This is a genomic window from Stenotrophomonas acidaminiphila (assembly GCF_001431595.1).
GTDB lineage: Bacteria > Pseudomonadota > Gammaproteobacteria > Xanthomonadales > Xanthomonadaceae > Stenotrophomonas > Stenotrophomonas acidaminiphila.
In genome coordinates, this window is sequence record NZ_LDJO01000024.1 from 57,343 (window position 1) to 150,227 (window position 92,885).

Sequence of the window (92,885 nt, forward strand, 5' to 3'; positions counted from 1 at the left end):
GCCGGACACGCCGTACAACAGGCGCACGCCGTCCTCGCCGGCATGCTTGCGCTGCACTTCGCGCACCAGGGCGTCGGTCTGCGCCAGCGGCGTGCCGGGCGGCAGCTTGGCGGTCATCTCGAAGCGGTCCTGCGCCAGCTGCGGGATCAGGTCCACGCCCAGCATCGGCAACACCGCCAGGGTCAGCGCGAACGCCAGCGCCGCGCCACCGAGTATCGGCCATGGCCGCGCCAGCGCGGCGGGCAGCAGGCGCAGGTAGGTGCGCTCGGCACGGCCATACGGCGCCATGGCGATGTCGCTGGCCTTGCGCATGACCGGGCTGACCACCGCGGCGATGCCACGGAACATCCGCACCACCAGCCACGCCGCGGCATAGAAACCATAGCGGACCAGCGCACCGATGCCGCGGCCGGCGAACGCGGCCGGCTTCTGCCAGCGGCGTTCCGGGCGCCACGGCTGGCGCGGATCCTCGGCCGGGAACTCCAGCGGCGGGCGCCCCTTCAGTGCGCTCAGCATCGGGATCAGCGTCATCGACACCACCAGCGACACCGCGATGGCGATCGACACGGTCAGCGCCTGGTCGCGGAACAGCTGCCCGGCGATACCCTCGACGAACACCAGCGGCAGGAACACCGCGATCGTGGTCAGGGTCGAGGCGACCACCGCCATGAACACTTCGCGGGTGCCCTTGATCGCGGCCTCGAGGATGCCCATGCCGCGTTCGCGCGCCTTGGCGATGGATTCCAGCACCACGATCGAGTCGTCCACCACCAGGCCGGTGGCCAGCGCCAGGCCGCCGAGCGACATCACGTTCAGGCTCAGGCCGAGCTGGCCCATGAAGAAGAACGTGGCGATGATCGAGATCGGCAGCGACAGCGAGATGACGAACGTGCTCCAGCCATCGCGCAGGAACAGGAAGATGATCAGCACCGACAGCAGGCCGCCGATCACCGCATCGATCTTGACGTCCTTGATCGCATGGCGGATGAAGACCGACTGGTCCTCCACCGTGGTCATCTCGATGTCCTTGGGCATCTGCTTGCGGATCGCCTCGAGCTTCTTTTCCAGCGCATCGGCGGTGGATACGGTGTTGGCGTCGCCTTCCTTGTAGATGGCCAGCTCGACGGCCTCGTGCCCGCCGGCGCGGATCACCGCCTCGCGCTCCTTGTAGCCCTGGCGCACGTCGGCCACGTCCTTCAGGCGTACCGGCGAGGTGCCGCCGCCACTGCCATCGCTGCGAAGCGCGGCGATCACGTTCGGATCGCGGCTGCCGAGGATGGCGGTCATAAGCTGGCGGTTCTCACCGGCCGAGGAGGCCCCCGAGCCGGCGGCGGTATTGAGCAGCATCTCGCGCATCTGCTCGACCGTGGCGAACTGGTTGACGGTACGCACCAGGTAACGCTGCGAGCCCTCTTCCAGGCGGCCGCCGGACAGGTTCACGTTCTCCTGCTGCAGGCGCTGGATCACGCTGTCCAGCGACAGCCCCAGTTGCGCCAGCTTGCGCTGGTCGATATCCACCTGGATCTCGTCCTCCAGGCCGCCGCCGACCTTGACCGCGGCCACGCCGCTGACCGGCTCGAGCTTGCGCTTGAGGTCGTCGTCAGCATAACGGCGCAGTTCCATCAGCCGGCGCACCGCGTCGGCGTCGCTGCCACCGTCCTGCTTCGAGGACAGCGCCAGGCGCATGATCGGCTGGGTCGACGGATTGAAGCGCAGCAGCACCGGCGGCTTGGCCTCCAGCGGCAGCTGCAGCGTCTCCATCTTGTCGCGCACGTCGAGCCCGGCCTGCTGCATGTCCGTGCCCCAGGCGAACTCCAGGACCACGTCGCTCTGGCCGGTACGCGAGATCGACTTGAGCTTGCGCAGCCCCTTGACGATGCCCAGCGCTTCTTCGGCCGGCTGCGAGATCAGCGTCTCCACCTCGGCCGGCGCCGCGCCTTCGTAGTCGGTGCGTACGGTGAGCGTGGGATAACTCAGGTCGGGCAGCAGCTCGACCTTCAGGCTCGACAGCGAGATCAGGCCGAACAGCACCAGGGTAAGCGTCATCATCGCGATGGTGACGCGGCGGCGGGTGGCGAATTCGATCAGGTCGAAGCCGCCACCGCCGGGAACCGACGGATCACGCGCACTCATTGCTTGGCCGCCTGTGCGGCCGGCGCCTTGGCGGGAGCGGCGGTGGCGACCGCCTTTTCCTTGCCGATCACCTGCACCGCGCTGCCCTCGCGCAGTGCCGCCTTGCCGGCCACGACCACTTCCTCGCCGGGCTGCAGGCCTTCGCGCACCTCGATCCAGCCGGCATCGTCGTAGCCGAGCTTGAGCCGGGTGCGCATCGCCTTGCCGTCGCGCACCACGTAAACGGCGGGCTCGCCACCGTCCTCGAGCAGCGCGGTGCGCGGCACCACCAGCGCATCGGCGCGCTGGTCGTAGTTGATGCTCAGGCGGCTGAACATACCCGCCTGCAGGTCGCTCTCACCCGAGAACGAAGCCACCACGCGGAACGTGCCGGTACCGGTGTCCACCACCGGCGACACGCGGTCCACGACACCACCGAACGTGCGCCCCGGCAACGCGTCGGCGACCAGCTCCACCGCCTGTCCCGGCTTGAGCTTGGCGATCTCGCGCTCGGGCACGTTGAGCGTGGCTTCCAGCTTGCCGGCATCGACGATGCGGATGATCGGCGAATTGATCTGCACGAAATTACCCGGCTTGATGTCACGCGAGGCGACCACGCCGGAAATCGGCGCCACCACCGTGGTGTAGGACAGCTCCAGTGCCGTCATGCGGTACTGCGCGCGCGCGTTTTCCAGATCGAAGCGCAGCTGGTCGATGTCGGCGGCACTGACCAGCTGCTGCTGGACCAGCTTCTGCGCGCGCTGGTAGCTGTTTTCCAGTTTGCGCATCTGCGCTTCGCTCTGCGCAACGGCCAGGCGCGCGCGATCCGGGTCCAGCCGTACCAGCGGCTGCCCGGCGCTGACGTGCTGGCCTTCCTCGACCATCACCGCCAGCGCCACGCCCGAGGTCTTGGCGACCACCTGCGACTCGGCGCGCGGCTCAAGCGAGGCGGTACCGGTGTAACTGGCGGCGATGGCGCGGCGTGCCGCCTTGGCCACTTCGACCGGGACCGCATCGCTTGCCTTCTGCTCTTCCTTGGGCTTGTCCTTGGCGCCCTCGCCGTCGGCCTTGCAGCCGCCCAGCAGCAGCACCGTGGTAACGAGGAGAGCGGCGGCGCAGCGTCCGGTGCGGCCGTACGGAGTAAGGAATGGCGACATCGTGGGGTCCCTGGAGATGCAGTGGCTGGTGTTGTAGCAAAGTATTGCACCACCCCACAACGACACCATGCCCCAAAGGTCATGCATGCATACCGCACCGCAGCATTCATGAATGGTTCCGAACCGGTGAATACGCGGGCTATACTCGGCCCGTTCCGTGTCCCCACGGCGGAACGAACAGACCCGCATACCGGACAAGGAAACCATGCGCTCGCAGCCGTTTGCCGTATGTCTCGCCCTGGCTCTGGCCCTGCCCTTCGGGGCCGCCGCACAAGCCGACCCGCAGCAGTCTGAACCTTCCGCTCCCGCTCCCGCGCCTGCTTCGGCCCCCGCTGCTGCGCCTGCCGCCGCGGCGCCGTCGGCCGCAGGCAATGCCGAAGCCGGTCGTACCCTGGCCTACACCTGCCAGGGGTGCCATGGCATCACCGGCTACAAGAACGCCTACCCGAGCTACCGCGTGCCCAAGATCGGCGGGCAGTCGGCGCAGTATCTGGCCCAGGCGTTGACCGAATACCGCGAAGGCAAGCGCAAGCATCCGACCATGCAGGCGCAATCGATGAGCTTCAGCACGCAGGAAATCGCTGATCTCGCCGCCTACCTGTCCACTCTCAAGTAAGCACCGCTCATGTCGAAAGCCAAGCACGCTTCGCGTCTCGCCATCGCACTGTTCGCTGCCTGCGCCGTGGCCGCCTGTACCCAGTCGGAGGTGGAGTCCAGCGGCAAGTCCGCCGCCGACCCCGGCCATGCCAGTGGCGAACACGGTTCCAGCTCTTCGGCCGGCCTGCCGCAGGGGCGCATCGCCGCCGGCGAGCAGCTGGCCAACAGCAAGGGCAAGGCCACCGGCCAGAGTTGCATCGACTGCCACGGCGCCGATGGCAACGCCCCGATCGATCCGGGCTATCCACGGCTCGGCGGCCAGTATGGCGACTACCTCGCCCACGCCCTGCAGGCCTATCGCAGCGGCGACCGCGAGCACATGTTGATGTCGCCGCAGGCGGCCGGCCTGAGCGACCAGGACATCTCCGACCTGGCGGCCTACTTCGGCTCGCGCCCAAGCCAGCTGCGCGATCTGCACGGCCTCAAGTAGCCGCGGCGCGCCGGCCCACACGTGCCGGCGCCACTGATCCAGGCGGCATGGGTTGGCTGGGCATGAACCGCCCAGCCGGACATGAGTGGCCGATGCATCCCTCCCGTCGAAGGCGCCCTGCCCTGGTTTCCCCCGCTGGCGGCACTGGCCGGATTCGCCGGTATCCGCGCATGCCCGGAACTGCCCGCCACCCATCCGCCATGGGCCGGCCCGACCGCAGTGACCGGACTCCTCGCACCGCTCGCCTGCGGCATGCTGCCGATGCGCATCTGATGCGCACCGTGGCACGCAGCCTGCGACACGGCAGGGATCGATAACCATCCACGCCCCGTGGCACAGCGGCACGCGCGCGCTTTCGCGCGCTCAACGGCTGCCGTTGTCTTCCTGCAGTTCCTGCTTGAACGGCACGTCCGGCGGTGGCCGCGCGCTGGCCGGCTGCTCCTGCATGTTCGGGTTGCTCAGGCCACAGCCGCCGCCGAACTGAAGGATGGACACCACGCAGGAGATGCGGGTGCCGGTGCCCGGGATCGGGATCTCGATGCTTTTGACGCCCTTGCGCACCCACTCGGCCAGCAGCGATTCGTTGGGCACCCAGTACTTGTCGAACGAGGTCGGCGCGTGGTCATAGGGCGGTCGCTTGAGCCAGGTGCCGGCACGATCGATCTGCTCGCGGCTCCAGCTGTCCGACCCGCCGCCCGGCGCACCGCGGCCAGCGGGCGCCGCATCCTTTCCGGCATCGCCCGCCAGGCGCACGCTGCCATCGCTGTTGTACAGACCGCGGCCAGCGTCGGACGCAGCGCCGCTGCCACCCGATGCCTGCCGCTGCGAAGCCCCCCAATCGTCCGAACGGACCGGCGCGGCCCAGCCGCCGCTGCGGTCCTGCGGCCGCGGGCCGGCCCCCGTGCTGGTGCCTGGTTGCGGTGCACTCCGCGTCCCCTGCCCGCCCGCCGCGGCGCCCTGGCTGATCGGCGCCGCCGCAGCGGAACCGGCGGCAGGCGCGGGAACGGCATCGGCGACACCCGGCACCTGCCGCTCGCGCACCGGCAGGTCTGCCGTCGCAACCTGCACCCCGCTTTCGCGCGCCGGCACCGTGGCCATCGTCACCTGTTGCCGTGGCGCGGCTTCGATCTGCCGCTCGCGCACCGCCGGCGCCGCGCCCGCCAGGCGCACATCCGCCTCGCGCGGGCGGACCTGCGCCATCGCCACCGGCTGCACGGGCCCGGTCTCGACCGGACGCTCGCGCACCTGCACCTGCGGCATCGCCGCGGCCCGCGCGGCGACATCCGGCAACGGCAACACCCGCACCTGCGCCGGCCGCTCCGGCATGGTCTCGACGGTACGCTCGCGCACCTGAGGCACCTGCACGCGCAGCGCCGGCGCGGCCACCGTGGCCGGCGGCAACACGAAATCGCCGGTCGGCCGCGGCACCTCGGTGACCTGCAGCGGCTGCGGCGCCTGCGTGTCGGACGCGGGCTGCGGCACGTCCGCCGGCGCTGCCTCCGACGCGCTGCTGTCCTGCGCCGCGGATTGTGGCTGTGATCGGGATTGCGGCGACGCGGCAGCGGCTACGGCGCTGGCCGCTGCCCCCTGCGCAGTGGTGGCCGGCGCGCCTGCGGCCTGCGGCGCTCCCCCGCCCGGGTCCTCCGGAGTGCCGCGGCCCATGTACTCGATCCGGACGCGCTCGCCCGCGTCCGTCCCCGCTTCGGGCACGTTGCTGCGGACCAGCGCCACCCACACCAGCAGCACTGCGAACAGCAGATGCAGGGCCACGCTGCACACGGCGGAAAACCAGCGGAGGCGACGCTGGTCGCCGGCAGGCGGATCGTCGCCTGCCCAGCGCAGCACCTGCAGCAGCGCATGCGGAAACGACGTCGCCCGTCCGCTTCCACGGGAACGCGGCCCCTTCCATGCAGGCGCCGCGGCGGCCGCATCCGCGCCGGCGAATGCCAGCGCCTTCGCCGGCGACCCACCGCGCAGCCAGGCACTCCAGCTGTACGGGAAACCGGTGCGGCGGTCATGCAGGAGGCTGCCCTTGCGCCGGGCGGCCAGCAGGTCGATCAGGTCGGCAACCGTCGTCACCGGCACGTGCGGAAAGGCTCAGCCCGCGCTGCCGCGCGGAATGTAGGGGGCCTGGCCACTGGCGTGGTCGGTCGCGTCGCGCACCGCGGTGACGCCAGGCACGCGGGCCATCAAGGTCTTCTCGATGCCCTGCTTCAAGGTCACGTCGGCCATGCCGCACCCATGGCAGCCGCCGCCGAAGCGCAGCAGCACCACGCCGTCGGCGGACACTTCCTGCACCGCGACGCGGCCGCCGTGCGAAGCCAGCTGCGGGTTGACCTCGTTCTCGATGACCCAATGCACGCGCTCGACCATCGACGCCGCCTCGCCGGGCGCTTCGCCCTTGATCTTCGGCGCCTTGATGGTCAGCTGCTGGGTACCCGCCGCCTGGGTGACGTAGTCGATCTCGGCGCCGTCCAGCCAGGCCACGCTGGTGGCCGCCACGTAGAGCGTGAAGCCGTCGCAGTCCACCGCCCATTCGTCGCCCAGCAGATCGGCCGGCTCGGCGAACTCAAGGCGCGCGTCGGCGCGTGGCGTCCCCGGTTCGACCGCGCTCAGGCGCACGCCCATGCCGGGCACGGCCTCGCGTTCGATCAACTTGCGGAAATGGCTCTGTGCGGTATCTGAAATCTGGATCATGCGGGGTATTCTAGCCGTGTCTTGGCAACTGCTGATGGGACACTGATTCCACGCGCAGCGCCGTTCAGCCCCTTGTCGATGGAGATTCCCATGGCCGATCTGATTCCACTCGCGCAGGCGCACTGCATTCCGCGCAGGGGCAGCGAGCACCGGCTCGGGGCGGCGCGGCTGGCCGAACTGCTGCCGCAGGTCCCGGGCTGGGAGCTGGCCGAGGACGGCCACGCCCTGGTGCGCACGTTCAGCTTCGACAATTACCACGGCACCATGGCGTTCGTGAATGCCCTGGCGTGGGTCGCGCACCGCGAGGACCACCACCCCGACCTGGGGGTGCACTACGACCGCGCGATCGTCCGCTTTTCCACCCACGACGTGGGCGGGCTGAGCGAGAACGATTTCATCTGTGCCGCCAAGGCATCCGCACTTGTGGAGCAATGACATGAAAGCGCATCTCCTGCTGGGCTCCCTCGCCACCGCCATCGCGCTCAGCGCCTGCGGCCCTTCCGAACCGGCCGCGCCGGTGATCGCCCCCACCGAGGTGGCCGCGGTACAGACGCCACCGCCGGACTACCCGGTCGAACTGGCCTGCAGCGGCGTCGGCGGACAGAGCGTGCTCAAGGTCGTGGTCGGGCCGCAGGGCACCCCGACCGAAGTCACGCTGCTCACCAGCAGCGGCAACAGCCAGCTCGACGATGCGGCGATCCAGCGCGTGCGCGAATGGAAGTTCAAGGCCGCCACCCGCAATGGCCAGGCGGTGCCGACCACCATCCAGGTTCCGGTGAGCTTCAACCCGCCGCAGCCGAAGCCGGACAGCTGCTTCGCCATCGAGGAGCGCATGCGCCGCGGCGGCTGACCGCCCCCGCATCGATGCGGCGCGGCGGCACGGGCACCAGACCCGATGCCGCCCAAGCGGCGTCAGCGCATGCGCGCCGGATCAGCGCAACCGGTCCAGCGCCTCGGCCAGTTCCGGCGCCAGCGGTGCGTTGAGCACATAGGGCACCTTGCCGCCATCGAGCGCAAACTCCAGCGAGGCGGCGTGAAGGAACAGCCGCTTCAGTCCGATCTGCTCGCGAAGCCGCTTGTTGACCGCAGGATCGCCGTACTTGTCGTCACCGGCGACCGGATGACCGATGTGCTGGGCATGCACGCGGATCTGGTGGGTACGCCCGGTATCGATCTTCACCTCGCAGTACGAATGACCGCCGCGCCGCTCCAGCACCCTGAAATGGCTCAGTGACGGCTTGCCGGCCGCATTCACCTGCACATGGCGTTCGCCACCCTGGCGCAGGCCCACGTGCAGCGGCGCATCCACGCTCATCACCCCATCGGGCATGCGCCCGACCAGCAGGGTCAGGTAGCGCTTGCGGATGCCGCCGGGCCCGGTGCCGTCGTGGTCCTCGCGCAGCAGCGCCTGCAGTTCGGACAGCGCCGAGCGCTTCTTGGCCATGACCAGCAGCCCCGAGGTGTCGCGATCCAGCCGGTGGACCAGCTCCAGCCCCTGGTTCGGACGCAGGGCGCGCATGGTTTCGATCGCGCCATGGCTGATGCCGCTGCCGCCATGGCTGGCCACCCCGGAAGGCTTGTTGATCACCAGCAGCCGCGCGTCCTCGAACACGATGGCCTGCTCCATGCGCTGCAGGAAGCCGGCCGGCGGTGGCGCCTTGTCTCCGACCTCGGCGAGATTGACCGGCGGCACGCGCACCTCCTCGCCCGCCTCCAGCTTGCGCTCGGCCTTGGCTCGGCCGCCATTGACCCGCACCTGGCCGCTGCGCACCAGTTTATAGACCAGGCTGCGCGGGGCGCCCTTGAGCTGGCCGAGCAGGAAGTTGTCCAGCCGCTGCCCGGCCCGGTCTTCCGGAACCTTGATCAGGCGCACGCTGGATTTGCCCGCAGGCGGTATGCGGCGGTCTTCGGAGTCAGTCATCTGCCTGTTTATTCTGTTACACTCGGGGAGCGATATAAGGGTTTGATTTCGTTGGAAGTTGATCAGGGCCAGAAGCCCGGCTTCCGACGGATCCGGCACAGTGCGCGGCCACCGCCCCCGGGGCGGCCATGTTAGCGGCTCGTCGGCGCTCCCGGCCATCGCCGGATGCCAAAAGCATCCGTGCTGGACGAAAAAACATGTCCCGTGCGACGCCCCGGCCACGGCCGGAGCGGCCGCCGGCCCCGAAACACCTGAAACCAAGAACACAAGCGCTCCCGCGGCCTGCCGTGGTGTCGTAGCGCTGGAAACCCAAGCCGCCCTACCCGCGCCTGCGCGAGGGGCGGCGACCCGTGTCCAGAGGCGAAACGCCATGGCGTTCCGCGCGGTAGCAGCGCGCGAGGAACGCACAATGAAGCGAATGCTGATCAATGCCACGCAGGCCGAAGAGCTGCGCGTGGCCATCGTGGACGGCCAGACCCTGTACGACATCGACATCGAACAGCCGTCCAAGGAACAGAAGAAGTCCAACATCTACAAGGGCCGCATCACCCGGCTCGAACCCTCCCTCGAAGCGGCTTTCGTCGAATACGGCGGTGACAAGCATGGCTTCCTGCCGCTGAAGGAAATCTCCCGCGATTACTTCCAGGCCGGTGTCGACCACAACAAGGCCGGCATCCGCGAGCTGCTGCGCGAGGGCCAGGAAGTCGTGGTCCAGGTCGACAAGGAGGAGCGCGGCAACAAGGGCGCCGCCCTGACCACGTTCATCTCCCTGGCCGGCCGCTACATGGTGCTGATGCCGAACTCGCCGTCGGCCGGCGGCGTCTCGCGCCGCATCGAGGGCGAGGATCGCGCCGCGCTCAAGGACGCGCTGGACAAGCTGAACATCCCCGACGACATGGGCGTGATCATCCGCACCGCCGGCGTCGGCCGCGATGCCGAGGAACTGCAGTGGGACCTGGACTACCTGCTGCAGGTCTGGCGCTCCATCGCCGAGGCCGCGCTGGCCAAGCCCGCGCCGTTCCTGATCTACCAGGAGTCGCGCCTGATCGTGCGCGCCCTGCGCGACTACCTGCGCGCCGACATCGGCGAGATCCTGGTGGACACCGAGGAGCTGTACGAGACCGCGCGCGAGTTCATGCAGCAGGTGATGCCGCAGACCCTGCGCAAGCTCAAGCACTACAAGGACGACATCCCGCTGTTCAACCGCTTCCAGATCGAATCGCAGATCGAGGCGATCTACGAGCGCAACGTGCGCCTGCCGTCCGGCGGCTCGATCGTGGTCGACCAGACCGAAGCGCTGACCGCCATCGACGTGAACTCGGCCCGCGCCACCAAGGGAAGCGACATCGAGGACACCGCGTTCCAGACCAACCTGGAAGCCGCCGAGGAAGTGGCCCGCCAGCTGCGCCTGCGCGACCTGGGCGGCCTGGTGGTGATCGACTTCATCGACATGTCCTCGAACAAGCACCAGCGCGAAGTCGAGAACCGCCTGCAGAACGCGCTGAAGTACGACCGTGCGCGCGTGCAGCTGGGCCGCATCTCGCGCTTCGGGCTGATGGAAATGAGCCGCCAGCGGCTGCGCCCGAGCCTGGGCGAGTCCAGCCAGATCGTGTGCCCGCGCTGCGACGGCCAGGGCCGCATGCGCAGCGTCGAGTCGCTGTCGCTGTCGATCATCCGCGTCGCCGAAGAGCACGCGATGAAGGAAAACACCGGGCAGGTGCTGGTCCAGGCCCCGGTCGAGATCGCCAACTTCCTGCTCAACGAGAAGCGCAGCGCGCTGCGCGAGATCGAGCGCCGCCACGACGCGCCGATCATCATCGTCGCTGACGAGCAGCTGCACACCCCGCATTACGAAGTCACCCGCCTGCGCGAGAACGAGCTGGGCGAGGAGTCGGGCAGGCCGAGCTACCAGCGCGGCACCCCGCGCAAGCTGCCGGTGCACGCCCTGACCAAGGCGCAGCTGAACATCCCGCCGGCACCGGCGGTGACCCACGTCAAGCACAGCCAGCCGGCCCCGGTGCGCGAGATCGCGGAACCGGCACAGACGCCGGTCCCGGCTCCGGTCGCGGCACCGGCGCCTGCCGTGCCGGCAAGCGGCGGCGTGATGGGGTGGCTCAAGCGCATCTTCGGTGGCGAAACCGCACCGGCGGCACCGGCCCAGCCGCAGCCGCGCCAGGACAGCGGCCGCGGCAACCGCAACGAGCGCAACAACCCGCGCCGCGACGGCCGCAACGGCAACAACGGCGCCAACGGCCAGCCGGCACGCAACGGCGGCAATGGCAACGGCAACCGTCGCGACGAACAGCGCCGCGACGAGCGTCGTGATGAGCGTCGCCAGGGCGGCGGCGGCAACCCGCAGCAGCAGAACGCCGGCCAGCAGCAACCCAAGCAGCGTGGCGAACAGCAGCCCCCGCAGGGCAAGCAGCAGCGCAACAACGAACAGCAGCAGCCCAAGCCGCAGAAGCAGCCCAAGCAGCCCAAGCCGCAGCAGGAAGTGGACAAGGCCGTGCAGCCGGCCAGCGAAAAGCCGGCACGGCAGCCGCAGGCCGAGGCCCCGCGCCCGGTCGTGGCAGCCGCCCCGGCCATGGCTGCGGCAACCGTGGTCGCCACCGTGGATACGGACGCCACCGAAGCACCGGCCAAGGTGCAGCTGCCGGTCGTAGAGGACACCGCAGCGGTGACCACCACCGCCGAGCAGGCCATTGTTGCGACCGATGAGACCACCGCCCCGGCTACCGATGATGGCACTGGCGACGGCGCCAGCCGCCGCCGCCGTGGTCGCCGTGGCGGCCGCCGCCGTCGCCGCGGCAATGCCGAAGGCACCGGCAACGCCGATACCGACGTGCTGGGCAACGATGACGACATCGCCGACGAGGGCGAGGACGCCGGCAACGAGGCCACCGGAACGGACTCCGTACCGGCCGCGGCCCAGCCGGAGTTCGATTTCGACGACGAGCCGGCTATCGCCCATGCGCCTGCACGTGCACCGCGCCCTGCGCGCGCCGAAGCGCCTGTCGCGCCGCAGGCCGAGCCCGCTGCAACGCCTGCCGCCGCGATCGCGGCGGTGGGCATCGCCGCCGAACCGGAAACCACGGCCATCGCGCAGCCGGAACCCGTGCTGGAAACCGTGGTGGCGACGGCGGAAGCCACACCCGTCGTCGTACCGGCAGCGGAAGCCACACCCGTCGTCGTACCGGCAGCGGAAGCCGCACCGGTCGTCGCTCCGGTGGCGGAAGCCGTGCAGCCGGCAGCTGCAGCCGTGCAGCAGGAAGCCCCGGAGCCGGCGGCCGTCGCCGAGCCTGCGGCGCCGGTCGAGTCAGTGGTGGTGGCCGTCGAACCCGTTGCGGTTGCGGCAGAGCCGATGCCGGTCCCGGCTGCCACGCCGGAACCGGCCCTGCCGGAGAACGGACAGCTGTTCGCCGAGGCACCGGTGACGGCGCCGGCAACCGGCGAGCAGCACGCGTCCGGCGACCAGGCACCGCTGGCCACGAGTGTTGAATCCGAAGCCGCTGCGATCGCCACCGCCGAAGTCGAGGCTGAGGCCGAGACCGAGGCCAGCGCGCCGAACCCGGACGAGCCGCACCGCAACGCCTGAAGGCAGCGCGTCCCGGAATGAAAAAAGCGGCCCACGGGCCGCTTTTTTCATGTGCCTCCGGCGCCGCCGGACGCTGTCATATCGCCTTCGACGGATCGCCCACGCCGTACTGTGCAGCCAGGCGCGCCAGTGCGATGTTGTCGTGCACGCCGGTCTTCTGGAACAGGCGCGACTTGTGCGTGTTGACGGTCTTGGCGCTCAGGCTGAGGCGACGGGCGATCTCTTCCTGGCGGTGTCCCTGCACCAGCAGCAGGGCCACTTCCAGTTCGCGCGGCGAGAGACCGTCGAACGGCGACTCGTCGCCGCCTATGTTGGACAGGGCCAGGTTCTGGGCGATGTTGCTGGCCAGGTAGCGTCGGCCCAGCGCCACGTCATGGATGGCGCGCACCAGTTCGCGGGCGTCACCGCCCTTGCCGACATAACCGGAGGCACCGGCTTCCAGCAGCCGCTTGGGCATCGGCCCGTCTTCCAGTACCGACACGATGATCACGCGGGTGCCGTGGTCGCCCTTGACGATGCGCTCGGTGATCTCCAGCCCGCTCAGCCCCGGCAGGTTCAGGTCGCAGAGCACCACGTCCGGTTTCAGCCGGCGGATCTGCGGCAGGGCCGCTTCGCCGCTGTCCGCGGCGCCAACCACCTCGATACCGGTTTCACCGGCAAGGATCATCTGCAGACCGGTGCGCACCAGCGCGTGGTCGTCAATGAGAAATACCGTTATCGTCACTACCCGCTTCCTCCCCCCGACACCCAGTGACAGTCGCAGCCGGCCATGCAGCTCCGCCATCCGGAGCCGGGCGGTGGATCCGCCATCGCGCAGGCCGCGCCCATTATCAGTCAAGAAGCCGGTCCCGCCCCATGGGGACGGCACACTTGGACAACTCCCCTGTCCACGCATGACCCGGCCGTGATCGGCGCCGGGTGACCGGCCATGACATGCTGTGCGCCGCAGCGTTGTGCGGCCATCAGTGCATCCCTCGCAGGCAATTAGGGTTTCGCCGCAGCCGATGGCGACCAGCGGCGACGGAACAGCAGTACATGCACGCCGGTCACCCACGCCAGCGCAGCGCACCAGCCGCCCAGGATATCGGAGGGGTAATGCACGCCCAGATGGACGCGCGACAACCCGACGCAGAACACGAAGATGCCGCCGGTGATCGCCACCGGCCAGCGCCAGCGCGTGTTCCATGCCAGGAACAGCGCGGTGGCGGCCAGCGTCATCGACCCCATCGCGTGCCCGCTGGGAAAACTGAAGGTGCTTTCCGGCGCGATCGATTCCCACAGGCTCGGGCGCTCGCGCTGGAACAACTGCTTGCTGCCGATGTTCAACAGCGCCGAGCCGGCGAAGGCGGTGGCGGCGAACAGCGTGTTGCGCCAGCGCCGCCGGAATGCAAGCACGGCCACCAGCAGCAGGTCGAGCGGAATCACGCCCCACTGGTAGCCCAGCCGCGACATCAGCAGGAAGAACGCGTCCAGCGCGGGCGAGGCAAGCCCATGCATGCGCCACAGCAGCGCCTGGTCGAAGTACAGCGACTCGGCCTCGTGGATTTCCTCGGCCAGGGCCACGAACCCGGCCAGCGGCAGCAGCAGGCAGACGAACAGCACGAGCAGACGCCAGGCGTTGTGCGCGAGCCAGTCGCGCACGCCGGCGGCTTCGCGGCGGGATTCAGCCTGCGTCGCGCGCATAGCGGTTCTCGACATACTCGTCGATCAGCGCCACGAACTCCTGCGCGATGTTCTCGCCCCGCAGCGTCACCTTCTTCTCGCCGTCGACGAACACCGGCGCGGCCGGCGCCTCGCCGGTGCCCGGCAGCGAGATGCCGATGTTGGCATGGCGCGACTCGCCCGGGCCGTTGACGATGCAGCCCATGACCGCCAGGGTCATGTTCTCCGCGCCCGGGTGGCTGACGCGCCACACCGGCATCTTCTCGCGCACGTGGTTCTGCACCACCTTGGCCAGCTCCTGGAAGAATTCGGAGGTGGTGCGGCCGCAACCCGGGCAGGCCGTGACCATGGGCGTGAACGCACGCTGCCCGGTGGTCTGCAGCAGTTCCTGGGCGACGATGACTTCCTGCGTGCGCGGCTGCCCCGGCTCGGGCGTGAGCGAGATGCGGATGGTGTCGCCGATGCCTTCCTGCAGCAGCACCGCCAGCGCCGCCGACGAAGCGACGATGCCCTTGCTGCCGATGCCGGCCTCGGTCAGCCCCAGGTGCAGGGCGAAATCGGAACGGTTGGCCAGGTCGCGGTACACCGCGATCAGCTCCTGCACGCCGCTGACCTTGGCCGACAGCACGATGCGCTCGCGCGGCAGGCCCAGTTCCACCGCGGTCTGCGCCGAATCCAGCGCCGAGCGGATCAGTGCCTCGCGCAGCACCCGGCCGGCGTCCCACGGCTGTTCGCGCTGGCTGTTCTCGTCCATCAGCCGGGCCGCCAGGCTCTGGTCCAGCGAGCCCCAGTTGGCGCCGATGCGCACCGGCTTGTCGTAGCGGATGGCGAACTCGATCAGCTGCGCGAACTGGGTGTCCTTCTTCTTGCCGAAGCCCACGTTGCCCGGGTTGATGCGGTACTTGGCCAGCGCTTCGGCGCAGGCCGGCTCCTGTGCCAGCAGCTGGTGGCCGTTGTAATGGAAGTCGCCGATCAGCGGCACGTCGATGCCCATCATCCGCAGCTTGTCGACGATGCGCGGAATGGCCGCCGCCGATTCGGCGTTGTTGACGGTCAGCCGCACCATTTCCGAACCGGCGCGCCACAGCTCGGCCACCTGGCGGACGCTGGCGGCGACATCGGCGGTGTCGGTATTGGTCATCGACTGGACGACCACCGGGTGGCCGCCACCGACCTTCACTCCGCCGATATCGACGGCATGGGTGATGCGGCGGGGCCAGGCGGTGGCGTCGGCGGGAGGAGTCGGGCGGGTGACGGCGTCGTGCATGGCACGCATTTTAGCGCGCCGGCCGCTGTCCCGGCATGAACCACGGCGAGCGCCGGTAGGCCGGGACGCATTACGATGCACGCATGGATTCCCCGGATACCTCGTTCCTCCGCACCCTGTGCAGCCTGCGCTGGCTGGCCACCGCCGGCCAGGCCAGCGCGATCCTGGTCGCCACCGGGCTGCTGGGGCTCGACCTGCCGCAGCTGCCGCTGTGGAGCGGCGTGTGCGTGCTGGCGCTGTTCAACCTCTACGTGCAGCTGCGCGTGCACGACAGCGACCCTGCCCCGGTCACCGCCTTCGGCCACATCCTGGTGGACGTCACCGTGCTGACCTGGATGGTCGGCTGGAGCGGCGGCATCGCCAATCCGTTCGGCTCGCTGTTCCTGATCCTGATCGCACTGGCCGCGCTGGCCCTGCCCCTGCGCTGGACCCATGCGGTGGCCGCGGCCTGCGTGGCCGGTTATGCGGTAAGCGCGATCTTCGGGCTGCCGCTGCACGGCGGCTACTTCGATTCGATGAGCCTTCATCTGTGGGGCGCGGCGGCCAACTTCCTGCTCTCCAGCGTGGTCGTGCTGGTGTTCTCCACGCGGCTGGCCGCGGCGCTGCGCGAACGCGAGAACCAGCTGGCGCTGCTGCGCGAGCGCTTCGTGCGCAACGAGGGCATCGTCGCCCTGGCCACCCACGCGGCGTCGGTGGCGCATGAACTGAACACGCCGCTGGCGACCATGACCCTGCTGGCCGACGACATCGCCGAGCAGTACGCCGACGACCCGGCGATGCAGGAGGACATGGATACCCTGCGCGGCCTGCTGGTGCAATGCCGCGAACGGGTCCTGGCGCTGGCGGCGCCGGCGGAAGGCGCGCGCAGCCGCGCCCGCGTGTCGATCGGCAACGTACTCGAACAATGGCGGCTGGTGCGCCCGACCGTGCACCTGCGGCGCAATGCCGACGCACCGCTGCAGCTGGCGCTGGACCCGGGCGTCGGCCACCTGCTGCAGGTGCTGTTGAACAACGCCGCCGACGCCGGCGAACAGACCGGCCATGGCCAGGTGGACCTGGACATCCGCATCCGCGACGACCACCTGTACGGCGAAGTCCGCGACTACGGCCCCGGCTTCAAGGCCAACGACGCCGCCCACGCGGCGCTGCCGGGCACCCTGTTCAACAGCGGCAAGAGCGGCGGCATGGGCGTGGGCCTGGCGCTGTCGCACGCCACGATAGAACGCCTGCACGGGGAACTGTGGATGCGCCCGGCCGAAGGCCGCGGTACCCGCGTCGGTTTCCGTCTGCCCCTTGTCAATATGGAAGCGAATCCATGACCTCCTCTTCCCACGGCCTGCTGGTCGACGACGATCCGCTGTACGTGCGCACCCTGCAGCGCAGCCTCGCCCGCCGCGAGATCGAGACCGTCACCGCCCACGACATCGCCAGCGCGCTGGAGCAGGCCACGCAGTCGCCGCCGGCGTTCGCGCTGATCGACCTCAAGCTCGGCGGCGAATCCGGGCTGGCGCTGATCCAGCCGCTGCGCACGCTGCGCGCGGACATGCGCATCCTGCTGGTCACCGGCTACGCCTCCATCGCCACCGCGGTGGAAGCGATCAAGCTTGGCGCCGACGATTACCTGCCCAAGCCGGCGACGGTGCCGATGATCCTGCGCGCGCTCGGCGAAGCCGACGAGAACGGCGAGGAGCACGAGGACATCGAGCCCCCCGACGCGATGACGCCGATCAGCCGCCTGCAGTGGGAACACATCCAGCAGGCGCTGCACGAAACCGGCGGCAACGTCTCGGCCGCCGCACGCCTGCTCGGCATGCACCGCCGCTCGCTGCAGCGCAAGCTGCTCAAGCGGCCGAGTCCGGAGCGCGACCCGCACCGTTGACGCTGCGCACCGCCGCTCCGGAAACGGGGCGCCTCACCCGCGCTGGATGGACACCCCGCCATCGACCCGCATCGCGGTGCCGGTGACGAACGAAGATGCCGGCGAGACCAGGAACAGCGCCGCGGCCGCGATTTCCTCGGGCTGCGCCAGCCGCCGCAGCGCATGCAGCCGCGCCACCGCGCCCAGCGCCGCCTCGTCGGGGTTCATCTCGCGGGCCATCGGCGTGTCGGTCCCGCCGGGCAGCAGCGCGTTGACGCGCACCCCGGACGGCCCGAGCTCGGCGGCCAGCGACTGTACCAGGCCGATGACCCCGGCCTTGCTGGCCGCATACGCGGCCGTGCACGGAAAACCGGCGGTGTGGCCGACGAAGGTCGAGGTGAACACCAGGCTGCCGCCGCGGCCGGCGCGCAGCAGCGACGGGATCTGGTACTTGGCGCCGAGGAAGGCAGCGGTCAGGTTGACCTCCAGCGCCTGGCGCCAGTCGGCCAGCGCGACCTCGGGCGTGGGCTGCAGCGGCCCCAGTACGCCGGCGTTGTTGAACGCCGCATGCAGTGGGCCGAAGGTGTCTTCGGCATGGCGCACCAGCGCCTGTGCGTAGGCCTCTTCGCGCACGTCGCCGGCCAGCCAGGTGGCGGCCCCGCCCGCGGCCTGGATGCGCGTGACCAGCGCCTCCAGCTCGGCGCCGCGGCGCGCGCCCAGCACCACCCGCGCGCCTTCGGCGGCAAACAGCAGCGCGGCGGCGCGGCCGATGCCGGAACTGGCGCCGGTGATCAATACGGTCTTGTCGTGCAATGCCTTCATGTCCTGCTCCCGATGGATGGAGCGCGCAGGATGAAGGCGCGCGGCGCATGGCGCTCGCCGCTATCGGACATGGCATTGGCGCACGCATGAAAACGGAAAGCCCGGCATGTGCCGGGCTTTCCGCGTGCTGCGTGCTGCCGGGGCTTACGCCGCGACGGTGTCGGCCACGTCCTTGTAGTCCGCGATCTGGTCGAAGTTCATGTAGCGGTAGATCTGCGCGCCGTTGGCGTTGATCACGCCGATGTCGGCCATGTACTCCTCCTTGGTCGGGATCCGGCCCAGCCGCGAGCAGATCGCCGCCAGTTCCGCCGAACCCAGGTACACGTTGGTGTTGCGGCCCAGGCGGTTGGGGAAGTTGCGGGTCGAGGTCGACATCGCGGTGGAGCCTTCGCGGATCTGCGCCTGGTTGCCCATGCACAGCGAGCAGCCCGGCATTTCCATGCGCGCGCCGGCGCTGCCGAAGGTGCCGTACACGCCTTCCTTGGTCAGCTCGGAGGCATCCATCTTGGTCGGCGGAGCCACCCACAGCCGGGTCGGGATGTCACGCTTGCCTTCCAGCAGCTTGGCGGCCGCGCGGAAGTGGCCGATGTTGGTCATGCACGAGCCGATGAACACCTCGTCGATCTTGGCGCCGGCCACTTCGGACAGGGTCTTGACGTCGTCCGGGTCGTTCGGGCACGCCACGATCGGCTCGTGGATGTCGGCCAGGTCGATCTCGATGACCGCGGCGTACTCGGCGTCGGCATCGGGCTCGAGCAGCTGCGGGTCGGCCAGCCACGCTTCCATCTTCTCGACGCGGCGCGCCAGCGAGCGGGCATCCTGGTAGCCCTCGGCGATCATCCACTTCAGCAGCGTGATGTTGCTGTTGAGGTACTCGATGATCGGTTCCTTGTTCAGACGCACGCTGCAACCGGCGGCGGAACGCTCGGCCGAGGCGTCGGACAGCTCGAACGCCTGCTCCACCTTGAGGTCCGGCAGGCCCTCGATTTCCAGGATGCGGCCGGAGAAGATGTTCTTCTTGCCGGCCTTGGCCACGGTCAGCAGGCCCTGCTTGATGGCGTACAGCGGAATCGCGTTGACCAGGTCGCGCAGGGTCACGCCCGGCTGCATCTGGCCCTTGAAGCGCACCAGCACCGACTCGGGCATGTCCAGCGGCATGACGCCGGTGGCGGCGGCGAAGGCGACTAGGCCCGAACCGGCCGGGAACGAGATGCCCACCGGGAAACGGGTATGCGAGTCGCCACCGGTGCCGACGGTGTCGGGCAGCAGCATGCGGTTGAGCCAGCTGTGGATCACGCCATCGCCCGGACGCAGCGACACGCCGCCGCGGGTGGAGATGAACTCCGGCAGGGTGTGGTGGGTCTTCACGTCCACCGGCTTCGGATAGGCGGCGGTGTGGCAGAACGACTGCATCACCAGGTCGGCCGAGAAGCCCAGGCAGGCCAGGTCCTTGAGCTCGTCGCGGGTCATCGGCCCGGTGGTGTCCTGCGAGCCCACCGAGGTCATCTTCGGTTCGCAGTAGGTGCCCGGGCGCATGCCCTTGCCTTCCGGCAGGCCACAGGCGCGGCCGACCATCTTCTGCGCCAGCGAGTAGCCCTTGCCGGTATCGGCCGGCTGCACCGGCAGGCGGAACAGGTCGGTGGCCGGCAGGCCCAGCGCCTCGCGCGCCTTGGCGGTCAGGCCACGGCCGATGATCAGCGGAATGCGGCCACCGGCGCGCACTTCGTCGAACAGCACTTCGGACTTCACTTCGAACTCGGCGATCACTTCGCCGTTCTTCAGCGCCTTGCCGTCGTACGGACGCAGCTCGACGACATCGCCATGCTCCATCTTCGACACGTCCAGCTCGATCGGCAACGCACCGGCGTCTTCCATGGTGTTGTAGAAGATCGGCGCGATCTTGCCGCCCAGGCACACGCCGCCGGCGCGCTTGTTGGGAATGTACGGGATGTCGTCGCCGGTCCACCACAGCACGCTGTTGGTCGCCGACTTGCGCGAGGAACCGGTACCGACCACGTCGCCGACGTAGGCGACCAGGTGGCCCTTGTCCTTGAGCGACAGGATCTGCTGGATCGGGCCGCGCTTGCCGTCTTCCTCCGGGGTGAACGGCGCGTCGTCGCGCTTGTTCTTCAGCATCGCCAGGGCGTGCATCGGGATGTCCGGGCGGGTGGTGGCGTCGGGCGCCGGCGACAGGTCGTCGGTGTTGGTCTCGCCCGGCACCTTGAACACGGTGATGGTCAGGCTCTGCGGCACTTCCGGCTTGCTGGTGAACCACTCGGCGTCGGCCCAGCTCTGCAGCACGGACTGCGCGTTGGCGTTGCCGGCCTTGGCCTTTTCCTGCACGTCATGGAACGCATCGAACACCAGCAGGGTGTGCTTCAGCGCGCCGGCGGCGATGGCGCCGACCTGGGCGTCGTCCAGCAGCTGGATAAGCGGCGCGACGTTGTAGCCGCCGAGCATGGTGCCCAGCAGCTCGGTGGCGCGCTCGCGGCTGATCAGGGCACTTTTCTCGGTGCCGAAGGCAATGGCGGCTAGGTAGGACGCCTTGACCTTGGCCGCATCGTCCACGCCGGCCGGCACGCGGTGGGTGATCAGGTCGAGCAGGAACTCGGCCTCGCCCGCCGGCGGGTTCTTCAGCAGTTCGATGACGTCGGCCGTCTGCTGTGCGCTCAGCGGCAGCGGCGGGATGCCAAGCGCGGCGCGCTCGGCTACGTGGTGGCGGTAGGCTTCCAACATGACAACTCCCGGGTGGTACGGATGAGGAATGGGGTATGGGCTCAGGCTTGCGGCACGATCAGCTTCAGGCCCTTGAAGTAGTCGCGGTAAAATGTGTCGTTCCAGGTGATCAGGCCGTCGCACTGCAGCAGTGCATGGGCGCCGACCATGAAATCGTCGATGCGGCGTGTGTCGCCGGCGTTGCGCTGGCGGTGGCGGCGGTGCATCTCGCCGGCGCGCAGCGCCGACTTGGCCTCCAGCGGGCTGAAATGGATGCCCATTTCCTCCAGCGCCTCCTGCACCTGCGCGCCGCCGCGCAGCGAGGCGCATAGTTCGGCCAGCGTGGTGCCGCAGACCACCACCCGGCCACCGACCAGCGCCTGCCGCAGGCAGGCCTCCACCGCGTCGGCGCGGGGGCCGTCGCTGAGCAGTTCGATCAGTACCGGGGAGTCGACCGCGATCATGCCTCGCCGGCCTCGTCGCGAACGCTGCGCACGGCCTGTTCGGCCGACGGGAAGCCGTCCAGCGCGAACTTGCCGCGGGCACGGGAAATGGCATCGTCCACGCTCTTGCGCAGGATGATGCGACTGCCTTCGAGCTCGACCTTCAGCAGCGTGCCCTTGGTCAGGCCCAGCGCGTCGCGCACGGCCTTGGGCAGGGTGATCTGTCCACGTTCAGCAACGGTGGCTTCCATCGGGCGCCCTCCTGAGTATGTACGAATTATACATACTTGCACGGGCATACCCAAACCTTGCCAGTACCGCTGGCGACGGCGCAGGCCTTGCCACGCAAGGGCCGGCGACGGCCTCGTGACACGGCTGCAACAAACCGGTGCGTATGCTCAAGGGCATGCGCGGCCCCGCCCCGGGGAAGATCGTCCATACTCGGGCAGCCGTTACTGAACGGGGTTCGCCCCCAGCCAGCAGGCGCCCCGCGCGCCGCCGCACGCCATCCGCAACACAGGAGTCAGCCATGAGCGATTCGTTCTCCACCCGCAGCCAACTCACCGTCGGCGACCAGACCTACACGTACTGCAGCCTGCCCCGGCTGGGCGAGCGCTTCGACATCTCGCACCTGCCCTACTCGATGAAGATCCTGCTGGAGAACCTGCTCCGCCACGAGGATGGGGGGCAGACGGTCGGCCCGGAGCACATCGAGGCCGTGGCCACCTGGGACCCGAAGGCCGAACCGGACACCGAGATCGCCTTCATGCCGGCACGGGTGGTGCTGCAGGATTTCACCGGCGTGCCCTGCGTGGTGGACCTGGCGGCGATGCGCGACGCGGTCACCCGGCTGGGTGGGCGCGCCGAGCAGATCAATCCGCTGATCCCCTCGGAACTGGTGATCGACCACTCGGTGCAGGTGGACGTGTTCGGCCGCGCCGACGCGCTGGACCTCAACGGCCGCATCGAGTTCGAGCGCAACCGCGAGCGCTACAGCTTCCTGCGCTGGGGCCAGAAGGCGTTCGAGAACTTCAAGGTGGTGCCACCCAATACCGGCATCGTGCACCAGGTGAACCTGGAGAACCTGGCCCGGGTGGTGATGGAGCGCGAGGTCGACGGCACCCGCTGGGCCTTCCCGGACACCGTGTTCGGCACCGACTCGCACACCACCATGATCAACGGCATCGGCGTGCTCGGCTGGGGCGTGGGCGGCATCGAGGCCGAGGCGGCCATGCTCGGCCAGCCCTCCTCGATGCTGATCCCGCAGGTGGTCGGCTTCAAGCTCAGCGGCCGCCTGCCCGAGGGCGCCACCGCCACCGATCTGGTGCTGACCGTCACCCAGATGCTGCGCAGGCTGGGCGTGGTCGGCAAGTTCGTCGAGTTCTACGGCGATGGCCTGCAGCACCTGCCGCTGGCGGACCGCGCCACCATCGCCAACATGGCCCCGGAGTACGGCGCCACCTGCGGCATCTTCCCGATTGATGTCGAGTCGCTGAACTACCTGCGCCTGTCCGGGCGCAGCGAGGCGCAGATCGCCCTGGTGGAAGCCTATGCCAGGGCTCAGGGCCTGTGGCACACGCCCGGGTCGCCGCACGCGCATTACAGCGCCACGCTGGAACTGGACATGTCCACGGTGCAGCCGTCGCTGGCCGGGCCCAAGCGCCCGCAGGACCGCGTGCTGCTGCAGGACGTGCGCGGCAACTTCGCCGACGCGCTGGGTGGGTTGACCGCCAACCGCGACCGGCGCAACGGCGAGGTGGCCGACTTCATCAACGAGGGCGGCGGCGCCGCGGTGGGCAACGAGCAGTTGGCCAAGGGCCATGCCGACGTCGAGATCGACGGCCGCAAGGTGCGGCTGAAGGACGGCGCGGTGGTGATCGCGGCCATCACCTCGTGCACCAACACTTCCAACCCGGCGGTGATGATCGGCGCCGGCCTGCTGGCGCGCAACGCCGCCGCACGCGGCCTGACCCGCCAGCCCTGGGTCAAGACCTCGCTGGGGCCGGGCTCGCGGGTGGTCACCGACTACCTGGAAAAGGCCGGCGTGCTGAAGGAGCTGGAAAAGCTCGGCTTCTACGTGGTCGGCTACGGCTGCACCACCTGCATCGGCAACTCCGGCCCGCTGCCCACCGAGGTCAGTGCCGGCATCGCCGCCGGCGACCTGGTGGTGGCCTCGGTGCTGTCGGGCAACCGCAACTTCGAAGGCCGCGTGCACCCGGAGGTCAAGGCCAACTACCTGGCCTCGCCGCCGCTGGTGGTGGCCTACGCCATCGCCGGCACGGTCAACATCGACCTGACCCGCGAACCGCTGGGCAAGGACCGCGACGGCAACGACGTCTACCTGCGCGACATCTGGCCGAGCAACAAGGAGATCGGCGACGTCATCGCCGCCACCGTCGGCCCGGAGATGTTCAAGCAGAACTATGCCGACGTGTTCAAGGGCGACAGCCGCTGGGCGCAGATCGAGTCGCCGGAAGGCCAGGCCTACCGCTGGAACGCCGAGTCGACCTACATCAAGAACCCGCCGTATTTCGACGGCATGACCATGGCCGTGGGCCGCATCGCCGACATCCACGGCGCGCGCGTGCTCGGCCTGTTCGGGGACTCGATCACCACCGACCACATCTCCCCGGCCGGCAACATCAAGAAGGATTCGCCCGCGGGCCGCTTCCTGCAGTCGCGCGGCGTGCAGCCGGCCGACTTCAACAGCTACGGCAGCCGCCGCGGCAACGATGACGTGATGGTACGAGGCACCTTCGCCAACATCCGCATCAAGAACCTGATGTTCGGTGGCGAGGAAGGCGGCAACACCCTGTACTTCGGCGCGCAGCCGCCGGAAAAGATGTCCATCTACGACGCTGCGATGAAGTACAAGGCCGCCAGCACGCCGCTGGTGGTGGTGGCCGGCAAGGAGTACGGCACCGGCTCCTCGCGCGACTGGGCGGCCAAGGGCACCAACCTGCTCGGGGTCAAAGCGGTGATCGCCGAGAGCTTCGAGCGCATCCACCGCTCCAACCTGGTCGGCATGGGCGTGCTGCCGCTGCAGTTCCTGCCGGGAGAGAACGCGCAGACGCTGGGGCTGGACGGCTCGGAGGTGTTCGACATCAGCGGGCTGGAAGACGGCCACTCCAGGCGCGCCACCGTCACCGCGACCCATGCCGACGGCCGCACGGCCACCTTCCAGGCGCATGTGCTGCTGCTGACACCGAAGGAAGTCGAGTACTTCCGCAATGGCGGCCTGCTGCAGTACGTACTCCGCCAGCTGGCAGCGAAGAAGGCAGCGTGATCGCCTGCTGAAACACGCAGGCCCCGCCCCGCGCAGCGCGCGGGGCGTTCGCCTGGACCGCGCGGCAGTGCCGCGCGCGGGGGGAGCGACAGCGGGCAGCAACGGCGACGGAACCGGCATCCATTGGACCACGCAGGAGACCCGGCCCATGCAGCGCGCGGGGTCCGGGTTTGTGCAGGGCAGTCCGCGTGGGTCATCATCGCCGTCTGTCATCGCCACGAAGGGAGTTCGATGGGTATCGATGCATCGCGTCGCCGCGTGCTGGGATGGGGGAGCGGCCTGCTCGCGGGGATGGCCTTGCCAGCGGCCGCTGCAACGGCCGCCACAGCGCCTCCCCTCGCCGCCGGCCCGGACAGCACGGCGCTTTACGCCAGCGCCCTGGTCCTGGATGCCAATGCGCTGGCGTCGATCGGTGCCCTGCTGCACGACGACGCCCAGGCCCTGCACCTGCGCCAGATCCGCGAGTCGGGCATCAGCGTGATCAAGACCACCCTCGGCGGTGCGGCCGGTTCATTCGAGGAAACCGTCGCCGACATCGCCCGCGCGCAGCAACTGGTCGAGTCGCAGCCGGCGATGTTCCTGAAGGTCACCGGCCATGGCGACCTGGCGCGTGCCAAGCGCGAAGGCAAGGTGGCGCTGATCTTCTCGTTCGAGGCCGCCACCATGCTCGAGGGCAAGGTCGAGCGCATCGACCTGTTCCGCGGACTCGGCGTGCGCGTCATGCAGTTGTCCTACAACCATGCATCGCCGTTCGGCGGCGGCTGCCTGGACGCTGCGCCAAGCGGGCTGAGCCCGCTCGGGCGCGAGGCGATCGCCCGCATGAACGCCTGCGGCGTGGCGCTGGACCTGAGCCACTCCAGCGCCCTGGCCACCCGCGAAGGCATCGACGCCAGCCGCGCGCCACCGCTGATCACCCATGCCGGCTGCAGCGCGGTGTTCGACCATCCGCGCAACAAGCGCGACGCCGAGCTGCGGGCGATGGCCGACAAGGGCGGCGTGGTTGGCATCTACATGCTGCCGTTCCTCACCGAGGACAGCCGCCAGCCGCTGCTGGCCGATTACATCGCGCACCTGGAGCATGCGCTGCGCGTATGCGGCGAAGACCACGTCGGGATCGGCAGCGACGCGCTGTTCTTCCCCGTGGATGAAGAGGACATCCGCGAAATGGACCGGCAGATGCGCGAGCGCAGGCTGGCCGGTACCGGCGCGCCGGGCGAGAACCGCACGCCCTACCTGCCCGACGCCAATACCCCGCGCAAGCTGCTGCAGGTGGCCGATGCCCTGCTCCGCCGCGGACATGCGCCGCGCGTGGTGGACAAGGTGCTGGGCGCGAACTTCGCCCGTGCCTTCGGCGACATCTGGAGCGACGGCTGACGCCGCCGCGGCGCGTTACTCGAACGCGCCGACGCTGTCGTGGCTGAGGTTGTCGAAGCGGGTGTACTCGCCGAAGAACTTCAGCTTGCACGAGCCGGTTGGGCCGCCGCGGTGCTTGCCGATGATGATCTCGGCCAGGCCCTTGTCCGGCGAGTTTTCCTTGTTGTAGTACTCGTCGCGGTAGATGAACACGATCATGTCCGCGTCCTGCTCGATGGCGCCGGATTCGCGCAGGTCGGCCATCACCGGGCGCTTGTCGGTACGCGTTTCCAGCGAGCGGTTGAGCTGGGACAGGGCGATCACCGGCACGTTCAGCTCCTTGGCCAGGCCCTTGAGCGAGCGGCTGATCTCGGAAATCTCGGTGGCGCGGTTCTCGCTGTTGCCCGGCACGCTCATCAGCTGCAGGTAGTCGATCACCACCAGCCCCAGGTCGTGCTCGCGCTTGAGCCGGCGGCACTTGGAGCGCAGCACTTCCGGCGACACGCCCGGGGTGTCGTCGATGAAGATCTTGGTCTCCTTGAGCATGCGGATGGCACTGGTGACGCGGCTCCAGTCCTCGTCCTCGAGCTGGCCGGTGCGCAGGCGCGTGGCATTGATGCGGCCGTTGGAGGAAATCAGGCGCATGGCCAGCTGCGAGGCCGACATTTCCATGGAGAACACCGCCACGCCCTTCTTCGACTTGATCGCCGCGTACTCGGCGATGTTCAGCGCGAAGGTGGTCTTGCCCATCGCCGGGCGCGCGGCCAGGATGATCAGGTCGGTCGGCTGCAGGCCGGCGGTCATCGCATCGAATTCGTTGTAACCGGTCGGCAGGCCGGTGATGTTGCCGCCGTTCTCGAAACGGTTGCGCAGTTCCTCGAACGCATCCTTCAGGGCACCGGGCATGGCGACGAAGTCGGTGCGCCCGCGCGCGCCCTGCTCGGCAATGGCGAACACCGATTTTTCCGCCGACGCCAGCAGTTCGGTGCTGTCGCGACCCTCGGGCTGGAAGCCGTCGTTGACGATGTCGGTACCTACCTGGATCAGCTGCCGCAGCACCGCCTTGTCGCGCACGATCTCGGCGTAGGCACCAATGTTGGCCGCCGACGGCGTGGTACTGGCCAGTTCGATCAGGTAGGCGCCGTCGCCGACCTGCTCCAGCTTGCCCTGCGATTCGAACCACTCGCCCAGCGTCACCGCGTCGAACGGGCGGTCGCGCTCGGACAGTTCACGGATGGCGCGGTAGATCAACTGGTGGTCGCGGCGGTAGAAGTCCTTTTCGGTCAATGCCTCGTTGACCCGGTCGAACGCCTCCGGCGCCAGCATCAGGCCACCGAGCACCGCCTGTTCGGCCTCGACCGAATGCGGGGGCACGCGCAGGGTGTCGATGCGCTGTTCGCCGCGCTCTGCGCGGTCGTTGCGGTCGGAACGGAAGCCAGGACGGGCAGACATGAAAACCTTTGTGCAGCGGGAAACGACCCGGCCATGGTAGGCCGATGCAGGCCGGCAATGTGGGGATAAGTCCGTGGACAAGCTGTCGGCAGCCCGTGGATGTGGCCGCCGGGCCCGCTTCTCAAGGGCCGCCGCGCCACCGGCACGGGAGCCCCGGCCGCTTGCCGCTACCGGGGCCGGCATTATCGCCTGTTCGCGTCCCGCCGGGGCGTTCAGCGTGGCGCGTGCGTCCCGACCCAGTCCAGGAAGCGGTCGACATAGGCCTGCAGGAAGCGGCGGGTACCGTCGTTGGTCACGCTGCCGTCGGCCTCGATCAGCCCGTCCTTGTACTGCAGGAAGGCTTCGGGCTGGGCCATTACCGACAGGTTCACGAACACCAGCACGTTGCGCAGGTGCTGCTGCGCCATCGCCGTACCGGCCGCGCCGGGCGAGGTGCCGATCACCGCCGCCGGCTTGCCGTCGAAAGCGCCGTCGTCGTAGGGACGCGAGGCGGTGTCGATGGCGTTCTTGAGCACGCCGGGAATGGAGCGGTTGTACTCGGCGGTGACGAACAGCACCGCGTCGGCCTGGCGGATCGCATTCTTCAGGCGCGTGCCCTGCGCCGGGAAGTCGCTGTCGTGGTCCTGGTTGTAGAGCGGGATGTCGTCGATGCGCAGGTAGTCGAACCGCGCGCGCTCGCCGGCCAGCTTTTCCAGGGCCAGCGCCAGGCGGCGGTTGTGGGACTCCTTGCGCAGGCTGCCGACAAGTACGGCGATGCGATACGGTTGCATGACGACCTCGCTCCGGAAAGGGAACGCCAGCCTAGCCGGCCGCGCCTTCGCGGCCGGTGAAGGCACCCAGGGCCGTCAGCCGGCGCGCACCTGCGCCCGCTGCGCCTGCCAGTGGGCCTGCCAGGCCTGGAACATCAGCACGTTCCACAGGTGGGTATGCCACTTGCGCTCGCCCTGGCCGAAGCGCTGCCACAGCGCCGAAACCGCGGCCTCTTCGAACACCCCGTCCTGGCGCAGCCGCCGCGGATCGAGCAGGTCGCCGGCCCAGTCGCGCAGGTCGCCGCGCAGCCACTGCGTCACCGGCGCGCCGAAGCCGCGCTTGCCGCGGAACACCATCGCGTCGGGCAGGTAGCGCCGCAGCACCTGCTTGGGCAGGTACTTGGTGATGCCGTCGCGCAGCTTCATGTCCAGCGGCAGCGACCAGGCGAACTCGGCCACCTGCCAGTCCAGCAGCGGCGCGCGCGCCTCCAGGCTGGCCGCCATGCTGGTGCGGTCGACCTTGCACAGCAGGTCGTCGGCCAGGTAGGTGGTGAAGTCGGCCAGCATCATCGCATCGGCCGCCCCGCCCCGCCCCTGCAGCGGATCGGGCAGGCTGTAGAACGTGGCCGGCTCGTGCGCCCCGCGCACCACCGCGGCGGGGTCGCGCCACCGCGAGATGCGGTTGCGGTAGACATCACCGATGCCGGTGGCGCCGGCCTCGGCCAGCAGCGCGGCTAGGCCGCCGGCACGCGATGCCTCGCCCTGCGCGTGGGCATGGCGCCCCAGCCAGCGCCGCAACGGCGCCGGCACGCGCTGCAGTGCGTGCCAGTTGCGCAGCGCGCGCTGGTAGCGGGTGTAGCCGAAGAACAGTTCGTCGCCGCCATCGCCGGACAGCGCCACGGTGACCCCGCGCCGCGCCAGCCGCGCGACCAGCGCGGTCGGCACCTGCGAGGCATCGGCGAACGGTTCGTCGAACATCGCCGGCAGCTCCGGGACCACCGCCAGCGCATCGGCGCCGCTGACGTACAGCTCGGTGTGGTCGCAGCCCAGATGGGTGGCCACCTCCCTGGCCAGCGGCGCCTCGTCGTGGTCGGAATCCTCGAAGCCGATGCTGAAGCTGTGCACCGGGGCCGCGCTCTGTGCCTGCATCAGCGACGCGACGAGGGCCGAATCGGTGCCGCCGGACAGGAACACCCCCACCGGCACGTCGGCCACCATGCGCAGCGCCACGGCCTGGCGCAGCTGCCCGTCCAGCGCATCGGCCGCCTCGGCCTCGCTGCCGGCGAACGGCGCGGCCAGGCAGGCAGCCATGCGCTCGCGTGCGTCCCAGTAGGCCACCTGCGCCTGCGCCGGCCGGTGCGCGGCGGCACCGGCCGCCACCGCCGCCGCGTCCAGGTGCAGCACCCGGCCCGGCATCAGCTTGAACGCACGCTCGTGGATGCAGTGCGGTGCCGGGATGTAATCCAGCCGCAGCAGCAGGGTCAGCGCGTCGCGGTCGATGCCGTTGTCGAAGGCCGGGTGCCGCCACAGCGCCTTCAGTTCGGAACCGAACACCAGCGCGTCGCCGGCCCAGCCGTAGTACAGCGGCTTCTTGCCGACCCGGTCGCGGGCCAGCGACAGGCGCTGCTCGCGGCGGTCCCACAGGGCGATGGCGAACATGCCGTTGCAACGTCGCAGCGTCGCCTCCAGCCCCCACTGCACGACCGCGGCCAGCAGCACCTCGGTATCGGAGTGGCCGCCGAAGCGGTGGCCGAGCGGCTCCAGCTCGGCGCGCAGCGCGGCGAAGTTGTAGATCTCGCCGTTGTAGGCCAGCCAGTAACGGCCGTCGCTGGACCGCATCGGCTGGTGGCCCAGCGGCGACAGGTCGAGGATGCTCAGCCGCCGGTGCGCCAGCGCCACCCCGGCGGCGGCATCGACCCAGACGCCGCGGTCATCGGGACCGCGATGGGCCAGCGCATCGCCCATCGCGCCGGCCAGGGCCGTCAACTCCGCTTCCTGCAACCGCGCCTGCGATTGCAGGATTCCCGCCAGTCCGCACATACCGATCGTTATCCACGCGCCAGCTCGGCTGCGGCGCTCACCACGTCATTGTCGCCCGGAAGCACCAGCAGTGCCGCGCCGGCCAGTGGCGTGTAGGTGTCGGCGCCGGTGACCCGGCGCAGCGGCACGGCACCGAAGCCGGCCTCGGCCAGCGCGGTGATCACGCCCTCGCCCACACCCGCGCTGTGCCGGCCCTCGTCCAGCACGATGATCCGCCTGGCACCGCGGGCCTGCTCGGCGACATAGGCGGCGTTGAGCGGCACCAACCAGCGCAGGTCCACCACCCGCACCTTCCAGCCCTGCGCCGCCTCGATGGCCCTGGCCGCGCGCAGGGCCATCGGCACGCCGTTGCCGTAGGTGAACACCACCAGGTCGTCGTTGCCCTCGCCGTAGACACGGCCCTGGCCAAGCTCCAGCGCCTGCTCCGGCGCCGGGTACGGGAACAGCCACTGGCCGTCGCCGGCCTCGTACAGGTCCTTGGTCATGTACAGCGCGATCGGCTCGAGGAACACGCACACGCGTCCGTCGACCCTTGACAGCGCCGCCAGCGTGCGCAGCATCATCGCCGCGTCGTCGCCGCGCGACGGGCAACCGACCACCAGCCCCGGGATGTCGCGGATGGCGGTGATCGAGTTGTCGTTGTGGAAATGGCCGCCGAAGCCCCGCTGGTAGCCCAGCCCGGCGATGCGGATCAGCATCGGGTTGCGGTACTGGTCGTTGGAGAAGAACTGCAGCGAGCAGGCTTCGCCGCGCACCTGGTCGATGGCGTTGTGCAGGTAGGCCAGGTACTGGATCTCCGGCACCGGCAGCATGCCCATGTTGGCGAACCCCTGGGCCATGCCCAGGATCATGGTCTCGTCGAGCAGGGTATTGAACACGCGGCGCGGGCCGAACGCCTTGTGCAGGCCCTTGGTCACCGTGTACACGCCGCCCTTCTGCGCAACGTCCTCGCCGAACAGCAGGGTGTCCGGGTACTTGCAGAACAGGTCGTGCAGGCCCTGGTTGATCTGGATGGCAAGGTGGCGCGGCGGCAGGTTCTCGGGCAACGACGCCTCGCTGCCGAACACCTGCAGGCGGCGCTGCGCGTAGTCGGCGCGGGTGGCTTCGGCGCGCACCCGCTCCGGGGTATACGGCGCCAGCGGTGCCATCACGTCCTTGAGCGAGGTCAGCCGCGGGCGCGTGTCGGCGTCCTCGGCGGCGGCGAAGCAGCGCGCGCGGGTGCGCTCGTACAGCGCCAGCACCTCGTCGGCGCTCATCGCCCCGGACTCGACCGCGATCTGCGCCGAGCGCAGCAGCGGATCGCCCGCCTCCACCGCGCACAGTTCCTCCAGCGCGCGCCATTCGATCTCGAAGTCGGTACCGGCGTGGCCCATGATGCGGGTGGTGCGCAGGTGCAGGAAGGTCGGCCGCCGCGTGCGCCGGCAATGCTCGACCGCACGCTGCACGTCGGCGTAGCCGGCGGCCAGGTCCAGGCCGTCGGCGAAGAAATAATCCAGGTCCGGGCGGTTGCGGAAGCTCTCGGCGATCCAGCCACCGGGGGTCTTCACCGAAATGCCGATGCCATTGTCCTCGCACACGTACAGCACCGGTGCCGGCAGCTTCTGGTAGGCCGTCCACGAGGCCGCGTTGAACGCGGTCTGCGCGGTGGCGTGGTTGGCCGAAGCGTCGCCGAAGGAACAGATGGCGATGCTGTCGCCCGGCACCGGCAACTCCACCCCGAGGCGCTTGCCGGCCTCGATCGCCAGGGCCGTGCCCAGCGCCTTGGGCAGGTGCGATGCGATGGTCGAGGTCTGCGGCAACACCCACAACGGCTTGCTGCCCCACACCTTGTGGCGGCCGCCGCTGGCCGGGTCCTCGGCGCTGGCTGCGAAGCTCAGCGCCGAGTCCATGATCGGGTCCATGCCCGGCAACTTGCGGAAGCGCTCGGCCATGAATCCGCCGGAGCGATAGTGCAGGAACGCCGGATCGGTATGCCGGGTGGCGCGCGCCACCATGGCATTGCCCTCATGCCCGGACGAGCCGATGGTGTAGAAGACCTTGTTCTGCACGCGCAGCACGCGCGCCATCAGGTCGAGGTGGCGGCTCACCAGCTGCGATTCGAACAGTTCGCGGAACCCACGCACGTCCAGCGCGCTGCCCGGGAGCACCGGGGCCCCCTCCTGCGGCGCGCCGGCCGGCCCCTGCCCCAGCCCCTTCACGAATTCGATGAAATTGGTATCGCAGATCTCGGCACGGTTCAGGCCCTTCATGCGGGCCGGGATGGGGTTGGGTACACGGGCGAACATCAGGCAGGACTCCACGGTGCAGACAGGTTGGGAAAGGAAGGATCAGGGTGACGCGGCGAAGTTGCGCAGCACCTCCGGGGATGGATCGGGCATGGCCACGAAGCCGGGCCGGGCGCGCAGCGCCTGCAGCCAGCGGCCGATGGCCGGATAGGAAGACAGTTCGATGCCGCCGTCGGCGGCGACCGCGGTATAGGCGAACAGGGCGATGTCGGCGATGCCGTACTCCGGCCCGGTGAACCAGGCATCGTCGGCCAGGTGCCGCTCCATCACCGCCAGCGCCGCATGGCCGCGCTCGCGCAGCCGTGGCAGTTCCTGCCGCCGCGGCGAATCCGGCGGCGTCCAGCCCCGGATGAAACGCGCCACCGCGATATACGGCTCATGGCTGTACTGCTCGAAGAACATCCACGACAGCGCCTGCGCACGCTGCCAGCCATCAGCCGGCAGGAACGGCGTGCCCTCGGCCAGCCAGAACAGGATCGCATTGGATTCGGTGAGCACGCGCCCGTCGCCGCGTTCGATCAGCGGCACCTTGCCGTTCGGATTGAGCGCCAGGAAGGCCTCGGTGCGGGTCTGGCCGGCGGCACTGTCCACCTCGACCCAGCGGTAGCGCGTGCCCAGCTGCGCCAGCAGCAAACGGACCTTGTGGCAGTTGCCCGAAGTGGACATGCCATACACCGTCAACGCAGCACCTGGATTGCTCAACGACACGATTCCCCACACTGCCGACTGGCAGGCGATCCTGCCATATGACCGGAATCGGGGCCCTTTGGTAAAGCTGCGACCGCAGCAAAATCCACCACCGCGCCCGGAGCGCACCGGCGCGGTGTGGGTACCGATCGCAGGGCCGCGTATCCGGCGCCGGCCCCGGCACGCGCGATGCCCGCACCGGGCAGGATGGATACAACCGCAACGATGCCTCAGCGACGGGCCAGCCACGCCTGGCGCGACTGGCCCCACACCTCGACATCGACCTCGTGCGGTGGCGGCAGGCGCGTGGCATGCAGCACCTGCGACCCCAGCTTGCGCGCAACCGCCTGCGAATTGTGGTTGTCCGGGGCGATGGTGTGGATCACCTGCTCCCAGCCCAGCGTGTCGAAGGCCCAGTCGATGGCCGCGCGCGCGGCCTCCGGCGCGTAGCCGTGCCCCCACCGGTCCGCCACGATGCTCCAGCCCACCTCCGGCCCCGGCCAGCCATGCGGCTGCCAGGGGCCGACCCGGCCCACCCAGCGCCCGCTGTCCTTCTCGATTACCGAGAACATTGAATAGCCGAGCAGGTGCCAGCTGCCGGTGAGGGTTGCCAGGCTGCGCCACGCCACCGACGGCGCCTGCACGCCCCCCAGGTGCTGCATCGGCAGCGGGTCGGCGCAGAACGCGGCGAACGCAGCGAAATCCTCCGCGCAGGGTGGCCGCAGCAGCAGCCGCGCGGTCTCCAGGCGCAGGTCGAAAATGCTCATCGCGGGCTCTCCATGTGTCCGACAGGCCACGCTACCACCGCGCGGCGTTCAGGCGCTCATGCGCCCGCTGACCGCCCCGTAGGCCAGGCGCACGGTCTCGAAGCCGTACCTGCGCTCCAGCCGGCGGACAATGAAATGGCCCCGCGCCATGTCCTGGTAGTAGCCGGTGAACAGGGTGTTCAAGGTGGCGCCGGCCACCGCGCCGAGCACCGGTACCGCCTGCGCGGCGAACTTCTCCGATACCACCACGCCGAAGCGGGCGGCGACCTTTTCCACGATCCGTGCCAGCCATTTGCCGGCTTCCTTCGGCCCCAGCCCCAGCAGCAGGCCGTGGCTGCCGCCGAGGGTGGTGCCGGCCAGCTCGGCCGACAGGTGCCGCATCAGTTCGGTGGTGAAGCCGCGCGCCAGGTAATAGCCGGTTTCGCTGGCGTCGTCGCCGCCCGAATTGCCGCCCAGCGCGAACACCTCCAGGCAGGCCTGGCGGGTAGCGAAGTCATCCAGGTCGAAGCCTTCGCTGCGGGCGATGTCGGCCACCGCGCGCATGATGATCGTGGTCGACAGCGGCAGCTCGATCGCCAGTGCCGGCAGCCCGCCGGCACCGCCCAGCGCACCGGAAGCGGCCGCCGCCAGCTTGTGCAGGCGCGGCGACGCCGGCTTGCCCGGCCGGGTGCGGTCCATGCTCCAGAAAGCGGCCTGCGCGGCCTTGTGCAGGGCGGCCTCGGCAACCCCCTGGATGCGCCTGGAAACGCCCGCGGGCAGCCGGCGCACGGCGAACTCCAGCGGCGAGCCGACCAGGTTGGCCATGCGCGCACTGAGCGTCGGCGCCTCCAGCAGCGCCACCGCGCGCCGCAGGTCGGCCATGTCCTGCGGGCTGTCGGCCAGGGTCGGCGCCACTTCGCCCATCGCTCAGGCCGGCTCCGACACGCCCGGCAGGCCGGCCAGCGCGCCCATGTGCTGGCGGTAATGGCGCAGTTCGGCGATCGAATCGTGCACATCGCTCAGCGCGGTGTGGCTGGAGGTCTTGCCGACGCCGGCGGCGATGGCCGGTGCCCAGCGCCTGGCCAGTTCCTTGACCGTGGACACGTCCAGGTTGCGGTAGTGGAAATAGCGTTCCAGGCGCGGCATCTGCCGGTGCAGGAAGCGGCGGTCCTGGCAGATGGAGTTGCCGCACATCGGCGACGCGCCGGCCTTGATCCAGTCCTGCAGGAAGGCGATGGTCCGCGCCTCGGCCTGGCCAAGGCTGATCTCGCTGTCGAGCACGCGCTGCCACAGGCCGGAACGGCGGTGCTGGTTGCGGTTCCACTCGTCCATCGCCTCCAGCGTCGCCAGCGGGTGGGCGATGGCGAACTCGGGGCCTTCGGCCAGCACGTTGAGCTGGGCATCGGTGACCACGGTGGCGATCTCGATGATCGAATCGTTGTCCGTGTCCAGCCCGGTCATTTCCAGATCGATCCAGATCAACCGGTCGTTGCCTGTGCTGTTGTCCGTCATGTGGCGCCTCGTGCAGGGGGCCGGCGGCGACGCTGCCGGCCGTGGTATCGGGCGCACATGATACGCCGCGGGTTCACCACGCCGCGTGCGCGGCGGCCACGCCTCAGCCGCCGTCGGCCGGCAGCAGCGGGCGGCCGCGCTTGGCGCGGAAATAGTTGGTCAGGCGCAGGCCGGCCTCGCGCGCCAGCACGCCACCGGCCACCGCGACGCGGTGGTTGTGGCGCGGGTCGCCCAGCAGGTCGAACACGCTGCCGCAGGCACCGGTCTTCGGATCGGTGGCGGCATACACCACCCGCGCCACCCGCGCGTGCACCAGCGCCATCGCGCACATCGCGCAAGGCTCCAGCGTCACGTACAGCGTGCAGCCGACCAGGCGGTGGTTGCCGAGCCGCGCGCCGGCCTCGCGCATCGCCACGATCTCGGCATGCGCGCTGGGGTCGTGGCGGGCGATGTTGAGGTTCCAGCCCTCGCCCAGCAACTGCCCGTCGGCACCGACCAGCACCGCCCCCACCGGAATCTCGTCGAACTCGCGCTGCGCGCGCTCGGCCAGCGCCAGCGCATGGCGCATCCAGCGCTCGTCGGCCTGCGCATCGCTCACGACGACGGGGTCGCTCATGCCGCCTGTTCCGGCATGGCCGTCGCACCGGCATGGCGCAGGTGCACCAGCGGATACGGCCGCCCCTGGCCATCAAGCGCCGAGCGCCCGGTCTCGACGAAGCCGAGCCGCGTGTAGAACGCCATGGCCGACGGATTCTGCGCATTGACGTCTGTGCCCAGGCCGGGGTGCTCGCGCAGCGCCTGCTGCACAAGCCGGCGTCCCAGCCCGCGGCCGTGATGCAGCGGATCGACGAACAACGCCTCCATGTGGCCGTCCACGACCCACATGAAGGCCAGCGGCACGTCGGCGGCATCCACCGCCAGCAGCAGCGGGGCCTGCGGCAGCAGGGCGCTGACCTCGGCGTCGAGGGCCTGGCGGTCGGCGTCGGCCAGGAAGTGGTGCGTGGCATCGACGGCGCGGCGCCAGATGTCGATGACCCGGGCGCCGTCTTGCGGGCGCGATGGACGCAGTGTCGGCATGGTTCGGAAATCCGCAAGAGTCCCGCAACGGGTACCGGACATTGCGTGCCCGGACCGCGGGAATGGCGGGCAGAGTGGGATTCGAACCCACGGAAGGTTTGACCCTTCGCCGGTTTTCAAGACCGGTGCCTTAAACCGCTCGGCCATCTGCCCTTGTCTATGGCGCCGATGCCTGCGCACCGGCCAGCGGCGCGCATTCTCGCACGCTGCCATTGCTTTTGCTCAACCGGCCTCGATCGCCAGCGCGCCCATGGTCGAGGCGCGGATCTTCTCCTTGGCGCGCTCGCAGGCGCCGCCACAGTCCAGGCGCGAGGCTTCCAGCTGTGGCGGCAGGTGCTCGGCAAGGAAGTCGATGAACACCCGCACCGCGGGCAACAGCCCGCGCCGCGAGGCGAACACCGCATGGCAGATGCCCTGCGGCAGCGACCAGTCCGGCAGCACTACTTCCAGTTCGCCGCTGCGCACCGCTTCGGCGCAGACCGTTTCCGGCAGCATGGTGATGCCGAAGCCGTCCTTGACCATGCTCTGCAGCAGCGGGAAATCGAAACCGGCCACGCGCGGCTGCAGGTCCACGCGGCTGACCACGCCGCCCGGGCCGTGCAGTTCCCAGCGCTGCCGCGCCTCGTCCTCGCTGATGCTCAGGGTGACGTGCTGGGCAAGGTCCTCGGGCGTCTTCGGGCGGCCGGCGCGGTCCAGGTACTTCGGGCTGGCCACCAGCAGTTCCTGCACCTGGCCGAAGCTGCGCATCACCAGGCTGCCATCGTCGTCCAGCCGCGAGCGTACCCGCAGCGCCACGTCGTAGCCCTCATTGATGATGTCCACCCGGCGGTTGCTGATGTTCAGCTGCAACCGCACTTTCGGATACTGCTCCAGGAACTTCGGCAGCAGCTTGGGCAGCTGCATCTGCGCCAGCGACACCGGCACGCTTGCGCGCACCAGCCCGCGCGGCTCGGCACTGAGCCGGTCCACCACCTCGCGCGCGGCCTGCGCCTCGGCCAGCATGGTCTGGGCATGGCGGTGCACGCTCATGCCCACGTCGGTCACCGCGAAGCGGCGCGTCGAGCGCTGCAGCAGACGCACCCCCAGATCGGTTTCCAGCTGGCTGATGCGCCGGCTCAGGCGCGACTTGGGAATGCCCAGCGCACGCTCGGCGGCGGCGAAACCGCCATGATCCACCACCATCGCGAAGTAGTAGAGGTCGTTGAGGTCCTGCATGGATTGATCCCACAACTGGAACGAATGGTGAAATTCAACCACCTTTGTCCTGATTTTACAAATCAGACCTCAAACGGTCCTGTATTAACCGGTCTGCCGCCCCTTTCCGCCACCCAACAACACGGAGGCCCGCATCGCTGCGGGCCTCGGGGATGGACGAAGACGACGGCCGGGCTCAGCCGATCCGCTCCAGGCCGCCCATGTACGGGCGCAGCGCCTCGGGAACCGTGATCGAGCCGTCGGCGTTCTGGTAGTTCTCCATGACCGCGATCATCGCCCGGCCCACGGCCACGCCGGAGCCGTTGAGCGTGTGCACCAGCTCCGGCTTGCCGGTGGCGGGGTTGCGCCAGCGCGCCTGCATGCGCCGAGCCTGGAAGTCGCCGCAGTTGGAGCACGAGGAAATCTCGCGGTAGGTCTGCTGCGACGGCAACCAGACTTCCAGGTCGTAGGTCTTCACCGCCGAGAAGCCCATGTCGCCGGTGCACAGCAGCACCTTGCGGTACGGCAGGCCCAGCTTTTCCAGCACGGTTTCGGCGCAGCGGGTCATGCGCTGGTGCTCGGCATCGCTTTCTTCCGGGCGGCAGATCGAGACCAGTTCGACCTTCTCGAACTGGTGCTGGCGGATCATGCCGCGCACGTCGCGGCCACCGCTGCCGGCCTCGGAACGGAAACACAGCGAGTGCGCGGTCATGCGCAGCGGCAGGCGCTCGGCCTCGACGATCTCGTCGCGCACGATGTTGGTCAGCGAGATCTCCGACGTCGAGATCAGATAACGCTTCTGCTCACCCAGCTGGGTGATGAACATGTCTTCCTCGAACTTGGGCAGCTGACCGGTGCCGTACAGGCTGTCGGCATTGACGATCACCGGTACGTTGGTTTCCTGGTACTCGTGCGCGCCGCTGTGCAGGTCGAGCATGAACTGGGCCAGCGCACGGTGCAGGCGTGCGAGCGGACCGCGCAGCACGGTGAAGCGCGAACCGGACAGCTTGGCCGCGGTCTCGCCGTCGAGCCACTTGTTGCGGGCGCCCAGTTCGACGTGGTCGAGCACCGCGAAGTCGAACGTGCGCGGCGTGCCCCAGCGCGACTGCTCGACGTTGTCTTTCTCGTCGGCACCGGCCGGCACGTCATCGGCCGGAAGGTTCGGGATGCCCATCGAGATCGCCTCGATCCGCGCGCGCAGTTCGTCCAGCTGGACTTCCGATGCCTTCAGCTCATCGGCGAAGGCGGCCACCTCGGCCATGATCGCCGACACGTCCTCGCCCCTGGCCTTGGCCTGGCCGATCGCCTTGGAGCGGCTGTTGCGCAGGTTCTGCAGTTCCTGGGTGCGCACCTGGATGCGCTTGCGGTCGGCCTCCAGGGACTCGATCGCGGCCACGTCGAGTTCGAAGCCGCGCGTGTCGCGCAGGCGTTGCGCCAGTTCGGCGGGCTGCTGTCGGAGAAGGGCGGGATCGAGCATGGGGCGGCACTGTAAACGGATACGGAACGCGATTATCGCCCGAACCGCGCCACTCTGCCGCGCGCCAGCATGTTCCTGTGCCAGAATCCGGGCGTTCCTTCCGGCCACGCCCCTGCCCGCGCCGCCCATGCCCGCCTCCCGTTCCGACCAGACCATCACCTTCCAGTTGCCCCGCAACGCCCTGAAGATCGCCGGCATCGCCTTCTGTGGCGGGCTGCTGCTGTTCGTGGTGGTGTGGTTGAACGCACGCAGGCACAACGATTTCTACCGGGCCGACCCGGCACAGCCGCAGGTCCAGGCAAGCCAGGCCATGCCGCTGCCCGAGCCGTTGCCGGCCGCAACCGGCGCCAGCGACATGCCCGATGCACGCCCGGAAGCGGTTGCCGACGAAGCGCCGCAGGTGCTGGAGACCGCACCCGCAGCGCCGCAGCCGTTGCCCGAAGCACCGGTGGCCGCGGCCCCGGCCAATCCAGCCGCGCCGCCAGCCGCCGCCGCGCCGAGCGACCGGCCGGTACCGTTGCCGGGCCAGAGCCCGCCACCGTCCTATCCACCGGCCGCACTGCGGCGCGGCGAAAGCGGCACCGTCGTGGTGCGCGTCGACGTCGACGCCAGCGGCATACCGCTGGACGCCCGCATCATCCAGCGCAGCGGCTCGCGCGACCTCGACCGCGCGGCACTGGAAGCCGTGCGCGGCTGGCGCTTCCAGCCGGCGCAGAGCAACGGCCAGCCGATGGCCGGCAGCCTGGAAATCCCGATCGACTTCCAGCCCGCACAGTAAGCTGAACCGTACATACGCCGCACGCTGAACTGCGGCGGACCCGGCGGCGCTGCATTGACGTCCTGCTTACACCTGCGCCATGCGCATCGGGCCAGACTCCAGGCGTCACTGGACGCATAAGGAGCCGACGATGAGTGCCACCCATGCCCATGAACTGGATGCCGCCGCACAGAGCGGACAATCGCGCAACCATGCCGTCTCGCCCGTGTTGTGGATGGGACTGCTGCTGGCGATCCTGCTCGGCGTGTTCACCCTGATCCGGCGCCATGACGCGCCGGCACCGGCGCTGCCGGCCAGCGCCCCGGCCACGCCCACCGCGGTTTCGCCCGCGACGCAGGTGGCAACACCGCAAACGGCGCCCGCCCCGCTCCAGCGCAAGCCGGCCGTGGTGCGCGACCGCCAGGCGCGGCCGCTGGCGGGCAACCCCGCCCCGGCCTATCCGCCGGCCGCGCTCCGCGCCGGGATCGAGGGCAGCGTCGTGGCCAGCCTGCAAGTCGACGCGCAGGGCAAGGTCACCGACGCCAGCATCGTGTCGCATGACGGCCAGCGCAGCCGCGACCTTGATCGCGCCGTGTTGGACACCCTGCGTGACTGGCGCTTCGAGCCGGCACTGCGCGACGGCCGCGCGGTGGCGACCGTGGTCCGGGTGCCGGTGGATTTCCGCACCGGCCGCTGACCGCAGGCCGCTGCAACGACGACGGGCCGGCCGCATGCCACGGCCGGCCCGTCATGCAATCTTCCGTGCTCAGCCGGCCGTCAACGCGAAGCCGGCCCCGCGCGCCAGCCGGTCGTAGCCCGGGAACGAGGTGGCGACGTTGGCGACATCGTTGATCCGCACCTGCCCGCTGCTCAGCTGGCCGGCGATGGAGAAAGCCATGGCGATGCGATGGTCGCCATGGCTCTCGATGGTGCCGCCGCCCAGCGCGCCGGGGTGGATGGTGGCGCCGTCGTCGGTCTCGTCGATGCGCAGGCCCAGCGTGCGCAGGCCGGTGGCCATCGCCGCCAGGCGGTCCGATTCCTTCACCCGCAGCTCGGCCGCACCACGCACCACGGTCGGGCCGTCGGCCGCGGCCGCGGCGATGAACAGCGCGGGGAACTCGTCGATCATGTCCGGCACCAGTTCCTCGGGAATCCGGGCTCCCCTGAGCGGTGCGTGGCGCACGACCAGGTCGGCCACCGGCTCGCCCCCGTGTTCGGCGGGGTTCTCCTCCACGATGTCCGCGCCCATCAGCCGCAACGCCGCCAGCAGGCCGGTGCGGCGCGGATTCAGGCCCACCGAGCGCAGCCGCACCCGCGAACCGGGAATGACACTGGCGGCAACGATGAAGAACGCGGCCGAGGAGAAATCCGCCGGCACCGCGATATCGGTGGCGCGCAGCCGCTGGCCACCGCGCAGGCGTGCCCTGCCGGGTTCGAACTCGATCTCCACGCCGAAGGCGCGCAGCATGCGCTCGGTGTAGTCGCGGGTCGGATGCGGTTCGACCACCGAGGTCTCGCCACGGGCGTACAGGCCGGCCAGCAGCACCGCCGACTTCACCTGCGCGCTGGCCACCGGCAACGCATAGTCGATGCCGTGCAGCGGCTGGCCGCCATCGATGCGCAGCGGCGGCGTGCCGTCGTCGCGGGTGTCGATGCGGGCCCCCATCTGCGCCAGCGGGCCGGTGACGCGACGCATCGGCCGCCGCGACAGCGACGCGTCGCCGACCAGCACGCTGTCGAACGGCTGCGCGGCCAGCAACCCGGCCAGCAGGCGCATGCCGGTACCGGCATTGCCGCAGTCCAGTTCGCCGTCGGGTGCCTTCAGGCCATCGACACCGACACCGTGGACGATGCGCGTGGACGGCGACGGGGTTTCGAAACGCACGCCCATGCGGGCGAAGATCGCGGCGGTGGCGCGGGTGTCCTCGCCCTCGAGGAAGCCGTCGATGCGCGACACGCCGTCCGCCAGCGCGGCGAACATCACCGCCCGGTGCGAAACCGACTTGTCGCCGGGGATGTCGAGCGCGCCCTGCAGGGGCTGGCCTTTGCTTGCGATCCAGTGGGGCTGGGAGGTCATGCGGGTCTCTCTGGTTGTTCGATTGCCATGCAGGGCGGATCAGGCCCGTGCCCGTCCGCCGCGCCATGCGCCGGCGCGATGCCGTGTGCGCGGTGGCGGACCGGAAGAGGTTCGCCGACCGCCGCCGCACGCCGGGAAGAAAGCGGCTTCAGATCAGGGCACGGCGACCGGGTAGGAACCGAGCACCTTGATCTGTGCCGAATGGGCCTCGAGCTCGGCCAGCGCCGCCTGCATCGAGGCGTCCTCGATATGCCCGGCCAGGTCGATGAAGAACGCGTACTCCCACTTGGCCTGGTGCGAAGGGCGCGACTCGATGCGGTTCATGCTGATGCCGTGCCGCGCGAACGGGCTGAGCACGTCGAACAGGGCGCCGGGCTTGTCGTGGATGAACACCAGCACCGAGGTGCGGTCGTGGCCCGAGGAGGGAAAGAACTGGCGGCCGATCACCAGGAAGCGCGTGGTGTTGTCCGCGTCGTTCTGGATCGGCTTGGTCACCACTTTCTTAAGCCCGTACACGTGGCCGGCGCTCTCGCCGCCGATGGCCGCCGCGTCGTCGGCGTTGCGCGCCCGGCGCGCGCCTTCGGCGTTGCTCGACACCGGCACCTTCTCGGCCTTGGGCAGGTTGGCGCGCAGCCATGCCGAGGTCTGCATGAACGACTGCGGGTGCGCGTAGACCCGCTCGATGTCCTCCAGCCGGCCGTTGCGCGACATCAGGAACTGCTGCACGCGCAGCTCCACTTCGCCGCAGATCTTGAGCGAGGAGGTCAGGAACATGTCCAGGGTGATCTGGATCGTGCCCTGCCCCGAGTTCTCCACCGGCACCACGCCGAAGTCGGCGTTGCCCGCTTCCACTTCCTGGAACACTTCCTCGATGCTGGCCAGCGGCAGGCCCAGTGCCGAGCGTCCGAAATGCTTGAGCACGGCCTGCTGGCTGAAGGTGCCTTCGGGGCCGAGGTAGCCGATCTTCAGCGGTTCCTGCTGCGCCAGGCAGGCCGACATGATCTCGCGGAACACGTGCACCAGCAGTTCGTCCGACAGCGGTCCTTCGTTGCGGTCGACCACCATGCGCAGCACCTGCGCCTCGCGCTCGGGGCGGTAGTAATCGACGGCGGCGGCGAGCTTGCCCTTGGCCTTGCCGACCTGGTGGGCGAAGCGCGCGCGCTCGGCGATCAGCGACTGGATGCTGCGGTCGATCTGGTCGATCTTGGCGCGCACGTCGGCCAGCGCCGGCGGAGCGGCCGCCGCGTCGGCGGCCCTGGCCGGCGGCTTGTCTACGGTGGACTTCTTCGGCTTTGCGGCCACGTTGCCTTCCTCGATGACGTCTGCTTTCCGCTGCCCGCAGGCGGCGGCATGTGTTTCAACCGTTGCGCTGCTGGAAGTCGTGCATGAACGACACCAGCGCCTGCGCGCCCTGCAGCGGCATGGCGTTATACAGCGAGGCGCGGATGCCGCCGACCGCCTTGTGGCCCTTGAGCGCCAACAGGCCGGCAGCCTTGGCGTCGGCGACGAAGCGCGCGTCCAGCTCGGCGCTGGGCAGGAAGAACGGGATGTTCATGCGCGAACGCACCGCCGGTGCGACCTGGTTGCGGTAGAACCCGCCCGAACCGTCGATGGCGGCGTAGACCAGCGCTGCCTTGGCGGCGTTGCGGCGGGCGAACTCGGCGGTGCCGCCCTGCGCCAGCATCCACTTCACGGTCAGGCCGAGCAGATACCAGTTCCACGTCGGCGGGGTATTGAGCATGGAGTCGCGCGCGGCGTGCAGGCGGTAATCGAAGATGTCCGCGCGCGGCTGGCCGGCGCGTTCGAGCAGGTCGCGGCGGATGATGACCACGGTGATGCCGACCGGGCCGAGATTCTTCTGCGCGCCGGCGTAGATGACGCCATAGCGGGTGACATCGACCGGCTCGGACGCGATCGACGAACTGAAATCTGCCACCAGCGGCACCGTGCCCACGTCCGGCGCATCGCGGAACTCGACGCCATGGATGGTCTCGTTGGCGGTGATGTGCACGTAGGCCGCATCGGCCGACAGCCGCCACTGCGCGGGTGCCGGAATGTCACGGAAACCACCGGCCTCGCTGTCGGCGGCGATGTTCACGTCCACGTAGGGCCGCGCCTGCCGGGCCGCGGTCTTGCCCCAGTGGCCGCTGACCACGTAGTCCACGCGCTGTCCGGGCGCGGCCAGGTTCAACGGCAGCAGCGCCTGCTGGGTGGTCGCGCCGCCGCTCAGGAACAGCACCGCGTAGTCGTCGGGGATGCCGACCAGGGTGCGCAGGTCGGCTTCGGCCTGCGCCGCCACCTGCATGAACTCGGCGCTGCGGTGGCTGATCTCGACGATGGACGCGCCTACGCCGTTCCATTCCAACATTTCCGCCTGCGCCTGGCGCAGGACCGATTCCGGCAGGGTCGCTGGGCCGGCACTGAAATTGAACGCGCGCGTCATGTCACACCTGTCCGAGGGGAACCCCAAGTATGCCGCAGCGCAACAGGCTTTGGGGGCGCGGAAAAGGTTGCATCTGCAGCCAATTTTCCCGGGGTTCGATAGCCGCCGGCCAGGCGGCCGCGCACGGAAACGGTGCCCGGCTTCAGCGGGCGCCGAACAGCAGCAGCGCGCTGATCGCGCCGCCCAGCAGCAGCGCGCTGAGCAGCAGCCAGGGCCAGCGCCGCGCACGCGGCGGCGTATCGTCTTCCGCGCGCGCGTCGGGCGCCATGCCGGGCGCGTCGGCCACCGCGGCGAACATGGCCGCGCGGGCGTCCAGCGGGACTTCCAGAACGAAGCGCTGGTTGCCCTCGAAGACCACCTGGTCGCCCCCCTGCAGCCAGCAGTGCCGGACCACGATGCCGTTGACCCGGCACCCGTCAGGCGAGCCCAGGTCGCGCAGCAGCACGCGGTCGCCATGACGCTCGAACCGGGCATGCTGCTCGGGAAAGGCCGGGTCGTCGATCACCACGTCCACCGTGCGCTCGCGGCCGATGGTGCGGGGCCGGTCGAGCGGGTAGCAGCGGCCGTGGTGTTGGCCGCCGACGCCGCGCAGCAGCACGCGCAGGTCGTCGCTGTGCTCGCCGCTCGCCGCCGGCGGCTGCGCGACCGGTTCGGACTCGCCACGCAACAGCATCTCCACGCCATCGGCGTAGACCGAGTCGCCGGCGCGCAGCAGCGCCATGCGCCGCACCGGGCGGCCGTTGACGTGGATGCCGCGGCTGCCGCTGGCCACCTGCAGCCAGACCCCGCGCTCGTCGGTGCAGAACCGGGCCAGCAGCAGCGGGCCGACGCTGTCGTCGCCCAGGCGGACCTGCCCGCTGGCATCGCGGACGATGCGCTGCACCCCCGGCGCTAGGCGCTGATCCGGTTGCTGGCGATTGCTGAAATGGACTTGCAGGGTGCGCACCGGCGGCAGCCTAGCAGGTTGGCCGAGCGTGCATAAGGTAGGCGCGGGACTTGGACTGCGCCGCGCCGGTACGCACAATGCCGCACCCGCATTCCACGCCCACCGCCAGGAGCCCTGCATGTCCACCATCGATATCCACCACGCCCACCCGCTGACCGACGAGCGCGCCCGCGAGGCCATCGGCGAGGTCGCGCGGAAGCTGCAGGAGCGCTTCGAAGTGAGCACGCGCTGGGAGGGAGCCAACCTGCACTTCACCCGTTCCGGGGTCGACGGGGTGATCGAGCTGTTGCCCGGTGCGGTGCGGGTGAAGGCCGAACTTGGCTTCCTGCTGTCGGCCATGAAGGGCATGGTGGAAGCGGAGATCCGGCGGGTACTGTCCGAAAAGCTCGGCTGAACGGCTGCGCACGGCGCCGACTTCCATCACGCGACGCAGGCATCCCTGTCGCTACGGTAGGGATGACTGACCCAACGGAGGAACGTCCCCCATGAGTACCCATGAACACGGCAATGCAGGCCGCGCCGCGGGCGCGGGCGGTTCCGAGCACACTACGCGCGCCGGCCGCACGCTGAGCGGATCGGCGCAGCAGGTCTGGCTGGCCGGGCTTGGCGCGCTGTCGCGGGCCCAGGCCGAGGGCAGCCGGTTGTTCGAATCGCTGGTCCGCGAAGGCGAATCGATGGAGGCCCGCAGCCGCGAGGAATCGCCACGCGGCGAAAGCCTGCGCGATTCGGTCGAGACCACCCTGGGCAACGCCCGCGACCGTGCGGCCGGCACCTGGGACCGGGTCGAGAAATCCTTCGAGGACCGGGTGCAGCGGGTGCTGCGGCGCATGGACATTCCCAGCCGCTCGGACATAGAGGCGCTCAATGCGCGCCTGGACGCGCTCAATGCGCGCCTGAACCGCGCCGAAGCGCAGGCCAGCGCCAGGCCCGCCCCCGACGAATCCTGATGTTGCAAAGCAACATCAACTGAGCAAGAATCCACTCACCCGCCAGCAGTACCGCGCCGTTTGTCTCCCTCCCCTCACGGCACCGGATGGCGGGTTTTTTGTGCCTGTCACCCGAGGTAACCGCGCCCCACCCCCGCCAACCGCCGCGGCAGGCCCGGCGCCGGGGCGCGCGGAGCGCCTGGCCCGGACCCGGAGCGACTCAGCGCACGATCAGGTCGATCAGCCACTGCGCCTGCCGGTACGGCGGCTTCAGCAGGTCGCCGCCGCTGCGCCGCGCCTGCCACAGGATCGGCAGCTGCTTGCTCATCGCATCGAAACCGGCGCGGCCGTGGTAGGCCCCCATCCCGCTGGGGCCGATGCCGCCGAACGGCAGGTCGTTGATGGCGAAATGGAACAGCGTGTCATTGACGCAGACGCCACCGGCCAGGGTAGCGCGCAGGATCCGCTCCACCTGCGCGCGGTCGTGGCTGAACGGGTACAGCGCCAGCGGCCGGTCGTGCGCGTTGACGTAGTCGATGGCCTCGTCCAGCGAGCGCACGCTGCGGATCGGGAACACCGGGCCGAAGATCTCCTCCTGCATCACCGTGGCGTCGTCGCCCGGTTCCAGCACCAGCGTCGGCGGGAACAGCCGCTGCGCCGGATCGGCCTGGCCCAGCTCGATCACCTCCAGGCCGCGGGCGCGGGCGTCGTCCACATACCCCTGCAGGCGCGCGTACTGGCCGGCGTTGATGATGCGGCTGTAGTCCTCGTTGCCGGCCAGCACCTGGCCGTAGCGCGCGCGCACCTGGGTGCGCAGTGCCTGCACCAGCGCGTCGCGGCGTGCGGCCCCCACCAGCACGTAGTCCGGGGCGATGCAGGTCTGCCCGCCGTTGAACCACTTGCCGGTGGCCAGCCGCGCCGCGGCCAGTTCCAGCGGATAGTCGTCGCAGACGATCGCCGGCGACTTGCCGCCCAGTTCCAGCGTCAGCGGGGTCAGGTTCGGCGCGGCCGCGGCCATCACCTTGCGCCCGACCGCGGTGGAGCCGGTGAATACCAGGTGGTCGAACGGCAGCGCTGCAAACGCGGCGGCAACCTCGGCACCGCCTTCGGCGAGGGCCACGCGCCCGTCCGGAAACACCTCGGCCAGCAGTTCGCGCAGGAAGGCACTGGTGCGCGGCGTGTGCTCGGATGGCTTCAGGTAGACGTGGTTGCCGGCGGCGATGGCCGTGGCCAGCGGGATCAGCGCCAGGTTGACCGGGTAGTTCCAGGGCGAGATGACGCCGACCACGCCGACCGGCTCGGCGCGGATCTCCGCGCGTGCCGGCAGGAAGCGCCAGCCCACGCCGACCCGGCGCGGCTTCATCCAGCGGCGCAGGTGCCGGCGCAGGTGGTCGATCTCGTTGAGCACGGCCATGCCGTCGGCGATGCGCGATTCGTGCAGTGAACGGTGGCCGAAATCGGCGGCAATGGCCTGCGCCATCGCCTCGAGCCGCCGTTTCAGGGCCTGGCGCAGGCGCAGCAGGTCGGCGCTGCGCTGCGCGCGGTCCGGCTTGTGCGCCTGCCAGGCGGCACGCAGGCGATCCAGCGTCGGGCGCAGTTCGGAAATGGGCGTGGTGATGGTGGTGGTGTCCATGGGTCGAGTCTAGTGGCTGCACCGCGGTGCGCGCGACGCGATGCCTGCGGCGGGCCGGAAGCAGGGACTGCCCGGGCCAGCGGGGTACCGGCAGTGCACCGGGGCCCCGCTGGCCGGGCGATCAGAACCGGTACATCAGCTCCATGCCATAGAACCGCGGCTCGCTGACCCCGGCAGCGGTGGTGCCGACCACCGTGGTGCCATAGGTGTAGAGCCCGTTCACGTAGCGGTTGTCGAAGACATTGTTGGCGTAGGCAGCCACGCTCCAGTGCGTGGACGGCGAGCGCCAGCGCAGGTACAGGTCGGTGCGGTTGCGTTCCTCGCCGATGGTGAAGGCGGCGTAGCGCCCGCAGTTGCCCTGGCTCAGGGAACCGGCGTTGCAGCGCGCACTGCCGCCATAGGAATGGCGTGCCGAGAACATCAGCTCGCCATGCGCGCCCAGCGGCACGGTGTAGGCGGCCCCGGCGGCGAAGGACAGGCTCGGCTCGCCGGTCGGCTGCCCCCCCAGGTCGATCCCTTCCGGGGTGACGTAGTTCTTGTAGGTAGAGTCGATCCATTCGACGGCGACATCGATGCTCAGATGATCGCTGGCCTGCCAGCGCGCGCTGAAATCGACACCGTGCGCGGCCAGGTCGCTGGTGCTGACCACATAGCGCGGGATGTCGGACGTCGTGTCCAGCCGGATCGCCTGGCGGTTGTCGTAGACATAGTGGAACACCGACGCCTCGTACTGGATGCGCAGGTCGCGCAGGTCGCGCTTGATGCCGGCCTCGAAGTTCCAGACGCTTTCGTTGGCGAAGCTGGCGCCCGGCGAGAACGCGTTGTAGCCGCCGGCCTTGTAGCCCTTGGCCACCGAGGCGAACAGCATGGTGTCGGCGGACGGGTGGTAGTCGATCACCAGGCGCGGGCTCCAGTCGCTCCACGCGTGGCTGGCGCGGTTGGTCACGCCCTTGTTGGCCATCGAGACCGGGTCGCTGAAGGCCAGGTCGAAGCCGGCCAGGAACGCGGCATCGATCGGAATCAGGCCGTCGCCGTCGGTGTCCATGGCGCACAGGCCCAGCGCCTGGCACGGCACCGGCTGCGGCAGCACGCCGTACTGCTCCAGCGCCTGCAGCGCCTGGTTCAGGGCATCGGCGCGGTGGTGGTCGTTGAACCAGGTGAACGCCTTGCGGTCGCGCGTATAGCGCAGGCCGAAAGTCAGGTTGAGCGTGTCGGTGGCGTGCCAGATGACATCGCCGAACAGCGCGTAGGCGGTGGAATCGACGGTGTTGTCGTACGCCTCGCGCCATGGGTGGCCGAACAGCTGCACCGGGAGGCCGTAGAAGTCGGCCGCATCCTGCAGCATGCCGAACAGCGGCATCCCGTACAGGCCGGCCGCCGCCGTATTGATGCTGTCGCTGGTCAGGTCGACCACGCTGGATTGGCGCGCCTTTTCCTGGAACCAGCTGGCACCGGCAACCCAGTCCAGCCGCCCGGTGTTGCCGCTGAATTTGAACTCCTGGTACCAGGTGGTGTTGTCCTCGATGTTGATGGTATCCAGGTACAGCTCGCGGCGGTGGGTGCCGTCTTCCTCGGCGCGGTTGTAGGTATCGAAGCTGCGCCAGGCGCTGGTCGACACCAGGTGGCCCCATTCGAACGCGTGGTCGAGGATCAGGGTCGCGCCATCGAACGTGCGCGTCTCGTTGTTGTCCGCCACGTCGGTATGGGCGGCGTGGCCGATCGGGTCCTGGTAGTGCGCCGGATCGGCGGGTACCGGCGGCAGCCCCGGCGCCGGCGGCAACGCGACGATGCCGATGGCCGGGCGCGAGCGCTGGTCAAGGTCCTCGTGGTCCCAGCTCAGCAGCATCTGCGTGTTGTCGTCGATGTCCCAGCGCAACGCCGCGCGCGTGGCCCAGTTGCGGCCGTCGTCGAGCGGCCTGCCGGTGGCCGTGTCCCTGACCCAGCCGTCGGTCTGGCTGTTCATCGCATTGAAGCGGAAGGCCGTGGTCTCGCCCGCCGGCAGGTTGAGCATGCCGTCGAAGTACTGCTTGCCATGGTTGCCCACGCGCACCCGCGCGCGGCCGCCGAACTGGTCGTCGGGCCGCCGGGTCACGATGGACACCGCACCGGCGGCGGTGTTGCGCCCGAACAGGGTGCCCTGCGGGCCCTTCAGCACCTCGATGCGCTCGACGTCCAGGAACGGCAGCACGGTGCCGCCGCCGCGGCCGGCGTAGACGCCATCGACATAGACGCCGACGGTCGGGTCGGTACCGATGCCGAAGTCACCGGTACTCAGGCCGCGCAGCTTGAAGCTGGCCTGGGTGGGCTGGTCGTCGCTGATCGACAGGCCCGGGACGAAACTGTCCAGGTCGCCCAGGTTCTCGGCCATGGTCTGTTCGATGACGCTCTGGCCGACCACCTGCAGGGCGATGGGGACATCCTTGAGCTCCTGCTCGCGGCTCTGCGCGGTCACCACGATCCGGTCCAGCTCGATCGCCTCCGGTGGTGCTGGCGGCGGATGCTGCACCTGCGCCTGCACGGCCAGTGCCGGCGTGGCCAGCAGCGAGGTCAGCAGCGCCCTGCGGACGCCGCGCGACAATCGGTTGTATGTCATCGCGTTCCCCTTTCCCATGTGAGTCCCCCTTGCCAGCATCGGCGCGCGGCGATACCCGGGCCGCACCCTTCCCGTCGTACGTGTGGTTCCGGCGCTAGGCGCCGCAGTCCTGCGCGGGCATCGCCGCGATCCACTGCCGTATCAGCTCCACACCCTCTTCGTGGACCAGGCCGCGCCCCAGCTCCGGCATCATCACGCCGGGGTCCACGCTCTGCATGCGGTAGGTCAGGATCGAATCGTCCGGCGCGCCGGGCACGATGTCCCAGGCGCGGTTGCCGGTCCCCTGCCCCGCGGCGATCGGCAGCTTGCAGCGCCCCAGCCGCAGCGGATCGCGGGTGCCGGCATCCAGCCACATGCCGGAGGTGCGTGCCGCGCCGCTCGGGCTGTGGCAATGCCCGCAGTTGATGTCCAGGTACGAACGCGCGCGCGCCTCCAGCGGCGCGGCGCGGTCGTTCCAGGCTACGTTCCGCGGCAGTTCGCCGGCAGGCAGGTCGCCCAGGTAGCCCACTTCCTGCCAGTGCCGCAGCTGGTTGGCCTTGCCGCCGGCATAGGCGAAGTCATGGTTGAGATGCCGTGCCCTGGGGCCGATCGGGAAGATCTGCCGGGAGGTGAGGTCGGTGCCGTGGCAGCCGGCGCACTGGTTCTCGTCGGGCACCATGTATTCCAGCGGCTGGCGCCTGCCGTCCGCGCCGGCCAGGGTCAGCGGCACCAGTTCGCCGGTGCGCATCAGCCGTGCCTCGGTCTGCCCGGCGTTCCACACGTAGGGCAGCGCGATCCAGCCCGAGGCACGACGCACCAGCAGCCGCGTCTCCACCAGCCGCACCTTGCCCAGCGTCAGCCCACCGTCCGCGTCCGCGCCGGTGTCGTCGCTGCGCAGCACCGTGTCGCCTTCGCCACGCGGGTAATAGAAGGTCTTGCTGATGATGGTGCCGACCGGGAAATCGATCGCCCCGTCCTGCCGGTAGCGCGCGGGCATGCCGGCCGGCATCCACACGGTGCGCAGCTTGTGCGCGTAGTCGGTGAACAGCGCGCTGTCCAGGTCGTACGGCAGTACCTGCGCATTGAGCCGCAGGCGGCCGTCGGCCACGTACAGCACGTTCCAGTCGGACAGGCGTTCGGGCTGGCCCTCGGCAAAGAAGTGCACGGGCGCCGGGGCACGCGTGCAGGCGCCCAGGGCGAGCAGTCCGGCCAGTCCCAGCAGGATCCGATGCAGCGACATGCGCCCCACCTCAACCGCGCTTCAGGTCGACCGCCGGCAGCGACGGCAACGTGCAGTCGTAGCGCGTGGCGTCCTTGCTCGGGTTCTTGTAGCCGCCTGGGCCGTCGGCATTGAGCACGCCGGAGACGTCGCGCAGGCAGATCTGCGGGCCTTCGGCGCGCCGCGGATTGACGTAGCCGTCGAACAGAACGTCCGGGAAGCTCCCGCTCAGGCCGTACATCGCCACCTTCAGGGCCTTGAAGTCCATGCGGTCGGGCGAATCGCCGCCACCGGACAGGCGGTTGCCATGCACGTGGATGCGTTCCGGGTACGGATCGAACCCGTCGGAGGCCTTGTCGTCTTTGTAGCCGGTGGAATACACGCTGGAAACGATGATGTTGGCGGTGCGGTTGCCGCCGATGTCGTTGTCGAAGATCTCGATGTTGTCGTTGGAGTTGATCACCACGCCGCTGCCGGCCGGCACGCTGGCCACCGGGGTGCCCTTGGCGCCGAAATTGTCGTGGTTGTTCTCCAGCACCTTGTTCCGGAATACCCGGATCGCATCGCCCTGCTGGGTCAGCGCCGGCATGTTGAACACCAGGATGCCGCCGGTGTTGCCGGTGGCCAGGTTGTCGTGGACGTCGGCGTTGATGGTGTTCTCGATCTCGATGCCGGCCACGTTGCGCTCGGCACGGTTGTTGCGGACGATGACGTCGCGCGACTGGCCCACGTAGATGCCCGAATCCGAGGCGCCGATGGCCACCGAGTCCTCGATCAGCACGTTCCTGCACAGCACCGGGTACAGGCCATAGCCGCCGTTGCTGGTCTTCGGCCCGCCGGTCCACTCCACGCGCACGCCGCGGACGGTGACGTTCTCGCACTGGCTGATCTTGAAGCCGTCGCCCTTGCTGTCCTCGATCGCCAGGTTCTCCAGGGTGAAACCGTTGGCGTTCACCAGCAGGCCCTCGGCGCCGGCCTTCTGGCCCTTGAAGCTGAGGATCGACTTGTCCATGCCCTTGCCGCGCAGGGTGACGTTGTCCACGCGCAGGCTGAGGCTGCGGTCGAACCGGAAGGTCCCCTCCGGCACCTCGATCACGTCACCGGGCCTGGCATCGAGCAGCTTCTCCTGCAGCACCTTGGCGAAGCCGGCGTCAGCGGGCGCCGGAACCGGAGCCTCGGGCGCCTTATTGCACCCGGAGAGGACGAGCGCAACGGCGCCGATCGTGCCGACAAGAATGCTGCATTGCATGAATTCTCTCCCGTACGTGCTCGCCAAGTCTGCGCCGCAGTCTGGTGCGCCCGGGCACATTGCGCGAAGGGCATAAGCGGCATACAAAGGGGGGCAAAACGGACAATCGGAAGGACCTCGGATGCGTTTGAACACCGCAATCGGCGACGACCTGTCCTCCGCCGACCGACCGACCAACATCCTCTGCGGGCTGATGCAGTTCGCCGCCGAGAGGGGAACCGACTGCAACGCCTGGTTCGCCGGAACCCGCCTGCAGCCCGAGGAAATCAGCAACCCCGACACCCGCATCTCCTACCGGCAGGCGAGCACGGTGATCCGTCGTGCGCTGGCCGCGCTGGCGGTCGAGGACCTGGGCCTGGTGCTGGGCGGCCGCCAGAACCTGGGCAACTTCGGCCTGCTCGGGCTGGCGATGAAGACCGCGCCCGACTTCGGCGAGGCGGTACGCGTCGGCCTGGCCTACCAGCGCAACAGCGGCGCGCTGATGGACATCACCCTGGCCGAACAGGGCGACGGTTGCGTGGCGGCGGTCGCCAGCGCCCCGGAGGAGGCCCGCGACCTGCAGCCATTCCTGTGCGAGGAACTGTTTTCCAGCGTGCTGCAGCTGGTGCGCGAACTGGTCGGCCCCGGGTTCTGCCCGCAGCGCCTGGAGCTTGGATACAAGGCGCCGCACCATGCGCAGCGCTACCGCGACGTGTTCGGCTGCGAGGTGCGCTTCGACCAGCCGCGGCATGCGCTGGTGATCGACCGGCGCTGGCTGGAACTGCCATTCACCAGCTACAACCCGGTGACGTCGAACCAGGTGATGACCCTGTGCCGCATGCAGATGGACGCCCGCCCGGCATGCGGCGAGACCACCGCCGCGCTGGAGAGCCACCTGCGCACCCGCCTGCGCGAGAACCCGCAGATGGCCGAGATGGCCGCGGCGCTGCACCTGAGCGAACGCACCCTGCGCAGGCAACTGGCCGAGGAAGGCACCTCGTTCAGCGCGATCCACGACCGCGTGCGCACCAAGCGGGCGATGGAACTGCTGCGCGACCCGAGCCTGTCCATCGTCGCCATCGGCGGCCGGCTCGGCTTCAACGACGCCCGCGAGTTCCGCCGCGCCTTCAAGCGCTGGACCGGACGCGCGCCGAGCCAGGCACGACGCTCCGGCGATTGAACGCGCGCCGGGAGGCGCATGCGGCGCACCATGACGGATGCCGGGCGCAGAACGGACAACGCCGCGCATCACTGCGCGGCGTCGGTCCTGCACCCATGGCCCGGCACCCGGCGCCGGGCGCGACCGCTCAGCCGCGCAGCTGGGCCAGCGCCTCGCGCGTCATCGGGTCGGCGATCTCCACCGCCTCGCCCTGCAGCGCCGGCAGCAGCTGGTTGGCCAGCTGCTTGCCCAGTTCGACGCCGAACTGGTCGAAGGCGTTGATGCCCCACACCAGCGACTGCACGTAGACCGCGTGCTCGTACATGGCGACCAGCGCGCCCAGCGCATGCGGGGTGAGCGCATCGAGCAGGATCAGCGTGCTCGGGCGCCCGCCCGGGTACTGGCGGTGCGGGTCGTCGCTGTCCTGGCCGTTGGCCAGGGCCTCGGTCTGCGCCAGCAGGTTGGCCAGCAGCGCCTGGTGGTTGACGGTGTACGGGTCGTCGCCGCGCACGCAGCCGATGAAATCGGCCGGCACGATGCTGGTGCCCTGGTGCAGCGCCTGGAAGAAGCTGTGCTGCACGTCGGTACCCGCCCCGCCCCACCACACCGGCACGGTGTCGGTCTCGACCGGGCTGCCGTCGAGCCTGACCCGCTTGCCCAGGCTTTCCATCACCAGCTGCTGCAGGTAGGCCGGCAGCAGCGCCAGGCGCTGGTCGTAGGTCATCACCGCGTGGGTGGCGCAGCCCAGTACGTTGCGGTTCCAGATGTCGGTCAGCGCATGCAGCACCGGCAGGTTGCGCTCCAGCGGCGCGCTGGCCGCATGCGCGTCCATTTCCGCCGCACCGGCCAGCAACTGGCCGAAGCGCTCGAAGCCGATCGCCAGTGCGATCGGGAAACCCACCGCCGACCACAGCGAATAGCGGCCGCCGACCCAGTCCCACATCGGCAGCACCCGCGCGGCATCGATGTCGAAGGCACGGGCGGCGCGCTCTGGATTGGCGCTGACCGCGTAGAGGCGCTCGCTGCCGCCCAGCCAATCGCGCAGGATCGCGCCGTTGAGCAGGGTTTCCTGGGTGCCGAAGGTCTTGGAGATCAGGATGCCGGCGGTGGTCGCCGGGTCCAGCGCGGCCAGCGTGCGCTGCATCGCCGCGCCGTCGACGTTGGAGACGAAATGCACGCGGAAGCGCGCGCCGCTGGCCGGGCGCAGCGCATCGGCCACCAGCCGCGGGCCCAGGTCGGAACCGCCGATGCCGACGCTGACGACATCGGTGACGTTGCTGGCCTCAAGCGCCTGCACCAGGGCGCCCATGCGCGCCTGCACGGCAGCGGCTTCGGCATGCGCGGCCACCGCTGCCGGGGCTTCGCTGGCCGTACCGCGCAACGCGCTGTGCAGTACCGCGCGGTCCTCGGTGAGGTTGATCCGCTCGCCGCCGAACAGGCGCGCGAAGCCGCCGGCGACATCGCGCGCGGCAGCCAGCTCCAGCAGTGCCCGCAGGGCGGCGCGGTCGTATTTCTGCCGCGCGAAGTTCACGTACAACGGACCGACCTTGAATGCCAGGGCTTTCACCCGGTCCGGCTCGGCAGCCAACAGCGAAGGAATACCCGTGCCCTGCAGACGCTGGGCGTGGGCGTGCAATGCGGTCAATCCGTTGTGCGTGGTCATGCGGCCTGTGTGGGGATGGAGTGGTTGGTGTGGGTGATGCGGTTGTTGCCGTCGACGTAGACCAGCCTGGGCTGGAAGCTGTCGGCCTCGGCCTCGCTCATGCTGGCGAAGGCGGCGATGATGATGATGTCGCCCACCTGCACGTGGCGCGCGGCGCCGCCGTTGAGCGAAATCACCCCGCTGCCGGCTTCGGCGCGGATGGCGTAGGTGGAGAAACGCGCGCCGTTGGTCACGTCCCAGATGTGCACCTGTTCGAACTCGCGGATGCCGGTGGCTTCCAGCAGGTCGCCGTCGATCGCGATGGAGCCTTCGTAGTTCAGCTCCGAATGGGTGACGGTGGCGCGGTGGATCTTGGTCTTGAGCAGGGAAAGTTGCATGGCGATGCCGGGAAACTGCGAAAGAAAGCACGCAGTCTAGCACCGGCCGGGGCCCTTGCCCGCACTGCAACATGAGCGGCCGCGCCCGGCCGCACGGGCAGAAAAATGGCGCCACGAGGGCGCCATTGCAGGACATCGGGCCGCATCGGCCGGGACAATGGGAGTCCCGGCCGGGGCCGGGTCAGAACTCGATGTTGTCGATCAGGCGGGTATTGCCCAGCCGGGCGGCGACCAGCGCCACGCGTGCGCCGCCCGCGCCCTCGCCCGGCTCGCCCAGGTCCGGCAGGCGCACCACCGCGTAGTCGACCTGGAAACCAGCCGCCTGCAGCCGTGCCGCACCCTCGGCCTCGACCTGCGCCCGCGGGGTGCCGGCCAGGCTGGCATCGCGCATGCCGAGCAGCACGCGCCGGATCACCGCGGCCTGCGGGCGGGTATCGGCGGTGAGGTACTGGTTGCGCGAGCTCATCGCCAGGCCGTCGTCCTCGCGCACGATGTCGCCGCCCACGATCTCGATCGGGAACGCCAGGTCGGCCACCATCTGCCGGATCACCGCCAGTTGCTGGTAGTCCTTGCGGCCGAACGCGGCCATGTCCGGCTGCACCTGGTTGAACAGGCGCGAGACAACGGTGCACACGCCGTCGAAATGGCCCGGGCGGTGGGCGCCTTCGAGCAGCGCACTGACCCCCGGCACGTGCACCTTGGCCGCCAGCTCCACGCCAAACGGGTACATCGATTCGACCGTGGGCAGCCACAGCACGTCGCAGCCGGCCTGCTCAAGCCCGCTGGTGTCCGCCTCGGGGGTGCGCGGGTAGCGGGTGAAGTCCTCGTTCGGGCCGAACTGGGTCGGGTTGACGAACACGCTGGACACCACGCGGTCGGCATGCCGGCGCGCCAGCGTGACCAGCGAATAGTGGCCGGCGTGCAGGTTGCCCATGGTCGGCACGAAGCCCACCCGCAGCCCTTCGCGCTTCCAGCCGCCGACGATGGCGCGCAGCCGGGAAAGTTCGGTGACGGTTTCGATCATGATGCGTACGCATGCTCCGCGTCGGGGAAGGTACCGGCGCGGACCGCGTCGGCGTAGGCGCGGACCGCACCGGCCACCGAACCGCCTTCGGCAAGGAAATCCTTGACGAACTTGGGTCGGCGGTGGCCGCTGTCCAGGCCGAGGAAATCGTGCATCACCAGCACCTGGCCGTCGCAGCCGGGGCCGGCGCCGATGCCGATGGTGGGGATCGCCACGTCGGCGGTGACCTGCGCGGCCAGCGGCGACGGCACGCATTCGAGCACCAGCAGCGTGGCGCCTGCGGCGGCCACGGCGCGGGCGTCGGCGCGCAGCCGCTCGGCGGCTTCGCCGCGGCCCTGCACCTTGAAGCCGCCCAGGGTCAGCACCGACTGCGGGGTCAGGCCCAGATGCGAACACACCGGGATCTCGCGCTCGACCAGGTAACGGATCACGTCCAGCTTGAAGCCGGCGCCCTCGATCTTGACCATCTCCGCGCCGGCGCGCAGCAGCTGCAGCGAGGCCTCGAACGCACGCTCGGGGGTGGCGTCGGCGCCGAACGGCAGGTCGGCCACCAGCAGCGCGCGCTGCAGCACCCGCGCGACCGCGGTGGTGTGGTAGGCGATGTCGGCGACGGTGACCGGCAGGGTCGAGTCGTGCCCCTGCACCACCATGCCCAGCGAATCGCCGACCAGGATCAGGTCGACCCCGTTGGCGTCGAAGGCGCGGGCGAAACCGGCGTCGTAGGCGGTCAACATCACCAGCTTCTGGCCGTTGCGCTTGGCCTCGGCCAGCGCCGGGACGGTCCAGGGCTTGCTGTCTGCGTGGGTGCTCATGTGGGGATAACGATCGGTGATGAGCCGCGCATTATCCCCCTATCGGCGTGATACCGCAGGTTTCGATGGCGGCCAGCGCGCCACGCACCGTTCCATGGCCGGGAATCACCACCTCCGGCGCCACCTCGGCCAGCGGCAGCAGGGCGAATGCGCGCGCGTGCAGGTGGGGGTGCGGCACCTTGAGCTGTGGCAGGTCGATCACCTGCTCCCCGTACAGCAGCAGGTCCAGGTCGAGCGTGCGCGGCCCCCAGCGCTCGCCGGCCATGCGCACACGGCCGAACGCCTGCTCGGTCGCCAGCAGGCGCTCCAGCAGCACCGGCGCCGCCAGCGTGGTCTCCAGCGCCACCGCGGCATTGATGAAGTCCGGCTGGTCCGGGTTGCCCCAGGCCGGGGTGCGGTACAGCCGCGAGGCGGCGAGTAGCCGGCACTGCGGCAGCACCGCCAGCGCCTGCACCGCCGCGCGCACCGTCGCCGGCGCGTCGCCGAGGTTGGCGCCCAGCCCGACGCACGCCATGACCATGTGGCCTACTCGCCCGCGGCGGCGCTGCTGCGGCGGCGACGGCGGCGACGGCGCGGCGCCGTCCCCTCTTCGGCAACGCCCTCGGCATGCAGCGAGTCCAGCGCCGACTCCAGTTCGCGCCCGGACTGCTGCTGCGCCTCGCGCCAGAACGCGATGTCGGCGGCATGTTCGCTGGACGCGGCCTGGCGCAGCACCAGGAAATCGAACGCGGCGCGGAAGCGCGGATGGGTCAGGGTGCGGAACACGCGCTTGCGCTGGCGCGTGGCGAAGCGCGACTGCAGCAGCCAGATCTCCTGCATCGGCAGCGAGAACCGGCGCGGCAGCGCGATGGTGGTCAGCTGGTGCAGGGTGACCCGGTCGGCGGCGCGGCGCTGTGCCTCTTCCGGCGCCAGCCCCTGCCGCTGCAGTGCGATCAGGGTGCGGCAGAACGCCGGCCACAGCAGCAGCGCGAACAGGAAGGCCGGCGACACCGGCTCGTCGTTGGCCACACGCTCGTCGGTGCTGCGCAGCCCCTCGACCACGAAGCGGCGCAAGGCGCCACTGCGGTTGCTCTTCAGCGCGGCCGCGCTCTCCGGGAACAGGGCCGGCAGCAGGCCATGGCGCTCCAGTCCCTCGAAGCTGGCCACGCCGTGCCCGGACAGGAACAGCTTGAGTACCTCCTCGAACAGGCGCGCCGGGGCGGCCTCTTCCAGCAGCCCGGCCAGGCGCGGGATCGGCGCGGCGGTGGCCGGCTCGATCCCGAACTGGAGCTTGGCCGCCAGGCGTACCGCGCGCAGCATGCGCACCGGGTCCTCGCGGTAGCGCTGCTCGGGGTCGCCGATCAGCTTCATGCGCCGCGCCAGCACGTCCTCGAAGCCGCCGACGTAGTCGCGCACCGAGAAATCCTCGATGGCGTAATACAGGGCGTTGCAGGTGAAGTCGCGGCGCAGCGCATCGTCCTCGATGCTGCCATAGACGTTGTCACGCACCAGCATGCCGTTCTCGACCTCGCGGTCGCCGCTGCCGTCGTCGCTGTTGGCGCGGAAGGTGGCGACCTCGATGATCTCGCGGCCGAACACCACGTGCGCCAGGCGGAAGCGGCGGCCGATCAGCCGGCAGTTGCGGAACAGCTGCTTGATCTGCTCCGGCGTGGCGTCGGTGGCCACGTCGAAATCCTTGGGCCGCCCCCCCACCAGCAGGTCGCGGACGGCGCCGCCGACCAGGTAGGCACCGAACCCGGCCTCGCGCAGGCGGTAGAGCACACGCAGCGCGTTGGGACTGACGTCCTTGCGCGAGATGGTGTGCTGGTCGCGCGGGATGACGCGCAGGGTGAACGGCGTTGTAACTGTGGAATTGATGTTGGCGATTCCGGTTGGGGTTGCAGGGTTGCCTGACGGCAAACAGGTGCATATACTAGCGCGCTCGCCGGACGCGACCAAACGCTCCCTTCGTCTAGTGGTTAGGACGTGGCCCTCTCAAGGCTAAAACAGGGGTTCGAGTCCCCTAGGGAGCGCCAACTCCGTCCGCGAAATCAAGAAGCCCCGCCTGTGCGGGGTTTTTTGTTGCCCGCGCCACGGCCGGCCGCAAGGACGACCGCCACCGGCTTCGGCCGCGACGCCGCGCCATCGCCCTGCCGTGCCGGCGCCACCGCGGCCCGCCCCATGCGCGCCGGCAGGCATCGCGAATGAAAATGGTCCCGCCCAGCGCGTGCATCCTGCTCTAGAATTACCGGGTTCAACGCCGGACCCCGTCATGCCCTTTGTCGTCACCGAAAACTGCATCAAGTGCAAACACACCGATTGCGTCGAAGTCTGCCCCGTGGACTGCTTCCATGAAGGCCCCAACTTCCTGGTGATCGACCCGGACGAGTGCATCGACTGCACCCTGTGCGAGCCGGAATGCCCGGTCAGCGCCATCTATCCGGAAGACGACGTGCCCGGGGGCCAGGAAGGCTTTGTCGCGCTGAATGCCGAACTGGCCAAGGTCTGGCCGGTGTTGACGGTGCGCAAGGATCCGCCGGCCGATGCCGCCGAATGGGATGGCAAGCCGGACAAGCTCAAGCTGCTGGAACGCTGAGCCGGCAACAGGCCACGCGGGAAAGGGCGCCATCGGCGCCCTTTTCGTTTCCCGCGCCCGGTCGCCGGTGATGCCCGGCCCGGGAAGCACCACTGCCCATGGCGGCACGCCGCCATGGGTCGCGGCGGCGGCGCTTACGGCGCCAGCTTGGCCTTCAGCGCGCCGAGCAGCTTGACCGCCGCCGGGTCGGTGGCCGGCAGGCCACGCGGATCGACCGCCGACACGTAGGTGCCGGCATCGACGCCAACCACGCGCACCAGGAAGTTGCTGCCTTCATAGGCCACGTCGTACGAGCCCAGCAGCTGCGCGCGGCTGGCGATGGTCACCCCGTCGACCGTGGCCAGCGCGTCGCCGACCTTGCCGAACACCTCGTCGCGGCTGCCGCTGACGGTGAAGCCGCCCTGCGCCGGCTGGGCCGCGGCGGGCTGGGCCGGACGCGCGGCGGATGCCAGCGCCGGCACCTGCGATGCACCGGCGGTGTTGGGCAGGGTCAGGTCCGGCGGCACTTCGAGCGGACGCATTTCCGGCGCCAGCGCGTAGTCGCCGCGCGCGCCACGCTTGAAGCAGCCGGTCGCGGTGACGGTGGTGGCGATGGCCAGCAGGGCCAACGAAAGTGCGCGGACAGCGGAACGGGAATGACGCATGGTGGATCTCCAGGTTCTGGCCACTGCAGGTTCAGTGGCTGGATAGTTCTTCAAGTGCGCCCACGTCGGCCGCCAGGTGGTCGGCGGCGGCGTGGTGCGGAGCGGAAAGGGGCAACAGCGGCAGGCGCAGTCCATGGCCGATGCCCAGGCGCTGCAGCAATGCCTTGACCGGGATCGGGTTGGACTCGAGGGTGAAGAAATCGTGGTAGGGCTGCAAGCGTGCGTCCCAGGCTTCGGCGGCGGCATGGTTGCCGGCGCGCGCCAGGTCGCACAGGGTACGGAAGGCGCCCGGCAGGACGTTGGAGCCGACCGAAACCAGCCCGTCGGCACCGGCCAGGAGCGTACGCGCGGCGCTGGCGTCGTCGCCACCGAGGATGGCAAAGCCATCGCCGCGCAGCGCCAGCAGCGCCTTCATGCGGGTCATGTCGCTGACCGCCTCCTTGATGCCGACGATCCGCGGGTGCGCCGCCAGTTGCGCCACGGTGTCGGGCAACAGGTCGCAGCCGGTGCGGCCGGGCACGTTGTACAGCACCACCGGCAGCCCGCCCTGCTCGGCCACGGCCAGGTAATGCTGGCGCAGGCCTTCCTGGGTCGGGCGTACATAGGGCGGAGTCACCACCAGCGCATGGGTGGCGCCGTTGCGCGCGGCGCGGCGGGTCGCCTCGATGGTCCGGGCGGTACCGGAATGGCCGGTCCCGGCCAGCACCGGCATGCGGCCACCGAGGGCCTCCACGGCGGTGCGCAGCAGGGTGTCGTATTCGGCCTCGGACAGGGTTGCCGCCTCGCCGGTGGACCCGGCCACCACGACGCCCTGCGCACCGCCGGCCACCTGCCGCGCCAGCAGGCGCCGCCAACCCTCGCCATCGAGCGCGCCGTCGGCAAGGAAAGGCGTCGCCAGGGCGGTGATGAGGCCGGAAATGGACAAGGGAAACGCCGTTCTTCGAGGGGGCTGGGAATCCCGCCTGGCGGCGGGTTCGTGACCGGGGGCATGTTACTTGCCGGTCGAAAGCACGGGCAAGTATGCTGGGTGCCAGCGAACGTGCCCGCGCCGGCGCCGTTCAGACTCACAGAGCATCCCGGAACCACCTTGACCAACAGCACCCCGCGGCCGCAGCCGACCGAAAACCACCTCCTGATCAACGCCTACACGACGCATCCGGAGTCCCCCCTGCTGTCCGTCACCCGCCGCATCGCCGACAGCGGCTGCAACCTGGTCGATGCACGGCTGTCCACGGTGGGGCGCGATGTCTCGGTCACCACGCTGGCCACCGGTTCGTGGGACGCGGTGGCCAAGCTCGAGGCGATGCTGACCCGGCTGGAGCGCGAGGAAGGCCTGAAGCTGGTGTGGTACCGCACCGCCGCCAAGCAGGCCCAGTCCAACCTGCTGCCCTACATCGTGGAAGTGATCGCCGCGGACAAGCCCGGCATCCTGTTCCAGCTGGCCGACTTCTTCGACCGCCAGGGCATCACCATCGAGAACCTGCAGAGCACCCGCTACCAGGCCATGCAGACCGGCGCGGAGATGTTCTCGGCGCAGATCACCATCGGCGTGCCGGCCAACATGCACATCGCCGCCCTGCGCGACGATTTCCTCGAGTTCTGCGACCACCTCAACCTGGACGCCATCATGGACCCGATGAAGTTCTGAACATTCGCGCGTCCGTCACGGGCGGGCGGCGTTTCATGTAGCTGCAATGGAAGTACCCCAGGCTCCGGAAAGGATCTGATGAACATCGGCGATACCCTGGACCGCACCACCCTCGAGCTGCCGCTGGCCTTGTCCGGCGGCGCCACCACCACCCTCGCCGCGCAGGCCGGCCACTGGCTGGTGCTCTACTTCTACCCGAAGGACAGCACCCCCGGCTGCACCACCGAAGGCATCGACTTCAACGCCCTGCTGCCGCAGTTCAAGCGGGCCGGCGCCGTGGTGTTCGGGGTCTCGCGCGACTCGGTCAGGTCGCACGACAACTTCTGCGCCAAGCAGGGCTTCGGGTTCCCGCTGGTCAGCGATGCCGACGAGGCGTTGTGCACGGCCTTCGACGTGATCCGCATGAAGAACATGTACGGCAAGCAGGTGCGCGGCATCGAGCGCAGCACCTTCCTGGTCTCGCCCGACGGCACCCTGGTGCAGGCCTGGCGCAAGGTCAAGGTCGCCGGCCATGCCCAGGCCGTGCTCGACGCCCTGAAGGCCGCCCGGTCCAAGTGAGTCCCATCGCCCACCTCGTCCGCCGCGCCCCTGCCCCGCAGGTCGTGGCGGTTTTTCCCTGCCCGTAACCAGGAATCGACGATGACCCGAGGCAAGCGCATCTACGTGCTGGATACCAACGTGCTGATGCACGATCCGACCGCGCTGTTCAAATTCGAGGAGCACGACGTCTACCTGCCGATGCAGGTGATCGAGGAACTGGACAACGGCAAGAAGGGCACCTCCGAGGCCAGCCGCAACGCGCGCCAGGTCAGCCGCTTCCTCAACGAGCTGATCGAGGCCTCCGGCATCGGCGGCATCGCCAAGGGCGTCCCGCTGGTGCTGCCGCAGGGACTGCAGTTGCGCGGCGCGCGCAGCGCCGGCCACCTGTACTTCCAGACCAGCCATTTCGAGGCCGGCAAGAGCTTCGGCGCGGTGATCCCGGACAACGCGATCCTCGGTGCGATCCTCGCGCTGAAGGAACAGACCCCGGACGTGCCGGTGGTGTTCGTCTCCAAGGACATCAACCTGCGGATCAAGGCGGCCATCGCCGGCATCGATTCGGAGGACTACGAGAACGACCGCGCGCTGGACGACTTCAGCCTGTTGTACACCGGCGCCTCGGCCCTGCCCGAGGATTTCTGGAAGAAGCATTCGGGCGACCTGCGCAGCTGGAGCGACAAGGGCCGCACCAGCTACGAGATCCGCGCCACCGACGACGAACAGTGGTTCCCCAACCAGTACGTCTACCTGCCGGGCGATGACGAGGTCGAACTCAAGGTCGCCAAGGTCGAGGCCGACGGCCGCATCACCCTGACCCTGGTGGATGACTTCCGCCACGGCGCGCATTCGGTGTGGGGCATCACCGCACGCAACCGCGAGCAGAATTTCGCGCTCAACGCGCTGATGGACCCGGAAATCGACTTCGTCACCCTGCTCGGCACCGCCGGCACCGGCAAGACCCTGCTGGCGCTGGCCGCCGGCCTGGCGCAGACCATGGATACCCAGCGCTACCGGGAAATCATCATGACCCGCGCCACGGTCAGCGTCGGCGAGGACATCGGCTTCCTGCCCGGCACCGAGGAAGAGAAGATGACGCCGTGGATGGGCGCGCTCACCGACAACCTGGAAGTGCTCACCCACAACCAGGAAGGCGGCGCCTGGGGCCGTGCGGCCACCAACGACCTGCTCGCCTCGCGCATCAAGATCCGCTCGCTGAACTTCATGCGCGGGCGCACCTTCCTGTCGCGCTACCTGATCCTGGACGAGGCGCAGAACCTCACCCCGAAGCAGATGAAGACGCTGATCACCCGCGCCGGCCCGGGCACCAAGATCGTCTGCCTGGGCAACGTCGAGCAGATCGATACGCCCTACCTGACCGAGACCACCTCGGGCCTGACCTACGCCGTGGACCGCTTCAAGAACTGGCCGCACAGCGCGCACATCACCCTGCGCCGGGGCGAACGCTCGCGGCTGGCCGACTACGCATCCGAAGTACTGTGACCTCGCCGACGCCACGCCCATCCCTCCCGACCGCCCATGCCCATGACCGCTCCCGAACTGGAATGCTGCAAATGCCACGCCCCGATGCACCCCGGCTACCTGCTGGAGGAAGGCCATGCCAACGAACGCTCGATCACGGCCTGGGTCGAAGGCCAGCCGCAGAAATCGTTCTGGATGGGCCTGAAGACGCCGCGTGAGAAACTGGCCACGCGCACCTACCGCTGCACGGGCTGTGGTTACCTTGAGAGCTACGCCCCCGCCCCCGCCGCCTGAAGCCCGCCATGCACTGCCCGGAGTCGCCGTGAAAGCCGCCCATTCCCTGCCCCTGCTCGCCACCTGCCTGCTCGCGCTGGCCGCCTGCACGCCGGCCAACGTGAAGCCCGGCGCGTCCGTACCAACGGCGATCAAGGCCGGGCAGTCGTGGGTGGTCACGCGCCCGATCGTCGCCGCGCAGGTGCTCGACACCTGCTCGCGCGACAGCCCGGCCAGGCAACCCGACGGCATCAGCGGCTACTGGGCGCCCAGCCGTGCGCAGATCGACGCGCTGGAAAGCCGCCTGCAGCAACTGCAGCCCACCATCGCCGAGCCCACCCGCTCGGGCCGCCAGTACGTGGGCTTCATCGCCGGCGGCCGGCAGCTGATCTACATCAACGCCTTCACCCTGCCGGACCACGACAAGACCAACCCGGCGCGCGAAGCGGTGCGCGTCTGCGACGGCGGCGCCGCCTTCTGGGGCGCGGTGTACGACCCGCAGACCGGCAGCTTCTCCGGGATCGCCACCAACGGCGGCTTCTGAGCGGGCCGGCCGTACCGTCAACGCCATGGGCATACAGCTCCCCCGTTGGGTATGGATCGGCGCGATCGCGCTGTCCTGCGTGGCCGGCATGGTCAACGTGGTCGGCTTCCTCGGCTTCGAACACCAGGCGGTCAGCCACCTCACCGGCACCACCAGCCAGCTCGGCATGGCGCTGGTGCAGCACGACTGGCGCAGCGTCGCGCACCTGTGGGGGATGCTGATCGCGTTCTCGCTGGGAGCGATGCTGAGCGGGCTCATCGTGCAGGACGGCACGTTGCGCCTGGGCCGTCGCTACGGCGTGGTGCTGACCATCGAATCGCTGTTGCTGCTGGTGGCGATCCCGCTGTTCAAGCAGCAGCAGATCTGGGGCGCGCTGGCCGCGGCCATGGCCTGCGGCCTGCAGAACGCCATGGTCACCACCTTCAGCGGCGCGGTGGTGCGCACCACCCATCTCAGCGGCATGTTCACCGACCTGGGCATCGGCCTGGGCCACCTGCTGCGCGGGCTGCCGCTGCAGATGCGACGGCTGACACTGAGCGGGCTGATCATCAGCGGCTTCCTGGCCGGCGGCGTCATCGGTGCCTGGCTGTTCCAGCGCTACGGCTACGACGCGCTGCTCGCACCGGCGCTGCTGACCGGTTGCACCGGTGCCACCTACATCATCTACCGGCTGTCCCAGCGCCTGTACACCGCCCCCTGACGGCAGCAGCAGGCCAAACACGGCACAATCGTGCCATGACGCCTTCCACACCCGTTTCCGCCCTGACCATCGCCGGCTCCGATTCGGGCGGCGGCGCCGGCATCCAGGCCGACCTCAAGGCCTTCGCCGCGCATCGCGTGCATGGCCTGTCCGCGATCGCCGCGCTGACCGCGCAGAACACCCGCGGTGTCATCGCCGTGCACGTGCCGCCGCTGGAATTCCTGCAGGCCCAGCTCGATGCCTGCTTCGACGATTTCGACATCCACGCGGTCAAGCTCGGCATGCTCGCCAACGCCGACGTCATCCACCTGGTCGCCGACGTACTGGAAACGCACCGCCCGCCGCAGGTGGTGCTGGACCCGGTGATGGTCGCCACCAGCGGCGCCCGCCTGCTGGAAGCCAGCGCGCTGCGCGCGCTGCGCGAGCGCCTGCTGCCCCTGGCCACGCTGCTCACCCCGAACACCCCCGAGGCCGAGCTGCTGCTCGGGCGCCGCATCGGCAATGCCACCGAAGCCGAAGACGCCGCCGCCGCGCTGCTCGGGCTCGGCGCCGGAGCGGTCCTGCTCAAGGGCGGGCACCTGGATGAAGGCCCGCGCGTGATCGACCGCTATTTCGATGGCGTCACCGGCGAGGAATTCAGCCACGCCCGGCTGCCGGTGGATGCGCACGGCACCGGCTGCACCCTGGCCGCGGCCATCGCCGCGCAGTTGTGCCGCGGGCTGTCGCTGCCCAATGCCTGCGGAGCCGCCATCGACTACGTTGCGCGCGGCCTGCGCAACGGCTACCAGCCGGGGCGCGGCGAGGTCATGGTGCTGGATCACTTCGGCGCGGCCGGCCCGGCATGAGCGCGCACTCCGTCCTCGACGTCGCGGCGGCGGACGGACACCGCTTCCAGCTGCTCGCCCACCTGCCATCGCAGCCCCGTGAGGCGGTGCTGTGGCTGCCCGCACTGGGCGTGGCCGCGCGCCATTACCTGCCGCTGGCCGACGCCCTGGCGGCGCGCGGCACCGCCGTGTTCGTGCATGAATGGCGTGGCAACGGCAGCAGCAGCCTGCGCGCCGGCAGGAACGGCGACTGGGGTTACCGCGAGCTGCTGCAGCATGACCTGCCCGCCGCCGAGGCAGCGGTCCGCTCGGCGCTGCCCGGCCTCGCGCTGCGGCTGGGCGGGCACAGCCTCGGCGGACAACTGGCGTGCTGCCATGCCGGCCTGCATCCGGACGCCTTCGCCGCGCTCTGGCTGGTCGCCAGCGGCACCCCGTGGTGGCAGGGCTTTCCCGCGCCGCGGCGCTGGCTGTTGCCATCGGCCTATCGCTTCCTGCCCTGGCTGGCGCAACGGCGCGGGGCGCTGCCCGGGCGCCGGCTCGGCTTCGGCGGCACCGAGGCACGCAGCCTGATCCACGACTGGGCCCGGGTCGGCCTCAGCGGGCACTACGCCGCGGCAGGGCTGGCGGTCGACCTGGATGCGGCGATGCATGCCCTCGCGCTGCCGGTGCAGGCGCTGCTGTTCGACGCCGACTGGCTCGCCCCGGCCGGCTCCATGCGCCACCTGTTGTCCAAGATGCCGGCCGCGCCGGCGACGCTGCGGATCCTGTCCGGCGACGAACTGGGCGCACCTGCCGACCACTTCAGCTGGATGAAATCGCCGGCCATCGTCGCCGATGCGCTGGCATCGGCATCGTTATAGGAAAATTTCACAAAAGCGTTGACGCATGCGCGTCATATCCGCATAATTCCGCTCCTGACGACGCGCCCGTAGCTCAGTTGGATAGAGTACCTGGCTACGAACCAGGCGGTCGGGAGTTCGAATCTCTCCGGGCGCGCCAGTTTGGAACACTGCACCAGCAGCGTTCCCCGTCAGAACAATAAAGGTAAAACGCGCCCGTAGCTCAGTTGGATAGAGTACCTGGCTACGAACCAGGCGGTCGGGAGTTCGAATCTCTCCGGGCGCGCCATTACACCGAACAGCAGGCTTTGCCTGCTGTTTTTTTTTGCGTTTCCAAACGCCACGACCGCGACCACGGGCCCGCCGCCTGCCCTCACCCCACCGCGCGCATCGCCGGCAGACAGGGCCGCGCCCGCAAGCACGCCTGGCGATTCCCCGGGGACCCGGCGCATGGACGAGCGTAAAAAAAAACGCCGGCTTGCGCCGGCGCTTTCATTCAACGCGAACCGCTGCCTTTCAGCTTTGCGGCGGCGCCACGGCCGGCTCCGCATCCCCGGACGCCACATCCTCGTCGGCATCGTCGCCCGACTGCAGCGAGGCATCCAGGCGTTCGACCGCCTGCAGCTTCTCGCCCTTGGACAGGCGGATCAGGGTCACGCCCTGGGTGTTGCGGCCCACGCGCGAGATTTCCGAACCGCGGGTACGCACCAGGGTGCCGCCATCGGAGATCAGCAGCACCTCGTCGCCCGTGCCCAGCAGCACCGCGCTGACCAGCTTGCCGTTGCGCTCGCTGGTCTGGATGCCGATCACACCCTGCGTGCCACGACCCTTGCGCGGGTAGTCGGCCAGCGGCGTGCGCTTGCCGTAGCCATTCTCGGTGGCGGTAAGGATGTACTGCACGCCCGCATCGTCGGCCGACTCGATGATCTCGCCGGCGTCGACCGGCATGTCCTCGGCACCGGTGTCGTCCTCGTTCTCGTCCTCGGCGCCACCGGCGCTTTCGGCCACGATCAGGCTGACCACTTCCTCGCCCTTGGCCATCTTGATGCCGCGCACGCCGGTGGCGGTCCGGCCCATCGACCGCACGCGGTCCTCGCCGAAGCGCACGGTCTTGCCGTTGGAGGCGAACAGCAGGATGTCGCGCTCGCCATCGGTCAGGCCGACGCCGACCAGCGCATCGCCCTCGTCGAGGTTGATGGCGATCTTGCCGCGCGCCAGGCGGAACGCGAATTCGCTCAGCGGGGTCTTCTTCACCGTGCCGTTGCGGGTGGCGAAGAACACGAAGTGGTTGTCGTCGTACTCGCGCACCGGCAGCACCGCCTGCACGCGCTCGCCGTTCTCCAGTGCGATCCAGTTGATGATCGGGCGCCCGCGCGCGTTGGAGCCGGCCTCCGGCAACTGGTACACCGGCAGCCAGAACACCTTGCCGGAACTGGTGAACGTCAGCAGCGTGTCATGGGTGTTGACCAGCCACAGCTGCTCGATCGAATCCTCGTCCTTGGTCGCCGCCGCGCTGCGGCCGCGGCCGCCGCGCTTCTGCGCGCGGTACGCCGATACCGGCTGGCGCTTGACGTAACCGGCGCGCGACAGCGTCACCACCACGTCCTCCGGCGCGATCAGGTCGAGGATGTCCAGGTCTTCCTCGCTGTGGCGGATCTCGGTACGGCGTTCGTCGCCGTACTCGGCGCGCACGCTCTCCAGCTCCTCGCGGATCACCTGCAGCAGCCGGTCGGGGTTTTCCAGGATGTGGATCAGCCCGGCGATCACGTCCAGCAGCTGCCTGTATTCCTCGGTGAGCTTGTCCTGCTCCAGCCCGGTGAGGCGGTGCAGGCGCATTTCCAGGATCTGGGTGGCCTGCACGTCGGACAGCTGGTAGCGGCCATCGACCAGGCCGATGCCGCGGGGCAGGTCCTCCGGACGCGAGGCCTCGGCCCCGGCGGCGCCCAGCAGCGCGCCGACCAGGCCCGGCTCCCACACCTTGGCCAGCATCCGCTCCTTGGCCTCGGCGGGGTTGGACGAGGTCTTGATCAGTTCGATCATCTCGTCGATGTTGGCCAGCGCGACGGTCAGGCCTTCCAGCACGTGCGCACGGGCGCGCGCCTTGCGCAGTTCGAAGATGGTGCGGCGGGTGACGACCTCGCGGCGGTGGCGGACGAACGCCTCCAGCATCTCCTTGAGGTTCAGCAGCTTCGGGCGGCCGTCGACCAGCGCCACCATGTTGATGCCGAACACCGACTCCATCTGGGTCTGCTGGTACAGGTTGTTCAGCACGACCTCGGCCGATTCGCCGCGCTTGACCTCGATGTAGATGCGCATGCCGTCCTTGTCGGACTCGTCGCGCAGCTCGCTGATGCCCTCGAGCTTCTTTTCCTTCACCAGCTCGGCGATCTTCTCGATCAGCCGCGCCTTGTTCACCTGGTAGGGAATCTCGGTGACGATGATCGACTCGCGGCCGTTGTCGGCCACTTCGATATCGGCCTTGGCGCGGATGCGGACGCGGCCACGGCCGGTGCGGTAGCCGGCGATGATGCCGGCGGTACCGTTGATGATGCCGGCGGTCGGGAAGTCAGGGCCGGGGATGTACTCCATCAACCCGTCCACGTCGATCGACGGGTTGTCGATCAGCGCGATGCAGGCATTGATGCTCTCGGTCAGGTTGTGCGGCGGGATGTTGGTGGCCATGCCCACCGCGATGCCGGCCGAGCCGTTGACCAGCAGGTTCGGGAAGCGCGTCGGCAGGACCGTCGGCTCCAGTTCCTTTTCGTCGTAGTTGGGCTGGAAATCGACGGTTTCCTTGTCGATGTCGGCCAGCATCTCGTGGCTGATCCGCGACAGGCGCGATTCGGTGTAACGCATCGCCGCCGGGCTGTCGCCATCGACCGAACCGAAATTGCCCTGGCCGTCGATCTGCATGTAGCGCAGCGAGAACGGCTGCGCCATGCGCACCAGCGTGTCGTAGACCGCGCTGTCGCCGTGCGGGTGGTACTTGCCGATGACGTCACCGACGATACGCGCCGACTTGTAATACGGCTTGTTGGCGTGCGCGCCAAGCTCCTGCATCGCGTAGAGGACGCGGCGATGGACCGGCTTGAGGCCGTCGCGGGCGTCGGGGAGCGCGCGCCCCACGATCACGCTCATGGCGTAATCGAGGTAGCTCTTGCGCATCTCGTCTTCCAGGTTGACCTGGATGATTTCCTTGGCGGTTTCTGCCATTCGGATTCCGTATTCTGGTAGCGGTCCGGAGCAGCGCCGACGGCCTTTGTGGGCGGTCCCGGCACAAGCCCGATTCAAGTCGCCGAGTTTACCACACGGCGCCGTCTGCCGCCTCGGGAAGCAGCACTTTTAACGGAGCAAATCAGGGACTTAGCCGCTGTCCGCGGGGGTGGGCGGCGGTTTCCACGAACCGCCGCGCAGATACCGCCGCCGGTACCGGGCCCGGGCCCGGGTTCAGCCGCCGAAAGCCGCCCGCATGGCCGCGACGTCCGGGTCCAGGATCACGCCCTTTTCGGTCACGATGGCGTCGATCAGGCTGCCCGGAGTCACGTCGAACACCGGGTTCCAGGCCTGGATGCCCTCGGCCACGGTGCGCACGCCACCGACGCCGAACAGTTCACCCGGATCGCGCTGCTCGATCTCGATCGCGTCGCCATGCGCGGTGCCCATGTCCACGGTCGAGGACGGCGCCACCACCATGAACTTCACGCCGTGGTGGCGCGCGGCGATGGCCAGCTGGTAGGTGCCGATCTTGTTGGCGGTATCGCCGTTGGCGCAGATGCGGTCGGCGCCGACCACCACCCACTGCACCGCACCGGTCTTCATCAGGTGCGATGCCGCCGAGTCGGCGACCAGGGTCGCGTCGATGCCATCCTGCTGCAGTTCCCATACGGTCAGGCGCGCGCCCTGCAGCCACGGCCGGGTTTCGCCGGCGAACACCCGGGCGATGCGCCCCTGGGCGACGCCGGCACGGATCACGCCCAGCGCGGTGCCGAAACCGGCGGTGGCCAGCGAGCCGGTGTTGCAGTGGGTCAGCACGCCGCTGCCCGGCGCGATCAGGCCCGCGCCCCGCTCGCCCATGTGGCGGTTGGCAGCGAGATCCTCGTCGGCAATGGCCTGCGCTTCCAGCGCCAGCACCTGCTTCCAGTCGCTGCCGGCGGCGGCCAGAACACCGCGCATGCGCGCCAGCGCCCAGGCCAGGTTGACCGCGGTCGGGCGCGCGGCATTGAGCCGCGCCATCGCCGGTTCCAGTGCCTGCAGCGCGGCGGCGCCGTCGCCGGCATCGAGCCCCCGCGCGGCCAGCACCACGCCCCAGGCCGCGGCGATGCCGATCGCCGGCGCACCGCGCACGGTGAGCGCATGGATGGCCGCGGCGACCGCGTCGCTGTCGCTGCACAGCACGTGCTCGACGACGAACGGCAGCTTGCGCTGGTCCAGCAGTTCCAGTGCGTCGCCGGTCCAGCGGATCGGGCGGATATGGTCGTAACGGGCGTAATCGATGGCGTGGTTGTCGTTCATCGCGCCATTGTACGGGGCCGCCGTCAGTCGGCGGAAAACTCGGCGCGGCAGCCCTTGTCCACCCAGACGCCGGCACGGTCCCAGCCCCAGCTGCGCCCTTCCTCGCAGGGCGCATTGGACAGCTGCCGGACCAGCGTGACCTTGCGCTCGACGCTGACCCCGCACTCCCGGCGCATCTCGCTCTTGGATTCGCAGATGACATGGCGCGGGACGTCCACGAAACCGGAGCCGTCCTCGGCGCCCACTTCGAACTGCCCCTGGCAGCCGCGGCTCACCCAGATCTCGTTGCGCCCGTATCCCCAGGTGCGCCCCTCGCGGCAGGGCAGCAGCGACTGCTGGCGGATCAGGCGTACCGGCGCGCCGCGCAGCAGTACCGGGCAGGTCACGGTGCGGCCCTTGGATTCGCAGCGCACCATGCGCCGCACCAGGCGCTGCCCGGGCGCAGGCTGCTCGGGAGCGAACTCGGCGCGGCAGCCGCGGCTGACCCAGATGCCCTGCTCGTCCATGCCCCAGCTGGTCTCGCGGATGCAGCTCTGGGTGGAAAGCTGGCGCACCAGCTGCACGCCGCGCGAGACGTCCATCGCGCAGCGCTGGCGCGTACCCTCGTCCGATTCGCAACGCACCACCGGGGTCTCCGCCGGCGTCGCGCCGTCCTGCCCCGCCAAGGCCGGCATCGGCAACAGCCACAGCGTTGGCAACAGGCCGCACACACCTTTCATCAGACCTTCCCACCCTGCAATCCGATGGACGCCGCCGGCACAGACGCTGCGTCCGCAGGCATGATCAGAGCATCATCGGCGGTGCGCAGGCAATACATGCGTGCGCGGCATGCCGCGCGGGCAGCGGTGCACGGGCAGCGATCGCCGCCCGTTTCATGGGCCCGCCGGTGCGGGAAAGGCGCTCAGGCGTTGGCGAAATCGAAGGCCAGCACGTCGGCGATGCGGCCGGTCCCGGCCAGCGCCATCAACAGCCGGTCCACGCCCACCGCCACGCCGGCGCAGCGCGGCAACGCCGGCAATGCCGCCAGGAACGGCTCGTCCAGCGGCGGCAGCGCGTCACCGCGCGCGGCACGCACCGCCAGGTCGCGCTGGAAGCGCTGGCGCTGTTCCACCGCATCGTTCAGCTCGTGGTAGCCGTTGGCCAGTTCCACCGCGCCCAGATAGAGCTCGAAACGCTCGGCCAGCGGCGGCTGGCCCGGGCGGATGCGCGCCAGCGCGGCCTGCGTGGCCGGCCAGTCATGGATCACGGTGATGCGGTCGACGGGGAAGTGCGGCTGGATGCGGTGGGTCATCAGCAGGTCGAGCCAGTCGTCGCGGGTGAGGCCGTCGGCAGTGATGCCGACGCCGGCCAGTGGCGCACGCAGCTGCGCCTCGTCGGCGCTGAATGGATCCACGCCCAGCGTGCCGACGAACAGCTCGCGGTAGGTCATTACCTGCAGCGCCGCCTCGCGCCCGACCATCGCCAGCGCCGCACGCACCAGTTCCACCGTCTCCTCGATCAGGCGATGGTGATCCCAGCCGACGCGGTACCACTCGAGCATGGTGAACTCGGGGTTGTGGCGGCCGCCGGCCTCGCCGTTGCGGAACACCCGGCCGAGCTCGTAGCAGTCGCCGACGCCGGCGGCGAGCAGCCGCTTGAGCGGATACTCCGGCGAGGTGCGCAGCCAGCGCACCGCCGAACCCGCATCGACATGGCCGCTGAAGCGGGTCTGGAAACCCTCGATGTTGGGCTCGGTGTTGCCGGCCGCGGACAGGATCGGCGTTTCCACTTCCAGCACCTCGCGGCGCGCGAAGAAATCGCGGATCAGCGCGTTCAGGCGCGCGCGCCGGCGCAGCGCCTCGATCACGGATGCAGGCCCGCCGGCGACACCGCCAGCGGCAGGGTCAGGATGTCGCGCTCGTCGTCGCGGTAGCCGGCCGACAGGTACAGCGCCTTGGCCCTGGCATTGTGGTGGTTCACTTCCAGCCGCATCACGCTGGCGCCCTCGACGATCGCCCAGTCGCGCGCCAGCGCCAGCGCCTGCCGCCCCCAGCCGCGGCCACGCGCGGCAGGGGCCAGGTACAGTTCGTCGAGCAGCACGAAGCGACCGCCCTGCTCCACGCTGAAGCACCAGCCCAGGGTGATGTAGCCGGCCTCGGCCACATCGTCGCCCTCCAGCAGCAGGGCCGCGCCGCAGGCCGGCTCGGCCAGCAGCGTACGCAGGCCGGGCTCGACCAGCGCCGCGTCGTAGGCGATCTGGTCCTCGGCATAGAACGCGCGCACCATGGCGAGCAGGTGCGGGAAATCCTCGGGCGTGGCGAGGCGGAAACGCAGGTTCATGGGTGTTGTCCGTGTTCGGTGAGGAAGGCGAGCAGGCGCGGTTCATCCCACACCTCCACGCCCAGTTCGGTGGCCTTGTCCAGTTTGGAGCCGGCCTCGCTGCCGGCAACCACGAAGGCGGTCTTCTTCGAAACGCTGCCGGCGACCTTGGCGCCCAGCGCTTCCAGCCGCGCCTTGGCGGCGTCGCGGGTCAGCGCCGACAGCGTGCCGGTCAGCACCACGGTCTGGCCGTCCAGCGGCCCGGCCGGCTGCGCGGCCGCCACCGGGGCCAGTTCCAGCAGGCGCTGCATCTGCGCCTCGCCCCTGAGCAGCAATTGCCCGTGGTTGTCGCTGTCCAGCCACTGCGCCAGGCCGTGCGCGGTGTCCTCTGGCAGGCCGGCGGCAAGCAGGTGCTGCGGCTCGGCGTCCAGGATCTGCTGCGCCGACGGCAGCGCCGCCACCAGTTTCTCCGCGCGCAGCCGGGTGATGCCCGGAATCTCGGCTTCGACCAGCAGTTGCGCCAGGTCCAGCCCTTCGCGCAGCCGCGGCGACGGCGGGTGGACGTCGCCGATGCGTACCCGCCCGACCTGCAGCAGCGCGTCGATCGCCTGCTGGTTGCCTTCCTGCTCGAAGAAATGACCCAACGAGCGCGCCACCTCGCCGCCGATATCGGGCACGCGCTTGAACAGCGGCCACGGCAGCTGGCGGATCAGTTCCAGGTCGCCGAACCACTGCGCCAGCGCCTTGGCGGTGCTCTCGCCGACATGCTCGATGCCCAGCGCGAACAGCAGCCGCTCCAGCGTGGTGGTGCGGCTGGCGTCGATGGCCGCGATCAGGTTGTCGGCCCAGCGGGTGGCGATCTTCTTCGGGTTCCACTCGAAGCGTGCCGGCAACGCCAGCGCCTGCGCGCGCCATCGCGGATCGTTGCCGTCCAGGCGCAGCAGCGCCTTGAGCCATTCACCGCTGCCCCCGGCCGGCAGGTGCGGGGCGATGCCGCTGGCCAGCGCCGAGGGATCGGCCGCGTCCAGCGCCAGCTTGAGCAGCAGCAGGGTGTCGCGCTGCAGCCGGTACAGATCGGCCACGCCGCGCACGATGCCGGCGTCGACCAGGATTTCGATGTACCTGTCGCCGAGCCCGTCGATGTCCATCGCGCGGCGCGAGGCGAAATGGGCGATGGCCTCCTTGCGCTGCGCCGGGCAGCTCAGCTCGCCCGAGCAGCGCCACACCGCCGCACCCTCCTCGCGCACGATCTCGGCACCGCATACCGGGCACGCCGGCGGCATCGTCCACGGCAGTGCGCCGGGCGGGCGGCGCCCGGGGATGACGCTCACCACTTCGGGGATCACGTCGCCGGCGCGGCGCACGATGACGCTGTCGCCCACGCGCACGTCCAGGCGCGCGATCTGGTCGGCGTTGTGCAGGGTGGCGTTGGTGACGGTCACCCCGGCCACCTGCACCGGCTGCAGGCGCGCCACCGGCGTGGCCGCGCCGGTGCGGCCGATCTGGATCTCGATCGCCTCGACCGTGGTGGTCTGCTCCTGCGCCGGGAACTTGTGGGCGATGGCCCAGCGCGGCGCGCGGGCGACGAAGCCCATCTCGCGCTGCCCGTCGCGGTCGTCGAGCTTGTAGACCACGCCGTCGATGTCGAACGCCAGCCCGTCGCGGCGCGCGCCGATGTCGCGGTAGTAGTCGAGCAGGCCATCGACACCCTCGACCACCCGGCACAGTTCGCTCACCGGGAACCCCCACTGCGCCAGCCGTGCCAGCGTCGCCGAATGGGTGGGCGGCAGCTGGCCGCCGTCGACCTCGCCGGTGCCATAGGCATAGAAGCTCAGCGGACGCTGCGCGCTGACCTTCGGGTCGAGCTGGCGCAGCGAGCCGGCGGCGCCGTTGCGCGGATTGGCCAGCACCTTGCCGCCGTGCAGGCGCGCCTGCTCGTTGTACTTCTCGAAATCGGCGCGCGGCATGTACACCTCGCCGCGCACTTCCAGCACCGCCGGCCAGCCCGCGCCTTCGAGCCGGGCCGGGATCACCTTGATCTGGCGCAGGTTGGCGGTGACGTCCTCGCCGCGGCTGCCGTCGCCGCGGGTCGCGCCCTGCACGAACACGCCGTCCTCGTAGCGCAGGCTGATCGCCAGCCCATCGAGCTTGGGCTCGGCCGAAAACACCAGCGTGCGGCGCTGCAGGCGCTCGTCGATGCGGCGCACGAAGTCGCGCACTTCCTCGTTGCTGAAGGCATTGCCCAGCGACAGCATCGGCACCGCGTGCACCACCTCGGGAAACCGCGACGACGGCCTGCCGCCGATCTGGTGGCTGGGCGAATCGTCGCTGTCCAGCTGCGGATGGGCCGCCTCCAGCGCTTCGAGTTCGCGCAGCAGCCGGTCGTAGTCGGCATCGGGAATCAGCTGCTCGTCATGCTCGTGGTAGGCCTGTGCGGCCGTGGCCAGCTGCTGGCGGAGTTCGGCGATGCGGCGGCGGGCGGTGGCTTCGGAAGTCATGCCCGGATTTTACCCGCGCACGCGTGTACGCAACGCGTGTGGCCGCCCGCGCAAACAGCAAAGGGCGCCGCACGCGACGCCCCTTGCCGTGGCTACCGCACCGCGCTCACCAGCGCGGCGGCTTGGTCAGCGGTGGCGCCTGGTGCTGGCGGTCGTAGGCCCGCAGTTCGTCGCGGATGTGGGCGATGCGCTGGCGCCCCAGCGCGTTGCGGCTGTCGTCCAGGACCACGCCGTCGAGCAGCTCGGCCATGCGCTGCACGGTGGGCAGCATCTTCTCCCAGGCATCGAGCGCGGTCATCGGCGCCGGCAGGGTCAGGAAGAAGGCGATGGCCGGGGTTTCCATCTCGCGGATGTGGGCCATGTCGAAACTGCCCGGCTTCATGATGCTGGCCATGCTGAAGATCGGCCCGCGCTCGGGATGGCCTTCGACCATGCGGTGGAACACGTTCATGTAGCCGAACACCAGCCCGGTCTTCTCCGCGGCGACCACGATGTCCTCGCCGCGCAGCGACAACCCGGCGCGTGCGGCCACGTACAGCGAGACGATCTTGTCGAAATCCTGGGTGGCGCGCTTGCCCAGTTCGCTGCCTGGCGCTTCCACGTCCGGCAACCCCAGTTCCTGCTGGGCTGCCACCTCGCCCGCCTCGGCCCCGGCGACGCCCTCGCCCGCCTCCTCGCCCGCGCCCAGCACCGGCTCGCGCCGTGGCCGCTCGCCGCTCTCGGCCGGCTCGCGGCGCTTGCCCTGCGCCGGCTTCCGGGGCCGTCCGAACAGGAGAATCGCCGCGATCAGCAGCAGTCCGGCGGCAAGGATGCCGATACGCAACAGTGCCGTGTCGGACATTCGATAGGTTCTCCGGCTGGTTCGTTCAGGTAACTAGAATGGCACGTCAGGCCGCGCCCGCCAAACGCGCCGCCTCTTCCAGGTCCACGCTGACCAGGCGGCTGACGCCCGGCTCGCGCATGGTGACTCCGGAGAGCTGGTGCGCGGCCTCCATCGTCGCCTTGTTGTGGCTGACGAACAGGAACTGCACTTTCTCGCTCATTTCCTTGACCATGTTGGCCAGGCGGCCGACGTTGGCCTCGTCCAGCGGCGCGTCCACCTCGTCGAGCAGGCAGAACGGCGCCGGGTTGAGCTGGAAGATGGCGAACACCAGCGCCACCGCGGTCATCGCCTTCTCGCCGCCGGACAGCAGCGAGATGCTCGATACGCGCTTGCCGGGCGGGCGCGCCATGATGGTCACGCCGGTATCGAGCAGGTCCTCGCCGGTCAGCTCAAGGTAGGCATGGCCGCCACCGAACAGGCGCGGATACAGCGCCTGGACACCGGCGTTGACGCGGTCGAAGGTGTCCTTGAAGCGGCCGCGGGTCTCGCGGTCGATCTTGCGGATCGCCTCTTCCAGCGTTTCCAGCGCGGTGGTCAGGTCCACGTTCTGCGATTCCAGGTATTCCGAACGCTGCGAGGCCTCGCCGTATTCGTGGATGGCGGCGAGGTTGACCGGCTCCAGCCGGCGCATGCGCGCATCGATCTGCTGCACCGCCTGCTCCCATTCGCCGATGCGCGCGTCCTCCGGCAGGGTATTGACCACGTCCTCCAGCACGAAGCCGGCCTTCTCCACGGCCGCCTGCAGCTGTTCGGCGCTGAGCACCAGCGCCTGCTGGTCGAGCCTGCGCTGGGAAATGCGCTCGCGCTGCGCCAGGGCCTGCTCGTCGCGCTGGTGGCGGGTCTGCTCCAGCGTGCGCAGTTCGGCATCGATGCCATCCAGATGCGCGCGCGCCTCGGCCAGCACCCGGTCCACGCGCACGCGCTCGGCCAGGGCGTTCTGGTGTTCGGCCTCCAGCGCCTGCACCGGCGTGTCGCCCTGGTCCAGCTGCGAATGCAGCTCGCCCAGGCGCGAATCCAGCTGCCCGCGCTGGGTGCTCATGCGCTCCAGCGACTGCGACAGCGAGGCGATCTGCGCGCGTTGCGACTCCAGCGTGAGCGCCAGCGCATGCATGCTGTCGCGCACGTTGCGCGCCGCGTCGCGGGCCAGGTCGCGGGCCTCGGTCAGCTGGCGGCGCTCGCCCTCCAGCGCCTGCCGCGTGGTCTCCAGGTCGCCCATGCTGGAAACGGCGTCCTCCAGGCGCACGCGGGCCTCGCCGGCCTGTTCGCGGCTGGCGTCCAGCGCTTCCAGCAACTGCGCAAGCTCGGCCTCGATGCGCTCGATGCGCGTACGCGCCGATTCCAGCCGGCCACGCTGGCTCTGCACCTGCCCGGCCAGCTCGGACACGCTGCGATGCGCCTGGTACAGCGCCCGCTGCGCTTCCTCGCGCTGCTGCTCGGCCGCCAGCAACTGTTCGCGGAACGCGCCGAGCTGGCGTTCGAGCTCGCCCTCGCGCTCCTGCAGTTCCTCGATCTGCCCGCGCAGGGTGACGATCTCGCGCTCGCGCAGCAGCGCGCCCTGCTTGGCCGCCCCCTGCCGCGACACCCGCACCCAGCCCTCGCCCAGGCGCTCGCCGTTGCGGGTGATGACCGAATCGCCGTCGTCCAGCCGTTGCTGCAGCTCGCGTGCGGCGGCCAGGTCCGGCGCGCCATGCAGGCGCGCCAGCAGCCGGCGGATCGCCAGCGGGCCCTGCACGCGCGCGGCCAGCGAGGTCGGTGCGAAGTCGGCGCTGCCCTCGGCGCCGGACACCAGCGCGATGCGGCCTTCGCCCAGTTCGCCCAGCGCATCGACCAGCGCTTCGGGGGCCTCGACCAGCACGCCCTCGATCAGCTGGCCCAGTGCGCTTTCCACCGCGTTTTCCCAGCCGCTTTCGACGCTGATGCGTTCGCCTACGCGTGCGGCCGAATCGAGCCCGTGCGCCTTCAGCCAGGCCACCGCGGCGCCCTGCTCCTGGCCCAGCGCGGCCTGCTGCAGGGTTTCCAGCGAGGACAGGCGGCCGCGCGCGGCCTGTGCCTGCTTGCGTACTTCGGCCAGTTCGGTCTGGCTGGCGCGCTGCCGTTCCTGCAGCGTCGCCGCGCCCTCCTTGCGCAGTTCCACCTGCTCGTTCAGCTCGTCCAGCACCGCGGCCTGCGATTCGTGCTGCAGCTGCAGCTGCTCGAACGCCTCGGCCAGGGCCTCGACGTCGAGCCCGGCGCGCTCGGCCGCCAGCGCCTCGCGGCGGCGGTCGGCCTCCAGGATCTGCCGGTCGAGATAATCGACGCGGGTGCGCTCCACCTCGCCCGAGCGCGTGGCTTCGGAGGTGTTGCGGTTGTGCGCTTCCCAGCGCTGCTGCCAGTCGTGCAGCGCGGCCTCGGCCTCGCGCAGCCCTTCCTGGCGGAATTCGTTTTCTTCCTGCAGCTGTTCCAGCTGCGGTTCGGCGTTCTCCACCGCCTCGCGCAGCACCATCAGCCGCGCTTCGTCGCCACTGATGTGCTGGCCCAGCTCGGCCAGGGCCTGGCGGGTCTCGTCGCGCGCCTTGTGCAGGCGCTGCGCCATCTCGCGCTGGTGCTGGATCTGCTGTTCAAGCCGCGCCAGGGTGCTGCCGACCTGGTAGACATCGGCCTGTGCGCGGGACAGCGTTTCGGCGGCTTCCTCGCGGCGCACGCGCCCGGTTTCGATGCGGCTCTCGGCCTCGCGCTGCTCGGCCACCAGCTGCTGCAGCCGGGTTTCCTCGCGTGCCAGCGCTTCGCGCAGGCCGCCCAGGCGCGCGTCCAGCCCGCGGTACTCCAGCGCCTTCCATTCGGCATCCTTGACCCGGCGCTCTTCCTGCAGCGCCTGGTACTGCTCGGCCTGGCGCGCCTGCCGGCGCAGGTGTTCGAGCTGCTTGCCGATCTCCTCGCGCAGGTCGTTCAGGCGATCCAGGTTCTCGCGGGTGTGGCGGATGCGGGTCTCGGTCTCCTTGCGGCGCTCCTTGTACTTGGAGATGCCGGCGGCCTCTTCCAGGTAGACGCGCAGGTCTTCCGGGCGCGCCTCGATGATCTGGCTGATCATGCCCTGCTCGATGATCGAGTAGCTGCGCGGGCCCAGCCCGGTGCCGAGGAACAGGTCGGTGATGTCGCGGCGCCGGCACTTGGTGCCGTTGAGGTAGTAGTTGCTGCTGCCGTCGCGGCTGACCGTGCGCTTGACCGAGATCTCGTTGAACGAGGCGTACTCGCCGGCAATGGTGTGGTCGGTGTTGTCGAAGATCAGCTCGACCGTGGCCTGCGACACCGGCTTGCGCCCGGCCGAACCGGAGAAGATCACGTCGGTCAGCGAGTCGCCGCGCAGGCGGCTGGCCGAGCTCTCACCCATCACCCAGCGCACCGCATCGATGATGTTGGACTTGCCGCAGCCGTTGGGCCCGACCACGCCGGTCATGTTGGTCGGCAGGTGCAGCGTCGTGGGATCGACGAACGACTTGAAACCGGAGAGCTTGATCGTGGATAGACGCATGGGGCAGGCAAGGTTCCAGTGCCGGGCCGGGGGCGGCACCGTGGGTTCTGCGGGGGATCAGGGCTTGGGAACAGCAGTCTGCGGGGAGTATAAGCCCCTCTTCCGCCGTGGCGCGGGGGTGCGCGGCGGCGGGCCGCCGGGGCCCGGGGAGGGGCAAAAAGAACGGGCGCCTTGCGGCGCCCGTTCCAGGTACAGCTTGAACCGCAGGGATCAGGCGTCGGCTTCGACGATGACCTTGACGGTGACTTCCACGTCGGCGTGCAGCTTGATCAGGACGTCGTACTCGCCGACGGCACGGAAAGCGCCCTCGCCGAGGATGACTTCGCTCTTCTCCAGCGGCAGGCCGGCAGCGGTGAAGGCTTCGGCGATGTCGCGCGGGCCGACCGAGCCGTACAGCTTGCCTTCGGTCGAGGCGTGGGCACCGATGGTGACGCTGGCGTCGGCGAACTTGGCGGCGCGGGCTTCGGCATCGTCATGCGACGCCTTGGCCTTGGCCTCGTACTCGGCGCGCTTGGCCTCGAAGGCGGCAACGTTGGCTTCGGTGGCCGGCACGGCCTTGCCGTGCGGCACCAGGAAGTTGCGGCCGTAGCCCGGCTTCACGTCGACCAGGTCACCCAGGTTGCCCAGGTTGGTCACCTTCTGCAGCAGAATCAGCTTCATTTTCTTGCTCCGTTATTCGTTAGCGATGTCCCGCGAGGGACACCGCAACGCTTGCTGTCCGAATGGACGGTTGGACGTATCAGACGTCGTGGTTGTCCGTGTACGGGATCAGCGCCAGGAAACGGGCGCGCTTGACCGCCGTGGACAGCTGGCGCTGGTACTTGGACTTGGTGCCGGTGACGCGGCTCGGCACGATCTTGCCGTTCTCGGTCAGGTACTGGCGCAGGGTGTTGAGATCCTTGTAGTCGATCTCCTTCACACCTTCAGCCGTGAACTTGCAGAACTTGCGGCGACGGAAGAACTTGGACATGAGCTGACTCCTTATTCGGCAGAGGCGGCGTCGTCGCCGGCTTCTTCATTGTTGGAATTGGCAGCTTCTTCGTCGTCACGACGACGGCGCTCGCCACGCTCGGGCTTGTCGCCCTTCTCGTCCTTGCTCTTCATGATCAGCGACTGCTCGGTCTCGGCCTCGTCACGCTTGATGACCAGGTTGCGCAGCACGGCGTCGTTGAAACGGAAGCTTTCGGTCAGTTCGTTCAGCACCGACTGGTCGGCTTCGATGTTCATCAGAACATAGTGGGCCTTGACCAGGTTCTGGATCGGGTACGCCAGCTGGCGGCGGCCCCAGTCTTCCAGGCGGTGGATCTTGCCGTTGCCGCCCTCGACCAGCGCCTTGTAGCGCTCGACCATGGCCGGGACCTGTTCGCTCTGGTCCGGGTGGACCAGGAACACGACTTCGTAATGACGACTCATGTTTTTCTACCTTTCGGATGTAGCCCTGTCGGGCCGGACAGCCCCCCGCACGCAACGCGGTGGGGCAAGGACCCCCGCACCGGAGGCGCAGGGAGCCGCGCATTATCCACCGCCCCCGGCCTGCGGGCAAGCCACCCCGTGCCGGACAGCCTTCCACCCGGACCTGCCGGCCGCCCGGCGCGCCGTGGCCGCGCACCGCCGGTAGGCCGGCGCCAGGCACCGGCCAGGCGGGCAATGGCCTCAGCGGTGGGTTTCGTCGGTGGTGAAGCTCTCGCCGCACCCGCACTCGGCGGTGGCGTTCGGGTTCCTGAACAAAAAGGTCTCGCTCAGGCCCTGCTTGCCGAAATCGATCTCGGTGCCGTCCACCAGCGCCAGGCTCTCGGCGTCGACGAAGATGCGCACGCCGTCCTGCTCGAACACGGTGTCGTCCTGGCGCTGTTCGCGCGCCAGGTCGGTGGTATGGCCCCAGCCGGAGCAGCCGGTGCGGGTCACGCCGAAACGCAGGCCCAGCGCGCCGGGGGTCTGCTCGACGAAGCGCTGGACGCGGGCGAAGGCGACGGGAGTGAGATGGATGGCCATGGGCATGCGACTCCGGGGATTGCGGGGCGATTATAGGAAAACCCGGCTGTACCGGCCCCGGATGGCGGATCCCTCGCCTGTCCGGCCGCGCAGCCGCTAGAATTCCGTGTTCACAGATCGAGTCGATCAGCAGAGGATTCAAGTCATGACGGTGGTCAGCGTTGCGCACGCCCTGGCCGGGAAGATCCCGGAAGGCGGAGAAGTCACGGTTCGCGGTTGGGTTCGCACGGTCCGTGCCTCCAACGGGCTGGCCTTCGTCAATGTCAGCGACGGCTCCGGCTTCGCCCCGATCCAGGTCGTGGCCACCGACGCGCTGGCCAATTTCGACGATATCAAGCGCCTGACCCCGGGCTGCTCGGTCATCGCCACCGGCAGGCTGGTCAAGTCGCAGGGCAAGGGCCAGAGCTTCGAGATCCAGGGCCAGGGCCTGGAGATCGTCGGCTGGGTCGAGGACCCGCTGACCTATCCGATCCAGCCCAAGCCGATGTCGCCCGAGTTCCTGCGCGAAGTGGCGCACCTGCGCCCGCGCACCAACCTGTTCGGCGCCGTCACCCGCATCCGCGACTGCCTGGCCAAGGCCGTGCACCGCTACTTCCACGAGAACGGCTACTACTGGATCAGCACGCCGATCATCACCACGTCCGATGCCGAGGGCGCCGGGCAGATGTTCCGCGTCTCCACCCTGGACATGGCCAACCTGCCGCGCGGCGAGAACGGCGGCATCGACTTCAGCCGCGACTTCTTTGGCAAGGAGACCTTCCTGACCGTGTCCGGCCAGCTCAACGTCGAGGCCTACTGCCTGGCACTGAGCAAGGTCTACACCTTCGGCCCGACCTTCCGTGCCGAGAACAGCCACACCACCCGCCACCTGGCCGAGTTCTGGATGGTGGAGCCGGAGATCGCCTTCGCCGACCTGGCCGAGGACGCGCGCGTGGCCGAGGACTTCCTGAAGTACCTGTTCCGCGCCGTGCTCGACGAGCGCGCCGACGACATGGCCTTCATCGCCGAGCGCGTGCAGAAGGACGCCATCACCCGCCTGGAGACGTTCGTCAACGCACCGTTCGAGCGCATCGAATACACCGATGCGGTCAGCCTGCTGCAGAAGTCGGGCAGGAAGTTCGACTACCCGGTCGAGTGGGGCCTGGACCTGCAGACCGAGCACGAGCGCTGGCTGACCGAGGAGCACGTCGGCCGCCCGGTGGTGGTGACCAACTACCCCGAGCACATCAAGGCCTTCTACATGCGCCTGAACGACGACGGCAAGACCGTCGCGGCGATGGACGTGCTGGCCCCCGGCATCGGCGAGATCATCGGCGGCAGCCAGCGCGAGGAGCGCCTGGACATCCTCGACGCGCGCATGGCGCAGTTCGGCCTGGATCCGGAGCACTACCAGTGGTACCGCGACTTCCGCCGCTACGGTTCGGTGCCGCACGCCGGCTTCGGGCTGGGCTTCGAGCGGCTGGTGGTATATGTCTGCGGCCTGTCCAACATCCGCGACGCCATCCCCTACCCGCGCGCGCCGGGCTCGGCGGAATTCTGACAACGAGGAAGGAATGATGAGGAACGAGGAACGAACAACAGCCAGACCGGCGCAGCGGTACGCCCTTCCCTCGTTGTCCGCCTCCCCGTTCCCGCGCCGGCCATGACCCTGTTCCTGGCCCTGTGCTTCGTCGGCGTGGCCATCGCCGGGTTCAGCGCATTCCTGATCTTCTGGCCACTCACCCTGGTGCATGTCCGCGACCGCCACCCGGCGGTCGCCGCCGGCTTCGGCGACTTCGCCTTCCTCGACGGCAGTGCGCTGCGCTGGCTGGTCGGCGGCGGTTACCGCGCGCTCGACGACCGTGCGCTCAGCGGCCTGGCCACACCGGCGCGGATCGCCATGTGGGTGATCTGGGCCGGGCTGGGCATGGCCGGCCTGCTCTGGCTCTATTCCCTGGTACTGAAATGAACGACATCGACACCTGCGCCGACCAATGGTGGCTGGCCAGCCTCGGCACCACCCTGGTCTGGGCGCGCCTGCGCGTGCGCCCGGCCGGTACCGCCGAGGTGCTGGACAGTGACGGCAACACCCTGAGCTATGACAGCGAAGACACCGCGCGCGCGCAGCTGTTCGACGCCGAATTCGTCGCCTGGGACGGGCTGGACGAGGAAGATGCGCTGGCGCGTGGCTTCTCGCTGCACGAGGTGCAGCCGCCGCAGGCGGCCAGCGACGCCGGACTGCGCGGACGCATGGTGCAGTCACTGGGTGGGCGCGCCTGAGCGGCCGATGTTCACCCCGCGCGCCTTCGCCGAGCATGATCTGGTCTGGCTGGATCGCCTGCTGGAGCGCGATCCGTTCGTCACGCTGCTGACCACCGGCGCCGACGGCCTGCCCGAACTGGCCCGGCTACCGGTGCTGTACCGGCGCGACGGCGAACGCATCGAGTTGCGCGGCCACTGGGCCCGGGCGAACCCGCAGGCGCGCGATACCGGCGCGGCCAAGGTGCTGGTCGATGGCCCGCACGGTTATGTGTCGGCCAGCTGGTACCCGGACAAGGACAGCGCCGCGCGGGTGCCGACCTGGAACTACGCCAGCGCCGAACTGCGCGGCCACCTGGAACCCTTCGACGGCGAGGACGCGCTGGCCGCGCTGGTCGGCGCGCTCAGCGAGCGGTTCGAGGCCGCGGTCGGCCAGGCCTGGCGCTTCGAACCGGAGCGCGACGAGCAGCGCCGCCAGCTGCGCGGCATCGTCGGCTTCCGCTTCCACGTCGAACAGGTCCAGATCAAGCTGAAACTGAGCCAGAACCATCCCGACGCCAACCAGCAGGCGGTGATCGCCGCACTGGAACGGCTGCCGGACCCCGCTTCCCATGAGCTGGCGCAGTGGATGCGCCGGCACCGCGAGCAGGCCGCCACCGGCGACTGAGCGCCCCGATTCCCGACAACGCGGCCACCGCGGCCGCGCCTTCCTACCCATCAACGTCAGGGACACCCGAGATGAAAGACATCCACAAGCTGCTGCAGAACAACCGCGAATGGGCCGACCGGATCGCCCGGGAAGACCCCGAGTTCTTCCAGCACCTGGCCAAGCAGCAGCACCCGGAATACCTGTGGATCGGCTGCTCCGATTCGCGCGTGCCCGCCAACCAGATCATCGGCATGGCGCCGGGCGAGGTGTTCGTGCACCGCAACGTCGCCAACGTGGTGGCGCACAGCGACCTGAACTGCCTGAGCGTGGTCCAGTACGCGGTCGACCAGCTCAAGGTGAAGCACATCCTGATCGTCGGCCACTATGGCTGCGGCGGCGTCCACGCCTGCCTGCACAACACCCGCGTCGGCCTGGCCGACAACTGGCTGCGCCATGTCGGCGACGTGGTGCAGAAGCACGCGGCGATCCTCGATGCGATCGATGACGACGAGCTCAAGCATGCGCGCCTGTGCGAACTGAACGTGATCGAGCAGGTCGCCAACCTGTGCCGCTCGACCATCGTCGAAGACGCCTGGGCCCGCGGCCAGAAGCTGATGGTGCACGGCTGGGTGTACAGCCTCAAGGACGGCCGCGTCAGCGAGATGGGGATCGACGTGGGCGCATCCGAAGACCTGAAGCAGGCCTACGAGAACGCCCTGGCCTTCGTACCGCGCCAGGGCCGGCGCGACTGACCGACCGGAACCGACCATGCTCGCCGCGCCCATCAACCTGCACGCCTGGATCGAGGACAACCGCCACCTGCTCAAGCCGCCGGTGGGCAACAGGATGATCGACAACGGCGACTTCATCGTCATGGTGGTCGGCGGCCCCAACGCGCGCACCGACTTCCACTACGACGAAGGCCCGGAGTGGTTCTACCAGCTCGAGGGCGAGATGGTGCTCAAGGTGCAGGAGGACGGCGCGGTACGCGATATCCCGATCCGCGCAGGCGAGATCTTCCTGCTGCCGCCGCGGGTGCCGCATTCGCCGCGGCGCCCGCCCGGCGGCATCGGCCTGGTGGTCGAGCGCAAGCGCCTGCCGCACGAGCTCGACGGCGTGGCCTGGCATTGCGAGCAGTGCAACCACAAGCTGTACGAGGAGTTCTTCCACCTGGGCAACATCGAGACCGACCTGCCCAAGGTGTTCGACCGCTTCCATTCCTCGCTGGCGCACCGCACCTGCGGGGCATGCGGCGCGCTGCATCCGCTGCCCGCCGTGCAGGACTGAACGGCCGGCGCGCACGACGAGCGCGGCCACTGCCGGGGTTGCAACCGTGTCCCGCGGCCGGGCGGTACACTGCGAGCACGTTTTCAATGCGCGCGCCCCGATGAACGAACTCCTGTCCCCGGCCCACGCCACTGCGCTCGATGCCGCCGATCCGCTGCGCCACCTGCGCGGCCAGTTCCTGTTCCCGCAACACCAGGGGGCCGACCAGGCCTACTTCGTCGGCAACTCGCTCGGCCTGCAGCCGCGCGGCGCGCAGGCGATGGTGCAGGAGGTGATGGACCTGTGGGCGCGCATCGCGGTCGAAGGCCATTTCACCGGCCCGACCCACTGGATGAACTACCACCGCCTGGTGCGCGACGCGCTGGCCCGCGTGGTCGGCGCGCAGCCGGTGGAAGTGGTGGCGATGAACACGCTGAGCGTGAACCTGCACCTGATGATGGTCAGCTTCTACCGGCCGACCCGCGAGCGCCCGGCGATCCTGATGGAAGCCGGCGCGTTTCCCACCGACCGCCACGCGGTCGAAGCGCAGATCCGCTTCCACGGTTTCGACCCGGGCACCGACCTGATCGAAGTGCAGCCGGACCAGACCAACGGCACGCTGTCGATGGCCGCGGTCGAGCAGGCATTGGCCGAGCACGGCAGGCGGGTGGCGCTGGTGCTGTGGCCGGGCGTGCAGTACCGCACCGGCCAGGCATTCGACCTGGACGCGATCACCCGGCTGGCGCGCGCGCACGGCGCCAATATCGGTTTCGACCTCGCCCATTCGGTCGGCAACATGCCGCTGGCGCTGCATGAGGTGGCCCCCGACTTCGCGGTGTGGTGCCACTACAAGTATCTCAACGGCGGCCCGGGCGCGGTCGCCGGCTGCTTCGTGCATGAGCGCCATGCCCGTGACACCACCCTGCCGCGCTTCGCCGGCTGGTGGGGCCACGAGCAGGCCACGCGCTTCCGCATGGCCCCGGAGTTCGTACCCGAGCTCGGCGCCGAGGGGTGGCAGCTGAGCAATCCGCCGGTACTGGGACTGGCGCCGCTGCGCGCGTCGCTGGAGCTGTTCGACCAGGCCGGCATGCAGGCGCTGCGGGCCAAGTCGCTGCGGCTGACCGGCTACCTGGAAACGCTGGTACGCGCGCGCCTGTCCAGCGTGCTGCAGATCATCACCCCCGCCGAGCCGGAGCGGCGCGGCTGCCAGCTGTCGCTGCGCGTGGCCGGCGGGCGCGAACAGGGACGCTCGCTGTTCGAGTACCTGCAGTCGGTCGGCGTGCTCGGCGACTGGCGCGAACCCGACGTGATCCGCATTTCCCCGACGCCGATGTACAACCGCTACCGCGACGTGCTGCGCTTCGTCGAGGAAGTGGAAGCCTGGACCGGCCCCTGATCCACCGGAAACACTGAATTGAACCCCTCCCCCCCGCGTCACCTGACCCTGATCGGCGCCGGCCTGGCCGGCTCGCTGCTCGCCATCCTGCTCTCCCGCCGCGGCTGGCGCGTCACCGTCTACGAGCGCCGTGGCGATCCGCGGGTGGCCGACTACGAAAGCGGCCGTTCGATCAACCTGGCGCTGGCCGAGCGCGGCCGCAACGCGCTGCGCCATGCCGGCGTCGAGGACGCGGTGATGGCGCGCACGGTGATGATGCGCGGGCGCATGGTGCACCCGCGCGATGGCGGCCCGCCGCAACTGCAGCGCTACGGCCGCGACGACAGCGAAGTGATCTGGTCGGTGCACCGCAAGGACCTCAACGTCACCCTGCTGCAGCTGGCCGAGGACGCCGGCGCACGCTTCCATTTCCACCGCCGCCTGCATACGGTGGATTTCGATGCCGGCTATGCGCGCTTCATCGACGACCGCGACGACAGCCCGCACGACATCCACTTCGACACCCCGCTGGTCGGCGCCGACGGCGCCGGTTCGGCGCTGCGCGCGGCGATGAACCGCAAGTCGCCGCTGGGCGAGCGCACCGAGTTCCTGGACCACTCCTACAAGGAGCTGGAGATCCCGCCCGGCGCCGATGGCGGCTTCCAGATCGAGGCCAACGCCCTGCACATCTGGCCGCGCGGCCGCTACATGTGCATCGCCCTGCCCAACGACGAAGGCACCTTCACCGTCACCCTGTTCCTGCCCAACGAGGGCGACCCGGGTTTCTCCAGCGTACGCAGCGGCGCCGAGGCCGAGGCGTTGTTCGCCCGCGAATTCGCCGACGCGCTGCCGCTGATCCCGCACCTGCGCCGGGATTGGGAGCAGCATCCGCCCGGGCTGCTGGGCACCCTGTACCTGGAACGCTGGCACCTGGGCGGCAAGGCGGTGCTGCTGGGCGACGCCGCGCACGCGATGGTGCCGTTCCACGGCCAGGGCATGAACTGCGCCTTCGAGGACTGCGTCGCACTGGCGGAACTGCTGGAGGCGCACCCGGACACCGCGCAGGCATTCGCCGCGTTCGAGAGCGAGCGCAAGCCCAACGCCGCGGCGATCCAGCAGATGGCACTGGACAACTACCTGGAGATGCGCGACCGCGTCGCCGACCCGGGCTTCCTGCTGCAGCGCGAGCTGGAGCAGGAGTTGCAGCGGCGCTGGCCGACGCGCTTCGTGCCGCACTACACCATGGTGACCTTCCTGCACACGCCGTATGCGCTGGCGCTGGAACGCACCCGGCTGCAGCAGCGGATCCTGGCCGAGGCCACCGCCGGCCATGCCAGCCTGGCCGGCATCGACTGGCCCGCGCTGGAGCACACCATCCTCGCCCAGCTGCCGGTACTGGAGGGCGCGCACTGATGGCACGCATCTGCCAGCGCCCAATCGCACCGGCATCGCGGCCACGGTAACCGCCCATGCCCGACACCTTCCTGTTCTACGACCTCGAGACCTTCGGCCAGGACCCGCGCCGCACCCGCATCGCGCAGTTCGCCGCGGTGCGCACCGATGCGCAGCTGCAGGTGGTGGAGGAGCCGGTGAGCTTCTTCGTCAGGCCGGCCGACGACCTGCTGCCCTCGCCCATCGCCACCCTGATCACCGGCATCACCCCGCAGCACGCGCTGGCCGAGGGCCTGGGCGAAGCCGAGGCGTTCGCGCGCATCAACGAACTGATGGCGCGTCCGCAGACCTGCACGCTGGGCTACAACACGCTGCGCTTCGACGACGAGTTCGTCCGCCACGGCCTGTTCCGCAACTTCTTCGATCCGTACGAGCGCGAGTGGCGCGGCGGCAATTCGCGCTGGGACCTGCTGGACATGCTGCGGCTGGTGCACGCGCTGCGCCCTGAGGGCATCCACTGGCCGCAGCGCGAGGATGGCGCCACCTCGTTCAAGCTCGAGCACCTGGCGCTGGCCAACGGCGTGCGCCAGGGCGATGCGCATGAGGCGCTGTCCGACGTGTACGCCACCATCGGCATGGCCCGCGCGTTCCGGCAGGCGCAGCCGCGCATGTGGGACTACGCGCTGAAGCTGCGCGACAAGCGCTTCGCCGCCAGCCTGCTGGACGTGGTGGCGATGCAGCCGGCGCTGCACATTTCGATGCGCTACCCCACCAGTCGCCTGTGCGCGGCGCCGGTGCTGCCGCTGGCGACCCACCCGCACATCGGCAACCGGGTGATCGTGTTCGACCTGGACGGCGATCCGCAGATGCTGCTCGACCTGTCCGTGGAGGAGATCGCGCAGCGGCTGTACACCCGCGCCGCCGACCTGCCCGAAGGCCAGCAGCGCATTCCGCTCAAGGAAGTACACCTGAACAAGGTGCCGGCGCTGGTGGCCTGGAATCATCTGCGCGCGCCCGACTTCGAGCGGCTGGGCATCGACCCGGTGGCGACCGAGTCACGCGCCGCGCAGTTGCGCGCACACGCCCCGGCGCTGGCCGAGAAGGTGCGCCGGGTGTTCGCCCGCGAGCGTCCGGCCGAGGGTCCGCCCGATCCCGATGGCGCGCTGTACGACGGCTTCCTGGCCGAGGGTGACCGGGCACAGCTGGCGCGCGTGCGCGCCTGCCCGCCCGAGGCGCTGGCGCAGATGGCCGACAGCTTCCGTGACCCGCGCCTGCCGGAGCTGTTGTTCCGCTATCGCGCACGCAACCACCCGCAGACCCTGGACGCCGGCGAGCGCGCGCGCTGGGACGGCTATCGCCGCCAGCGCCTGCTGGACAGCCCTGGGCTCGGCGAACAGACCCTGCCCGATTACTTCGCGCAGGTTCTTGCCCTGCGTACCGAACACCACGACAACCCCGCCGCGCTGGACCTGCTCGATGCACTGGACCAGTGGGGCCAGAACCTGCAGCAATCGCTATGAGCCGATACTTCAGCGACGCCAGTTTCACCTTCCTGCGCGGACTCGCCCGCCACAACGAAAAGCCGTGGTTCGCCGAGCACAAGCACGAGTACGAGGAACACGTGCGGCAGCCGTTCCTGCGCCTGATCGCCGATCTGCAACCGGACCTGGCGCAGGTCAGCGCGCATTTCCGTGCCGACCCGCGCACCGTCGGCGGCTCGCTGTTCCGCATCTACCGCGACTCGCGCTTCTCCAACGACAAGACGCCGTACAAGACCTGGCAGGGCGCGCGCCTGTTCCATGAGCGCCGCAAGCAGGTGCCGGCGCCGTCGTATTACATCCACCTGGCACCGGGCGAGAGCTTCGTGGGTGCCGGCATCTGGCACCCGGAGCCGGATACGCAACGCCGCATCCGCCAGTTCATCTTCGACAACCCCGGCAGCTGGAAGGCAGCTGCGCATGCGCCGGCCACGCGCCGCCGCTACGCGTTCGAGACCAGCGAGAAACTGGTGCGCGCACCGCGCGGGTTCCCGGCCGATTTCGAGTTCATCGACGACCTCAAGCATCGCAACTGGGTGCTGTGGCGCCAGTTGGACGACACGCTCATGACCGGCCCGCGGCTGCGCCAGAGCCTGGCCGCCGACCTCGCCGCGCACAGGTAATCGACGAACGGCCCCAG

At 69.6% G+C, this 92,885-nt stretch carries 85 protein-coding genes and 4 tRNA genes (1 of these 89 running past the window's edge); 36 read left to right on the forward strand and 53 right to left on the reverse strand.

Annotated elements, in window-relative coordinates:
• Nucleotides 1–2,133, reverse strand: the 5' portion of a protein-coding gene (locus ABB33_RS07600) for an efflux RND transporter permease subunit (protein ID WP_056931734.1). 1,359 nt of this gene lie to the left of the window's left edge; only the first 2,133 of its 3,492 coding nucleotides appear in the window; it begins with the start codon at nucleotides 2,131–2,133; the stop codon falls past the left edge of the window.
• Nucleotides 2,130–3,269: an efflux RND transporter periplasmic adaptor subunit gene (locus tag ABB33_RS07605; protein WP_056931735.1), complete on the reverse strand. Its 1,140-nt coding sequence runs from the start codon at nucleotides 3,267–3,269 to the stop codon at nucleotides 2,130–2,132. Before ABB33_RS07605 ends, ABB33_RS07600 begins: the two co-directional genes overlap by 4 nt.
• Nucleotides 3,270–3,474: 205 nt before the next feature.
• Here ABB33_RS07605 and ABB33_RS07610 point away from each other — a divergent pair, with 205 nt between their 5' ends.
• Together ABB33_RS07610 and ABB33_RS07615 are read left to right on the forward strand one after the other, a co-directional pair.
• On the forward strand, nucleotides 3,475–3,885 hold the full coding sequence (locus ABB33_RS07610) for a c-type cytochrome (protein WP_056931736.1): 411 nt from the start codon (nucleotides 3,475–3,477) through the stop codon (nucleotides 3,883–3,885).
• A gap of 9 nt (nucleotides 3,886–3,894) precedes the next feature.
• Complete coding sequence (locus tag ABB33_RS07615; protein ID WP_054666321.1) at nucleotides 3,895–4,356, forward strand: c-type cytochrome; 462 nt, start codon at nucleotides 3,895–3,897, stop codon at nucleotides 4,354–4,356.
• Nucleotides 4,357–4,719: 363 nt separating this feature from the next.
• Here ABB33_RS07615 and ABB33_RS07620 read toward each other — a convergent pair whose 3' ends face one another.
• Nucleotides 4,720–6,435, reverse strand: coding sequence for a hypothetical protein (locus tag ABB33_RS07620; protein ID WP_152985009.1), 1,716 nt, complete (start codon nucleotides 6,433–6,435; stop codon nucleotides 4,720–4,722).
• A gap of 18 nt (nucleotides 6,436–6,453) precedes the next feature.
• Entirely contained in the window at nucleotides 6,454–7,053 is a 600-nt protein-coding gene (locus ABB33_RS07625) for an NfuA family Fe-S biogenesis protein (RefSeq protein WP_054666326.1), read from the reverse strand.
• A gap of 90 nt (nucleotides 7,054–7,143) precedes the next feature.
• Between ABB33_RS07625 and ABB33_RS07630 the strand changes: the two genes are divergently transcribed.
• Together ABB33_RS07630 and ABB33_RS07635 are read left to right on the forward strand one after the other, a co-directional pair.
• Nucleotides 7,144–7,488 carry a 4a-hydroxytetrahydrobiopterin dehydratase gene (locus ABB33_RS07630; RefSeq protein WP_054668699.1) on the forward strand — a complete coding sequence of 115 codons (345 nt, stop codon included), beginning with the start codon at nucleotides 7,144–7,146 and terminating at the stop codon, nucleotides 7,486–7,488.
• Nucleotide 7,489: 1 nt separating this feature from the next.
• On the forward strand, nucleotides 7,490–7,903 hold the full coding sequence (locus ABB33_RS07635; protein WP_056931738.1) for an energy transducer TonB: 414 nt from the start codon (nucleotides 7,490–7,492) through the stop codon (nucleotides 7,901–7,903).
• Between the two features lie 81 nt (nucleotides 7,904–7,984).
• Here ABB33_RS07635 and ABB33_RS07640 read toward each other — a convergent pair whose 3' ends face one another.
• Nucleotides 7,985–8,974, reverse strand: a complete 990-nt coding sequence (locus ABB33_RS07640; protein WP_054666331.1) for an RluA family pseudouridine synthase — start codon at nucleotides 8,972–8,974, stop codon at nucleotides 7,985–7,987.
• Between the two features lie 409 nt (nucleotides 8,975–9,383).
• Here ABB33_RS07640 and rne point away from each other — a divergent pair, with 409 nt between their 5' ends.
• Complete coding sequence (gene rne / locus ABB33_RS07645; RefSeq protein ID WP_056931739.1) at nucleotides 9,384–12,569, forward strand: ribonuclease E; 3,186 nt, start codon at nucleotides 9,384–9,386, stop codon at nucleotides 12,567–12,569.
• A 76-nt stretch (nucleotides 12,570–12,645) separates the two neighbouring features.
• Here the strand turns inward: rne and ABB33_RS07650 are convergent, their stop codons facing one another.
• From ABB33_RS07650 to ispG, 3 genes are all read right to left on the reverse strand, one after another.
• A complete protein-coding gene (locus tag ABB33_RS07650) occupies nucleotides 12,646–13,293 on the reverse strand; it encodes a response regulator (RefSeq protein WP_054668700.1) in 648 nt (215 codons plus the stop codon).
• Between the two features lie 260 nt (nucleotides 13,294–13,553).
• Nucleotides 13,554–14,267, reverse strand: a complete 714-nt coding sequence (locus ABB33_RS07655; RefSeq protein WP_248842450.1) for a phosphatase PAP2 family protein — start codon at nucleotides 14,265–14,267, stop codon at nucleotides 13,554–13,556.
• Nucleotides 14,233–15,498, reverse strand: coding sequence for a flavodoxin-dependent (E)-4-hydroxy-3-methylbut-2-enyl-diphosphate synthase (gene ispG / locus ABB33_RS07660; RefSeq protein ID WP_054668701.1), 1,266 nt, complete (start codon nucleotides 15,496–15,498; stop codon nucleotides 14,233–14,235). Before ispG ends, ABB33_RS07655 begins: the two co-directional genes overlap by 35 nt.
• A gap of 83 nt (nucleotides 15,499–15,581) precedes the next feature.
• Between ispG and ABB33_RS07665 the strand changes: the two genes are divergently transcribed.
• Together ABB33_RS07665 and ABB33_RS07670 are read left to right on the forward strand one after the other, a co-directional pair.
• The gene (locus tag ABB33_RS07665; RefSeq protein WP_056931740.1) at nucleotides 15,582–16,817 is read left to right on the forward strand and encodes an ATP-binding protein; all 1,236 of its coding nucleotides are present in this window, start codon (nucleotides 15,582–15,584) and stop codon (nucleotides 16,815–16,817) included.
• A complete protein-coding gene (locus ABB33_RS07670; RefSeq protein WP_056931741.1) occupies nucleotides 16,814–17,377 on the forward strand; it encodes a response regulator transcription factor in 564 nt (187 codons plus the stop codon). The genes ABB33_RS07665 and ABB33_RS07670 overlap by 4 nt, the downstream gene beginning before the upstream one ends.
• Nucleotides 17,378–17,410: 33 nt before the next feature.
• Here ABB33_RS07670 and ABB33_RS07675 read toward each other — a convergent pair whose 3' ends face one another.
• The 4 genes from ABB33_RS07675 to ABB33_RS07690 form a co-directional block, all read right to left on the reverse strand.
• A complete protein-coding gene (locus tag ABB33_RS07675) occupies nucleotides 17,411–18,178 on the reverse strand; it encodes an SDR family oxidoreductase (protein WP_056931742.1) in 768 nt (255 codons plus the stop codon).
• Nucleotides 18,179–18,322: 144 nt separating this feature from the next.
• Nucleotides 18,323–20,914 carry a bifunctional aconitate hydratase 2/2-methylisocitrate dehydratase gene (acnB, locus tag ABB33_RS07680; RefSeq protein WP_054666351.1) on the reverse strand — a complete coding sequence of 864 codons (2,592 nt, stop codon included), beginning with the start codon at nucleotides 20,912–20,914 and terminating at the stop codon, nucleotides 18,323–18,325.
• A gap of 41 nt (nucleotides 20,915–20,955) precedes the next feature.
• Nucleotides 20,956–21,357, reverse strand: a complete 402-nt coding sequence (locus tag ABB33_RS07685) for a type II toxin-antitoxin system VapC family toxin (RefSeq protein WP_054666354.1) — start codon at nucleotides 21,355–21,357, stop codon at nucleotides 20,956–20,958.
• Complete coding sequence (locus ABB33_RS07690) at nucleotides 21,354–21,587, reverse strand: AbrB/MazE/SpoVT family DNA-binding domain-containing protein (protein WP_054666355.1); 234 nt, start codon at nucleotides 21,585–21,587, stop codon at nucleotides 21,354–21,356. The genes ABB33_RS07685 and ABB33_RS07690 overlap by 4 nt, the downstream gene beginning before the upstream one ends.
• Before the next feature lie 278 nt (nucleotides 21,588–21,865).
• Between ABB33_RS07690 and acnA the strand changes: the two genes are divergently transcribed.
• Together acnA and ABB33_RS07700 are read left to right on the forward strand one after the other, a co-directional pair.
• Complete coding sequence (gene acnA, locus ABB33_RS07695; RefSeq protein ID WP_056931743.1) at nucleotides 21,866–24,622, forward strand: aconitate hydratase AcnA; 2,757 nt, start codon at nucleotides 21,866–21,868, stop codon at nucleotides 24,620–24,622.
• Between the two features lie 231 nt (nucleotides 24,623–24,853).
• The gene (locus ABB33_RS07700; protein WP_225546623.1) at nucleotides 24,854–25,996 is read left to right on the forward strand and encodes a dipeptidase; all 1,143 of its coding nucleotides are present in this window, start codon (nucleotides 24,854–24,856) and stop codon (nucleotides 25,994–25,996) included.
• Nucleotides 25,997–26,011: 15 nt separating this feature from the next.
• Here ABB33_RS07700 and ABB33_RS07705 read toward each other — a convergent pair whose 3' ends face one another.
• The 13 genes from ABB33_RS07705 to serS all read right to left on the reverse strand — a co-directional run bounded on the left by ABB33_RS07705 (nucleotide 26,012) and on the right by serS (nucleotide 39,194).
• Nucleotides 26,012–27,427: a replicative DNA helicase gene (locus ABB33_RS07705; RefSeq protein ID WP_054666361.1), complete on the reverse strand. Its 1,416-nt coding sequence runs from the start codon at nucleotides 27,425–27,427 to the stop codon at nucleotides 26,012–26,014.
• A 212-nt stretch (nucleotides 27,428–27,639) separates the two neighbouring features.
• A complete protein-coding gene (locus ABB33_RS07710) occupies nucleotides 27,640–28,197 on the reverse strand; it encodes an NADPH-dependent FMN reductase (RefSeq protein ID WP_056931745.1) in 558 nt (185 codons plus the stop codon).
• Between the two features lie 75 nt (nucleotides 28,198–28,272).
• Nucleotides 28,273–30,216, reverse strand: coding sequence for an asparagine synthase (glutamine-hydrolyzing) (asnB, locus tag ABB33_RS07715; RefSeq protein ID WP_056931746.1), 1,944 nt, complete (start codon nucleotides 30,214–30,216; stop codon nucleotides 28,273–28,275).
• Nucleotides 30,217–30,224: 8 nt separating this feature from the next.
• Nucleotides 30,225–32,501, reverse strand: a complete 2,277-nt coding sequence (locus ABB33_RS07720) for a thiamine pyrophosphate-dependent enzyme (RefSeq protein ID WP_056931747.1) — start codon at nucleotides 32,499–32,501, stop codon at nucleotides 30,225–30,227.
• A 42-nt stretch (nucleotides 32,502–32,543) separates the two neighbouring features.
• Nucleotides 32,544–33,203, reverse strand: a complete 660-nt coding sequence (locus ABB33_RS07725; RefSeq protein ID WP_056931748.1) for a glutathione S-transferase family protein — start codon at nucleotides 33,201–33,203, stop codon at nucleotides 32,544–32,546.
• Between the two features lie 215 nt (nucleotides 33,204–33,418).
• The gene (locus ABB33_RS07730; protein ID WP_056931749.1) at nucleotides 33,419–33,955 is read right to left on the reverse strand and encodes a GNAT family N-acetyltransferase; all 537 of its coding nucleotides are present in this window, start codon (nucleotides 33,953–33,955) and stop codon (nucleotides 33,419–33,421) included.
• A 48-nt stretch (nucleotides 33,956–34,003) separates the two neighbouring features.
• Nucleotides 34,004–34,858, reverse strand: coding sequence for an EcsC family protein (locus ABB33_RS07735; RefSeq protein ID WP_056931750.1), 855 nt, complete (start codon nucleotides 34,856–34,858; stop codon nucleotides 34,004–34,006).
• Nucleotides 34,859–34,861: 3 nt separating this feature from the next.
• On the reverse strand, nucleotides 34,862–35,446 hold the full coding sequence (gene orn, locus ABB33_RS07740; RefSeq protein WP_056931751.1) for an oligoribonuclease: 585 nt from the start codon (nucleotides 35,444–35,446) through the stop codon (nucleotides 34,862–34,864).
• A 103-nt stretch (nucleotides 35,447–35,549) separates the two neighbouring features.
• Nucleotides 35,550–36,062, reverse strand: a complete 513-nt coding sequence (gene tadA / locus ABB33_RS07745; RefSeq protein ID WP_056931752.1) for a tRNA adenosine(34) deaminase TadA — start codon at nucleotides 36,060–36,062, stop codon at nucleotides 35,550–35,552.
• Entirely contained in the window at nucleotides 36,059–36,523 is a 465-nt protein-coding gene (locus ABB33_RS07750) for an acetyltransferase (RefSeq protein WP_054666383.1), read from the reverse strand. The genes tadA and ABB33_RS07750 overlap by 4 nt, the downstream gene beginning before the upstream one ends.
• 63 nt (nucleotides 36,524–36,586) lie before the next feature.
• Nucleotides 36,587–36,676: transfer RNA gene (locus tag ABB33_RS07755), tRNA-Ser, on the reverse strand.
• Nucleotides 36,677–36,745: 69 nt separating this feature from the next.
• On the reverse strand, nucleotides 36,746–37,738 hold the full coding sequence (locus ABB33_RS07760; RefSeq protein WP_054666384.1) for a LysR family transcriptional regulator: 993 nt from the start codon (nucleotides 37,736–37,738) through the stop codon (nucleotides 36,746–36,748).
• 175 nt (nucleotides 37,739–37,913) lie between these two features.
• A complete protein-coding gene (gene serS, locus ABB33_RS07765; protein WP_056931753.1) occupies nucleotides 37,914–39,194 on the reverse strand; it encodes a serine--tRNA ligase in 1,281 nt (426 codons plus the stop codon).
• A gap of 127 nt (nucleotides 39,195–39,321) precedes the next feature.
• Here serS and ABB33_RS07770 point away from each other — a divergent pair, with 127 nt between their 5' ends.
• On the forward strand, nucleotides 39,322–39,972 hold the full coding sequence (locus ABB33_RS07770; RefSeq protein WP_056931754.1) for an energy transducer TonB: 651 nt from the start codon (nucleotides 39,322–39,324) through the stop codon (nucleotides 39,970–39,972).
• Between the two features lie 130 nt (nucleotides 39,973–40,102).
• A complete protein-coding gene (locus tag ABB33_RS07775; protein WP_056931755.1) occupies nucleotides 40,103–40,648 on the forward strand; it encodes an energy transducer TonB in 546 nt (181 codons plus the stop codon).
• Nucleotides 40,649–40,717: 69 nt separating this feature from the next.
• Here the strand turns inward: ABB33_RS07775 and aroA are convergent, their stop codons facing one another.
• From aroA to ABB33_RS07795, 4 genes are all read right to left on the reverse strand, one after another.
• Nucleotides 40,718–42,028 carry a 3-phosphoshikimate 1-carboxyvinyltransferase gene (gene aroA, locus ABB33_RS07780; protein WP_056931756.1) on the reverse strand — a complete coding sequence of 437 codons (1,311 nt, stop codon included), beginning with the start codon at nucleotides 42,026–42,028 and terminating at the stop codon, nucleotides 40,718–40,720.
• Between the two features lie 153 nt (nucleotides 42,029–42,181).
• The gene (gene pheA / locus ABB33_RS07785) at nucleotides 42,182–43,330 is read right to left on the reverse strand and encodes a prephenate dehydratase (RefSeq protein ID WP_054666395.1); all 1,149 of its coding nucleotides are present in this window, start codon (nucleotides 43,328–43,330) and stop codon (nucleotides 42,182–42,184) included.
• Between the two features lie 55 nt (nucleotides 43,331–43,385).
• Entirely contained in the window at nucleotides 43,386–44,471 is a 1,086-nt protein-coding gene (gene serC / locus ABB33_RS07790; protein WP_056931757.1) for a 3-phosphoserine/phosphohydroxythreonine transaminase, read from the reverse strand.
• A gap of 142 nt (nucleotides 44,472–44,613) precedes the next feature.
• On the reverse strand, nucleotides 44,614–45,417 hold the full coding sequence (locus tag ABB33_RS07795; RefSeq protein ID WP_056931758.1) for an FHA domain-containing protein: 804 nt from the start codon (nucleotides 45,415–45,417) through the stop codon (nucleotides 44,614–44,616).
• A gap of 118 nt (nucleotides 45,418–45,535) precedes the next feature.
• On the opposite strand from ABB33_RS07795, the gene ABB33_RS07800 reads away from it, so the two are divergent.
• A complete protein-coding gene (locus tag ABB33_RS07800) occupies nucleotides 45,536–45,811 on the forward strand; it encodes a polyhydroxyalkanoic acid system family protein (RefSeq protein ID WP_054666401.1) in 276 nt (91 codons plus the stop codon).
• Between the two features lie 91 nt (nucleotides 45,812–45,902).
• Entirely contained in the window at nucleotides 45,903–46,364 is a 462-nt protein-coding gene (locus tag ABB33_RS07805) for a phasin family protein (protein WP_054666404.1), read from the forward strand.
• A gap of 199 nt (nucleotides 46,365–46,563) precedes the next feature.
• Here the strand turns inward: ABB33_RS07805 and ABB33_RS07810 are convergent, their stop codons facing one another.
• The 4 genes from ABB33_RS07810 to ABB33_RS07825 form a co-directional block, all read right to left on the reverse strand.
• Complete coding sequence (locus tag ABB33_RS07810) at nucleotides 46,564–47,976, reverse strand: coniferyl aldehyde dehydrogenase (protein ID WP_056931759.1); 1,413 nt, start codon at nucleotides 47,974–47,976, stop codon at nucleotides 46,564–46,566.
• Nucleotides 47,977–48,097: 121 nt separating this feature from the next.
• Entirely contained in the window at nucleotides 48,098–50,569 is a 2,472-nt protein-coding gene (locus tag ABB33_RS07815; protein ID WP_152985011.1) for a TonB-dependent receptor, read from the reverse strand.
• Nucleotides 50,570–50,663: 94 nt separating this feature from the next.
• On the reverse strand, nucleotides 50,664–51,788 hold the full coding sequence (locus ABB33_RS07820; protein WP_056931784.1) for an SO2930 family diheme c-type cytochrome: 1,125 nt from the start codon (nucleotides 51,786–51,788) through the stop codon (nucleotides 50,664–50,666).
• A gap of 10 nt (nucleotides 51,789–51,798) precedes the next feature.
• The gene (locus ABB33_RS07825) at nucleotides 51,799–53,016 is read right to left on the reverse strand and encodes a parallel beta-helix domain-containing protein (protein ID WP_054666410.1); all 1,218 of its coding nucleotides are present in this window, start codon (nucleotides 53,014–53,016) and stop codon (nucleotides 51,799–51,801) included.
• 121 nt (nucleotides 53,017–53,137) lie between these two features.
• On the opposite strand from ABB33_RS07825, the gene ABB33_RS07830 reads away from it, so the two are divergent.
• The gene (locus tag ABB33_RS07830) at nucleotides 53,138–54,175 is read left to right on the forward strand and encodes an AraC family transcriptional regulator (RefSeq protein WP_054666413.1); all 1,038 of its coding nucleotides are present in this window, start codon (nucleotides 53,138–53,140) and stop codon (nucleotides 54,173–54,175) included.
• Nucleotides 54,176–54,302: 127 nt separating this feature from the next.
• On the opposite strand, the gene pgi is transcribed toward ABB33_RS07830, so the two are convergent.
• The 6 genes from pgi to pcnB form a co-directional block, all read right to left on the reverse strand.
• Nucleotides 54,303–55,817 carry a glucose-6-phosphate isomerase gene (gene pgi, locus ABB33_RS07835; protein WP_056931762.1) on the reverse strand — a complete coding sequence of 505 codons (1,515 nt, stop codon included), beginning with the start codon at nucleotides 55,815–55,817 and terminating at the stop codon, nucleotides 54,303–54,305.
• Nucleotides 55,814–56,194 (reverse strand): aspartate 1-decarboxylase, encoded by a 381-nt coding sequence (gene panD / locus ABB33_RS07840; RefSeq protein WP_054666417.1) that lies wholly within the window; start codon nucleotides 56,192–56,194, stop codon nucleotides 55,814–55,816. The genes pgi and panD overlap by 4 nt, the downstream gene beginning before the upstream one ends.
• 181 nt (nucleotides 56,195–56,375) lie before the next feature.
• Nucleotides 56,376–57,218 carry a pantoate--beta-alanine ligase gene (gene panC / locus ABB33_RS07845; RefSeq protein WP_054666420.1) on the reverse strand — a complete coding sequence of 281 codons (843 nt, stop codon included), beginning with the start codon at nucleotides 57,216–57,218 and terminating at the stop codon, nucleotides 56,376–56,378.
• Nucleotides 57,215–58,030 (reverse strand): 3-methyl-2-oxobutanoate hydroxymethyltransferase, encoded by an 816-nt coding sequence (gene panB, locus ABB33_RS07850; protein WP_056931763.1) that lies wholly within the window; start codon nucleotides 58,028–58,030, stop codon nucleotides 57,215–57,217. The genes panC and panB overlap by 4 nt, the downstream gene beginning before the upstream one ends.
• 31 nt (nucleotides 58,031–58,061) lie before the next feature.
• Nucleotides 58,062–58,550, reverse strand: coding sequence for a 2-amino-4-hydroxy-6-hydroxymethyldihydropteridine diphosphokinase (gene folK, locus ABB33_RS07855; RefSeq protein ID WP_056931764.1), 489 nt, complete (start codon nucleotides 58,548–58,550; stop codon nucleotides 58,062–58,064).
• 5 nt (nucleotides 58,551–58,555) lie between these two features.
• Complete coding sequence (pcnB, locus tag ABB33_RS07860; RefSeq protein ID WP_054666426.1) at nucleotides 58,556–59,929, reverse strand: polynucleotide adenylyltransferase PcnB; 1,374 nt, start codon at nucleotides 59,927–59,929, stop codon at nucleotides 58,556–58,558.
• A 41-nt stretch (nucleotides 59,930–59,970) separates the two neighbouring features.
• Here pcnB and ABB33_RS07865 point away from each other — a divergent pair.
• Nucleotides 59,971–60,045 (forward strand) — tRNA-Glu (locus tag ABB33_RS07865).
• 236 nt (nucleotides 60,046–60,281) lie between these two features.
• Nucleotides 60,282–60,605, forward strand: coding sequence for a ferredoxin FdxA (gene fdxA / locus ABB33_RS07870; RefSeq protein ID WP_054666428.1), 324 nt, complete (start codon nucleotides 60,282–60,284; stop codon nucleotides 60,603–60,605).
• A gap of 134 nt (nucleotides 60,606–60,739) precedes the next feature.
• On the opposite strand, the gene ABB33_RS07875 is transcribed toward fdxA, so the two are convergent.
• Both ABB33_RS07875 and dapA read right to left on the reverse strand, forming a co-directional pair.
• On the reverse strand, nucleotides 60,740–61,249 hold the full coding sequence (locus tag ABB33_RS07875; protein WP_056931765.1) for a hypothetical protein: 510 nt from the start codon (nucleotides 61,247–61,249) through the stop codon (nucleotides 60,740–60,742).
• 31 nt (nucleotides 61,250–61,280) lie between these two features.
• Complete coding sequence (dapA, locus tag ABB33_RS07880; protein WP_056931766.1) at nucleotides 61,281–62,174, reverse strand: 4-hydroxy-tetrahydrodipicolinate synthase; 894 nt, start codon at nucleotides 62,172–62,174, stop codon at nucleotides 61,281–61,283.
• A gap of 63 nt (nucleotides 62,175–62,237) precedes the next feature.
• On the opposite strand from dapA, the gene ABB33_RS07885 reads away from it, so the two are divergent.
• From ABB33_RS07885 to ABB33_RS07930, 10 genes are all read left to right on the forward strand, one after another.
• Nucleotides 62,238–62,897 (forward strand): glycine cleavage system transcriptional repressor, encoded by a 660-nt coding sequence (locus ABB33_RS07885; protein ID WP_380610844.1) that lies wholly within the window; start codon nucleotides 62,238–62,240, stop codon nucleotides 62,895–62,897.
• 78 nt (nucleotides 62,898–62,975) lie between these two features.
• Nucleotides 62,976–63,455: a peroxiredoxin gene (locus tag ABB33_RS07890; protein ID WP_054666435.1), complete on the forward strand. Its 480-nt coding sequence runs from the start codon at nucleotides 62,976–62,978 to the stop codon at nucleotides 63,453–63,455.
• An 81-nt stretch (nucleotides 63,456–63,536) separates the two neighbouring features.
• On the forward strand, nucleotides 63,537–64,937 hold the full coding sequence (locus ABB33_RS07895) for a PhoH family protein (protein WP_056931768.1): 1,401 nt from the start codon (nucleotides 63,537–63,539) through the stop codon (nucleotides 64,935–64,937).
• Nucleotides 64,938–64,979: 42 nt separating this feature from the next.
• A complete protein-coding gene (locus ABB33_RS07900; protein ID WP_054666439.1) occupies nucleotides 64,980–65,210 on the forward strand; it encodes a hypothetical protein in 231 nt (76 codons plus the stop codon).
• A 28-nt stretch (nucleotides 65,211–65,238) separates the two neighbouring features.
• Nucleotides 65,239–65,733 (forward strand): hypothetical protein, encoded by a 495-nt coding sequence (locus ABB33_RS07905; protein ID WP_056931769.1) that lies wholly within the window; start codon nucleotides 65,239–65,241, stop codon nucleotides 65,731–65,733.
• A 25-nt stretch (nucleotides 65,734–65,758) separates the two neighbouring features.
• Nucleotides 65,759–66,433 carry a YoaK family protein gene (locus ABB33_RS07910; RefSeq protein ID WP_054666444.1) on the forward strand — a complete coding sequence of 225 codons (675 nt, stop codon included), beginning with the start codon at nucleotides 65,759–65,761 and terminating at the stop codon, nucleotides 66,431–66,433.
• Nucleotides 66,434–66,468: 35 nt separating this feature from the next.
• On the forward strand, nucleotides 66,469–67,278 hold the full coding sequence (gene thiD, locus ABB33_RS07915; RefSeq protein WP_056931770.1) for a bifunctional hydroxymethylpyrimidine kinase/phosphomethylpyrimidine kinase: 810 nt from the start codon (nucleotides 66,469–66,471) through the stop codon (nucleotides 67,276–67,278).
• Entirely contained in the window at nucleotides 67,275–68,117 is an 843-nt protein-coding gene (locus tag ABB33_RS07920) for an alpha/beta hydrolase family protein (RefSeq protein WP_056931771.1), read from the forward strand. Before thiD ends, ABB33_RS07920 begins: the two co-directional genes overlap by 4 nt.
• 62 nt (nucleotides 68,118–68,179) lie before the next feature.
• A tRNA-Arg gene (locus ABB33_RS07925) sits at nucleotides 68,180–68,256 on the forward strand.
• Between the two features lie 52 nt (nucleotides 68,257–68,308).
• A tRNA-Arg gene (locus tag ABB33_RS07930) sits at nucleotides 68,309–68,385 on the forward strand.
• Nucleotides 68,386–68,612: 227 nt separating this feature from the next.
• Here ABB33_RS07930 and gyrA read toward each other — a convergent pair.
• The 12 genes from gyrA to ABB33_RS07990 form a co-directional block, all read right to left on the reverse strand.
• Nucleotides 68,613–71,309: a DNA gyrase subunit A gene (gene gyrA / locus ABB33_RS07935; RefSeq protein ID WP_054666451.1), complete on the reverse strand. Its 2,697-nt coding sequence runs from the start codon at nucleotides 71,307–71,309 to the stop codon at nucleotides 68,613–68,615.
• A gap of 234 nt (nucleotides 71,310–71,543) precedes the next feature.
• Nucleotides 71,544–72,608: an S-methyl-5-thioribose-1-phosphate isomerase gene (gene mtnA / locus ABB33_RS07940; RefSeq protein WP_056931772.1), complete on the reverse strand. Its 1,065-nt coding sequence runs from the start codon at nucleotides 72,606–72,608 to the stop codon at nucleotides 71,544–71,546.
• 23 nt (nucleotides 72,609–72,631) lie between these two features.
• Nucleotides 72,632–73,327, reverse strand: a complete 696-nt coding sequence (locus tag ABB33_RS07945) for a DUF3011 domain-containing protein (protein WP_056931773.1) — start codon at nucleotides 73,325–73,327, stop codon at nucleotides 72,632–72,634.
• Nucleotides 73,328–73,509: 182 nt separating this feature from the next.
• On the reverse strand, nucleotides 73,510–74,454 hold the full coding sequence (gene epmA / locus ABB33_RS07950) for an EF-P lysine aminoacylase EpmA (RefSeq protein WP_056931774.1): 945 nt from the start codon (nucleotides 74,452–74,454) through the stop codon (nucleotides 73,510–73,512).
• The gene (locus tag ABB33_RS07955) at nucleotides 74,451–74,927 is read right to left on the reverse strand and encodes a GNAT family N-acetyltransferase (RefSeq protein WP_054666461.1); all 477 of its coding nucleotides are present in this window, start codon (nucleotides 74,925–74,927) and stop codon (nucleotides 74,451–74,453) included. Before ABB33_RS07955 ends, epmA begins: the two co-directional genes overlap by 4 nt.
• Nucleotides 74,924–77,404 carry an NAD-dependent DNA ligase LigA gene (gene ligA, locus ABB33_RS07960; protein ID WP_056931775.1) on the reverse strand — a complete coding sequence of 827 codons (2,481 nt, stop codon included), beginning with the start codon at nucleotides 77,402–77,404 and terminating at the stop codon, nucleotides 74,924–74,926. The genes ABB33_RS07955 and ligA overlap by 4 nt, the downstream gene beginning before the upstream one ends.
• Nucleotides 77,405–77,510: 106 nt before the next feature.
• Nucleotides 77,511–78,245 (reverse strand): cell division protein ZipA, encoded by a 735-nt coding sequence (zipA, locus tag ABB33_RS07965; protein ID WP_056931776.1) that lies wholly within the window; start codon nucleotides 78,243–78,245, stop codon nucleotides 77,511–77,513.
• A gap of 46 nt (nucleotides 78,246–78,291) precedes the next feature.
• Nucleotides 78,292–81,795, reverse strand: a complete 3,504-nt coding sequence (smc, locus tag ABB33_RS07970) for a chromosome segregation protein SMC (protein WP_056931777.1) — start codon at nucleotides 81,793–81,795, stop codon at nucleotides 78,292–78,294.
• A gap of 210 nt (nucleotides 81,796–82,005) precedes the next feature.
• Nucleotides 82,006–82,455, reverse strand: coding sequence for a 50S ribosomal protein L9 (gene rplI / locus ABB33_RS07975; protein ID WP_054666472.1), 450 nt, complete (start codon nucleotides 82,453–82,455; stop codon nucleotides 82,006–82,008).
• Nucleotides 82,456–82,534: 79 nt separating this feature from the next.
• On the reverse strand, nucleotides 82,535–82,765 hold the full coding sequence (gene rpsR, locus ABB33_RS07980) for a 30S ribosomal protein S18 (protein ID WP_054666474.1): 231 nt from the start codon (nucleotides 82,763–82,765) through the stop codon (nucleotides 82,535–82,537).
• Between the two features lie 11 nt (nucleotides 82,766–82,776).
• Complete coding sequence (rpsF, locus tag ABB33_RS07985; RefSeq protein WP_054666476.1) at nucleotides 82,777–83,208, reverse strand: 30S ribosomal protein S6; 432 nt, start codon at nucleotides 83,206–83,208, stop codon at nucleotides 82,777–82,779.
• A gap of 240 nt (nucleotides 83,209–83,448) precedes the next feature.
• The gene (locus ABB33_RS07990; RefSeq protein ID WP_056931778.1) at nucleotides 83,449–83,787 is read right to left on the reverse strand and encodes a HesB/IscA family protein; all 339 of its coding nucleotides are present in this window, start codon (nucleotides 83,785–83,787) and stop codon (nucleotides 83,449–83,451) included.
• 145 nt (nucleotides 83,788–83,932) lie between these two features.
• On the opposite strand from ABB33_RS07990, the gene asnS reads away from it, so the two are divergent.
• The 10 genes from asnS (at nucleotide 83,933) to ABB33_RS08040 (ending at nucleotide 92,868) form a co-directional block, all read left to right on the forward strand.
• The gene (gene asnS, locus ABB33_RS07995; protein ID WP_054666481.1) at nucleotides 83,933–85,327 is read left to right on the forward strand and encodes an asparagine--tRNA ligase; all 1,395 of its coding nucleotides are present in this window, start codon (nucleotides 83,933–83,935) and stop codon (nucleotides 85,325–85,327) included.
• A 102-nt stretch (nucleotides 85,328–85,429) separates the two neighbouring features.
• A complete protein-coding gene (locus tag ABB33_RS08000) occupies nucleotides 85,430–85,735 on the forward strand; it encodes a hypothetical protein (protein WP_054666482.1) in 306 nt (101 codons plus the stop codon).
• A complete protein-coding gene (locus tag ABB33_RS08005) occupies nucleotides 85,732–86,046 on the forward strand; it encodes a hypothetical protein (RefSeq protein ID WP_054666485.1) in 315 nt (104 codons plus the stop codon). The genes ABB33_RS08000 and ABB33_RS08005 overlap by 4 nt, the downstream gene beginning before the upstream one ends.
• A gap of 7 nt (nucleotides 86,047–86,053) precedes the next feature.
• Nucleotides 86,054–86,692, forward strand: coding sequence for an FMN-binding negative transcriptional regulator (locus tag ABB33_RS08010; protein ID WP_056931779.1), 639 nt, complete (start codon nucleotides 86,054–86,056; stop codon nucleotides 86,690–86,692).
• Nucleotides 86,693–86,763: 71 nt separating this feature from the next.
• A complete protein-coding gene (gene can / locus ABB33_RS08015) occupies nucleotides 86,764–87,426 on the forward strand; it encodes a carbonate dehydratase (RefSeq protein ID WP_054666491.1) in 663 nt (220 codons plus the stop codon).
• A gap of 16 nt (nucleotides 87,427–87,442) precedes the next feature.
• The gene (locus ABB33_RS08020) at nucleotides 87,443–87,961 is read left to right on the forward strand and encodes a 3-hydroxyanthranilate 3,4-dioxygenase (RefSeq protein WP_054666494.1); all 519 of its coding nucleotides are present in this window, start codon (nucleotides 87,443–87,445) and stop codon (nucleotides 87,959–87,961) included.
• A 100-nt stretch (nucleotides 87,962–88,061) separates the two neighbouring features.
• Nucleotides 88,062–89,336, forward strand: coding sequence for a kynureninase (kynU, locus tag ABB33_RS08025; protein WP_056931780.1), 1,275 nt, complete (start codon nucleotides 88,062–88,064; stop codon nucleotides 89,334–89,336).
• Between the two features lie 18 nt (nucleotides 89,337–89,354).
• Nucleotides 89,355–90,728 carry an FAD-dependent oxidoreductase gene (locus ABB33_RS08030; RefSeq protein ID WP_056931781.1) on the forward strand — a complete coding sequence of 458 codons (1,374 nt, stop codon included), beginning with the start codon at nucleotides 89,355–89,357 and terminating at the stop codon, nucleotides 90,726–90,728.
• 56 nt (nucleotides 90,729–90,784) lie between these two features.
• A complete protein-coding gene (gene sbcB / locus ABB33_RS08035) occupies nucleotides 90,785–92,227 on the forward strand; it encodes an exodeoxyribonuclease I (RefSeq protein ID WP_056931782.1) in 1,443 nt (480 codons plus the stop codon).
• The gene (locus tag ABB33_RS08040) at nucleotides 92,224–92,868 is read left to right on the forward strand and encodes a DUF2461 domain-containing protein (protein WP_056931783.1); all 645 of its coding nucleotides are present in this window, start codon (nucleotides 92,224–92,226) and stop codon (nucleotides 92,866–92,868) included. Before sbcB ends, ABB33_RS08040 begins: the two co-directional genes overlap by 4 nt.
• Nucleotides 92,869–92,885: the final 17 nt, after the last annotated feature.

What these genes read in the sequence shown, in the direction of transcription:
- ABB33_RS07605 (WP_056931735.1), bottom strand. Translation starts at nt 3,269, where the DNA reads ATGTCGCCATTCCTTACTCCGTACGGCCGCACCGGACGCTGCGCCGCC.
- ABB33_RS07610 (WP_056931736.1), top strand. Translation starts at nt 3,475, where the DNA reads ATGCGCTCGCAGCCGTTTGCCGTATGTCTCGCCCTGGCTCTGGCCCTG.
- ABB33_RS07615 (WP_054666321.1), top strand. Translation starts at nt 3,895, where the DNA reads ATGTCGAAAGCCAAGCACGCTTCGCGTCTCGCCATCGCACTGTTCGCT.
- ABB33_RS07625 (WP_054666326.1), bottom strand. Translation starts at nt 7,053, where the DNA reads ATGATCCAGATTTCAGATACCGCACAGAGCCATTTCCGCAAGTTGATC.
- ABB33_RS07630 (WP_054668699.1), top strand. Translation starts at nt 7,144, where the DNA reads ATGGCCGATCTGATTCCACTCGCGCAGGCGCACTGCATTCCGCGCAGG.
- ABB33_RS07635 (WP_056931738.1), top strand. Translation starts at nt 7,490, where the DNA reads ATGAAAGCGCATCTCCTGCTGGGCTCCCTCGCCACCGCCATCGCGCTC.
- ABB33_RS07640 (WP_054666331.1), bottom strand. Translation starts at nt 8,974, where the DNA reads ATGACTGACTCCGAAGACCGCCGCATACCGCCTGCGGGCAAATCCAGC.
- rne (WP_056931739.1), top strand. Translation starts at nt 9,384, where the DNA reads ATGAAGCGAATGCTGATCAATGCCACGCAGGCCGAAGAGCTGCGCGTG.
- ABB33_RS07655 (WP_248842450.1), bottom strand. Translation starts at nt 14,267, where the DNA reads ATGTCGAGAACCGCTATGCGCGCGACGCAGGCTGAATCCCGCCGCGAA.
- ispG (WP_054668701.1), bottom strand. Translation starts at nt 15,498, where the DNA reads ATGCACGACGCCGTCACCCGCCCGACTCCTCCCGCCGACGCCACCGCC.
- ABB33_RS07665 (WP_056931740.1), top strand. Translation starts at nt 15,582, where the DNA reads ATGGATTCCCCGGATACCTCGTTCCTCCGCACCCTGTGCAGCCTGCGC.
- ABB33_RS07670 (WP_056931741.1), top strand. Translation starts at nt 16,814, where the DNA reads ATGACCTCCTCTTCCCACGGCCTGCTGGTCGACGACGATCCGCTGTAC.
- ABB33_RS07675 (WP_056931742.1), bottom strand. Translation starts at nt 18,178, where the DNA reads ATGAAGGCATTGCACGACAAGACCGTATTGATCACCGGCGCCAGTTCC.
- acnB (WP_054666351.1), bottom strand. Translation starts at nt 20,914, where the DNA reads ATGTTGGAAGCCTACCGCCACCACGTAGCCGAGCGCGCCGCGCTTGGC.
- ABB33_RS07685 (WP_054666354.1), bottom strand. Translation starts at nt 21,357, where the DNA reads ATGATCGCGGTCGACTCCCCGGTACTGATCGAACTGCTCAGCGACGGC.
- ABB33_RS07690 (WP_054666355.1), bottom strand. Translation starts at nt 21,587, where the DNA reads ATGGAAGCCACCGTTGCTGAACGTGGACAGATCACCCTGCCCAAGGCC.
- acnA (WP_056931743.1), top strand. Translation starts at nt 21,866, where the DNA reads ATGAGCGATTCGTTCTCCACCCGCAGCCAACTCACCGTCGGCGACCAG.
- ABB33_RS07700 (WP_225546623.1), top strand. Translation starts at nt 24,854, where the DNA reads ATGGGTATCGATGCATCGCGTCGCCGCGTGCTGGGATGGGGGAGCGGC.
- ABB33_RS07705 (WP_054666361.1), bottom strand. Translation starts at nt 27,427, where the DNA reads ATGTCTGCCCGTCCTGGCTTCCGTTCCGACCGCAACGACCGCGCAGAG.
- ABB33_RS07710 (WP_056931745.1), bottom strand. Translation starts at nt 28,197, where the DNA reads ATGCAACCGTATCGCATCGCCGTACTTGTCGGCAGCCTGCGCAAGGAG.
- asnB (WP_056931746.1), bottom strand. Translation starts at nt 30,216, where the DNA reads ATGTGCGGACTGGCGGGAATCCTGCAATCGCAGGCGCGGTTGCAGGAA.
- ABB33_RS07720 (WP_056931747.1), bottom strand. Translation starts at nt 32,501, where the DNA reads ATGTTCGCCCGTGTACCCAACCCCATCCCGGCCCGCATGAAGGGCCTG.
- ABB33_RS07730 (WP_056931749.1), bottom strand. Translation starts at nt 33,955, where the DNA reads ATGAGCATTTTCGACCTGCGCCTGGAGACCGCGCGGCTGCTGCTGCGG.
- ABB33_RS07735 (WP_056931750.1), bottom strand. Translation starts at nt 34,858, where the DNA reads ATGGGCGAAGTGGCGCCGACCCTGGCCGACAGCCCGCAGGACATGGCC.
- orn (WP_056931751.1), bottom strand. Translation starts at nt 35,446, where the DNA reads ATGACGGACAACAGCACAGGCAACGACCGGTTGATCTGGATCGATCTG.
- tadA (WP_056931752.1), bottom strand. Translation starts at nt 36,062, where the DNA reads ATGAGCGACCCCGTCGTCGTGAGCGATGCGCAGGCCGACGAGCGCTGG.
- ABB33_RS07750 (WP_054666383.1), bottom strand. Translation starts at nt 36,523, where the DNA reads ATGCCGACACTGCGTCCATCGCGCCCGCAAGACGGCGCCCGGGTCATC.
- ABB33_RS07760 (WP_054666384.1), bottom strand. Translation starts at nt 37,738, where the DNA reads ATGCAGGACCTCAACGACCTCTACTACTTCGCGATGGTGGTGGATCAT.
- serS (WP_056931753.1), bottom strand. Translation starts at nt 39,194, where the DNA reads ATGCTCGATCCCGCCCTTCTCCGACAGCAGCCCGCCGAACTGGCGCAA.
- ABB33_RS07770 (WP_056931754.1), top strand. Translation starts at nt 39,322, where the DNA reads ATGCCCGCCTCCCGTTCCGACCAGACCATCACCTTCCAGTTGCCCCGC.
- ABB33_RS07775 (WP_056931755.1), top strand. Translation starts at nt 40,103, where the DNA reads ATGAGTGCCACCCATGCCCATGAACTGGATGCCGCCGCACAGAGCGGA.
- aroA (WP_056931756.1), bottom strand. Translation starts at nt 42,028, where the DNA reads ATGACCTCCCAGCCCCACTGGATCGCAAGCAAAGGCCAGCCCCTGCAG.
- serC (WP_056931757.1), bottom strand. Translation starts at nt 44,471, where the DNA reads ATGACGCGCGCGTTCAATTTCAGTGCCGGCCCAGCGACCCTGCCGGAA.
- ABB33_RS07800 (WP_054666401.1), top strand. Translation starts at nt 45,536, where the DNA reads ATGTCCACCATCGATATCCACCACGCCCACCCGCTGACCGACGAGCGC.
- ABB33_RS07805 (WP_054666404.1), top strand. Translation starts at nt 45,903, where the DNA reads ATGAGTACCCATGAACACGGCAATGCAGGCCGCGCCGCGGGCGCGGGC.
- ABB33_RS07810 (WP_056931759.1), bottom strand. Translation starts at nt 47,976, where the DNA reads ATGGACACCACCACCATCACCACGCCCATTTCCGAACTGCGCCCGACG.
- ABB33_RS07815 (WP_152985011.1), bottom strand. Translation starts at nt 50,569, where the DNA reads ATGACATACAACCGATTGTCGCGCGGCGTCCGCAGGGCGCTGCTGACC.
- ABB33_RS07820 (WP_056931784.1), bottom strand. Translation starts at nt 51,788, where the DNA reads ATGTCGCTGCATCGGATCCTGCTGGGACTGGCCGGACTGCTCGCCCTG.
- ABB33_RS07825 (WP_054666410.1), bottom strand. Translation starts at nt 53,016, where the DNA reads ATGCAATGCAGCATTCTTGTCGGCACGATCGGCGCCGTTGCGCTCGTC.
- ABB33_RS07830 (WP_054666413.1), top strand. Translation starts at nt 53,138, where the DNA reads ATGCGTTTGAACACCGCAATCGGCGACGACCTGTCCTCCGCCGACCGA.
- pgi (WP_056931762.1), bottom strand. Translation starts at nt 55,817, where the DNA reads ATGACCACGCACAACGGATTGACCGCATTGCACGCCCACGCCCAGCGT.
- panD (WP_054666417.1), bottom strand. Translation starts at nt 56,194, where the DNA reads ATGCAACTTTCCCTGCTCAAGACCAAGATCCACCGCGCCACCGTCACC.
- panC (WP_054666420.1), bottom strand. Translation starts at nt 57,218, where the DNA reads ATGATCGAAACCGTCACCGAACTTTCCCGGCTGCGCGCCATCGTCGGC.
- panB (WP_056931763.1), bottom strand. Translation starts at nt 58,030, where the DNA reads ATGAGCACCCACGCAGACAGCAAGCCCTGGACCGTCCCGGCGCTGGCC.
- folK (WP_056931764.1), bottom strand. Translation starts at nt 58,550, where the DNA reads ATGGTCATGGCGTGCGTCGGGCTGGGCGCCAACCTCGGCGACGCGCCG.
- fdxA (WP_054666428.1), top strand. Translation starts at nt 60,282, where the DNA reads ATGCCCTTTGTCGTCACCGAAAACTGCATCAAGTGCAAACACACCGAT.
- ABB33_RS07875 (WP_056931765.1), bottom strand. Translation starts at nt 61,249, where the DNA reads ATGCGTCATTCCCGTTCCGCTGTCCGCGCACTTTCGTTGGCCCTGCTG.
- ABB33_RS07885 (WP_380610844.1), top strand. Translation starts at nt 62,238, where the DNA reads ATGTTACTTGCCGGTCGAAAGCACGGGCAAGTATGCTGGGTGCCAGCG.
- ABB33_RS07890 (WP_054666435.1), top strand. Translation starts at nt 62,976, where the DNA reads ATGAACATCGGCGATACCCTGGACCGCACCACCCTCGAGCTGCCGCTG.
- ABB33_RS07895 (WP_056931768.1), top strand. Translation starts at nt 63,537, where the DNA reads ATGACCCGAGGCAAGCGCATCTACGTGCTGGATACCAACGTGCTGATG.
- ABB33_RS07900 (WP_054666439.1), top strand. Translation starts at nt 64,980, where the DNA reads ATGACCGCTCCCGAACTGGAATGCTGCAAATGCCACGCCCCGATGCAC.
- ABB33_RS07910 (WP_054666444.1), top strand. Translation starts at nt 65,759, where the DNA reads ATGGGCATACAGCTCCCCCGTTGGGTATGGATCGGCGCGATCGCGCTG.
- thiD (WP_056931770.1), top strand. Translation starts at nt 66,469, where the DNA reads ATGACGCCTTCCACACCCGTTTCCGCCCTGACCATCGCCGGCTCCGAT.
- ABB33_RS07920 (WP_056931771.1), top strand. Translation starts at nt 67,275, where the DNA reads ATGAGCGCGCACTCCGTCCTCGACGTCGCGGCGGCGGACGGACACCGC.
- gyrA (WP_054666451.1), bottom strand. Translation starts at nt 71,309, where the DNA reads ATGGCAGAAACCGCCAAGGAAATCATCCAGGTCAACCTGGAAGACGAG.
- mtnA (WP_056931772.1), bottom strand. Translation starts at nt 72,608, where the DNA reads ATGAACGACAACCACGCCATCGATTACGCCCGTTACGACCATATCCGC.
- ABB33_RS07945 (WP_056931773.1), bottom strand. Translation starts at nt 73,327, where the DNA reads ATGAAAGGTGTGTGCGGCCTGTTGCCAACGCTGTGGCTGTTGCCGATG.
- ABB33_RS07955 (WP_054666461.1), bottom strand. Translation starts at nt 74,927, where the DNA reads ATGAACCTGCGTTTCCGCCTCGCCACGCCCGAGGATTTCCCGCACCTG.
- ligA (WP_056931775.1), bottom strand. Translation starts at nt 77,404, where the DNA reads ATGACTTCCGAAGCCACCGCCCGCCGCCGCATCGCCGAACTCCGCCAG.
- zipA (WP_056931776.1), bottom strand. Translation starts at nt 78,245, where the DNA reads ATGTCCGACACGGCACTGTTGCGTATCGGCATCCTTGCCGCCGGACTG.
- smc (WP_056931777.1), bottom strand. Translation starts at nt 81,795, where the DNA reads ATGCGTCTATCCACGATCAAGCTCTCCGGTTTCAAGTCGTTCGTCGAT.
- rplI (WP_054666472.1), bottom strand. Translation starts at nt 82,455, where the DNA reads ATGAAGCTGATTCTGCTGCAGAAGGTGACCAACCTGGGCAACCTGGGT.
- rpsR (WP_054666474.1), bottom strand. Translation starts at nt 82,765, where the DNA reads ATGTCCAAGTTCTTCCGTCGCCGCAAGTTCTGCAAGTTCACGGCTGAA.
- rpsF (WP_054666476.1), bottom strand. Translation starts at nt 83,208, where the DNA reads ATGAGTCGTCATTACGAAGTCGTGTTCCTGGTCCACCCGGACCAGAGC.
- ABB33_RS07990 (WP_056931778.1), bottom strand. Translation starts at nt 83,787, where the DNA reads ATGGCCATCCATCTCACTCCCGTCGCCTTCGCCCGCGTCCAGCGCTTC.
- asnS (WP_054666481.1), top strand. Translation starts at nt 83,933, where the DNA reads ATGACGGTGGTCAGCGTTGCGCACGCCCTGGCCGGGAAGATCCCGGAA.
- ABB33_RS08000 (WP_054666482.1), top strand. Translation starts at nt 85,430, where the DNA reads ATGACCCTGTTCCTGGCCCTGTGCTTCGTCGGCGTGGCCATCGCCGGG.
- ABB33_RS08005 (WP_054666485.1), top strand. Translation starts at nt 85,732, where the DNA reads ATGAACGACATCGACACCTGCGCCGACCAATGGTGGCTGGCCAGCCTC.
- ABB33_RS08010 (WP_056931779.1), top strand. Translation starts at nt 86,054, where the DNA reads ATGTTCACCCCGCGCGCCTTCGCCGAGCATGATCTGGTCTGGCTGGAT.
- can (WP_054666491.1), top strand. Translation starts at nt 86,764, where the DNA reads ATGAAAGACATCCACAAGCTGCTGCAGAACAACCGCGAATGGGCCGAC.
- ABB33_RS08020 (WP_054666494.1), top strand. Translation starts at nt 87,443, where the DNA reads ATGCTCGCCGCGCCCATCAACCTGCACGCCTGGATCGAGGACAACCGC.
- kynU (WP_056931780.1), top strand. Translation starts at nt 88,062, where the DNA reads ATGAACGAACTCCTGTCCCCGGCCCACGCCACTGCGCTCGATGCCGCC.
- sbcB (WP_056931782.1), top strand. Translation starts at nt 90,785, where the DNA reads ATGCCCGACACCTTCCTGTTCTACGACCTCGAGACCTTCGGCCAGGAC.
- ABB33_RS08040 (WP_056931783.1), top strand. Translation starts at nt 92,224, where the DNA reads ATGAGCCGATACTTCAGCGACGCCAGTTTCACCTTCCTGCGCGGACTC.